This is a genomic window from Cloacibacillus evryensis DSM 19522, from assembly GCF_000585335.1.
Lineage (GTDB): Bacteria > Synergistota > Synergistia > Synergistales > Synergistaceae > Cloacibacillus > Cloacibacillus evryensis.
Map to the genome: position 1 here is coordinate 3,191,893 of NZ_KK073872.1, position 115,343 is coordinate 3,307,235.

General features: G+C 54.9%; 96 protein-coding genes, 1 tRNA gene, 1 pseudogene and 1 other annotated feature (2 of these 99 only partly in view). Of the genes and pseudogenes, 39 read left to right on the top strand and 59 right to left on the bottom strand.

All coding sequences use genetic code 11. The features are described 5' to 3' along the window. Positions 1–178, bottom strand: the 5' end (the start) of a protein-coding gene (gene yedE, locus CLOEV_RS14290) for a YedE family putative selenium transporter (RefSeq protein ID WP_034446109.1). The gene continues 890 nt to the left of window position 1, outside the view; only the first 178 of its 1,068 coding nucleotides appear in the window; the start codon lies at positions 176–178; its stop codon lies off the left edge, out of view. Positions 179–699: 521 nt separating this feature from the next. Between yedE and CLOEV_RS14295 the strand changes: the two genes are divergently transcribed. Further along, positions 700–978: a hypothetical protein gene (locus tag CLOEV_RS14295; protein ID WP_008708868.1), complete on the top strand. Its 279-nt coding sequence runs from the start codon at positions 700–702 to the stop codon at positions 976–978. A 105-nt stretch (positions 979–1,083) separates the two neighbouring features. Here CLOEV_RS14295 and ilvA read toward each other — a convergent pair whose 3' ends face one another. The 8 genes from ilvA to CLOEV_RS14335 form a co-directional block, all read right to left on the bottom strand. After that, on the bottom strand, positions 1,084–2,337 hold the full coding sequence (gene ilvA / locus CLOEV_RS14300) for a threonine ammonia-lyase IlvA (protein ID WP_008708867.1): 1,254 nt from the start codon (positions 2,335–2,337) through the stop codon (positions 1,084–1,086). A 9-nt stretch (positions 2,338–2,346) separates the two neighbouring features. Beyond that, entirely contained in the window at positions 2,347–2,799 is a 453-nt protein-coding gene (locus CLOEV_RS14305) for a hypothetical protein (RefSeq protein ID WP_008708865.1), read from the bottom strand. Between the two features lie 31 nt (positions 2,800–2,830). Then, positions 2,831–4,078: an L-cysteine desulfidase family protein gene (locus tag CLOEV_RS14310; protein WP_342667584.1), complete on the bottom strand. Its 1,248-nt coding sequence runs from the start codon at positions 4,076–4,078 to the stop codon at positions 2,831–2,833. 107 nt (positions 4,079–4,185) lie between these two features. Further along, positions 4,186–4,611 carry a DUF6917 domain-containing protein gene (locus CLOEV_RS14315; RefSeq protein ID WP_034444576.1) on the bottom strand — a complete coding sequence of 142 codons (426 nt, stop codon included), beginning with the start codon at positions 4,609–4,611 and terminating at the stop codon, positions 4,186–4,188. A 109-nt stretch (positions 4,612–4,720) separates the two neighbouring features. Further along, on the bottom strand, positions 4,721–6,577 hold the full coding sequence (locus tag CLOEV_RS14320; protein ID WP_051485135.1) for a TRAP transporter permease: 1,857 nt from the start codon (positions 6,575–6,577) through the stop codon (positions 4,721–4,723). A gap of 143 nt (positions 6,578–6,720) precedes the next feature. Further along, positions 6,721–7,716 (bottom strand): TAXI family TRAP transporter solute-binding subunit, encoded by a 996-nt coding sequence (locus CLOEV_RS14325; RefSeq protein ID WP_034444579.1) that lies wholly within the window; start codon positions 7,714–7,716, stop codon positions 6,721–6,723. Positions 7,717–7,818: 102 nt separating this feature from the next. Then, positions 7,819–9,534 (bottom strand): thiamine pyrophosphate-binding protein, encoded by a 1,716-nt coding sequence (locus CLOEV_RS14330; protein WP_051485136.1) that lies wholly within the window; start codon positions 9,532–9,534, stop codon positions 7,819–7,821. A gap of 253 nt (positions 9,535–9,787) precedes the next feature. After that, positions 9,788–10,510 (bottom strand): FadR/GntR family transcriptional regulator, encoded by a 723-nt coding sequence (locus tag CLOEV_RS14335; RefSeq protein WP_034444582.1) that lies wholly within the window; start codon positions 10,508–10,510, stop codon positions 9,788–9,790. A 263-nt stretch (positions 10,511–10,773) separates the two neighbouring features. On the opposite strand from CLOEV_RS14335, the gene CLOEV_RS14340 reads away from it, so the two are divergent. The 4 genes from CLOEV_RS14340 (at position 10,774) to CLOEV_RS14355 (ending at position 15,598) form a co-directional block, all read left to right on the top strand. Further along, a complete protein-coding gene (locus CLOEV_RS14340) occupies positions 10,774–11,886 on the top strand; it encodes a guanine permease (protein ID WP_008708861.1) in 1,113 nt (370 codons plus the stop codon). Between the two features lie 14 nt (positions 11,887–11,900). Then, positions 11,901–12,449: a phosphoribosyltransferase family protein gene (locus CLOEV_RS14345; protein ID WP_008708860.1), complete on the top strand. Its 549-nt coding sequence runs from the start codon at positions 11,901–11,903 to the stop codon at positions 12,447–12,449. Between the two features lie 100 nt (positions 12,450–12,549). Then, on the top strand, positions 12,550–13,482 hold the full coding sequence (locus CLOEV_RS14350) for a LysR family transcriptional regulator (RefSeq protein ID WP_008708858.1): 933 nt from the start codon (positions 12,550–12,552) through the stop codon (positions 13,480–13,482). 142 nt (positions 13,483–13,624) lie between these two features. Further along, complete coding sequence (locus CLOEV_RS14355) at positions 13,625–15,598, top strand: oxidoreductase (RefSeq protein WP_034444587.1); 1,974 nt, start codon at positions 13,625–13,627, stop codon at positions 15,596–15,598. 453 nt (positions 15,599–16,051) lie between these two features. Here CLOEV_RS14355 and CLOEV_RS14360 read toward each other — a convergent pair whose 3' ends face one another. Genes CLOEV_RS14360 through CLOEV_RS14370 form a run of 3 tightly spaced genes read right to left on the bottom strand, consistent with a single transcriptional unit; the run spans position 16,052 to position 19,649 of the window. Continuing rightward, positions 16,052–17,548, bottom strand: a complete 1,497-nt coding sequence (locus CLOEV_RS14360; RefSeq protein WP_218915528.1) for an ATP-binding protein — start codon at positions 17,546–17,548, stop codon at positions 16,052–16,054. Beyond that, entirely contained in the window at positions 17,545–18,654 is a 1,110-nt protein-coding gene (locus CLOEV_RS14365; protein ID WP_034444590.1) for a glycosyltransferase, read from the bottom strand. Before CLOEV_RS14365 ends, CLOEV_RS14360 begins: the two co-directional genes overlap by 4 nt. Next, a complete protein-coding gene (locus tag CLOEV_RS14370) occupies positions 18,651–19,649 on the bottom strand; it encodes a DHH family phosphoesterase (protein WP_008708842.1) in 999 nt (332 codons plus the stop codon). Before CLOEV_RS14370 ends, CLOEV_RS14365 begins: the two co-directional genes overlap by 4 nt. 145 nt (positions 19,650–19,794) lie before the next feature. Here CLOEV_RS14370 and CLOEV_RS14375 point away from each other — a divergent pair, with 145 nt between their 5' ends. The 3 genes from CLOEV_RS14375 (at position 19,795) to CLOEV_RS14385 (ending at position 22,155) form a co-directional block, all read left to right on the top strand. Next, the gene (locus CLOEV_RS14375) at positions 19,795–20,730 is read left to right on the top strand and encodes a Ppx/GppA phosphatase family protein (RefSeq protein WP_034444594.1); all 936 of its coding nucleotides are present in this window, start codon (positions 19,795–19,797) and stop codon (positions 20,728–20,730) included. Between the two features lie 312 nt (positions 20,731–21,042). Beyond that, positions 21,043–21,747 (top strand): C39 family peptidase, encoded by a 705-nt coding sequence (locus tag CLOEV_RS14380; protein ID WP_008708838.1) that lies wholly within the window; start codon positions 21,043–21,045, stop codon positions 21,745–21,747. Positions 21,748–21,942: 195 nt separating this feature from the next. Next, complete coding sequence (locus tag CLOEV_RS14385) at positions 21,943–22,155, top strand: cold-shock protein (protein ID WP_008708837.1); 213 nt, start codon at positions 21,943–21,945, stop codon at positions 22,153–22,155. Between the two features lie 309 nt (positions 22,156–22,464). Here the strand turns inward: CLOEV_RS14385 and CLOEV_RS14390 are convergent, their stop codons facing one another. From CLOEV_RS14390 to nuoE, 5 genes are all read right to left on the bottom strand, one after another. Then, positions 22,465–23,742, bottom strand: coding sequence for an APC family permease (locus tag CLOEV_RS14390; RefSeq protein WP_034444597.1), 1,278 nt, complete (start codon positions 23,740–23,742; stop codon positions 22,465–22,467). 132 nt (positions 23,743–23,874) lie between these two features. Continuing rightward, positions 23,875–25,620, bottom strand: a complete 1,746-nt coding sequence (locus CLOEV_RS14395) for an NADH-dependent [FeFe] hydrogenase, group A6 (protein WP_034444598.1) — start codon at positions 25,618–25,620, stop codon at positions 23,875–23,877. A gap of 31 nt (positions 25,621–25,651) precedes the next feature. Further along, positions 25,652–27,442, bottom strand: a complete 1,791-nt coding sequence (nuoF, locus tag CLOEV_RS14400) for an NADH-quinone oxidoreductase subunit NuoF (protein ID WP_008708833.1) — start codon at positions 27,440–27,442, stop codon at positions 25,652–25,654. A 20-nt stretch (positions 27,443–27,462) separates the two neighbouring features. Then, the gene (locus tag CLOEV_RS14405) at positions 27,463–27,843 is read right to left on the bottom strand and encodes a (2Fe-2S) ferredoxin domain-containing protein (protein ID WP_008708832.1); all 381 of its coding nucleotides are present in this window, start codon (positions 27,841–27,843) and stop codon (positions 27,463–27,465) included. Between the two features lie 19 nt (positions 27,844–27,862). Beyond that, positions 27,863–28,339, bottom strand: a complete 477-nt coding sequence (gene nuoE / locus CLOEV_RS14410; protein WP_008708831.1) for an NADH-quinone oxidoreductase subunit NuoE — start codon at positions 28,337–28,339, stop codon at positions 27,863–27,865. Positions 28,340–28,911: 572 nt separating this feature from the next. Here nuoE and fdhF point away from each other — a divergent pair. Together fdhF and mobA are read left to right on the top strand one after the other, a co-directional pair. Continuing rightward, the gene (gene fdhF, locus CLOEV_RS17340; protein ID WP_084482464.1) at positions 28,912–31,599 is read left to right on the top strand and encodes a formate dehydrogenase subunit alpha; all 2,688 of its coding nucleotides are present in this window, start codon (positions 28,912–28,914) and stop codon (positions 31,597–31,599) included. A gap of 4 nt (positions 31,600–31,603) precedes the next feature. Beyond that, complete coding sequence (mobA, locus tag CLOEV_RS14425) at positions 31,604–32,230, top strand: molybdenum cofactor guanylyltransferase (RefSeq protein ID WP_034444607.1); 627 nt, start codon at positions 31,604–31,606, stop codon at positions 32,228–32,230. Between the two features lie 19 nt (positions 32,231–32,249). Here the strand turns inward: mobA and CLOEV_RS14430 are convergent, their stop codons facing one another. From CLOEV_RS14430 to CLOEV_RS16250, 5 genes are all read right to left on the bottom strand, one after another. Beyond that, positions 32,250–32,960, bottom strand: coding sequence for an acetyltransferase (locus CLOEV_RS14430; RefSeq protein WP_008708824.1), 711 nt, complete (start codon positions 32,958–32,960; stop codon positions 32,250–32,252). Between the two features lie 70 nt (positions 32,961–33,030). Further along, positions 33,031–34,536 (bottom strand): efflux transporter outer membrane subunit, encoded by a 1,506-nt coding sequence (locus tag CLOEV_RS14435; RefSeq protein WP_034444610.1) that lies wholly within the window; start codon positions 34,534–34,536, stop codon positions 33,031–33,033. Then, the gene (locus CLOEV_RS14440) at positions 34,533–37,673 is read right to left on the bottom strand and encodes an efflux RND transporter permease subunit (protein ID WP_034444612.1); all 3,141 of its coding nucleotides are present in this window, start codon (positions 37,671–37,673) and stop codon (positions 34,533–34,535) included. Before CLOEV_RS14440 ends, CLOEV_RS14435 begins: the two co-directional genes overlap by 4 nt. Positions 37,674–37,677: 4 nt before the next feature. After that, positions 37,678–38,907 carry an efflux RND transporter periplasmic adaptor subunit gene (locus tag CLOEV_RS14445; protein WP_034444614.1) on the bottom strand — a complete coding sequence of 410 codons (1,230 nt, stop codon included), beginning with the start codon at positions 38,905–38,907 and terminating at the stop codon, positions 37,678–37,680. A gap of 74 nt (positions 38,908–38,981) precedes the next feature. Further along, positions 38,982–39,620, bottom strand: coding sequence for a TetR/AcrR family transcriptional regulator (locus CLOEV_RS16250; protein ID WP_051485137.1), 639 nt, complete (start codon positions 39,618–39,620; stop codon positions 38,982–38,984). Positions 39,621–40,073: 453 nt separating this feature from the next. Between CLOEV_RS16250 and CLOEV_RS14455 the strand changes: the two genes are divergently transcribed. The 3 genes from CLOEV_RS14455 to CLOEV_RS14465 all read left to right on the top strand — a co-directional run bounded on the left by CLOEV_RS14455 (position 40,074) and on the right by CLOEV_RS14465 (position 42,955). Next, positions 40,074–40,691: a TetR/AcrR family transcriptional regulator gene (locus CLOEV_RS14455; protein WP_034444617.1), complete on the top strand. Its 618-nt coding sequence runs from the start codon at positions 40,074–40,076 to the stop codon at positions 40,689–40,691. 167 nt (positions 40,692–40,858) lie between these two features. Next, a complete protein-coding gene (locus CLOEV_RS14460) occupies positions 40,859–41,782 on the top strand; it encodes a DMT family transporter (protein WP_034444619.1) in 924 nt (307 codons plus the stop codon). 447 nt (positions 41,783–42,229) lie between these two features. Then, positions 42,230–42,955, top strand: a complete 726-nt coding sequence (locus CLOEV_RS14465) for an SAM-dependent methyltransferase (RefSeq protein WP_008708814.1) — start codon at positions 42,230–42,232, stop codon at positions 42,953–42,955. Between the two features lie 314 nt (positions 42,956–43,269). Here CLOEV_RS14465 and CLOEV_RS17220 read toward each other — a convergent pair whose 3' ends face one another. Next, a complete protein-coding gene (locus CLOEV_RS17220; protein ID WP_218915529.1) occupies positions 43,270–43,536 on the bottom strand; it encodes a hypothetical protein in 267 nt (88 codons plus the stop codon). A 216-nt stretch (positions 43,537–43,752) separates the two neighbouring features. On the opposite strand from CLOEV_RS17220, the gene CLOEV_RS14470 reads away from it, so the two are divergent. After that, positions 43,753–43,965 carry a (2Fe-2S)-binding protein gene (locus CLOEV_RS14470; RefSeq protein WP_034444622.1) on the top strand — a complete coding sequence of 71 codons (213 nt, stop codon included), beginning with the start codon at positions 43,753–43,755 and terminating at the stop codon, positions 43,963–43,965. Positions 43,966–43,982: 17 nt separating this feature from the next. Here the strand turns inward: CLOEV_RS14470 and CLOEV_RS14475 are convergent, their stop codons facing one another. From CLOEV_RS14475 to CLOEV_RS14495, 5 genes are all read right to left on the bottom strand, one after another. Then, positions 43,983–44,387, bottom strand: a complete 405-nt coding sequence (locus CLOEV_RS14475) for an iron-sulfur cluster assembly scaffold protein (RefSeq protein ID WP_156938438.1) — start codon at positions 44,385–44,387, stop codon at positions 43,983–43,985. A gap of 86 nt (positions 44,388–44,473) precedes the next feature. After that, a complete protein-coding gene (locus CLOEV_RS14480) occupies positions 44,474–46,849 on the bottom strand; it encodes an FAD-dependent oxidoreductase (protein WP_034444627.1) in 2,376 nt (791 codons plus the stop codon). Then, positions 46,850–49,228 (bottom strand): xanthine dehydrogenase family protein molybdopterin-binding subunit, encoded by a 2,379-nt coding sequence (locus CLOEV_RS14485; protein ID WP_084482466.1) that lies wholly within the window; start codon positions 49,226–49,228, stop codon positions 46,850–46,852. Continuing rightward, a complete protein-coding gene (locus CLOEV_RS14490) occupies positions 49,225–49,740 on the bottom strand; it encodes a (2Fe-2S)-binding protein (RefSeq protein WP_034444629.1) in 516 nt (171 codons plus the stop codon). The genes CLOEV_RS14485 and CLOEV_RS14490 overlap by 4 nt, the downstream gene beginning before the upstream one ends. A gap of 129 nt (positions 49,741–49,869) precedes the next feature. Beyond that, on the bottom strand, positions 49,870–51,156 hold the full coding sequence (locus CLOEV_RS14495) for an MFS transporter (protein WP_034444632.1): 1,287 nt from the start codon (positions 51,154–51,156) through the stop codon (positions 49,870–49,872). Positions 51,157–51,493: 337 nt separating this feature from the next. Here CLOEV_RS14495 and CLOEV_RS16255 point away from each other — a divergent pair, with 337 nt between their 5' ends. Further along, complete coding sequence (locus tag CLOEV_RS16255; RefSeq protein WP_051485138.1) at positions 51,494–52,150, top strand: TetR/AcrR family transcriptional regulator; 657 nt, start codon at positions 51,494–51,496, stop codon at positions 52,148–52,150. A 117-nt stretch (positions 52,151–52,267) separates the two neighbouring features. Here the strand turns inward: CLOEV_RS16255 and CLOEV_RS14505 are convergent, their stop codons facing one another. The 3 genes from CLOEV_RS14505 to CLOEV_RS16960 all read right to left on the bottom strand — a co-directional run bounded on the left by CLOEV_RS14505 (position 52,268) and on the right by CLOEV_RS16960 (position 54,833). Next, on the bottom strand, positions 52,268–52,750 hold the full coding sequence (locus tag CLOEV_RS14505; protein ID WP_156938439.1) for a DUF2798 domain-containing protein: 483 nt from the start codon (positions 52,748–52,750) through the stop codon (positions 52,268–52,270). A 181-nt stretch (positions 52,751–52,931) separates the two neighbouring features. After that, positions 52,932–53,453 carry a MarR family winged helix-turn-helix transcriptional regulator gene (locus CLOEV_RS14510; protein ID WP_156938440.1) on the bottom strand — a complete coding sequence of 174 codons (522 nt, stop codon included), beginning with the start codon at positions 53,451–53,453 and terminating at the stop codon, positions 52,932–52,934. Between the two features lie 753 nt (positions 53,454–54,206). Then, the gene (locus CLOEV_RS16960) at positions 54,207–54,833 is read right to left on the bottom strand and encodes a hypothetical protein (protein ID WP_051485140.1); all 627 of its coding nucleotides are present in this window, start codon (positions 54,831–54,833) and stop codon (positions 54,207–54,209) included. A gap of 406 nt (positions 54,834–55,239) precedes the next feature. Here CLOEV_RS16960 and CLOEV_RS14520 point away from each other — a divergent pair, with 406 nt between their 5' ends. Then, the gene (locus tag CLOEV_RS14520) at positions 55,240–56,547 is read left to right on the top strand and encodes a phenylacetate--CoA ligase family protein (protein ID WP_008708813.1); all 1,308 of its coding nucleotides are present in this window, start codon (positions 55,240–55,242) and stop codon (positions 56,545–56,547) included. An 83-nt stretch (positions 56,548–56,630) separates the two neighbouring features. Further along, positions 56,631–57,086 (top strand): acetolactate synthase, encoded by a 456-nt coding sequence (locus CLOEV_RS14525; protein ID WP_008708812.1) that lies wholly within the window; start codon positions 56,631–56,633, stop codon positions 57,084–57,086. 76 nt (positions 57,087–57,162) lie between these two features. Here the strand turns inward: CLOEV_RS14525 and CLOEV_RS14530 are convergent, their stop codons facing one another. Then, positions 57,163–58,716 carry a right-handed parallel beta-helix repeat-containing protein gene (locus CLOEV_RS14530; protein ID WP_034444638.1) on the bottom strand — a complete coding sequence of 518 codons (1,554 nt, stop codon included), beginning with the start codon at positions 58,714–58,716 and terminating at the stop codon, positions 57,163–57,165. Positions 58,717–58,906: 190 nt separating this feature from the next. Next, positions 58,907–59,182: a binding site (T-box leader), on the top strand. 76 nt (positions 59,183–59,258) lie between these two features. On the opposite strand from CLOEV_RS14530, the gene CLOEV_RS14535 reads away from it, so the two are divergent. Beyond that, positions 59,259–60,893: a class I adenylate-forming enzyme family protein gene (locus tag CLOEV_RS14535; RefSeq protein ID WP_034444642.1), complete on the top strand. Its 1,635-nt coding sequence runs from the start codon at positions 59,259–59,261 to the stop codon at positions 60,891–60,893. A gap of 97 nt (positions 60,894–60,990) precedes the next feature. Beyond that, positions 60,991–61,066, top strand: a tRNA-Thr gene (locus CLOEV_RS14540). 87 nt (positions 61,067–61,153) lie between these two features. Here CLOEV_RS14540 and CLOEV_RS14545 read toward each other — a convergent pair. Genes CLOEV_RS14545 through CLOEV_RS14555 form a run of 3 tightly spaced genes read right to left on the bottom strand, consistent with a single transcriptional unit; the run spans position 61,154 to position 64,192 of the window. Further along, complete coding sequence (locus tag CLOEV_RS14545) at positions 61,154–62,308, bottom strand: YadA C-terminal domain-containing protein (protein ID WP_425393618.1); 1,155 nt, start codon at positions 62,306–62,308, stop codon at positions 61,154–61,156. Beyond that, the gene (locus CLOEV_RS14550) at positions 62,250–63,425 is read right to left on the bottom strand and encodes a hypothetical protein (protein ID WP_034444645.1); all 1,176 of its coding nucleotides are present in this window, start codon (positions 63,423–63,425) and stop codon (positions 62,250–62,252) included. The genes CLOEV_RS14545 and CLOEV_RS14550 overlap by 59 nt, the downstream gene beginning before the upstream one ends. Beyond that, the gene (locus CLOEV_RS14555; RefSeq protein WP_156938442.1) at positions 63,422–64,192 is read right to left on the bottom strand and encodes an OmpH family outer membrane protein; all 771 of its coding nucleotides are present in this window, start codon (positions 64,190–64,192) and stop codon (positions 63,422–63,424) included. Before CLOEV_RS14555 ends, CLOEV_RS14550 begins: the two co-directional genes overlap by 4 nt. Positions 64,193–65,621: 1,429 nt before the next feature. Here CLOEV_RS14555 and CLOEV_RS14565 point away from each other — a divergent pair. Beyond that, a complete protein-coding gene (locus CLOEV_RS14565; protein WP_034444651.1) occupies positions 65,622–68,606 on the top strand; it encodes an autotransporter outer membrane beta-barrel domain-containing protein in 2,985 nt (994 codons plus the stop codon). A gap of 162 nt (positions 68,607–68,768) precedes the next feature. Here CLOEV_RS14565 and CLOEV_RS14570 read toward each other — a convergent pair whose 3' ends face one another. Then, positions 68,769–69,620: a MurR/RpiR family transcriptional regulator gene (locus tag CLOEV_RS14570; protein WP_008708807.1), complete on the bottom strand. Its 852-nt coding sequence runs from the start codon at positions 69,618–69,620 to the stop codon at positions 68,769–68,771. Between the two features lie 162 nt (positions 69,621–69,782). Here CLOEV_RS14570 and CLOEV_RS14575 point away from each other — a divergent pair, with 162 nt between their 5' ends. Both CLOEV_RS14575 and CLOEV_RS14580 read left to right on the top strand, forming a co-directional pair. Beyond that, positions 69,783–71,147: an MATE family efflux transporter gene (locus tag CLOEV_RS14575; RefSeq protein ID WP_008708805.1), complete on the top strand. Its 1,365-nt coding sequence runs from the start codon at positions 69,783–69,785 to the stop codon at positions 71,145–71,147. Next, positions 71,131–72,216, top strand: a complete 1,086-nt coding sequence (locus tag CLOEV_RS14580; RefSeq protein WP_034444654.1) for a Coenzyme F420 hydrogenase/dehydrogenase, beta subunit C-terminal domain — start codon at positions 71,131–71,133, stop codon at positions 72,214–72,216. Before CLOEV_RS14575 ends, CLOEV_RS14580 begins: the two co-directional genes overlap by 17 nt. A gap of 198 nt (positions 72,217–72,414) precedes the next feature. Here the strand turns inward: CLOEV_RS14580 and CLOEV_RS14585 are convergent, their stop codons facing one another. From CLOEV_RS14585 to CLOEV_RS14640, 12 genes are all read right to left on the bottom strand, one after another. Then, positions 72,415–72,891 carry a NanQ anomerase/TabA/YiaL family protein gene (locus CLOEV_RS14585; RefSeq protein ID WP_034444656.1) on the bottom strand — a complete coding sequence of 159 codons (477 nt, stop codon included), beginning with the start codon at positions 72,889–72,891 and terminating at the stop codon, positions 72,415–72,417. 34 nt (positions 72,892–72,925) lie between these two features. Continuing rightward, entirely contained in the window at positions 72,926–74,281 is a 1,356-nt protein-coding gene (gene allB / locus CLOEV_RS14590; protein WP_034444659.1) for an allantoinase AllB, read from the bottom strand. Between the two features lie 100 nt (positions 74,282–74,381). Then, on the bottom strand, positions 74,382–75,566 hold the full coding sequence (locus CLOEV_RS14595) for a pyridoxal-phosphate-dependent aminotransferase family protein (RefSeq protein ID WP_245591140.1): 1,185 nt from the start codon (positions 75,564–75,566) through the stop codon (positions 74,382–74,384). Between the two features lie 28 nt (positions 75,567–75,594). After that, positions 75,595–76,953, bottom strand: coding sequence for an allantoinase AllB (gene allB, locus CLOEV_RS14600; RefSeq protein ID WP_034444661.1), 1,359 nt, complete (start codon positions 76,951–76,953; stop codon positions 75,595–75,597). A 17-nt stretch (positions 76,954–76,970) separates the two neighbouring features. Further along, positions 76,971–77,987, bottom strand: coding sequence for an aspartate carbamoyltransferase (locus tag CLOEV_RS14605; RefSeq protein ID WP_034444663.1), 1,017 nt, complete (start codon positions 77,985–77,987; stop codon positions 76,971–76,973). 27 nt (positions 77,988–78,014) lie between these two features. Beyond that, on the bottom strand, positions 78,015–78,797 hold the full coding sequence (gene allE / locus CLOEV_RS14610) for a (S)-ureidoglycine aminohydrolase (protein WP_245591142.1): 783 nt from the start codon (positions 78,795–78,797) through the stop codon (positions 78,015–78,017). Positions 78,798–78,840: 43 nt separating this feature from the next. Beyond that, entirely contained in the window at positions 78,841–79,569 is a 729-nt protein-coding gene (locus tag CLOEV_RS14615) for an ABC transporter ATP-binding protein (RefSeq protein WP_034444665.1), read from the bottom strand. Between the two features lie 2 nt (positions 79,570–79,571). Further along, positions 79,572–80,342 (bottom strand): ABC transporter ATP-binding protein, encoded by a 771-nt coding sequence (locus tag CLOEV_RS14620; RefSeq protein ID WP_034444667.1) that lies wholly within the window; start codon positions 80,340–80,342, stop codon positions 79,572–79,574. Between the two features lie 5 nt (positions 80,343–80,347). Then, entirely contained in the window at positions 80,348–81,223 is an 876-nt protein-coding gene (locus CLOEV_RS14625) for a branched-chain amino acid ABC transporter permease (RefSeq protein WP_034444670.1), read from the bottom strand. A 9-nt stretch (positions 81,224–81,232) separates the two neighbouring features. Further along, positions 81,233–82,114 carry a branched-chain amino acid ABC transporter permease gene (locus CLOEV_RS14630; protein WP_034444673.1) on the bottom strand — a complete coding sequence of 294 codons (882 nt, stop codon included), beginning with the start codon at positions 82,112–82,114 and terminating at the stop codon, positions 81,233–81,235. Positions 82,115–82,151: 37 nt separating this feature from the next. Continuing rightward, a complete protein-coding gene (locus CLOEV_RS14635) occupies positions 82,152–83,795 on the bottom strand; it encodes an amidohydrolase (RefSeq protein ID WP_034444676.1) in 1,644 nt (547 codons plus the stop codon). Between the two features lie 70 nt (positions 83,796–83,865). Next, on the bottom strand, positions 83,866–85,011 hold the full coding sequence (locus CLOEV_RS14640; RefSeq protein WP_245591143.1) for an ABC transporter substrate-binding protein: 1,146 nt from the start codon (positions 85,009–85,011) through the stop codon (positions 83,866–83,868). 460 nt (positions 85,012–85,471) lie between these two features. Between CLOEV_RS14640 and CLOEV_RS14645 the strand changes: the two genes are divergently transcribed. The 7 genes from CLOEV_RS14645 to CLOEV_RS14675 all read left to right on the top strand — a co-directional run bounded on the left by CLOEV_RS14645 (position 85,472) and on the right by CLOEV_RS14675 (position 97,076). Next, on the top strand, positions 85,472–86,644 hold the full coding sequence (locus CLOEV_RS14645) for a PucR family transcriptional regulator (RefSeq protein WP_034444678.1): 1,173 nt from the start codon (positions 85,472–85,474) through the stop codon (positions 86,642–86,644). Beyond that, positions 86,631–87,803, top strand: a complete 1,173-nt coding sequence (locus tag CLOEV_RS14650) for a M20 family metallopeptidase (protein WP_034444681.1) — start codon at positions 86,631–86,633, stop codon at positions 87,801–87,803. Before CLOEV_RS14645 ends, CLOEV_RS14650 begins: the two co-directional genes overlap by 14 nt. Before the next feature lie 350 nt (positions 87,804–88,153). Then, complete coding sequence (locus CLOEV_RS14655; protein WP_169732233.1) at positions 88,154–93,511, top strand: Ig-like domain-containing alpha-2-macroglobulin family protein; 5,358 nt, start codon at positions 88,154–88,156, stop codon at positions 93,509–93,511. Continuing rightward, a complete protein-coding gene (gene pbpC / locus CLOEV_RS14660) occupies positions 93,498–95,810 on the top strand; it encodes a penicillin-binding protein 1C (RefSeq protein ID WP_051485141.1) in 2,313 nt (770 codons plus the stop codon). The genes CLOEV_RS14655 and pbpC overlap by 14 nt, the downstream gene beginning before the upstream one ends. A 64-nt stretch (positions 95,811–95,874) precedes the next feature. Continuing rightward, positions 95,875–96,321 (top strand): CGGC domain-containing protein, encoded by a 447-nt coding sequence (locus tag CLOEV_RS14665; RefSeq protein WP_034444685.1) that lies wholly within the window; start codon positions 95,875–95,877, stop codon positions 96,319–96,321. 154 nt (positions 96,322–96,475) lie between these two features. After that, positions 96,476–96,754 (top strand): type II toxin-antitoxin system Phd/YefM family antitoxin, encoded by a 279-nt coding sequence (locus CLOEV_RS14670; protein ID WP_008708795.1) that lies wholly within the window; start codon positions 96,476–96,478, stop codon positions 96,752–96,754. Further along, entirely contained in the window at positions 96,747–97,076 is a 330-nt protein-coding gene (locus tag CLOEV_RS14675; RefSeq protein WP_034444686.1) for a type II toxin-antitoxin system RelE/ParE family toxin, read from the top strand. Before CLOEV_RS14670 ends, CLOEV_RS14675 begins: the two co-directional genes overlap by 8 nt. Before the next feature lie 234 nt (positions 97,077–97,310). On the opposite strand, the gene CLOEV_RS14680 is transcribed toward CLOEV_RS14675, so the two are convergent. From CLOEV_RS14680 to CLOEV_RS14695, 6 genes are all read right to left on the bottom strand, one after another. Next, positions 97,311–99,431: a Synerg-CTERM sorting domain-containing protein gene (locus CLOEV_RS14680; RefSeq protein ID WP_156938443.1), complete on the bottom strand. Its 2,121-nt coding sequence runs from the start codon at positions 99,429–99,431 to the stop codon at positions 97,311–97,313. Positions 99,432–99,459: 28 nt separating this feature from the next. Next, complete coding sequence (locus CLOEV_RS16965; protein ID WP_156938444.1) at positions 99,460–99,621, bottom strand: hypothetical protein; 162 nt, start codon at positions 99,619–99,621, stop codon at positions 99,460–99,462. A 106-nt stretch (positions 99,622–99,727) separates the two neighbouring features. Further along, on the bottom strand, positions 99,728–100,936 hold the full coding sequence (locus CLOEV_RS14685; RefSeq protein ID WP_084482477.1) for a Synerg-CTERM sorting domain-containing protein: 1,209 nt from the start codon (positions 100,934–100,936) through the stop codon (positions 99,728–99,730). Then, positions 100,836–101,111: a hypothetical protein gene (locus CLOEV_RS17080; RefSeq protein ID WP_169732234.1), complete on the bottom strand. Its 276-nt coding sequence runs from the start codon at positions 101,109–101,111 to the stop codon at positions 100,836–100,838. Before CLOEV_RS17080 ends, CLOEV_RS14685 begins: the two co-directional genes overlap by 101 nt. Positions 101,112–101,200: 89 nt before the next feature. Further along, positions 101,201–102,613 carry a helix-turn-helix domain-containing protein gene (locus tag CLOEV_RS14690; RefSeq protein ID WP_156938445.1) on the bottom strand — a complete coding sequence of 471 codons (1,413 nt, stop codon included), beginning with the start codon at positions 102,611–102,613 and terminating at the stop codon, positions 101,201–101,203. 91 nt (positions 102,614–102,704) lie between these two features. After that, the gene (locus tag CLOEV_RS14695) at positions 102,705–104,081 is read right to left on the bottom strand and encodes a helix-turn-helix domain-containing protein (protein WP_034444697.1); all 1,377 of its coding nucleotides are present in this window, start codon (positions 104,079–104,081) and stop codon (positions 102,705–102,707) included. Between the two features lie 257 nt (positions 104,082–104,338). Between CLOEV_RS14695 and CLOEV_RS17415 the strand changes: the two genes are divergently transcribed. The 7 genes and pseudogenes from CLOEV_RS17415 to CLOEV_RS16270 all read left to right on the top strand — a co-directional run bounded on the left by CLOEV_RS17415 (position 104,339) and on the right by CLOEV_RS16270 (position 108,121). After that, positions 104,339–104,461: a hypothetical protein gene (locus CLOEV_RS17415; protein WP_256193827.1), complete on the top strand. Its 123-nt coding sequence runs from the start codon at positions 104,339–104,341 to the stop codon at positions 104,459–104,461. A gap of 331 nt (positions 104,462–104,792) precedes the next feature. Further along, entirely contained in the window at positions 104,793–105,473 is a 681-nt protein-coding gene (locus CLOEV_RS17225) for a zinc ribbon domain-containing protein (protein WP_218915530.1), read from the top strand. Between the two features lie 511 nt (positions 105,474–105,984). Next, a complete protein-coding gene (locus tag CLOEV_RS16625; RefSeq protein WP_083829526.1) occupies positions 105,985–106,176 on the top strand; it encodes a helix-turn-helix domain-containing protein in 192 nt (63 codons plus the stop codon). 32 nt (positions 106,177–106,208) lie between these two features. Next, positions 106,209–106,409, top strand: a pseudogene (locus CLOEV_RS16630) (transposase); the annotation flags it as partial. Positions 106,410–106,548: 139 nt separating this feature from the next. Continuing rightward, entirely contained in the window at positions 106,549–106,746 is a 198-nt protein-coding gene (locus CLOEV_RS17085; protein ID WP_051484912.1) for an IS3 family transposase, read from the top strand. 88 nt (positions 106,747–106,834) lie between these two features. Next, the gene (locus CLOEV_RS17615) at positions 106,835–107,290 is read left to right on the top strand and encodes a DDE-type integrase/transposase/recombinase (protein WP_425393619.1); all 456 of its coding nucleotides are present in this window, start codon (positions 106,835–106,837) and stop codon (positions 107,288–107,290) included. 420 nt (positions 107,291–107,710) lie between these two features. Then, complete coding sequence (locus CLOEV_RS16270) at positions 107,711–108,121, top strand: helix-turn-helix domain-containing protein (RefSeq protein ID WP_051485143.1); 411 nt, start codon at positions 107,711–107,713, stop codon at positions 108,119–108,121. A 99-nt stretch (positions 108,122–108,220) separates the two neighbouring features. On the opposite strand, the gene CLOEV_RS14715 is transcribed toward CLOEV_RS16270, so the two are convergent. Beyond that, complete coding sequence (locus CLOEV_RS14715) at positions 108,221–109,309, bottom strand: YkvI family membrane protein (RefSeq protein ID WP_034444699.1); 1,089 nt, start codon at positions 109,307–109,309, stop codon at positions 108,221–108,223. A 77-nt stretch (positions 109,310–109,386) separates the two neighbouring features. Further along, a complete protein-coding gene (locus CLOEV_RS14720; protein ID WP_034444701.1) occupies positions 109,387–110,133 on the bottom strand; it encodes an acetoacetate decarboxylase family protein in 747 nt (248 codons plus the stop codon). A 299-nt stretch (positions 110,134–110,432) separates the two neighbouring features. On the opposite strand from CLOEV_RS14720, the gene CLOEV_RS14725 reads away from it, so the two are divergent. The 3 genes from CLOEV_RS14725 (at position 110,433) to CLOEV_RS16640 (ending at position 112,632) form a co-directional block, all read left to right on the top strand. After that, a complete protein-coding gene (locus tag CLOEV_RS14725) occupies positions 110,433–110,840 on the top strand; it encodes a helix-turn-helix domain-containing protein (RefSeq protein ID WP_034444703.1) in 408 nt (135 codons plus the stop codon). Between the two features lie 177 nt (positions 110,841–111,017). Then, complete coding sequence (locus tag CLOEV_RS14730) at positions 111,018–111,848, top strand: hypothetical protein (protein ID WP_034444705.1); 831 nt, start codon at positions 111,018–111,020, stop codon at positions 111,846–111,848. Beyond that, positions 111,817–112,632 (top strand): DUF2442 domain-containing protein, encoded by an 816-nt coding sequence (locus CLOEV_RS16640; protein ID WP_169732235.1) that lies wholly within the window; start codon positions 111,817–111,819, stop codon positions 112,630–112,632. The genes CLOEV_RS14730 and CLOEV_RS16640 overlap by 32 nt, the downstream gene beginning before the upstream one ends. Positions 112,633–112,733: 101 nt before the next feature. Here CLOEV_RS16640 and CLOEV_RS14745 read toward each other — a convergent pair whose 3' ends face one another. The 3 genes in view from CLOEV_RS14745 to CLOEV_RS14755 are tightly spaced (at most 13 nt apart) and all read right to left on the bottom strand, a layout consistent with a single transcriptional unit that may run on beyond the window. Then, on the bottom strand, positions 112,734–113,534 hold the full coding sequence (locus CLOEV_RS14745; protein WP_051485144.1) for a uroporphyrinogen decarboxylase family protein: 801 nt from the start codon (positions 113,532–113,534) through the stop codon (positions 112,734–112,736). Between the two features lie 13 nt (positions 113,535–113,547). Further along, positions 113,548–115,032: an ASKHA domain-containing protein gene (locus tag CLOEV_RS14750; RefSeq protein WP_051485145.1), complete on the bottom strand. Its 1,485-nt coding sequence runs from the start codon at positions 115,030–115,032 to the stop codon at positions 113,548–113,550. Next, positions 115,025–115,343, bottom strand: the final stretch of a protein-coding gene (locus CLOEV_RS14755; protein WP_034444708.1) for a uroporphyrinogen decarboxylase family protein. 704 nt of this gene lie beyond the right edge of the window; 319 of the gene's 1,023 nt are visible here — the last part of the coding sequence; its start codon lies beyond the right edge, outside the window — the gene reads right to left on this strand; its stop codon occupies positions 115,025–115,027. Before CLOEV_RS14755 ends, CLOEV_RS14750 begins: the two co-directional genes overlap by 8 nt.

Below are 115,343 nucleotides of genomic sequence, written 5' to 3' on the forward strand. Positions count from 1 at the left end.
CGATCTCAGGGCGCAGATACTGCACGACGGCGGCGCGGTGCAGACCGAAGGCGCCGGCGATATCCCGCGTGAAGCAGGCGACGCAGAATCCCATATTTCCGGGGTTCCCAAACTTCACAAGCAGCGCCGCAATGACGCCGAGGATGAGTCCGGCTATCGCCGGGCCATTCTTTGACATAAGAAAACGATCCAAAATATTTACCTCCTGTTGGCTTTGATTGTGAAAAAACATAAAACGACCACGCGCCGGCAGGCGTACCGGCCGTCTCCTCACATATCAATACAGCAGAAAAGAAAAGTGTTTATCCTTTTAAAAGCGGGCATGCGGGAGGACGGCAACAGACGGCAGACTCGGTACACGAGCCGAATTAACCGATCACGTCATGACAGCCTTCCCCCTTAAAAAATTCTTTTACATAACATCTTCTCTATTATAAGCACTAACCTTATACTTTTGCAATTTGTGTCAGGAGATTGTTGTGCAAGAGCCTAAACAGCGGACGGCTGCGTTCCGCGGGCAATTATCCCGGCAAAAAATGTTCTTAAAAAGAAACATTTAATCATTATGCCTACGCAGAGAGATATAAGCATAAAGCGCAATGTGCAGACGATAAAATAAGATTATACTTACCAATATGATGCTATGAGAATAAATAACAGGGGAAAATATAAGTCCGATGCGGGAAGGGATGAAACAAAATGACTGCGAGCAGAGAATCCAAGGGGCCGACAGCAAAAAGGATAAGAAGGAGTCCCGAACTGCTTATAAAAGAGCTTGATACAAAAATGAAAAAACTGGAAGAGCGGATCTATAAAAAAAATAAGGATGCGGTCCATTATATTGGCGCAGCCATTTTAAAGCGCGCCAATTTTGATTTCTCCTCTTTTACGCACGAGGATCTGGAAGCGGTCCAAAATATGACGCCGCGCGGCGAAGCCATGATAACGGAAATCATCAAAAAAGCCAACCAGAGCTAATGTCCCCCCATAAACCCCAGAGCAGAGAGAGGCGGTCCTTGACCGTCTCTCTTTGTGCTTTGAGGAACCCCGGCAAACAGGTACGTCCGCAGGCCGGACGCGCCGCTATATGAGGAATTGGAAAAGATCGGGCTTGTCGTTTAGATATTCGTAGACGATGTTGTGCTGCTTCATTCGCTTGACAAGCGGCGCGAAATCCTCCGCGTGGCGCAGCTCGATCCCCACCACCGCGGGACCGCGTTCGCGCGAGTTTTTCTTGGAATACTGGAAGTGCGTGATGTCGTCGTCTGGGCCGAGCACCCGCTCAAGAAATTCGCGCAGCGCGCCCGCCCTCTGCGGGAAGCGCAGGATGAAATAATGCTTCAGCCCCTGGTGGAGCTGCGAGCGTTCCTTGATCTCCTCCATACGCGTTATGTCGTTGTTGCTGCCGCTGATGACGCAGACGACGTTCTTGCCGCGGATATCATCTTTTATATATTCAAGCGCGGAGACTGATACGGCTCCCGCGGGTTCAACGACGATGGCGCTCTCATTATAGAGGCTCAATATCGTCGTGCAGATCTGCCCCTCAGGCACCTGAACGAGGCGGTCCACCACCTCGCGGCAGATGTCAAAGGTGATGTCCCCCGCCTTGCGCACCGCGATGCCGTCCGCGAAGGTGTCTATTTCGGACAGCTCGACCGGCTCTCCCGCGTCAAAGGCCGCCTTCATCGAGGCCGTGCCGGTGGATTCCACGCCGACGACGCAGGTCTCCGGGCTGAGGCTCTTGAAGACGCTGCCGACTCCCGCCATCAGCCCGCCGCCGCCGATCGGCAGCAGGATATAGTGAAAGTCTCCGAATGCCTCGTTGAGAATATCGAGGGCCAGCGTAGCCTGCCCTTCGATTATCTGCGGATCGTTGAAGGGGTGGATGAAGGTGCCGTTCTGCGACTCGCACCAGGCGACCGCCTCGCTGCAGGCGTCGTCGTAGGTGTCGCCCGTCAGCACGATGTTTATATTATCCTTGCCGAACATCTTTACCTGGTTTATCTTCTGTTTCGGCGTCGGTTTCGGCATAAAAATGGTCCCCTGGATGTCAAGCTTGTTGCAGGCGAGGGCGACCCCCTGCGCGTGGTTGCCCGCCGAGGCGCAGACGACGCCGCGCGCGAGCTCCTCCTGCGAAAGCCCGGATATCTTGTTATAGGCGCCGCGTATCTTATAAGAACGGACGATCTGCATATCCTCGCGCTTGAGCCAGATATTGGCTCCATACCGTTCGGACAACTGGATGTTCAGCATAAGCGGCGTATTTACCACTACGCCGCTTATGCGCTGCTTTGCTTTCTGAATATCGTGAAGCTGAGGCCGGTAGTCTGACATCTTAAGACCCTAAAGCCTTACGTTGATGATCGCCGTGACGCCCACGCCCTTGACGCGGCGGAAACGCTGGATCGGGTTGAGCGAATCTATCGGGATCAGCGCCGTCGCGCGGACGCTGCTGAATTCTCCCTCAAGCTGTGCCACCGCCTTGGTACGGTCGATGGCGTCCTTGGTCGTAGCGCCGACCTGGGCGGCGCCAATACGCGTGCCGTCGCCGATCGAGACGATAGGCACCACCTTTGTGTATCCCTCATACTTGACGCCTTTGTTGAAGGTGATCGTGTTGATGAAATCGTTCATCTGCGGCGAGATGGCCGTTACGAGCCAGCCGCCGGCGACGCCGATGGCTCCTTTCTTGAGGATGTCACCGAGGTCCAGCGCCTTTGCCGCGGGTACGGATACCACCATCACCGCGCAGATAAGCGCCGCCGCCACGGCGTTATGGATTTTTTTCTTCATCATTCTCATTTCAGACCTTTCTTTTAATATACCGCTAATATGCTACCGAACTTGGCCTGTGTCTTTTATCGAGTATCTCGATCATGACACGGTCCACCGTTCTCATTCCCTCGCGCGATATGCGCCCGACATTTTCCACCGTCTCTTCGATCGTCTCGCCGAAAACTCCCTGCGGGACGGCAAGCTTCTGCCCCATGAGCGCCCACTCCGCCGCGTAATAGGCTTCGGCGGCCGCGGCTCCGACCTTCAGCGCGCAGCTCTCCTTTGCCCCGTCGCAGAGCATCCCCGCGATATTCGCAAGCAACAGGCTCATCGCGGTGCATATCTGTTCGTAGCTTCCGCCCATCAGATAGGTCATGCCCGCGGCGGCTCCCGCTCCCGCGGCGACGGAACAGCCGCAGACGGGGGAGAGGCGTCCCAGGTTATGCTTGACGAAGCTCGTCGCGATATGGCTCACGGCGACGGCCTTCGCGATCTCATCCTCGCTCTTGCCGGCCCGTTTCCCCAGCACCGCGACGGGGAGGATCGCCGTTATCCCGTGATTGCCGCTGCCGGCGCTGCTCATGACGGGAAGCAGGATGCCGGACATCCTCGCCTCCGCCGCGGCGGCGCAGGTGCTGCGTATCTCCATCGCCACGGGGATCGGGCCGCAGGCAGGGTCGATCTTAAGCAAAGAACGCCCGAACTTGCTGCTCTGAAGGCAGGCGCCGCAGCTGCTGCACTCTTCCTGAGTCTTGAAGCCGCCGTCCGCGACCCTGTAGTTCATGTTGATGCCGTCCCATATAAAACTGACATCTTCGGCGTCGATCTCATCGGCCAGGGCGAGCGCCTCCTGCAGAGTCTGCGGGAAGCCGTCGTCAAAGCCGCTTGCAGACACACCATTGCGCTCAGCTTCAAATTTAGTTTCGTTGTCCAACACCGTTTTGACAACGTTAGAATGGCTGTTTTCGATGAGGCAGACCGCCTTGTGTCCGGGGGTGAACACTGATGCAAGCACATATACGCCGCTCCGGTCAGGATCACAATAGATGGAAACGCGCTCGTCGCGCACCCAGGCCTCGGCCTTCGCCACATCCTCAAGCGTGCTGCTGCGAAGCACCTCCAAACCTAAAGAGGCGTCGCCGCAGATCGCGCCCATCGCCGCCGCGATGGCGTTGCCGCGCGCCCCCTTCGTTCCGGGGATGCCTACCGCCATGCCGTTTTTATAGATGCTTGAGCTGACCGTCACGCGTACCGCGGCAATATCGTCCCTGTCCGGCAGCTCCGCACAGGCGTGGGCCACCGCGAGGGGCCACCGCCCCCGGCTCGGTACATCCCAACGCGGGTTTCACCTCATTGCGAAGAAACTCTTTTAATGTCAGCAATGTTTTCCCTCCTTAATTTCGATAATCATTTTTTCCGGACAGTGCCGATAGATACCATGTCCCCCAGCACTACGCCTCGTTCTTTTGCCGAACGTCTGTCGTGGCTTTGAATGATGATATTCATATGGTTAGGCATATGAATATCGTCAAAGCCGACAACTTTCCCTATCAGCCTGCCTGCTATATATAAGCCATCGCCTAAGATTATATGCCCTCCCTGCAAAACTTCAAAGAAGCAGATATAACCTATTTTATTCACTTCTCCGCCAAGCTCGATGCCGTCTTCATCCGTAACTATCACCTCATGGATATCATATTTTTTCAGCGACCTTGCGTAGTGGTTTTCGACCTTCAGCTTTCTGTCATCCCTCGTCCCATCCAAAACGACGATCACCTCTCCCTCGGCATCCCTTTTAGCGTGAAAGATATCGGGGTTAAATTTTAAAATCATCCATCATCCCACCCTTTCCATGATCTTTAAACGGCATAACATAATATAAATCAAGCCCTCCTCTATGATCAAAGGAGGGCCTGCAAAAACAATTCACCGGAGAATAATATTAATTGGCCGCCCGCAGTGCCTTTCCACTCTTTTTAAACTGCGCGAACATCAGCGCGAATAACATTGCGAGTCCGGCGATATCCGAGATAGTCTCCGGCACGATGAGAAGGAGTGCCGCGACAATGAACAAAGCCCGCATCGGCCATCCCATGCTGCCCTTCCAGTAGCCGATGACGCCTATCCCCAGCCCCATTATACCCATCACGCAGGTAAAAAAGACCCAGGCGATGGACGGAACAGACCCCAAGCCAAGCAGCGCGGGATTATAGACGAAGACAAACGGTATAAGGAAAAGGATTATGGCGAGACGTACCGCTTCGATGCCGGTCTCCCACAGGCCGGTCTCCGCAATACCGGCCGCCGTATAAGAGGCGATTGCGACTGGCGGCGTAATCATCGACATATTGGCAAAATAGAAAATGAACATATGAGCGACTATCGCCTCCACGCCAAGGTTCTGCATCGCCGGCGCCAGCAGCACGGCGCTCATAATATAGGCGGCGCTGGTAGGCATACCCATTCCCATGATAATTATCATAACCGTTGAGAGGAGGAGAGCCAACAACAGGCTGTTTGCGGAGAAGGAGGCGATAACGGAACTGAAACGCAGCCCCAGGCCGGTAAATACGACCTCCCCAATGACGATCCCAGCCAAAGCACAGGGAAGGGCTACTATTACGGATGCTTTTGTCCCATCGACTCCCATATCGATAATCTCTCTGATCGACAGCCGCGTATCTTTCTTGACCTGGCAAAGAAGGATGAGTACCACGGTGGAGGCAAGAGCGGAATACATTAGCGAACGCCCCATGGCGATCAGAGAGACAAGTACGACTATCGGAAGCATAAGGTGCAGATAGCCCTTTATTATGGCAAGGTGTTCTTTAGCGTCTATAACCTCGGGCTTTATTTCCTGCTTGCTGGCTTCAAGATGTACTTCCCAGAGCAGCGAACCGACATAAAGCAGCGCCGGCAGCGTCGCGCAGAGAATGATTTTAAAATAGGATATCCCGATCATATCCGCCATAATGAACGCCGAGGCCCCCATTACTGGAGGGATAAGCTGTCCTCCTGTACCGGCAGTGGCAAGGAGCGCCGCGCTGAATACCGGCTTGAAGCCGCCCTTTTCCATCATTGGGTATGTAATGACCCCGACGGAGGCGACATTTGCGGCGGCGCTGCCGCTGATCATCCCGAACAACCCCGACGCGAGAATAGAGGCCTTGCCCGGGCCCCCGACGGAATTACGGGTGGCGTATTTAGCAATCGAAACAAATAATTTCCCCGCCGGCGTCGCGGCCAGAAAAGCTCCGAAAATCATAAAGTAAAAGATCGTGTCCGCGGAGGCGGCTATCGGGCTCGAGAAAATACCGCCGGTGGTCATTACTTGATTTTCCACGAAGCTGATCAGATCCACTCCAGGATGAGACAGAATGCCGGGAAGGCTTTTGCCGAAAAAGCTGTAGGCCATGAATATCACGGCGATAATCGTCATCGACCAGCCAAGGTATCGCCTGCCGGCCTCCATCAAAAGAAGAACGAGGGAAAAGGCGAAAATCTTGTCCAGCAAGAACAGGTCGTCAACGAAGGGAATCCTCTCCACGATTCTCACTGAATTTACTGCGATGTGAATCATAAACGCGAAGGTGACCAGGAAACAGGCGGCGTCAACAAACGCTGAAAGCACGGGCTTGTCCTTGATAAAAGGTTTAAGGAGGAAAACCAGCAGCAATGCAAAGCCAACATGCAGCGGTTTTATGACCATTCCCTGAACAGGTACAAAAGCTATATATATCTGCCCCGCCAGCCAGCAGAGAGAGACGATAAAGGCCAGCCGTTTACGTATATTTTCCAATTAAGACCATTCCTTCCAAACGATCTTGCCCTCAAATGTCACACTAGAACGGGTTCCGGGTTAAGAGACAGGGGGAAAGGCTGATTGCTGAACTCAATTCCCCCTGAGAGCTGCGCTATAAAAATTTCTTGACGAATATCGGGTTATTTAATATATCCTTTTTCTTTGTAATACTTCGCAGCGCCGGGGTGAAGCGGGACACCGCCAAGGTTTTCCGGATTGCCGGCTTTTGCCGGTTCAAAATCCGCGAAAGCCTTATGCCCTTTCACAAGCGCCTCCTTACCCTCGACTACGGCTTTAGTGATCTTATACGCGGTCTCGTCATCCATCTTGTCAGTGACCGTAAGCGTGGAGCGATATCCGGGCAGGACCAGGTCTGCGGTCTGTCCCTTGAAACTGTCCTTCGGGAGCGGTGACTGGGTATACCCATACTTTTCAAGTTTTTTCAGTGCACCCTTGGAAATTGTGATAAGGTCTATCTTGCCTAGCACCGCAAGCTCCGTGAAAGTCGGATGCCCCTTGGAGAGAGCCTGGATAAAGACGTCACAGCGGCCGTCCTTTATCGCGTTCGTAATGGCCTCAAAGTCCGTATGGTCTACGGCTCCCCCCCACTTCTTGATATCGTCGTAATTCATGCCGACCGCCTCCAGCACATGAGCGGCCGAAGCCTCGCCGGTGGTGCCGCGCTGAACCGTCATCAGGCGGATCTTCTGCTTGTTCTTTACAACATCTTCCAGCGATTTGATGCCGCTGCCCCGACGCACGGCGATACCTACATAGAACTGATCCAGCCCTCCGGCCAATGTCCGAATGTTCTTTATCGGCTGTTCAAAAAGGACCTGCCCGTTCCAGGCCCAGAGGTTATTGTTATCCATCGTGAGGGCGATGTTCATCTGATTCTTGCCCATCAGTTTAAGATTGCCGATGCCTCCGGCGATCGGCGCGGCGTCTATCTTCATATCAGGATAGGCCTTCTTAACCGCGTCAGCAATGCAGGCCGCCTGAACGTACCACGTACTGCCGACCTTATTGGAGCCGATCTTGAGGTCCTGTTGGGCGGCAAAACCGCTTGCGCACACAAAAAAGATTGTCATTACAGATGCCAAAATACCCAGAATAGCCCTATTGCCCTTTTTCATAAAAATAGCCTCCTTACCCTTTTCATAATGGTGTCATTACGATTCCTTACACTTTCAAGTTCTTTTGACGCCAGCCCGTGGAAGGATTCCCGCGTTATTTCTTTAATAACAATATGGGATATTGTTTTCCACGGCGTTGGGAATCCAGCGCGGCACCGGCGGTACCAATTCGCTCTCATCCGGGACCCGCAGTTCGATCAGCACGGGACCGCTATATTCGATGGCCTCTTTCAGCGTTTCGCCTATCTTCGCGGGATCGTCAAGCTTGTATGCTTTCACGCCAAAAGCCCTCGCTACCCCAGCATAATCCACCGCGCCAAAATCCGTGGCGAAGAAGTCGGAACGGTAAACATGAGCCGTTTCTCCTTTGATCCAACCAAAAACATTGTTATTACAGACGATCATTTTGACATTTACGCCAAGACGGGCGTATGTCTCAAGTTCACCGCAGTTAAAATGAAAACTGCCGTCTCCTCCCATCGCGATCACGGTATGGTCGGGGTGGGCCACGGCGACGCCGACTGCGGCGGGCAGGGCGTAACCGAGCGCTCCGTTTGAATAATTTGAAAGGAAGAGACGCCCCTGTTTTGTCTGTTTTATGTAGGCGGCGGAGAAAATGCTGCCAACGCTGGGCTCTACCACAATATAGCTTTTCTCGGGCAGCAGCGCCTCTAGCTCCTTCATAAAACGCACCGGATGTATGGGAGACTGTTCGGAGCTTTCAATTCCTTTGAGTGATTCGTCAAGCGCCCTCATAGCCGGCGCCGCTTCGCAGCCGTTCTCCGCGTTGGACCTGACGCCTTCGGCCTTTATCTTCTCGACCATCATCGCCACCGTCGCCTTGGCGTCGCCTAGAAGGACAGCATCCGTGCGGTAATTGTTCCCAGCGTCCACTCCATCAATGTTAAGATATATAACCTTCAGGCCATCACTCTGTTTGGGAAGTTTCCAGGCATCCGTGCCAGCGGAGTCCGTGTTGGAACCGATGAAGAATACGAGGTCGGCCGTCTCGAGAAATTTATTCGAATAGCTCGTGCCGCCTCTGGCGCCGATCAGACGAATCGAAAGAGGGTGAGTTTCAGAGATCGTTCCCTTGCCCGTCATCGTGCAGCCGACCGGAATATTGAGCCGTTCGGCAAGCGCCCTGACTTCATCGCCGGCATCGGAGATCAAAGCGCCCTGACCGCAGACGATTACCGGGCGTTTGGCCGTGGACAGCAGTTTTATCGCTTTGTCGATCTGGGAGAAGTCCGCGACCGGACGATATGCCGGCCATTCAGCCATGCAGGGATCAGCGTAGAGATCGTCTATCTCCGCCTCCTCCGTATATATATCCATCGGCACCCTGATATGCACCGCGCCGGGGCGGCCTGAGAGCGCGACTCTGAAGGCCCTGCGGATAAGAAACGGAATATCCTTAGCCTTCGTCACAAGGATGCTCTCTTTCGTGACGGCACTATAAAGACGGTTCTGGTCGAAACCGGAGAGCATATTTCTCTTATCGTTATTGTATGGCACATCCGAGGTGAAACATATCGTCGGAACGGCTCCTGTAAATGATTCGAGAACGCCCGGGACTGGATGCGAACCTCCTGGACTCGGCGCTTCGCTGATGCCGACCCGTCCGCTGACCTTCGCGTAAGCCTCTGCCATGTAGGCGGCAGCCCGTTCGTCATGAGTCAGAATGTGTTCTATCTCGGCACATTTCAGCCACTCACGGTAAAATCCCAGCGTCGTCTCTCCGGGCAGGCCAAAAACATGCTTGACCCCGTGAAGCTTCAGCATTTCTAATATAATCTGCGCACCAGACATATTCATACGCATACCCCCAATATTTTTTGAAAACTGATCATCGCCGCCCGTCATAGATGAGCAGCAATAATATAAGCAAAATTTACTTTATTGTCAACCACAAAAGTCTTTTCAATAATTTATTGTTTTGGACATGAATCATGTTACAAAAGTTTTGTGCCCAACAACGCAGAAAAGACCGCCGCTGTCGGAGCGGAGGCCTTAGACCTTGCAAAAACAGATATTCCGTAAACGGCTGTGGGGACGGTAAAAAATGTTTCTATTCGAGGCGGAGCTTCTTCGCGTTGCTTATGACATCCGTAAGGTGTTTTCCCATCAGTAAAGCCGCTTTGTCCGGGTCGTGATCTTTTATCGCCTGCAATACTTTTTCATGTGAAACATTGACAGGCTGATTATACATTTTGAATGTCCCGATAAAGAAATCCTGCCACTGGACCGACAGACCGATCAGGTCATAAAGGTTGCTGAGGATCGAGCTGCGGGCCATCTTAATGACGGTCTTGTGAAAGGCTGCGGAATGGTCGGCATAGTTTTCATTCTTTTCCATCCCGCTGTACTGCGCCCGCACGATGTCTTCCAATTCAGCGATATCCTCCGGAGTTGCCTTGAGCGCCGCCTGATATGCAGCTTCGCGCTCGAGCGCGCGTCTCGCCGTTAAAATATCCACCACATTATAGTTATGTATGGGGCTTTTCTCCATAAGTTTTTTCAGCGTCTCACCATATTTCTTCGTCGCCTCAAGGTTAGCAAGCCTCTCGATACCTTTATCTGTTATGACATGCCCTTGAAACCCCTTCCGCTCGAGCATGCCTCTCTGGCGAAAAGAACGGAGCGCCCTGCCGATGCCGGCCTCGCTTATCACTATGCCCTGCCGTTCCAGTATCTCGGCAATCGCACCCGCTCCCATAGGCGTTTCAGCCTCACGCATCATATGCAATATGGGAAACTCCAAGGGGTTGACATTTTCTTCCACAGTCTTCATAGCCTTCCTCCAAGCCTTAAAAAAACCATCCATCGTATCAACGTTACGAGGTAATTATAAAACATATAATATCTTTATGTGCAAGCATCTATTTGTGGGGTGATTCCGCCTCAGGTCATAAGGATCCGGACAATTACCTGACAAAAGTCAATTTATTTATTGAATTATTATCCCGTAGTTGACAAATAATCCCGGCTAATGTAATTTTATTGGCGTTTTTGCCATTTACGGCTATTTTATACGAACCTCAGGAGGCACTTTTTATGGAATCATACGCAACAGACCTACTCACCGCGCTGGCCGTCGTAATGAACGGGATACCGCAGGGGTTGCTTTCACTTTCGCTCGGCTTCGCGGCGTTCCCCACCGCGATAGCCTTTCTCATCGGAGCCGCCGGCTCGTTCGCCTTCAACTCCGTGGCTACCATATCTTTCCAGGCCGAGACTATCGCCGTCGCCGGCAAGATGGGCAGCACGCCGCGCGAGAGAATGAGCCTCGTCTTTTGGGGCGCGCTCTTCCTTCTCATCCCCTCGCTGCTCGGACTTAACGAAAAGATCGTCGAAATGATCGGCCCCGTCATCGTCAACGCGATGATGGCCGGCGTCGGCGTCATGCTCGCGCTCGTTTCGGTCGATATGCTTGAATCCGAGAAGTATTCCGGCATTTCCTCTATGGCGGTCGCGCTCGCCACCTGGTTCGTCACCTTCGACCTCGCGAAGACGGTGATCATCTCCGTGATTGCCGCGACGATCGTTTTCAATGTGCTGAAGAAATACGGCAGGGTCGAGGTGCAGAACCTCTCCGTCGACGAGAGCCGCGAGCGGCTCACGCTGGGAAACATTGAATGGAAGATCTGGGAGCATCCCCGGATCGTCGTCAGCGCCCTCGCCCTCGCCTGCCTCAATATCGGGGCCAACATCAGCTTCGGCAAAATAACCGGCGGCATCGCGAATACCAACGCCAATATCGACCACCTCGCCATCTATTCCTCGCTCGCCGACATGGGCTCCTCATTCTTCGGCGGCGGCCCGGTCGAGGCCATCATCTCGGGAACGGCGACGGCGCCGCATCCTGTGACCGCCTCGATCATGATGATGCTGATAATGGCGGCGATCCTCCTGCTCAAGCTGCTGCCGGTGCTTGGGAGGTATGTCCACAGCGCCGCGATATCCGGGTTCCTCTTCGTCCTCGGCGTCTTCGTCACCTTCATTTCAAACATTCAGGCGGCGATATCGCTCGCCCCGGCGGCGCAGGGCCCCTTCGGCTTCTCTCCGTGGGGCATGGCCATCGGCGTCACCGTGATCGCCTCGGCCCGCTGGAACCCCTTTTACGGACTGCTCGCCGGCGTCGCGATAAAAATAATCTTCGGACTCTAAAGGAGGACAAAACTATGAACGAAAGCTATACGCTGCATGTCGCGGGGCTCGTGCGCGAACTGAAGAAGGTGAGGATCGCCCCGGACCTCCGCATCGCCTCCTTCGTCATGCTCGGCGACACCCGGCTCATCGAAAAATGCGCCGACGCGCTCTATGAAAAGATAAAGGGGCTGGGGGATATAAACATGCTCGTCTGTCCCGAGGCGAAGGGCATACCGCTCACGCACGCCCTCGCTGTGCGTATGGGCGTCGATTACGTCGTCGCGCGCAAGTCGGTCAAGGGATACATGGAACATCCCATCATCGCCGAGGTCAAATCGATCACGACCACCGAAAAGCAGGTAATCGTTATCGACGAGTTCGACGCCGCCAAACTCGACGGCAAAAAAGTATGCGTCGTTGACGACGTCGTCTCTACCGGCGGCTCGCTGCGTTCGCTGGAAGAGGTGCTCGCAAAGACAGGCTGTACCGTGATCAGCAAAGTCGCCGTACTGCTTGAGGAGGGCGGCTATTCTAACGACGACCTCATATATCTGGAAAGGCTTCCCATCTTCAAAGATTAGTAAAACTAACGTTAAAATGGCGCGGCCGCCCTATTTTTGAGGCGGCTTTCGCTTTTTTCTGCTATTATAGTGAAAGGAAAAATCATCCGGGGGTACTTTCATGAATAACATACAACACCTGAGATATGCGGTCGAAGTTGAAAAGACGGGCTCCATTTCACGGGCGGCGGAAAACTTATTTATGGGACAGCCGCATTTGAGCAAGGCTATCCGCGAACTTGAGGAGGATATGAATATCACCATATTCAACCGCACCTCCAAGGGCGTCGTGCCGACGCCGCAGGGGGCGCGCTTCCTTGAATACGCGCGCAACATCCTGGTACAGATAGACGAGCTCGAATCGCTTTACAAGCCCTCGGGAGCGCAGACCTTCAGCCTCTCGCTGCCGCGCGCGAGCTATGCCGCCTACGCCTTCACAAAATTCACACAGACCCTTGACGGGCAGGAGGCCGTAGACCTCAAATACCATGAGACGAACTCGATGCAGACCATAAAAGACGTCAGCGACGGCCGTTTCTGCCTCGGCATCGTGCGCTATCAGGACGTCCATGAAAAATACTTCCTCTCGGCGCTCGAAGAACGCGGCCTCAAATACGAAGACATTTGGGAATTTGAATACCTCGCGCTGATGTCGCGGAAGCATCAGCTCGCGGCCGCCCCGGAGATAAGATACAGCGACCTGCGCCAGTTCACGGAGATCGTCCATGACGACAACTCCGTTCCCGCGATGCCGGTCTCGGAGGCACGGCTGCTTGCGCAGAAACATGAAAAAAAGAAAAAGATCGCCGTTTACGAACGCGGGATACAGTTCGAGCTGCTGCAGCGGCTGCCCTGTACCTATATCTGGGTCTCCCCGATGCCGCAGGCGGTGCTTGACTGCTTCGACCTTGTGCAGCGCCCCTGCTGCGACGCCGACAACTCCTTCCGTGACATCCTCGTATTCCGAAAAAATTACCGTTTCAGCCGCGAGGATATGACCTTCATTGAAAAACTCAAAGAAACCGTTGCGGAAGTTTCCAATAATCTCAGATAAGTAAACTATACCGATATTATGATATCGATATACTTCAATTAGTACCTGCCATTTGTGAAAGATATGAATTAATATTCACTCCGTAGGGTAGGAAATTACGGGGCATAATGGCCCCTATCCGCACTAAAGGGAGTGAATGAAGATGAAATATCCGAAATTGTTTGAACCGGGAAAAATCGGAAATCTCACCGTTAAGAACCGCATCGTCATGGCGCCGCTGGCAATGGGCGCCGCCGAAAAGGACCAGACCATAGGGCCGGCCTTTCTCGCCTATTTGCTGGAGCGCGCCAGGGGCGGCGTGGGAATGATCGTACTCGAAAACACCCGCGTCGACGATCAGCACGGCGTCGCCGCCGAATGTCAGGCAAGCGTAGCTCGCGACGAACATATCGCCCCGCTCGCGGCGGCCGCCGAGGCGCTGCACAAGGAGGGCGTGGTCTTCTTTACCCAGCTCCACCACCCCGGACGCGAGACCTTTTCAAACCTCAACGTCAGCGAGCCGGTGTGGTCGTCATCCCCGCGTCCCTGCGGAGTATGTCAGCAGGAGACCCACGAGATGACGACGGAAGAGGTGGAAGAGGTGATCGCGAAGTTCACCGCGGGAGCCGTCCGCTCACAGAAGGCGGGCTGCGACGGTGTGGAACTCCACGGCGCGCACGGATATCTCATCAGCCAATTCCTCAGCCCTTATACAAACCGCCGCGGCGACCGCTTTGGCGGCAGCTTTGAAAAGCGTTTCAACTTTGTAAAAGAGATCACCGAAGGCATTCAAAAGGCCTGTGGCAAAGACTTTCCTATCGGCATCCGCCTCACGGTCGATGAATTGCTCGCGCCAAACGGCGTGCAGGAATACCTTACGCTCGAAGAGGGCATAAAGGTCTGCCAGGCCTGCGAGAAACTCGGCATGGCCTACATCAACGTCTCCAACGGGATCTATGAATCATTCAACTCGCTCTCCGAACCGATGACCTATCCGCAGGGCTGCCGCAGCGAGAGGATACGCGCCGTAAAAGAAAAAGTCGGCATCCCCGTCATTGCCGTCAACATGGTCAAAGAACCCTGGTTTGCGGAAAAGATGCTCGAAGAGGGGCTTGTAGACTTCGTCGGCCTCGGACGCGCCGTCGTCGCCGACCCAGAGTGGGCGACGAAGGCCTTTGAGGGGCGCGAGGGCGAGATCAACCGCTGCATCTCCTGTACCTTCTGCTTCGAGACCCTCGTCTCCGACACCATCGCGGGCAAAGGCCCCGTCAAATGCGCGGTCAATCCGCGCGCGGCGCGCGAGACGCTCTATCCCGAATTTAAAAAGGACGGCGAGGGGCGCACTGTCGCCGTCGTCGGCGCCGGCCCCGCGGGGCTCGAAGCGGCGCGTGTGCTCGCCGAACGCGGCTTTGCCCCCGTGATCTTTGAAAAAGAGGAAAAACCCGGCGGTCAGATCAACATCGCCGACAAGCCGCCGCATAAAGAAAAAATCGACTGGATCGTCGAATATGAGCTCAAGCAGCTCGCGATGAAGGGAATATCCGTCAAAACCGGAACAGAGGCGACCCCGGAAAGCGTCAAAGCCATCGCCCCTTACGCGGTGATGATCGCGACGGGCGCGGAATCCATCCGCCCACAGTCGATAAAGGGCGTCAACAACGCCAACGTGCTGACGGTCGACGAGGCGCTTCTCGGCAAACCGGAGATCAGCGGCAAAAAGGTACTGCTGATCGGTTCCGGCGCCACGGGACTCGAGACGGCGGAATTCCTCTGCTCGCAGGGCAACGACGTGACGGTGGCGGAGATGCTCGACGCGATCGGCAAGGGCGTCTACGTGCAGCATTACCTTGACGCGATGGACAAACTCTCGCGCTACGACGTCAAATACCTGCCAGGCCACAAGCTGACGGAGATCACGGAAGAGGGTGCGGTGCTCGAAGACCTCAAGGAAAATAAGAACGTCGCCATAGCGGCGGACTACATAGTCCTCTCGCTCGGCGTCAGGTCAGTCAACACCCTTGAGGCCGAATGCAAAAAATTCTGCGGCAAGACCTTCGCCGTCGGAGACGCCAGCAAACCCGGGCGCGTCGAATCGGCGGTACGCGAAGGCTTTGAAGCCGCCTGGAACCTCAAATAGACCGCCAAGCCACATACCCATAAAAACCTCAAGCCCCCTGACGAAGCGTCAACACCGTCAGGGGGGCTTCATATATCGGCCTTGCGGGCGGACCGGCACGAAAGCCCCCGCCAGAGTCCCGGAGCTCCAGATCGCGGTATCCATGGAGCGCCCTCACGCGGCGACATCGATCGGCGGGACGCCTCTCCCTCGTCGCCGTGTTATCGCCCCGATATACCGATATCGTTATATCGATATTCAAAATACGTATCTACCAGATTTAGAGGAACCATACTAGAATATCATTGTACACAGAGTTCCGGTCCACACACCGGATTGTTAAGATAGATGCCCCTTCATTTCAACCTCTACAAAACCCCTCAAAGCCCTCCTGACGCGGGAGGGCTTTACCCTTTCACCTTATGTGCCACTATAGCCCGTGATTTATTTTATTAGACGGCAATCTTTTACAATTCAGTCCGTCCCCGCTAAAATATATACCCTTGATTTTCTTTCTCCGCGCTCCGCAAGCAGACCTTCCATGACCATTTCATTCAGAAGGCGTTTCGTCGTAGATTCAGCAAGGGCCAGCGCTTCGCGCGCCTCTTTATTGGATATGCTCCCGTTGTCTTTAACATAGGCGAGAACAAGCTCCTGCCTGCCGGTTTTTTTCTTTGCAATTTTATCGGCTTTTTTTATCGGCTTTTTATCGGCTTTTTTTATCGGCTTTTTATCGGCTTTTTTTATCGGCTTTTTATCGCCTCGGCGATATAGATTCACTCGAAAGGTTTCGCCTATCTCTGAAAATTCCGGCTCCGGCAGCCCGTGTTCCGCGGCGCGCTTCAAAATGCGGGGGAGCCCCGTGCCCCATTCCTCGATCAGCTCCATCCGGCTGAATATCTCCGCGATCGCGCGATTTCTGATCTTAGACCGACCGTTGATAGCTTCTTCCAGCGTCAGCCCGCCGTAAAGCATTCCCGGAGAGGTGACTTCCAGCCGGTCGTCGTAAATTGCCACCTGAACGTAAGAATCGTCCATATAATTCCTATGACAGACGGCGTTGGTAATCATCTCACGTATCGCGCCGACAGGAAGCTCATAACGCTCTTTTCTTATCAGTCCGTCGATCTCCACGCTCTGATTAATGTGTCGAAGCACGAATTGATACGCAGCCTCTATCTGTTCATATAACGGCCCTGAATATTCCTTTTTATCAATAAAAATATCTCTGTCCATTCCTTTGAATAACGCGCACTGTATCTTAGAGAACCGAAAATAATCGCTCGTCAGCAATACAAACGCGTTACTGGCCAGTACCTTTTTATCCACTTTTTTGATTACCTTCCAGCTTAGCAGTTGCTCAATAGTGACTAGAGGAATATCCATTTTTTCTTCTTTAGAGGAGACAGCGGCCCGCATGTAGGTATACATATCATTACACAACTTATCCACCGCGCCTCCAGTAACCTGGTACCCGATGCACGCTAATTCATCCCAAGATACATTGGCACCCTCCATTTCTAATTCCCTGACTTTAGATGCATCGGCAAGCCTGGACGTCCCCGCTACTCTGACATAAGTTCCGTTTTCTTTTCCTGCCGCTTTCAGGTAATAAGGACGGTTTGCTCCCGGATAAATTTCTATTACGACGATGCTCTTGCCATCGACCGTCTGAAAAGTGATATCGGGTATGATTTGAGGCATACAACAGTCAGAAATCGCATTGGCTACGCTGTCCATAATTTGGAAGACTGATTCTTTGTCTACACCTACCACTGTACCGCTTTCGTCATCGATTCCAATGATAAGTTTTCCGCCGCCTGTATTGGCAAAAGCGATGACCGTCTTCACGTACCGCTCGCTTTTCTTAGGGAGTTCGGACTTAAACTCGATATTTTTTGACTCTCCGTGAAAAAATTCTTTGAAACTCAGCTTCCCCACCTCACTCGTATCCATATCTCCGCTTTTCATTCTTCGCCGGCAATTCTTGCGATTATCTCGTCCGCGGCTTCCGGCCTGGCCAGTTGCTTCGCGGCCTCGCGCATCTTCTGCGCGGACTCTCCGGAAAAGAGCGCGTCGACGCTTTCGGCGGCGCGGGAGGGGCGCGGGAGGGACCAGGCGGCGCCGTTTGCCGTCAGATAGGCCATGTTCAGCTCCTCCTGTCCCGGCACGGGGTCGATGAGCAGCATCGGCAGCCCCGCGCAGAGCGCCTCGGAGGCGGAGAGGCCTCCCGGCTTCATCACCGCGGCGTCGGCGGCGGCGTAGTAGTCCTCCATATTGGAGACGAAGCCCTCTATTCTTACGTTGTCTTTGTAGCGGAAGTATCCCTTCATCCGGCCAAGCAATCTGTGGTTGCCGCCGCAAATGACGACGACGCGCAGTTCGCGGCGGGCGGAGAGGGATCTCGCGGCCTCGAAGACGGAGCCCGCGCCGATGCCGCCGCCGCTCACGAGGATCACCCGCTCGTCCCGCGGCAGGCCGAGCCTTGCCCGCGCCGCCTCCTTTGAGGGAATGGCTTTGAATTTCCGCGCGATGGGCACTCCGGGATCGCTCACGTTGTATATGTTTTCCGCGAAACGCTGCCGCATCGCGCGCGGGCTGCCCGCGAAGGACCAGGCGAATTCCGCGCTGCGCTGGAAGCGGTGGCTTTCAAAGTCGGTGTCGGCGCAGTACACGGGGATATGTCCGCGTTCCATTTTCGCCAGCTCGGCGGCGCCAAAGTAGTGTGTGAAGACCGCCGCCTCGGTCCCGTTCGCGGCGAAGAGGTTCTTCAGCCGCGGCAGGTAAAGGCGGCAGAGCTTTTCGTGTACCCATTCAAAGGCGGACGACTGCGCTCCGGGGCGGTCCGAGCCCCAGTAGAAGGCCCCCCACAGCCACGGCGCGCGGCGCGCCATCGCGACGTATCCCTCCGAGACGGTGTATTTGAGCCACGCGGGGATGATATCCAGAACGTCGCAGCAGACGACGCGCCCCTGTGGGTTGTAGGCGAGAAAGGCCTCGCAGAGGGCGAAGGCCGCCGTCCGGTGGCCCGTTCCCTCCGAGGCGTATATCACCGCGAGAGAGTTTAATTTTTTCATGCAAGCCCTTTAAACAGATCGCCGAGAGTCACCTTCGGCGCGGCGTTGCGCTCCTTCTCGACACGTATCGCCGCGAGAATGGAGTCCCGCATCTGCTCCTGCGTATAGTTGCGCGGGAAGTAGAGCGCCGAGGCGTCTCCGTGGCCGCCGCCGCGGATCTTCTTACCGTCCTTCAGCAGCGCGAGCACCCTGCCCGCGAGACCGTCGCGGCTGCGCATCGAGACCGCCCAGTCGCCGCCGAGCCGTCTCGCGGCCACTGCGGCCACCTCCGGCGGGTTGTCGTCGCGGTCGAGGATGAGGCCGCAGAAATCGGAGACGTCGCCGTATTCCAGCACGCCGTCGCAGACGAAGGCCAGCTCGCCGCCGGAACGCCAGATATGCTCCTTCGCCTGCGCAAAGCGAGCCTCCTGCCGCTCCGTGAACTCCTCCGCGCCAGCCAGCTCCGCCGGTGAAAGCTCCGCGCGCGGATTATCCATCAGCCGCGCCAGCATCCCCCACTGGCCGCACATCGTGACGAGCGCCTGCCAGAGGCGGCTCTCCGGCATCTGCCCGAGCCAGAGGTCGCGGTCGTTGGCGATCTTCACCGTCGGCTCAAGCTCCGCCAATATCCGCTGAGTGCGCTCGTCCTTCGCGTTTTCGCGCAGCCACCGCCAGTAGACGAGGGCCCCGCAGTAATTCGTATCGATGACGGCCCATTTGCGGTTGCCGTATCTCTCGAAGGTGCTCTTATGGTGGTCGAAGAGGAACGGGCGGCGGGAATCGTTCCACAGCTTGTCTATCTCGTCCACCGTCTGCTCCCGCTGGCAGAAGAGGTCCAGCACGAGCGGCTCCTGACCGGCGGCGAGCGTCTCAAGGATCAGCATGTCCACGTCGCCGTAGCCGGTAAGCGATATGCGCACGAGGCGGTCGTGATGGTTGACATGCCAGGCGAGCGCCGCCGCCGCGACGCCGTCGAGATCCGTATGGCTGATTATATGAAGAAGAGGTTTATCCATTGTAATTCCTCCGATTTTTGTCAATAATATATCTCACAAAGAGGCTGATGTAAATTAAAAATACCGTAATAAATATCAGCGCGACAACACGGGAACGGCGGCGAAAAAACACCGGCGTTTGATCAAGGCAGAGAGGGGCAGACAAATGAAAAAGGCCGTCATAGATATCGGGACGAATTCGGTGAAGCTGACCGTCGGGGAACGTTCCCGCGAGCAGGGGATAAAAATATTGTTCGACGTCAACGTGATAACCAAACTCGGCGAGGGGATGCAAGAGAGCGGGACGCTCTCGCGGGAGGCGATGGCGCGCACGACGCAGGCCGTCGTCAAGTTCGCGGATTTCGCGCGCTCGCAGGGGGCGGAAGAGACGGTCTGCGTCGGCACGATGGCGCTGCGCACGGCGAAAAACGCCGCGGACTTCTTAAAAATGGTGCGCGAAGCGGGCGGACCGGAGGTGCGGGTCATCTCCGGCGAGGAAGAGGCGGCTCTCTCCGGCCGCGCGATGCTGAACAGCATCGAAGGCGCGGCGCGCGGCGAGGTGCTGATCTTCGACACCGGCGGCGGCAGCACGGAATTTACCCGCGTTAATAACGGCGCGCTGGAAAGCCCGGTCAGCGTGCCGGTGGGCGCGGTGACGCTGACGGACGAAAACTTCAAAAGCTCTCCCGCCGATCCGCGGAAGGTCTGCGCCGTCGTCGCGGAGCTTGCCAAAAGATTCTCCGAAGAGGGGCTCCGACCCGGCGCGGCAATGATGATCGGCGCGGGCGGCAACGTCACCGCGATGGCATCTGTCGCCGCGGGCCTCGACGAATACGACCCCAACAAAATACACGGCAGCCGCCTCTCCCTGGAAGAGGTGATGCGCCAGACGGCGCTCTACGCGAAATGCACGGGAGACGAGCGCCGCGCGATAAGGGGGCTCTCGCCGAAGCGCGCCGACATCATCCTCGGCGGCGCCTGCATAATCCTCGCCGCGATGGAGGCGGCGGGAGCCAAAGAGATCACCGTCAGCGACAGGAGCCTGCGCCACGAACTGCTGCGGCGGATATGCGAGGGACAGCCGGCGGAAGAGCGGCCTTAATACAGAAATATTGCGGTTGGTATTGCTATATCCCGGTGATAAATCGATGGTGCAAGGTCTGCTGCTTCATCAGGATTTGTCACGTTCTTATGCGGAACGGCTATCTTTCAGTCTCATATTTTGCTATTGTAAAGGAACGTTTCGAGAACTTGGAGATTAAGGTTTTTCCCGGCCTCTTGTAAAATCAACAAAAATGCTGTTTAATTGAATAAATGTTAATTTCAATACAAGCGTAAATTATACCTGATCAAGAAAGCCAAAGCACAGGAACATAAGAAAAAAGGCTGCCTTTATAAGTAAGGGGGAATCTCAATGAAAAAAAGCATACTTGTATATCTGATGATCGCGGTGGCTGCGCTCTTCCTGACAGGCGGCTGCTCCAATAGCGAAAGCGGCGCAGAGATAATGCTGTCGGATTATCCGCACTTTGTCGAGATCCCGCTTATCCGGCAGGGAACGACTTATTCCTGCGGGATAGCATCCATGCACAGCCTTCTGCGATGGGCCTCCTACAACCTGGATATCAATGACGAACACCTGATGGAAGCCTGCGGCACGACTAAGGAAAGCGGCACTGCGTACCAGCGGCTGCTCTCCTATATGCAGGAGACCGGCCGGCTGGACGCGGAATGGAAAGAAAAAATGACCCTTGAAGAGGTGAAAAATACCATCGACGCAGGCGGCGTCGTAATGATGCCGATACAGGCATGGGAATCCAAGAATAATTCCGCAGGCGAATCGACGGCATTCGAAACCGACGACTACAAAGATTATTGGGCGGCCGGCCACTGGGTGATCGCCTGTGGCTACAACGACAGGAGCGTCCTGTTTATGGACCCGTCTACAGCCGGCTGCTATACGCAGATGCCCTGGGGAGCGCTGGATATACGCTGGCACGACAGTCCCGACTATGAGGATGGTTCGACGACTTTTACGAAATACGAACACTGCGGCCTCGTCATATATAAACTGGGAAGTGAGAAATACGACCCTAAGGTCGTCAAGCCTCTCGGCTGATACTTAATCCCCAAACGTCGATTAAGGATTTTGTAAAGCGCTTGACAAACATCCTCTTTTCGCATATAGTTAGCTTCAGTCAGGATGAACATTTGATTTCACATGTTTTTTGTAAGTCATTTGCCCGCTAAATGAGTTACAAAAGGCATGTGAAATTTTTTTATCCCGAAAATATATTTGATGGAGGTACTGATTATGAACAGCGGTACTGTAAAATGGTTTAACCCGGAAAAAGGCTTTGGATTTATCTCGAACGACAACGGCGGCGAGGATGTTTTCGTCCACTTCTCAGCCATCGCGGCAGAGGGCTTCAAGTCTCTGAACGAGGGACAGAAGGTCACCTTCGAAGTAGAACCGGATCCCAAGAACAGCAAGAGAATGCGCGCGGTCAACGTTAAAGTAGCATAAGAGGCAAACGCTTACGCCCCCTCCTTTCGGAGGGGGCGTTTTTGTTATACGCCGGATGAAATTGTAAGCGCGGCCGGCCGCATCTTCGCCAGCCCGCTCAAGACCGGATAACGCGCGGCGGCATGATCCTCCCCCCTCTCACGCGCCGCCTTACGGCGAACCCATCTCCTATTCGCAAACGCCGCGATAAAAAAACCGGCTGAAAGCCGGCGGTACGCTTGCGGCCCGTAGTTTGCAAAAGAAGCGATCGTAAGAAAACCGTAAGCTGGGAACGCGGCGGTGGATGTTTTGCTAAGCGGGCGGCGGCGGTTATAAAGCCGGGCCTTCCGGTTTTCGAAAAAATTCTCCGCGGTAACGAAGGAGGAAATAGGCCGCCACCGCGAGCGGGAAGAGCATATACCAGCCTGAGAAGGCAAGGACGGCGCAGGAGAGCGTCCCCGACAGAAGGCCGCACAGGCGGCCGCTCTTTGTCGGCAGCACCTTCGCCGCGGAGAACATGCCGATGGTGTAGACGAGCAGAAAGGTGGCGCTCGGGATGCCGAGCAGGGGCTTGAGATCCCAGGACAGCGCCCAGCTCAGAAAGAGCAGGGAAAGGTTGAGCGGGACAAAGAGCCACAGCGCGCGGAACGGCGTCTTGTAGAGGGGGTGGAGCTCTCCGAAACATTTGGGAAAGTATCCCTCGCGCGCCTGCGCGTAAAAGAGGCGCGAAAAACCCGCGATGTAGGTATGGACGGGGCAGTAGCAGATGACGAAGCCGAGCAGGCCGACGAGCACCGCGGCGGGCTCCCCCCAGCGCAGTTTTATCAGCGAGATCATCGCGATGTTGGGATTGCCGCCCCTGTAGACGCCGCTGCCCACCACGACCAGCGCGATCGCGAGGTAGACGGCGTTGACGACCACGTAGGCCGCGCCAAGGCTTATCGGAATGTCACGCCGCGGGTCTCTGAATTCCTCCGCGAGGTGGCCGATCATCTCCCAGCCGAGGAAGGCAAAAAAGAGCAGCGACATCGTGTGCCCTACGGCGCCCAACCCGTGGGGCAGGAAGGGCGCGAAGTTCGCCGTCCTGATCTCGGAGAGCGATGAGAATACGACAAATATGAGTATCGAAAGGATCGCGCTGACGATAAAAAGCTGGCTCTTGCCGGAGAGCTCTATCCCACGCAGGTTCAGCGTGACCGCCGTCAGGATCAGCGCGCCGGCGGCGATGTGAGCCGCGCCCGCGCCCCAGCCGAAGAGGCTGCATAGGTAGTTGGCCCCGATGAGCGCCGTGGGCGGCAGGCCGATGGGCATCGCCGAAAATATGAGGAAACCCGTGAGCCTCCCCATGCCGGAGCCGAAGGCCTGCCGCGCGTAGGCGGCGATCCCTCCCGAGTCCGGGTAGCGCGAGGACATCTGAGCGATCGCGGCGAGCATCGGCAGAGAGATGAGCCCCATCAGCAGCCAGCTCACGAGCGAAGCGGGCCCGGCTATTTCCGCGGCGATCGCCGGAAGCACCAGTATTCCCGCGCCGATGACGGCGCCGATGGTCATCGCCGTCCCTTGAAGCCAGGTTATGCTTTTCCTAAGTTCTCCTCTGCCGCCAGCCATTTATACCATCACTCCCTTGCCTCTAATGACGATCATACTGTGTTTTTGGTCCGCGGCATCATTAGTAGTATAAGGGAGAGGCCGAAGCCTCTCCCTTTATATGACGCGCGTATTGCTGATTGTTGCGAATGGCTAGATCTCTCTCGGCTGTGCGCTGTAATGCGTATGGAGAAGATGGTGCGACTTCTCGCCGAGCGGTTTGCCAAGCCATTTCTCATAGAGGGCGACGATGTCGGGGTTCTTGTGCGACTGGCGCAGCGTTTTGCACTCGTCTTCACGGTAGACGGCAGCCGTGCGGGCCGCGCGGATCTCCGCGTTGACGGGCTGGGGCTGTCCGCCCCCGCCGATGCAGCCGCCGGGGCAGGCCATGACTTCAATGAAGTGATAGTCGGCTTCGCCGGCGCGAATTTTGTCCATGAGGATCTTCGCGTTTTTCAGCGTATGGGCGACCGCGAGTTTGACGGTGACGGTCTGTCCGCCCACCGGAACGTCGACGGAGGCCTCTTTGATGCCCTCCATGCCGCGCACGGGCTGGAAGATGATCCCCGGGATGTCCTTGCCTTCGTTGAGGACGGCGTAGACGGTGCGGAGGGCCGCCTCCATAACGCCGCCGGTGACGCCGAAGATGACCGCGGCGCCGGTCGACGAACCAAGCGGGCTGTCATAGTCCTCTTCGGGGAGGTTTTTGAAGTCGATGCCGGCGTTCTTGATCATGCGCGCAAGCTCGCGTGTCGTGAGAACGGTGTCCACATCGGGTATTCCGGGATTGCTCTGGAGCTGCGGGCGCACGCACTCGGCCTTTTTCGCGGTGCAGGGCATGATGGAGACGCTGTAGATGTCCTCAACAGGGATCCCCTGCGTTTCGGGCCAGTAGGTCTTCGCGAGGGCGCCGAACATTCCCTGCGGCGATTTCGCCGTCGAGAGATGCGGCAGGAGGTCGGGATATTTGATTTCGATGAAGTTGATCCAACCCGGCGAGCAGGATGTGATCATCGGCAGCACGCCGCCGTTGACGACGCGGTCAAGGAATTCGTGTCCCTCTTCCATGATCGTGAGGTCGGCGGAGAAGTCGGTGTCGAATACTTTGTCGAATCCGAGGCGGCGCAGAGCGGCGACCATTTTGCCGGTCACGATCTCACCGGCGGGCAGGCCGAGCGCTTCGCCGAGGGCGACGCGCGTCGCGGGAGCGGTCTGGACGATGGTGTATTTTTTCGGGTCGGCGAGGGCGGCGAAGACCTTCTCGGTGTCGTCGCGCTCACAGATGGCTGCCGTCGGGCAGACGGCGGCGCACTGTCCGCAGTATGTGCAGGCGACCTTGTCAAGTCCGTAGCCGAAGGCGGGCTCGACGATCGTTTTGAAGCCGCGGTTCACAAAGCCGTAGACGTCAAGGCCCTGACGCTCGTGGCAGGCTCTTATGCAGCGTCCGCAGAGAATGCACTTGTTGGGATCGCGGACAAGGCTCGGGTTGCTCTCGTCTTTCACGGCGGAGCGGGTCGCGCCCTTGTACGGGACCTCGCGGATGCCGAGGTCGGCGGCCGTCTGCTGAAGTTCGCAGTCCTGGTTCTTCTGACAGAAGAGGCAGTCCTGCGGGTGGTTCGCGAGAAGGAGCTCGACGACCGCTTTGCGGGTCTCGCGCACCTTCGGTGTGTTTGTATGAACGACCATGCCGTCCGCTACGGGGTAGACGCAGGCTGCGCCGAGTCCGCGGCCGCCGACGATCTCAACTACGCAGACGCGGCAGGCGCCCTCTTTGGAAAGCTCCGGGTGATAGCAGAGCTGAGGAATGCGGATTCCGGCTTTGGCAGCGGCTTCGATCACGGTAAAATCGGATGGCACCTCTACTGTTATGCCGTCTATTGTAACCTTAACAAGTTCCATATTCTTTTTACTCCCCTTCCATTAACCGAAATTAGCCGCGCACGATCGCTTTGAACGGGCACTTTGTCATACATACGCCGCACTTGATGCACTTGGCCGCGTCAATGACGTACTTCTGCTTCGGTTCGCCGCTGATCGCATCGACCGGGCAGTTCTTCGCGCAGAGGCCGCAGCCTTTGCAGGCGTCGGTGATCTTGTAGCTCAGCAGGTGGTGGCACTGGCCGGCAGGACATCTCTTCTCCTTGATATGCGCCTCGTATTCGTCCCTGAAGTAGCGCAGTGTGGAGAGGATGGGGTTCGGAGCCGTCTGGCCAAGGGCGCAGAGCGCTCCGGCTTTGACGGAGGCCGCCAGCTTCTCGAGCTTCTCGATGTCTCCCTCTTCGCCCTTGCCGTCCGTGATCTTTTCGAGCATTTCAAGCATGCGCTTCGTGCCCTCGCGGCAGGGCGTGCACTTGCCGCAGGATTCGGACTGGGTGAAGTTGAGGAAGAACTTCGCGACGTCGACCATGCAGGTCTCCTCGTCCATGACGACGAGTCCGCCCGAGCCCATCATCGCGCCGGCGGCGATGAGCGAATCATAGTCGATCGGAGTGTCAAGAAGTTGCTCGGGGATGCATCCGCCGGAGGGGCCGCCGATCTGGACGGCTTTGAATTTCTTGCCGCCAAGGATGCCGCCGCCGATCTCAAAGATGATCTCGCGCATCGTGATGCCCATCGGGACTTCGGCAAGACCGGTGTTGTTGATCTTGCCGGTGAGGGCGAAGACCTTCGTGCCCTTTGATTTTTCTGTCCCGAGCTTCGCGTATTCCTCCGCGCCCACGCGGAAGATGTAGGGGATGTTGGCGAATGTTTCAACGTTGTTTATGTTCGAAGGTTTCTCCCAGAGTCCCTTGATGGCGGGGAACGGCGGGCGGGGACGCGGCATGCCGCGCTTGCCTTCGATGGAGGCCATAAGGGCCGTCTCTTCGCCGCAGACGAACGCTCCGGCTCCCTCTTTGATGTGGATGGTGCAGCTGAAATCCGTGCCGAGGATCTTGTTTCCAAGAAGTCCGGCCTCTTCAGCCTGCGCTATGGCCTGCTTCAGGCGCTTGATCGCGAGCGGGTATTCGGCGCGGCAGTAGATATAGCCCTCGTCGGCTCCGATCGCGTAGGCGCCGATGATCATGCCCTCGAGTATCGCGTGGGGGTCGCCCTCAAGCAGCGAGCGGTCCATGAACGCGCCGGGGTCGCCCTCGTCGGCGTTGCAGATGATATATTTCTTCGGGCCCGGCGACTTCTGGCAGAAGCCCCACTTCATGCCTGTCGGGAACCCGCCGCCGCCGCGGCCGCGGAGTCCGGTCTTCTTCATCTCTTCGACGACCTGCTCCGGCGTCATCGTGAGAAGGACCTTCGCAAGTCCTTCGTAGCCGTCGGCTCCGATGTATTCCTCAAGCGAGTCGGGGTTGATGTGTCCGCAGTTCTTGAGGACTAGGCGGTGCTGCTTCTTGTAGAAGTCGATATCAGCATAGTCGGGAACGCTCTGCGACGTGAGGGGTTCTTTGAAGAGCAGGCGGTTCACGATACGTCCCTTGATGAGGTGTTCGCTGACTATTTCCGGAACGTCGGCCTCCTGCACGTGGGTGTAGAAGGTCCCCTCCGGGTAGATGATGACGAGGGGACCCTGCTCGCAGAATCCCTGACAGCCGGTCTCTACTATCTTTACTTCCTTATCAAGGCCGTTCGCCTTGAGTTCTTCTTCGAGTTTCGCAATTACCTTTCTTGAACCGGAGGAGACGCAGCCCGTTCCGGTGCAGACCAGTACGTGAGCTCTTACGAGAGCCATCGAAAATTCCTCCCTTCGACCTATGCTTCTTTGTTGGGGATCTTAGCTACCACAAGATCCTCAACCACAACGCCGTTGATGAGATGGTCCGCGATGATACGCGGGACATCAGTCGGGCTGACGGGGCCGTAGGTGACTCTGTCTTCGCCGGGGCGTACTATGTCGAGAAGGGGCTCCTTCTGGCACATGCCGATGCAGCCGGTCTGAAGGACCGCCACATCGTGAATGTTGCGCTTCGCGAGCTCTTCGAGGACCGCCGTCATTACCGCGCGCGCTCCGGCGGCGATGCCGCAGGTGCCCATGCCGATGATGACCTGTTTCTCATTGAGCTTTCTCGTCTCTGTCTGCTTCTTTGCCTCTGCCTTTATTTTACGAAGATCTTCAAGACTTTTGATAGCCATTTTATGTTCCTCCCTTTCCCTATGCGTACTTATCCAGGATCGGTCCGACCGATTCGGGCGTAAGTCTGCCGTGCGTGTCGTCATTTACCATGAAGACAGGCGCAAGGCCGCATGCGCCGATACAGGCCACCGTCTCAAGCGTGAACTTGAGGTCCGGCGTCGTCGCCTGGCCCTCTTTGAGGCCAAGCTTTTCACGAATGGCGTTCAGGACGCCCTTCGCTCCGCGGACGTGGCACGCCGTTCCCTGACAGGACCTGACGATGTTCTTTCCGCGCGGCTCGAGATGGAACTGAGCGTAGAAGGTCACCACGCCGAATATCTGGCTGATGGGGACCCCTAGCTTATCGCTGATTTCGATCAGGACCTCTTTCGGCAGATAGCCGAAGATGTCCTGTGCCTGCTGAAGCACGGGAATGACGCTTCCCTTAGTGCCGCGGTATTTGCCGAGGAGCTCAGCCAACTGCTCCCACTGCTTTTCCGACGCTTTCTCCACCATAAAACGCACCCTCCTTAATTGTCTCCTTTTCAGGCCCTCCCGCCTGAAAAGATGAAAATGTAACCCAATAGAAAAAGTTACAGGTCATTCCGCACGCCTCAAAAACGCTCCAAATGAGACACTCTATATTGGCAATCGTGCTGTGCGAGACAGCACTTGCGAAAAAGTACACAAAGCATGATTATTATAGCCCCTTGACGATAGTAACCGCAACCGAGAATTCCTTTTTTCAGACAATTTAATTTATATTTGCGCTTTTTTGTCTGCTTTTGTTTTCGGGGTATTCAGTTAAAACTCCTTGAATTCTTAAAAATTTCTTAATCGCCGCCAATGTTTGGCGAAGCCGCCGGTCCATTCAACAGATCAACGCTCTTTTTTTAAAAAATTGCAAGTTTGTTGCGAATAAATCCATTCTCTTTATTAAAGATTAATAAAAACGTATAATAAGCTTTAATCATCTTCGTTCGGAGGAAAAAAGGAATGTCTTTTTCAGACATAGAGATAAAATATTTGGCGCGCGGGCTCGCCGTCCCCCGGGAGGGAGAAAAAGTGACGCCGGAGGAGCAAAGATAATGCCGGCGGCGGTGATAAACGGCAAAGAGGTATCTTTCGAGCCCGAAATGACGATATTACAGGCGGCGGAGCGCGCCGGGGCCATCATCCCAACGCTTTGCCACCACCCGGCGCTTGAAACATTCGGAGGCTGCCGCGTATGCCTTGTGGAGGTGAAGGGATATTCCAAGCTCGTCCCCGCCTGCGCGACTCCCATATCGGAGGGCATGGAGGTCGTGACCGAGAGCCCGCTCCTGCGCGAAACGCGGCGCGCCATTGTGGAGCTGATGCTGCTGCGCCATCCGTTTGAATGCCTTTACTGCCACGCGAACGGCCGCTGCGAATTACAGCGGCTCGTCTATAATCTTGGAATAAAGCGGGAGTCGTTCCCCTGGCGCGGAGACCCATCCCCGACGCCGCATCCCGTCGACGAATCCAACCAGTTCTTTATCCGCGAACCGGATAAATGCGTGCTGTGCGGCCGCTGCGTGCGCGTCTGCGAAAGCCACGCGCAATACCGCGCCATCGACTTCCTGAATCGCGGCATCGATACCGTGATACAGCGCCCCGCCGATTTCGGCGTCGAGGCCTCCGACTGCAAGTTCTGCGGGCAGTGCGTCGCCGTATGCCCCGTCGGGGCACTCTCCGACCGCGCCGCGCTCGGCGGCGGCCTCGCGGCGGAGATGAAGCGCGTAAAGACGGTCTGCCCATACTGCGGCGTCGGCTGCGCCGTCGTCGTTGAGGTAAACCGGCAGGGAAGGGTGGCGAACGTGACCACCGACCACACCGACATGAGCTCTCTCAATCAGGGAAGAAGCTGCGTCAAGGGACGCTTCGGCTGGGAATTTGTCAACAGCCCCGACCGCCTGACGACGCCGCTTATAAAGGAAGGGGGGGAGTTCCGCGCCGCCTCGTGGGATGAGGCGCTTGACCGCGTCGCGGAGGGGCTGCGCCGCAACATGGGACGCGCGGGATTTTTCACCTCGGCCCGCTGTACGAACGAGGAAAATTATCTGATGCAGCGTTTCGCGCGCGAGGTGATGTCCACAAACAACGTGGACCACTGCGCCCACCTCTGACACTCCGCCACGGTAGCGGGTCTCGGCGAGACCTTCGGAAGCGGAGCGATGACTAACGACTATGAATCGATAAAACAGGCCGATACTATCATGGTGATCGGCTCCAACACGACGGAGGCGCATCCCGTCATCGGCGCGATGATCAAGGAGCGGGTGCGCGGCGGAGCGAAACTCATCGTCTGCGACCCCAGGCTTATCGAGCTGCACCGGTACGCCGACGCCTCGGTGCGCCAGCGGAGCGGCTCGGACGTCGCGCTGGTCAACGCGATGATGCATGTGATATTAAAGGAAGGGCTTCACGACGAGGCCTTCATCGCGGCGCGCGTCGAGAATTTTGAGGCGCTCAGGGCCGCGGTCGAAAGATACTCCCCCGAATACGCGCGGGAGATCACGGGCGTGCCCGCGGAGACGATCGTCAAGGCGGCGCGCCTGTACGGCGGAGCGAAGAACGCCGCCATCTTCTATACGATGGGCATCACGCAGCACGTAACGGGGACAAACAACGTACGCAGCCTTTGCAACCTCGCGCTGCTCTGCGGCAACCTCGGCCGCCCAGGCACGGGGGTCAATCCGCTGCGCGGCCAGAATAACGTGCAGGGGGCCTGCGACATGGGATGTCTGCCCGCCACGCTGCCGGGATATCTCAAGGCGGATACGGAGGCCGCCGCCGAAAAGGCGCGCGCCTATTGGGGATGCGAACTTCCCTCCGAGGCCGGGCTCACCGTCGCCGCGATGATGGAGGCGGCCTCGGGGGGAAAGATCGGCGCGCTCTTCATCATGGGGGAAAACCCCGCCGTCACCGACGCCGACACCGGCCACGCCGTCCATACGCTGAAGGATCTCGACTTCCTCGCTGTGCAGGATATCTTCCTCACCGAGACGGCCCGGCTCGCGGATGTCGTGCTGCCCGCCGCCTGCTGGCCCGAAAAAGAGGGCACCTGTACCAACACCACGCGCGCCGTACAGCTGCTGCGCAAAGCCAGCGACGCCCCCGGCGAGGCGCGCGACGACTGGCGCACCTTCGTCGGGCTCGCCCGGCGTTTCGGCCATGAGTGGCGCTTCGACAGCCCGAAAGATATATTCGAGGAGATAAGAAAACTCAATCCCGCCTACGCCGGCATGAGCTACGAGCGGCTCGAAAAGGGCTATTTGCAGTGGCCCTGCCCCGATGAGGACCACCCGGGGACGCCGATCCTGCATAAGGATAAGTTCGCGCGCGCGGGCGGCAAGGCGGCCTTTTCGCCCTGCGAATGGCGCGCGCCGCACGAATGGCCGGACGGGGAATATCCGCTTATAGCGACGACGGGACGCAGCCTCTTCCACTATCATTCAGGGAGCATGACGCGGCGCGGCGCGCCCGGACGCCACCTCAAAGAGCTCTACATCGAGATCAACCCGGCGGACGCGGAAAAACTCCCGCTCGCCGAGGGGGAGACGCTCACGGTGACCTCGCGCCGCGGCTCCGTCTCGGGACGCGCGAGGGTCACGGAAAAGGTGCCATCGGGAATGGTCTTTCTGCCATTCCACTTCGCCGAGGCCCCGGCCAACCTGCTGACGGCGGCGGTCTGGGACCCCACCTCCGAAACGCCGGGCTTCAAGGTGAGCGCCGTGAGGCTCTCGAAGGGATAGCGCCGTGCCGGATCGTATCGGATCATCGCTGCTGCTGCTCGCCGGAGGGCTCGGCAGCCGGATGTGGGGAAAGAACAAGCTATATCTCGAGTTAAGCGGCGCGCCGCTGCTCGGGCACATCCTGGCGCGCCTCGCGCCGCTCTTCGACGAAACGCTGCTGCTCGCGGCCCAGGGCGGCGCGCGGGAGGCGCGCGAGCGGCTTGGACCGCTGCTCGACAGATGGGACGTCCGCGTAACGGAGGACCGCGCCGCGGGGCGCGGCCCCCTTGAGGGGCTCTGCCGGGGCCTGGCTGAAATGAACGGAGAATGGGGCTTCCTCCTCGGCTGCGACATGCCGGGCGTCGACGAAGCGGTGCTGCGCGGCATGGCCTCGCTGCGCGCGGAGGAGACCGACATCGTGGCGGCGGAGATCGGCGGTTATCTGGAGCCGCTCCACGCCTTCTACAGCCGCCGCTGCCTGCCGCGCGCCGAGGCCGCGCTCGCGGGATGCGGACGGATAAGAAGTTTCTACCGCGAATCACGCCTCACGATCGTAAACGAGGAATCGCTCTCACGTTTCTCAAAAGACTACAGAGGGTCGTTTACAAACCTCAACACTCCCGGCGATCTGTCCATGTTGATGCGCTCATAAGCGGCAAAATATTGACGGCCTAGTCCGCGGGCGACTGGCCGCCGGCGGCGTCGCCGGCCGGCTTTGTTCCGGCAATATCCGCGCGTCCGTCATTATACATCCGCACCGGCGACGGTATCCTCCGGGCAGGGCTGCCCACCCAGGTACCGCCGGGACCGATGTCTTTTATAACGGCGCTGCCTATGCCGACGGCGGAGTTTTCGGCGATCGCCGTGTAAGGCCGGACGAGAGAGCCGATGCCGAGAAAGACGCCGTCCGCAATCGTAACGTTATCACCGGCTGCGCTTCTCGGAGCCGCGTGGCAGTAATCGCCGACCTTCGTATCGTGGCCGATGTAGCAGCCCGAGTTGACGATGCTATGGCGGCCTATCACCGCGTCTGGCTCGATGATGCAGCCGGCCATGACGATCGTGCCCTCGCCGATGCGCACGGAGCTGTCAACCTCGCTCTTCGGATGAATGACGACGGGCCAGCAGACATTTTTAAACTTCTCACAGATGGCGCGGCGCACGCCGTTGTCCCCGATCGCGAGAACGGCCATCGTCTCCGCGGTGTCGGGCATTTTTGAGACAGGGCCGTAAATTGGCAGACACCAAAGGGTTTGCCCCCATAGCTCCTGGTCGTCGTCGTAAATTCCCATACATTCAAAACCGCACGCCACAAGCGCCGAAAGAACAACCTTGGCGTGGTTGCCGGCGCCGATAAGAAAAACGCGGGACTTCTTTTCCATGTCATTCCAACCTTTCCATTTTTATTTGTCCGCCCCGCCTAGACGGGGCGGAGACTGTCGTATACGGCTCTTAGTCCTTTTTTCGGGCGGCCGCGGCCATCGTTTTTTCCGCCTCGTCCAGCGGCTGCCAGCCGCCTCCGAGCGCTTTGAAGAGCCGGACGGCGTTTGTCGATATCTGGCCTCTGCTTATCGTGTATTCTTCGGAGAGCGCCGTCAGCGAGCGCTGCGCGTTGATGACGTTCGTGAAATCGACGAGGCCGTTCGCGTATTTGTCGTTCGCCATGTCAAGCGCCGCCTGCGCCGCTTCCATGCCGCGTTTGAGCGAAGCGTTCCTGTCATATTCCTGCACGTTCGCGGAGAGCGCGTCCCTCACTTCGCCGACGGCCTGCAGCACCGTCTGTTCATAACTGTTGAGCAGCTGTTCGGCGACGGCGCCCTGCACTTTAATGTTTTTCCTGATCGCGCCGGCGTGGAAGATGGGCCAGCTTATCTGCGGCATAAAGCCGTAAAGTTTGGCGGGGCCTTCAAATAGGCTTCCCCAGCCGCCGGCTTCGGTGCCGATCGAGCCCGTCAAATAAAATTTGGGCCACAGGTCGGCCTGCGCAGACTTTTTGCGCGCGAGCTGCGCTACGAGCAGGCGCTCCGCACGGAGGATGTCGGGACGCTGGCGGATGGCGTTTGCCGGGATGCCGATATATTCTCTGCTTTCAAGAACGGGGATCGGCCCCTTTGCGGAAAGTTCCGCTTCCAGCGTCCCCGGCAGTTCGCCCGTGAGGATGGCGAGCGCGTTTTTTGTCTGTTCGAGCGCGGCTTCGATGTTCGGGATCATGGCTTTTGTCTGTTCCATCGTGTACTGCGCCTGTTTCAGAGTGAGGGAATCGGCAAGGCCGGAGTTTGTTTTCGACAGCTGTATCTCAACGGTGTCGTTCTGCAGCCCGAGGTTGTAATTCGCGATATCCAGGCGCTCCTGCAGCGTGCGCAGCGAGATGTAGTTTATCGCGACCTCCGAGGCGAGCGAGGTCCACGTCGAGTATAGCGCCGCGTACTGCACCTCAAGCGTCGCCCTCTGTGCTTTGACCTTCTCGCGCCGGCCGCCGAAGACGTCTATCTCCCACGAGGCGTCGACACCGAGGCGATAGAGACTGCCGCTGCTGCCCGTGCCTCCGGCTGCGGCCGGCGTGCGGCTGTTGTTCCAGAAGTTTGCGGTGTCGAGCCACGGAAGGAGCGCGGCCCGGCTGATGCCGAGCGCGGCGCGCGCCTCCGTCACCTTTGCCCGCGCCGCGGCGAGGTCTCTGTTTTTCTCAAGAGATCTCTTGATCAGCGAGGTCATCGTCGGGTCGCCGAAAGAATCCCACCAGCTTGCGAGCCTTTCCGGCGTGAGCGCCTCAGACGTGTCGGATGATATGGCCGCCACGGGGTATGCCCGCGCGAGCTCCGTCCACGCGCTTTCCGCGAGCTTCCTGTCGGCGGAGGCCAAAGCGGCGTCCGTCTTCTGCGCGGCGCAGGCCGCCGAGGAGGCAAAAGCCGCCAGCGCCGCGGCCGCCGCGCATCCGCGAAGAATATTTATCGTTTTCATTGTGCCGCCCTCGCTTTCCTGCCCATAGCTTTGATGCGCCGCTTCACCTTTTCACGTATCCTCTGGAAGAATACGTAGAGCGCCGGAATGAGGAAGATGCCGAAGATCGTGGCCGCGTTCATTCCAAAGAACATCGTCGTGCCGACCGCCTTGCGGCTCGCGGCTCCCGCGCCGGAGGCGAAGAGCATGGGGAGCACGCCGAGGACGCAGGTGAAGGCCGTCATGAGCACCGCGCGGAAACGTTCGCTCGCGGCGCGCGCGGCCGCCTGGATCAGCGGCAGTCCGTGTTCCTCGCGCTGCTCTTTGGCAAACTCGACGATAAGTATCGCGTTCTTCGCGGCGAGACCCACCAGCAGCAGTATCCCCAGCTGGGCGTAAATGGAAAGCGAAAGCCCCATCACCCAGAGCCCGGCGAGCGCGCCAAGCATGGCGACCGGCAGCGAGAGTATGACCGGCACCGGTACCGACCAGCTTTCATACTGCGCGACGAGGAAGAGGTAGGCGAAGATGAGCGCGATCACGAGAACGACCACCACGCTGCTGCCGGATTCCTGTTCCTGATAGGTCATGCCGGACCATTCGTAGCCGTAGCCGCGGGGCAGCGCCGCTTTCGCTATTTCCGCCACGCGCGCTATTCCCTGTCCCGTCGAATAGCCGGGGTTCATAACGACCGTTATGCCGGCGCTGGGGAAGAGGTTGTAGCGGTCGAGCGTGCGCGGGGCCAGCGTTTTGCGCGCCGCGGCCAGGCTCTGCATCGGCGTCTGCCCGCCGTCGCTGTTGCGCACGAAGATGCCGCCGATGCTGTCCGCGCTGTTTCTATAGCTCCACTCGGACTGGAGCATGACCTTATTGACCTGCGTGCCGATATTTATGTCGTTGATGTACGCCACGCCGAAATATGTCTGCAGCGTTGAGAAGATGGAGCTTACCGGAACGCCCATCATCTCGGCCTTCTGGCGGTCGATGTTGAGGAATAGGTGCGGCGTGTCGGCGGAGTAGGTGCTGAAGGCGTAGAGGAACTCCGGCGCCTGGTTCAGCGCGGCGAGAAGTCCCTGCATCACCGACGCGAGCCTTTCAGGGTCGTTTTCCTCGCGCGACTGCAGCCTCAAGTCAAGGCCGGAGGCCATGCCGAGCCCCATTATCGCCGGCGGCGTGAAGATGTTCGCCGCGGCTTCGGGATACTCCGCGGCTATCTTTTTGATCTCGTCGGCTATCGTCAAAAGCTGCGTCTCTTTTGTCTTCCGTTCGTCCCAATGTTTCAGCGGAACGAGCAGCGAGGCGACGTTTTCGCCGTAACCTCCCATGATGTTGACTCCGTTGATGCTGGAAACGCTCTCTACCCCCGCGAGCTTTGAGACCTCGGCCCCCATGGAGCGGGTCACCCTTTCCGTACTCGTAAGGGGAGAGCCCTCCGGCAGCTGTATGGTGGAAAAGACGACGCCCTGGTCCTCGTCTGGGATAAACGACGAGGGCATAGTTTTACCCAGGGCCCAGCAGCCGGCGATCATCAGCGCGAAGATGCCGAAGGTGACGAGCGTGCGCCGCGCAAGCCAGACGGAGCCCGTGACATAGCCGCGCGTGGATTTCGCGAGCGTGATGTTGAACCATTTGAGCGGCCCTCTCTCCGCCGGTCTCACGCTGCGCAGTATATGCGCGCACATCGCCGGCGACAGCGTGAGCGCCACCACGAGCGAGAAGCATACGGCAAAGGATATCGTCACGGCGAACTGCTTGTATATCTGCCCGGTGATCCCGCTCATGAATCCCACCGGCACGAATATCGCGAGAAACACGAGCGTCGTCGCGCACATCGGGCCGGTAACGTCGCCCATCGCCTGAAGCGTCGCCTCCTCCGGCGAACAGCCGTCCCTGTCCATAACGAAGAGCACGCGCTCGACGACGACGATCGCGTTGTCGACGACGGTCCCGATCACAAGCACCAGGCCGAACAGCGACAGGATGTTGATACTGTACCCCATAGCCGCGAGCCCCGCGAAGGTAGCCAGCAGGGAGATGGGTATGGCCGCCACGGGGACGAGCGTTACGCGCCAGTCCTGAAGGAAGAGGTAGCAGACGATGACGACGAGCATGAAGGTGAGAATGAGCGTCGTCAATATTTCGTTGATCGTTGCCTTTACATAGTCGGTAGAGTCGCGCAGCACGACGAATTCCATGTCGTCCGGCAGCGTGCTTTTTATCTCCGCCATCGTTTTTTTCGCGCCGTTCATAACGTTGAGGGCGTTTGAACCGGCGGCCTGAGAAAGCGATATCATCGTGGAGGGCGCGCCGTTCACGATAGCCTTGATAGAGTAAGTCTCCTTGCCTATTTCGATTTTCGATATATCGCGCAGCTTGACGACGCCGCCGTTTTTGTTTACGGAGACGACGATCTCTTCAAAATCTCTGATGTCCGCAAGCCGCCCCTTGGTCATCAGCGTGTAAACCATAGGGCTGTCCGTCGCGCTGGGCATCGCGCCGACGGAGCCGATGGAGGCCTGTTTGTTCTGGCTCTCGATGGCCGCCGCCACGTCGCCGATAGAGAGCCCTAGCGATGTGATCCGCACTGGGTCGAGCCAGATGCGGATGCTGTATTTTGAACCGTAGACCTGGACGTCGCCCATCCCGGGAACGCGTTTCAGGACGTTTTTGATATTCGCGTGGGCGTAGTTTGACAGATCAAGCTCGCTGTGAGTCCCGTTGGGTGAAATGATCGCGAGAAAGGCCAGTATGTCCGAAAAGGCCGTCTCCACCGTGACGCCCTCCGCGACGACTTCGGCGGGCAGCTGCGGCGTTACCTGCGATACGCGGTTCTGCACGCGCACGAGCGCCATATCGGGATCGGTGCCCGTCGCAAAGGTAACGGTCAGCTTATACTCGCCGTTGTTGCTCGAACTCGAGTTCATATAGATCATATCCTCGACGCCGTTGACCATCTCTTCCAGCGGTGCGCCGACCGTGTTGGCCAGCGTCACCGCGTCAGCGCCGCGATAGGTGGTGGTCACCTGGATCTGCGGCGGCGTGACGTTGGGATACTGTTCGATCGGCAGAGAGAAAGCGGCGATCATACCCGAGAACGCCATCAGCACGCAGACGACGATCGCAAAGCGCGGGCGGTCGATGAAAAATTTAGAGAACATCCTCTTAGTCCTCTTTCTTCCGGTCATCACCGGCTGAATCTGACGCCTTGCCGGACGGAGCCGGAGCGTTTATCTTGACCTTCACGCCGGGCCGGATATTCTGCAGCCCCGCGACGACGACACGCTGCCCTTCCGACAGTCCGGCGTCGACTTCACGCTGCATACCGAATTCCCGGCCAAGTTTCACGCGTATGTCGCGAACCGTATCGTCAGCCTCAACCACGTATACAAAGTCGCCTTTAGCGTCGGCCATGACCGCCGCCTGCGGAATGACCGGGACCATGCGGCTCTTTACAGACTGCGTGAATACGCGCACCATTTCGCCGGGGATGAGCCGGCCGTCCCCGTTCTTATAGCGTAAATGCATGAGCACCGTTCCCGTCTGCCGGTCCACAATATTGTCTTCAAAATCGCGGGAGCCCGCCGCGCCGAATGTCGTGCCGTTGCTGAGGACGAGCTTCGTTTTATAAACCGCGCCCTGACTTTTAAAATATTCAAGCTGGTCCAGGTAATCACGGTCCGGCAGCGTATAGGAGACGCGGATAGGGTCCATCTGGACGATGGAGGCAAGCGGTCCCGAGGCGGGGGTCACATAGTTGCCCTTCGTGAAAATTGCCGCGCCGATCTTGCCCGTGATCGGAGAGGTGATACGGCAGTAGCCGAGGTCGATCTCGGCGAGACGCAGGCCGGCCTTCGCCTGCGAGAGAGCGGCGCGGCACTGAAGAAGGTTCGCCTCGGCGCTGTCCCGCTCCGCGGCAGAGACGGCGCGGCTGTCCGCGGCGGTCACCCGTCGATAATATTTGTCGGCCTCGGCGAGCGAGGCCCCGGCCTTTTCAAGCTCCGCGCGGCGGAGCTCCACCGTCGCCTGATAGCGTGCGGGGTCTATCTGGAAAAGCGGCTGTCCTTCCCTGACCATGGAACCCTCTTGAAAATAGACGCGGGCGATCTCGCCGGATATCTGCGGTTTGACCTGCACGCTCTGAATAGCCTCGGCGCGCCCCACATACTCCGACGGCCGCGCCGAGATATCCGCGCTCTTCACGACGGCCACGGTCACGCTCGGCGCTTCGGCGGCGGCGTTCCCGCCTTTAGCGCCGGCGCCCATCCTTGGCGCCGCGTACCAGCAGCAGACGGCCGCGGCGATCAGCGCCGCGGCAGCCGCAGCTTTTATCCATTTTTTTGATTTCGGTTTGCTTTTGACTTCTATGTCGTTGTACGGTTCATGATTTCTCATATTTAATATACCTTCTCTTTTGAATTTCGTACCTTTTGCAGATACCTTTTTAAATACCGTAATGGTTCGCCCTATCAGTTTCGCAGCAGCACCGCGTTCTCATCCGCGGTCAATATCTTGTTGAAAGTGTCAAAGAGGATATCCGTATGCTCGGAAAAACTTTTCGGAAGGTTTCCCGCGAGCTGCATCATATACAGGCCGTGGAATATGGAGCTGATCAGTACGGCGATATCTCCTGTCGGAATGTCCTTTTTGAAACGGCCCTCTTTTTGTCCCAGGACAACGAACCGCTCTACGGCCAGCCTGTCGCGTTCAAAGTAGTCGACGATTATCTGCCGCGCCTTTTCCTGGACCTCGGCGGGCCACTCGTACTGCCGGCGGGCCATCATCATGTGGATCTTCGCGTACCTGGCGTTCTCCTCTAATTTTGCCAACTCTTTTTTGTAATAGCCCCACAGCTCTCCGCTTAAACGCGGCGTGCCCAGGATATTTCTGAAACTCTCCTCGTTATCCTGGCAAATGGATTCGACAAGCTGCAGCAAAAGATCGCTCTTATTCCGGAAATGCCAGTAAAACGCCCCCTTGGTGAGGCCCGCGCGATTTGATATCTCCGTAACCGAGGTATTCGCGAAATTTTTTACGCTGAGTATGTCAAGCGCCGATTCGAGTATGTTGGCGCGGGTCTCAAGAGCCTCTTTCTTTGTTCTTTTCATTCATTCACCCCCAGTGAATACAAATAAAGTGCGAGGATTATATTTACCGCGGAGTATGTAAGTCAATATGAACAGCCCTCGTTTTAAATGTGCAAAAAGATTAGAACGACTTTAATTTCATAGGCGAATGGCGGATCAATGGCGTGTCAAAACGATAAACATACGGAATTCCGCGCTCCCTAAAGGGCGGCAAAAAACACTGACGGGCATTCGCCTCACAGCATAAGAAAAACAACGCCGCGCTTACGACAGCCGTCCCGGGTAAAAACCAAAGCAGATATTTTTATTGAAAATAACCATAATTACATTCTTAATTACGTCCATTCAACAGTATAACGCGGCCAAATGCATAGTAACCGGAGCCGCCTGTAAAAATATGTGCTATCATTGACCCCAGAAAAACCGGCATAGAAGCGGGTACCGATTTCAAAGCGGTGTAAGGAGGAAAACCTTTTGCGCAGGACGAAAGAAGCGGCGGAAAATACGCGAAAGCGGATAATGGAGGGCGCGCTGGATCTTTTTATAGAAAAGGGGTTCTCCAATACGTCGCTTACGGAGATCGCTCACAGCCTCGGCATCACAAAGGGCGTCGTATACTGGCACTTTAAAAATAAAGAGGACATCCTTCTCCAAATCGTCAAACGCCATTGCGAAGCCAAGATACAAGAGGCGGTGAACGCGCTGAGCGACCCTATGCCGGAGCAAACTTTATACTCCTTTTACAAAAAGAGCTTGAACTGTTTCACCTCGGACGAACGGTTTATTCGCGTTTACAATCTGCTGAGCCAGAATCACAGCTGGCCGGAAGACATCAGGAACCGTGTTTTCGACATGCTCCACGACGCGGGCCTTAAGGAACGCGGGATCGTTACGGCTCACATAAAGAAAGCCCAGGAGGCGGGAGCGATCCGCGGAGACATTGAGGCCGAAAAGATCGCGGTCGTAATAACGTCGGTTTTCAACGGCCTCTATATGCTTCAAACGAAGGATCTGCTGCCGCGGGAATTCTTCATGTACGACAAACTGATCTTCGAGCCGTTCTCGCAGACGTTGGCCTCTTTGAACCTCTGATCCTGCGAAGGGAATTTTCGTGCGCCGCACGTCGGCAGAGAAAAGGCTTCTCACGCAAACCTCAACACTCCCGGCGATCTGTCCTTGTTGATGCGTTCATAATGACAAAATAAGGGTATAATCTCTCCGGTTCGGTAAATTTTTACAGAGAAGGAGTGCCTGCGCTTATGCCCCCAGGAGAACTCGACAACGCGCGCCCCGACGGGCCGCGTCTTTACGATTACATCATCATTCTCACCACGGTCATCATTTGGGGCGGCAGTTTCGCCTCGACAAAATACGCGCTCGCACAGGCGGAGCCGTCGCTCATCCTGCTGCTGCGCTTCCTCTTCGGCATACCCGTGCTCGCCGCCGGCTGCCTCTTTGAAAAAAGCCTGCGGCTGCCCACGAAGGAAGAGGCGGTAATCCTGCTCCTCATCGGCTTCCAGGGCATCTTCTTCCACCAGGGAATACAGGCGGTGGCGATGAAGACCGCCGGCGCGGGGAACGCAAACTGGATGATGGTCGCCTCTCCCGCGATCGTCGCGGTGCTCGGGCGCATCTTCCTTGGGGAAAAAATCTCACGGGCGGGCGTCTTCGGACTCATCCTCTCAGCCGTCGGCGTCACGATGGTACTCGCCTGGGGAACGGTGAAAGAGACCGCCGAGACCGGTTCATTCGGCACCGTCGGCGACTACATCATCCTGCTCTCCGTGCTCAACTGGGCCGTCTTCCTGATCGCTTCGCGCAAATTCCTCAAGACAAAAATGTCTCCCGCCTTCTCTATCTTCTGGGAGATGATCTTCGCCTTTTTCTACGCGCTCGTCACTTCCTTCGCCGTCGGCACGGATTTTTCCCAGATGGCCGCCTTCACGACGCAGACCTGGCTTTCGATCCTCTTCCTCGGCGCGCTCTCCTCGGCCTTCGCCTACCTGCTCTGGTATCAGGCCTTGGCCGTGATGCCCGTCGCGAAGCTCATCGTCTTCCAGTTCCTCCAACCCGTCGCCGGCATGGTCATTTCCTACTTCCTCATCGGCGAGCGCTACACCCTCTGGCTCGCGTTCGGCGCGGCGATGATCATGAGCGGTATCTGGCTCGTGAATAAACGGTAGCGGCGCGGCCTCACGCGGGGCAGGCGCATCAACAAAGGACAGGCAAATTACAAACAGCGGTTTATCTTCCGCCGGGATATCATGCGCGCGGCATTGACAACGCCGCGCGCAGATGATATGTTTTTGTATACACCGTTTTTACTGCGGCTGATTAACTAAACAAGGGGTGCCTGTTTGGCCATAGCGTAAGGGAGACAAACCGCATAGGGGACAACGAAACGGTATATTTTATATCGTGGTGTTGGTGTGCGGTTTTGTCCTTAGGGTATGCGAAACGGGCTTTTTTATTGAATTACGCCGCGGCTTGCGGCACGCCTCTTCGTTTCTCATAAAGGAAACCTCCCTCTCCCATCCCCATCTTTGCGGACCATCACCGTAAAAATAATACCGCTGCCGGCTGCCCGTATGAACCGCCGGCGGCAAGACAATGACAGGAGGCAGCAAACTATGAAATACACAAAATCAAACAAATATGATCAGAAATTTCTCAAGAACTACATAATGGGCCCCAATCCGATGAAGCTGCTTGAAGAGCTGCTCGCGAAATCCCCGCTGATGCCGGGACAAACTGTGCTTGACCTGGGCTGCGGCCGCGGCGTCACCTCGCTCTTTCTCGTCAAAGAATATGGCGTGAGAGTATTTGCCGCCGACCTTTGGATATCGCCGAGCGAAAACAAGAAATTCTTCGACGAAATGGGCTTAACCTCAGAGCAGGTCATACCGATAAAGGCCGAGGCGCATGAGCTGCCATTCGCCGACGGTTTCTTCGACGCCGTCGTCTCCGTCGATTCCTACCACTACTTCGGCCTCGACCCCGAATACCTGGGCAAGCATCTGCTGCCGCTGATAAAAGACGGCGGGCGGCTGATCTTTGCGGTGCCGGGAATGAAGAGGGACATCCACGACGCCATACCGGCGGAGATGCTGCTTTCCTGGCGCCCGGAGGATCTGGACACCATGCATGACGCGGCCTGCTGGCGGCGTATACTATCGGCGACGGATGGCATCGAGATCGTATCCCTCCGGGAGATGGACAGCTTTGACGAATGCTGGAACGACTGGCTCGCCTGCGACAACGAATACGCCGTCGGCGACCGTAAGGCGATGAACGCCGGCGCGGGAAAGTATATGAACTTCATCGCCGCCGAGATACGCAAAAAGAACCTCTCTTAAACAACGATCAGGGGGCCGCGGAAACAGACTTTTTTGCCGCCCCTTACAAAGAGTGCCGCCGCCCCCAAAAGAGCGCGCGGCGCTCTTTTACTTTTGCAATTAACAAATTTCAACGGCGGTTTTTCTGCTGCGGCAAAAGCGAACAGATACACCACGTCCTAAAAGAAGAGCTTGCGGGAGGACACGTAGTCACAAACACGTTAGGCGCCAACGCCGCATGGTGGCAGATAACGGTCCTGGCGGCAAACCTCTTAAGCTTTATAAAACGACTGTTCCTGCCGGAAGCATACCAGAACGCACGTCCGAAACCTCTCTTATACGAGGTTTTCTGCCAAGCGGCAAGACATACGTCCCATGCCGGCAAAACGGTAATAAAAGTGTTTGCTGCAGGCAAGGAAAGTCTTTTCGCCAAGGCGGCGGAGAAGATAAAAAGTTTCGACCTGCTGCTCGAATAACGGCGAGGTGATGTGAACGTTAATTGCAGCGCAGGCCGCAGGATAAAAACTATCTGCGTCTGGTATTGCTGTATCCCGGTGATAAATTGATGGTGCAATGTCTGCTGCTTCATCAGAATTTATCACGTTCTTATGCAGAACGGCTATCTTTCAGTCTCATATCTTGCTATTGAAAGGAACGTTTCGAGAACTTGGAGATTAAGGGGAGACGAGGATCATGGACTTTGGCTTGATGGCCTGCATAATAACTTAAGAACGGCATGTAGTCAATTATAAATTTTTAAAAAGTTGACAACGGCGCGGCGGGCGCGGCCGATTTTTTATGCGAAAGGAAAAACAAAGATGGATAAAGACAACGAAGAGATAGTATGCTGGTGCTCCAGCGTCACAAGGGGCGAAATCATAAAGGCGATCGAAGCGGGAGCTTCGTCGCTGGACGACATACGCAGCGCGACCGGCGCATGCACCGTAGGCCGCTGCCGCGAGCTGAGCCCGAAGAAGCGCTGCTGCGCGCCGGATATCGCCAAGATCTTAAAGGAATTCGGGAAGGCCTGACGCGGGAGTCCGCGCTTTTATAAAACGCCGGTCCCGCGGCGGCTGGAATAATTTACCACGGCCCGTTTCAGCGCAAGCTCCGCCATGAGCGCGCAGTGTATGTGCGCTTTATCCAGCTCTCCGTCGTCGCTGAGAAGCGCGCCGATATCTTCGAGGCTTACGGCGTATGCCGCGAGCGCCGGTTTGCCCAGAGCAAGCGAGACCGCTGCGGCGGCGCTGGCGTAAAGCGCTGAGCATGCGCTCTTTGTCACGCTGTATCCGGCGGCAGTTACGATCTGCCGTTGGTTGACCGTCAGGCTGATTCGCAGCAGGTCGCGGCAGTTTATCTCTTTAGCCTCTCCGCAGCCGTTCGCGTCCGCAGGGACTATCCTGTATGAGCCGGCTTCGGCCAGCTGCGCCACTTTTTCTATATTTGTCGCCATATCGAATATCTCCTCGTTATTTGCGTTTTGGCGGTCCGCCGGCAATAAAAACAGATGGGGAGGGATTACGCCTCCCCGTCTGCGAACTACTGCCTAAGCGCCTCTATCGAGCGCCGAACCATCGTCTTTGCGATGTCGATCTTATAGGAATTGTATTTGAGCGGTATCGCGCCCTTCAGCGCCAGTTCTGCGGCTTCGGCGGTCACGCTGTCGTCCGGGGTTTTGCCGACGAGGAATTTTTCCGCCTCGACGGCGCGGCGCGGTACGGGCGACGCCGCTCCGAGCACGATCTTTGCGTCGCTTATCCTGCCGTCGGACAGCGTGTATACGGAGGCTACCGCCAGTATGGCGAAGTCGATGGAATCGCGCAGCCTGTATTTGTTGTAGGCGGCCTTTGCGCCCGCGGCGGGGCGCGGCACGACGATCTCCGTTACGATTTCTCCAGGCAGCAGCACGTCTTTGACGCGCGTCTTCACGCTTAAAAGTTCTTCGGCGCTGAGCGTGCGCATGCTCGTTTTTACAGAAGCGCCGTATGCCGTAAGCATGTTGGCCATGTCGCTGCAGTTTACGGCAAGGCAGCCGCAGTTGAAGCAGCGCAGCGACTCTTCGTGCGCCTCGTCCGGCATGAAGCCGCACTGGTCCTCGCTGTCGATGCCGCGCTGCTCGACGGGCAGAGTCTTCGGATGTCCCGCGTGCGCGCGGCCTTCCACTCCCGCTTCAAACGAGACGAGCTGACGCTTCACTCTGCCGCTCGCCGCCGCTTCCACAGGCAGCGCGCCGCCTCCGCAGTATTCGTTGATTGAGAGCGCCGTCTCTTTTCCCGCCGCGATGGCCGCGATGACCGTGGCCGGCCCCGAGGTGACGTCTCCCGCCGCGAAGATGCCGGGAACGGAGGTCGTATAATCCGAATCCGCCGTTACGCGGCCGCGCTGCGTCTCTACTCCGAAAGCGCCGTCCAGGAAGTCGAGGTCGGAACGCTGCCCGATCGCCATCATTATCATGTCCGCTTCGCACGACAGCGTGCGGCTTTCGTCGTAGCAAGGATTGAAGCGGCCCGTCTTGTCGAGCACGCTGACGCAGGATTTGAATATTATTCCCGAAACGTCATCGCCAGCCCTGTTTATGGACAACGGGCCCCAGCCGTTGCATATATCCACGCCCTCTTCGACGGCGTGCGCTGTCTCTTCGGCGTTCGCCGGCATGTGCTCGCTGTCCTCGAGGCACACCATCCGCACGTTTTCCGCGCCGAGGCGCTTTGCGGTGACGGCCACGTCTATCGCGACATTTCCGCCGCCCACGACGACCACGTTCCGCGGCATTTTTTCGCGCATGTAGCGGTTCACTTCAACGAGGAAATCCAGGCCGAAGCGCGTAAGCTCCTCGCCGGCGAGCCCGATCAACGGGCGCTTCCAGCAGCCGGTGTCAAGCATCACGCTGTCGCTGTCCGCGACTAATCCGTCAAGCGACACATCCTCGCCGACATGAACGCCGCAGTGTATCCGAACGCCCATCTCTTTCAGCGCGGATACGAATTTCCGCACGATATCCTTAGGCAGGCGGTACGGCGGTATCGCGTAGGTCAAGCAGCCTCCTGCCTCCGGCTGGCGTTCGTATACATCCACGCAGTAGCCGGCCTGCCGCAGATAATATGCGGCGGTGAGGCCGGCGGGGCCGGAGCCGGCGATGGATACGTGCTTTCCGTTTTCCCGCGCGGGACCCTGCATGAAGTCCTTGCTGTGCTCGAGGATATGATCTCCGAGGAAACGCTCCACAGAACCGACGTTCAGCGTCTCGTCGTATTTGTTCCGGTTGCAGTTCTCCATGCAGAAGTGGGCGCATACTCTGCTCGTCACGGCAGGCATCGGATTTACTTCCATAATGACGCGGGCGGCCTCGTCAGTTTTGCCGGCGCGCATGAGCGCCATGTAGGCGGAGATGTCCGTATGTGCCGGGCAATTGTCTGTGCAGGGCGTCACGCAGACCTTTGCCGCGCCGAATATTGAATGGTAGCGGTTCTCGCCCATCATGGCGGAGCAGAGATGCCCCTCTTTGCGGGCGCAGTTGACGCTGCCGCCAAGAGAGTTCGGATAGCGGTAATACCAGCAGCGTATGTCCTGGCAGATATTGCCTCCTACGGTGGCGGAAGAGCGGATATTCGGACTGGCGACGGAGTATGCGGCGTCCGCCAGCGCGCCCCAGCTTTCGCGGACGATCCCGCTGGCGCTTATGTCTGCAAGCGTGGCGGCCGCGCCCAGGTGAAGGCCGTCTGTCTCTTCTCTGATGGAGTCGAGTCCCTTCACGTTTTTAAGACTTATCACCCGATCTGGATATGCGGGCAGCAGCTTTTCTTTCAGAACGCCGACAAGGTCCGTGCCCCCGGCTGAAAGTACGGAGCCTTCTTCTTTCAGCAGCGCGGAGGCCTCCTCCAGCGTTTCCGGCGCAATATAAGCGAAAGGCTTCATTTATTTGCCCTCCTTTGCTTTTAATGCGGCCAATACTTTGGCCGGTGTGATGGGATAATCGTTTAGTTTTACGCCGAGCGCGCCGTAAAGCGCCATGCGTATCGCGGGCGCGCCCGGCGAGAGCAGCGGTTCTCCGGTTCCGAACGCACCGAAGGGGCATGACGTTTCGCGCCCTTTGTTGCTTTCAAGAATTATATGGTCGTGCGGCACAACGTCGTTGAACGTGCGTGTCTTGTAATCTATGTTGCTGGGGTTCAGCACGCGGAAATCGTTGGGATCCCAGATCGTCTCTTCCATGCAGGCGATATCGACGCCGGCGTAGAAGGATTGCACCTGATTGCGCAGCGGCAGCGGGTTGATGATGACGCCCGCGTCGGAGCCGCCGAAATGATCGATGATGCGGAACGTTCCCATCTCCCTGTCGGCCTCGACCTCGACGCACTGCAGGTGGAAAATGGTGCCGTTGTCCGTGCCGTCGAAATGGCCGCAGCCGGTAACTCCGTCCACCTTGCCCATGAGCTGCGGAAAGAGCGAATATTTCGTCTCCGGATCTGAAAGGCGGTAGACATAGCAGTCTTTGAAACCGAGATCGTCAATGGGAACGCCGAATCTTTCGTTCGTAAGCGCAAAGAGCTTTTTCTTCAGGTCGCGGCAGGCGCGCAGCATGGCGGTGCCTCCGCAGTATGTGGAACGGGAGGCGGTGGAGCCGAATTCCGGCGGTGCCGAGTTCGTGTCGGAGGGGCTCACGCGGATGCGCTCGATGGGGATGTCAAGCTCCTCGGCGCAGATCTTCTGCTGCACCTCGCGGATGCCGGAACCGAATTCCGTCATCATCGTGGAGATATAGACTCCGCCCAAGGCGGTGATGGTGACGTTTGCGTTGGAGGGGCGTTCCGCGGTGTCAGAGTGTCCGCACGAGCATACGCCGATGCCGCGGGAGAAACGCCCGTCCTTGGAGACCCATGTGGGCTTGCCCCAGCCCGGCCAACGTTCCTTCCAACGGAATGCGGCGGCCGTTTCGCGCACGAGGTTCTTCCAGTCGCATGTGACGTTGTACTGCCAAAAATGCGGGCCGGCCATAGGGTTGTAATAGCGTTCTCCGAGCCCCATCGCATTCTTTTCGATAAAGACCATTGGGTCGAGGTCGGCTTTCTCGCAGGCCTCGAATATTGCCTGCGTAACCAGCAGCGTGCTTTCCAAATATCCGTAGCCGCGGAACGATCCGGAGGGAACGTGATTTGTGACCACCACCGAGCCGTCATATTTTTTGCTGGGAGGGTTCATGACGATGGACATGGTGTTCGTTCCGACCTGCATCATAAATTCCTGCGTGCTCGCGCAGGCGCCGGCGTCGGAGTATTGGCGCATGCTAATGGCAAGCGGGGAACCGTCTTTCTTCATTCCGAATTTTATGTGGCTCTGTGTGCGCATACGCGTCTGATGCGCTCCGAAGTGCTCCTCTTTGCTGTAAGCGTAAAAGACGGGGCAGTTTGCGGCCTTCGACATTAGCGCGGCGTATATCAGCACATGGACGTTGCCGCTGTACAGCTTCGAACCGAAGGAGCCGCCGACGGCGGGCGTAAAGATGCGCACGTTCTCATACGGTATGTCCAGAGACGTGGCGACGTTCTGCTGGCAGTACGACGGCGTGGCGGCCGAAGCGATAAAGGACACGTCCTCGCCGCTCCAGTCGGCGATGATCACGGGCGACTCCAACGGCAAAGGATTCTGTCCGCTGTTGAGGGCTGTGTCGAGCTCTACGACGACGTCCGATTCGGCAAAGCCGGACTCGACGTCTCCGACCTCAAAGTTGAGATTCACCTTATGCGGGGCGATGTTGCCCGGGAATTCCGGGAAGAGCTGCGGCGCGCCGTCTGCAATGGCCTCGTCTATAGTGAACACCGGCTTGTATTCCTCGTACTCCACCTCGATCAGCGCCATGGCCTCGTCTGCGATATCGGCTGTCGTAGCTACGATCAGCGCAACGGCGTCGCCGACGTAGCGGACGCACTCGTTGAGGATGCGGTAATGCTTGGGCGGCGTGAAGCCGTTTGTGATGAAAACGTTGTCCGGAATGTCCTTGTATGTCACGACCGCCGTGACGCCCGGCAGCGCCTTCGCCTTTTCGGCGTTGATGGAGACGATGCGGCCGAAGGGGATCGGGCTCCTCAAAACTTTGCCGTACTGCATCATCGGCAGCGTGAAATCGCCCGTATACCTCAGCTTGCCCGTGACGATCTCGTCTCCTTTGATGCGTTTGGTCTCCTTGCCGATATAGCGCATATTCTGCTTCGGTATCTCAAATGTTTGGTCTATCTTGTAGCTTTCAGACTCTATCAGCGCTCTGGCCGGATTATAAGAACTTTTGACCTCGCTCATTTTGCGGCCCTCCTTTGTTCTACGTATGCCATAATGGATTCCACGGCGGAGTAATGCGTTCCGCAGCGGCAGTAGTTTCCTGCCAGCGCCTCGCGCACCTCTTCCTCGGTGGGCAGCTCCTCCCTCTCCAGCAGAGCCTGAGCGCTCATGATCACGCCCGGAGTGCAGAAGCCGCACTGATAGCCGCAGTGATCCACGAACGACTGCTGTAAGGCGCTCAGCCGGCCTGTCGCGGCGTCCGCGAGACCCTCGATGGTCACGATCTCCGCCTCGTCGCAGTCCAGCGTAAGCGTCATGCAGCTCATTACCGGCTTTTTGTTGAGGATCACCGTACACGCGCCGCACGCGCCCTGCCCGCACCCCAGCTTTACGCCGGTGCAGCCGACGCGGTTCCGCAGAGTATCTGCCAGCAGTTCGTTTTCGGGCATATCGTTCTGCCCGTCTCCGATGGTAAAGCTGTATGATCGCCTGTTTACTGTCAGGGTGATTGTCTTTACGGTCCTTTCTTTCATTTTTCCTTTTTCTCTCCTTAAAAGGTATTTATATATTTGCGGTTCGATTTACAAGAAACCGCATTAAGCTTGCCTGTGAAGCGAAGGCGCAGTATGTTCTTTCGCGCGCCTTCGCGGCTTACCTTTGCGCTAAGCGTTTGCCACGGCCTGCCGCGCCGTCTTTGCCCTGACGGGCAGCCGCATGGCGGCGACGGCGGATTCTCTGCTCGCAAGAAGTATCGATATAAGAGCCGCCGCCAACAGCACGCAGAAAAGCATCCACACCGGCATATAGCTGCCGACCACGCCGTTTACCGTCTGTGAGTCGAGCATAGCGCCCGTCACGATCGGGACGGCGACGTTCGAGCTCTGGAATATGAGGCACTGTATCGACGTAGTGGTCGCGGCGTATCGGTCGCCGCCAATATTGACGGCCCAATAGGCGAGGTGGGTGCCGGCCATGTTTGAAAAGAGGCCGAAAAAGACGGAGGTCATAAGCAGCGTTGAGAACGAGCGCTGCAGCGAGAAGGCCAGCAGCGTGACGATCATCATCGCAAAAACCGCGGCGCTGCAGGTCTTGGGATCGATCTTAAAGCGCTTGCCGAGAAAACCCGAACCGATAGAGCCGGCAATGGAAAAAATGCTGAACGCAGTGACTATCAGCCCCGCCTGCATCACGGTGAGCCCCGCGCCTCCCGGAGCTGCGCCGGTAATGAAGCGGTTTGCCCACGTTATGTAGCCGGCCGGGATCCCCATGAAGAAAAAACCTGCAACGGAGATGATAAGTATCTGCCTGTTGGTAAAATAATTTTTTATGCCGGCGGTAAAACTCGTCCTGTCGCCGCTTACGGCCTCCGCCTGCTTCGGCTCGCGCACTACGGCCAGCACCAGCAGCGCGATGACGGCGATGGTAAAGGCCGAAGCCTGAAAAGCGCCGCGCCAGCCTCCGCCCGCAAGAGCGAGCGGCGCCAGCTGATTGGCGATAAGAGAGCCGAGAGACGGAGAGGCAAGCAGTATGCCGAAAGCCACGCCGCGCTCCTGCGGCTCAAAATAATTTGACAGAAGCCTCGAACAGAAAGCCATGATCCCGCCGCTGAAAAGGCCTCCGCAGACGCGATATACGCAGCCTGAAGAAAAATCCTGAGCATAAGCCATAGCCAGAGTGAGCGCAGCCACCCCCATCACCGAAGCGAACAGCAAATATTTGACGCGAAACTTATCGGCAAGAAAGCCGCCTGGGATCTGCGTCACGAGATAGCCGATATAAAACGCGGCCATGAGGCTGCCAGCCTCCGCCATGCTGATGCCAAGATCGGGGGCTGCGGCGGACAGCACCGGAGCCCAAATAAACCGACTGACAAACGTGCTTGTGAACGCCAATACCAGGACCGCCAGGATCAGCCAGCGATAAATATTATTTTTCTCTTTTGTTTCCATAAGCGTGGTTCCTTCTCTCTAAATAAGTTTTTCCATCAGCCGGCCGCCTGAAGACGGCGGTTTTTCTGCTCTGCCGGAGCTTGCGCTAAATAATTTATCCATGTAAAATGAAAAACATCTCCATGAGCGGGGCCAATACTGCAATAATGTCCCGCCGCGATACAAATTTACCTAGTGCGCCAAACTGAGCCGAAAGAGTTTGCAATGCACTTGCATCTGTGGTATGATATTTTTTTAACTATACAAAAAGCCTTTTGTATAGTTAAAAAAATATCATAGTTTGTGAGCCTTGTCAATAGTATGTTGAAATATGGCCGAAAGAGGTGAAAAAAAACTTATGGGATCAATACGGGCAGAGCGGGCGGACGAATTGAGAAAAGACATTCTGGACGTCGCGGAAAAAATGTTTCACGATTACGGATACGCGGGGGCGACGTTTCAGAAGATAGCGGAAACGCTGGGCATCACAAAAGGCGCGATAACATATCATTTTAAAAACAAGCATCTGATAATGGCGGAACTGGTAGAGATTTTTTTCATCGGCATCCGCAACTTTATCGACGCACATCCCGAATATTACCGCAACGCTTACTGGCGGTACAGCGTGATGTACATCTACGCTTACCGCATCATAATGTCAAAACGCAGCTTTCAGGAACTTTTTTATCAGGAAGACCAGATCGTGCTGTGGGATAACGTGCTGTCAAAAAAATTAAAATTCGTTTACGAAAATATCGCGAGAGATTTCGGCAAGTCCTTTACGGAGGACGAATTGCTGGTAACCGCCGTAATGGACCTGGGAGCCAGAAGGAACATGTACCATCTTTACATGAAGATACCGGGGCTCGACAGCATAGATAAATTTTGCCGCAGCCACGTCTATATGATAGGATGCCTAAGCAGGCTGGATGAGGCGACGATCCGCGAGAACATAAAATACGCCTTCGAGTTCACCGACGCCTTTGAGCTGCCTCCTTTACCTCTCTTTTGGTGACGGCACGCATATGCAGGGTCCGGTCCGCTATGCGGCCGAGCCCGTTTTCGCGCCTTTATTTCAATAATAGTCTTTTGTGGCGACGCTCCTTAGACAGCGTCGTTTTCCCCGGCTTGCTTACACAAGCGTGCCGACCGGGAATGCTTTGCGGAACAGGAAGCGGACAAGCGGCCCCGCGACGGCTAGCTGCAAAGGAAAGGCGACCATAAAGTTGAGCGGGATGCCGATCAGATAATTTTTCGGAATTTCCGCAAGGCCGCCGTGATTGCCGCTTGCAACGATTGCGCCGTACAGCGACATGCCAAGCACCATCAAAATGGTCCTACAAAACGGCATCGCTAAAAAATTTGCAGCTTTTCCAGAGCCCTCATGCGAAAGGACGGCTCCCGCCAACTTTCTTGCCAGCGGCGAGGCCGCGTACCAATTTAATACGAAGGCGATCGAATAAGTCAGCGGGAACGTGAGCCATGAATTCATCAAAGGTTTTAGCCCGATTTCGCCCATTTCCCTAACCTGAGCGTAATATCCCATGCAAAAGGCCATAAAAGCGCACATCATCAGCGTGAAAATTAAACTTTCTTTTTTGTTTTGCGGCATCATTAGAATCTCTCCCAACTGTTTATTGCATTTGTGAAATTGCAAAGTTAATTTTTGCGCGGCACAGCGCGTCAGAGCATAGACGCGGCGGCCGTCCGCGCATCCGAAAACTTTGGACTGCATGAGAAGAGCGCGGAGCATTCGACGGCGGAGCGATAAAAGCGCGCAAAGCGTCCCCTCTGCGTTAATCCTCCTCTCTTGCCCCGGACTTCCACGCAAACAACAATTTCAGCAGTATTTTTTCCAACGATTCCTGTTCCTCTTTGCTTAAAGGCGAGAAAATCTCTCTGGCAAACTGTTGATTTTCTTTGTGGATCCTCTGCGCTTCGCTGCTTCCCTGCGCTGTTAAACAGACGTTGACATTGCGGGCGTTTTGTTTGCTGCATTCCCGCGTGATATCGCCGTGCGCTTCGATTTTAGCTAAAAGTTCGCTCAGCGAAGCCGAACGGATATACGTATAGTCCCGAAGCTGGCGCTGCGTCATGTCCCCGTAATGCAGCAGGATCGCAAGTATCCTGTTTTTACCTTGATTTTGGCCGTTGCGATAAGTAAACAGATGGCAGAGCTTATAGAACAGGGCGGTCAGTTTGCCTTCAAGACTCCCGTGCTGCAGCCGGTCCAGCTCGGCGTATTTTTCACCGCTCTCGCATTCCGGCCGCGAACCCGGACAACGTCGTTCACAAATAGGACAAAATCGCTCCATCATTTTCCTCCCTTATAATGCTAGGTACCTAACTAATAATATTAAAGCCTTTTTGCTCGATGTCAAGGTACCTATCATTTTTTTGCCTTATCGAGTATCCCAAAGCGCCGCGGATGCAGTAAGGGTAAATATCGGCCGGGCGCTTCGAATATCTTCCCATGAGCCGCACGCCGGCCGACGGGGTTAGTTTTACAATTAACAGCAAAGGGCGAGTTCAACTGTAAAAGTAACTCCGAGTTTGTAGAAGTAAACTCGAGCGCAGCGTCAGCTTTCGCACGATACAACGGTAAAAGGATAACTATAAGAATACCACCGGCAATCAATGAAGTGTGTCTTGTAATTTTTTTGATTGCCGGCGGTTTTTATAGGATTTTCTAAAGGATTTTTAAGGTACACCAACACTGACCTGCCGTAAGCACGATTTTTGTCTAAAAGTTATCGCGACAGGTTATGTTCGCTCTCTTAATGTCACGGTTTCACATCGGCAATTTCAGGCTATACTATTACCGCTGTCTGTTACGTAGTAACGCCGGCGTTAGAAGAACGTCCTCCGGCGAAACAGGCGAAGCGCCCAGCAAGCGGAGAGTCTCCTCTCCATGAAGAAAGCTGAACACCTCATAAGAGAAGATCGGCCGTTCAGCTTTCTCCTTAATAATGGGTTGATGTTGTTCGACAGCAGCTGCATATCGGCCTGGTCAAGATCATCGACGCTTGTTCCCTTCGGAAGCACCTTGCGTATCTGCTCATGGTTGTTCTCTATGGATCACTTTTGGACGGTTCGCAGTAAAAGACACGGCACGGCCTGTCCGCGCCACTGCCAAGCTCCAACGCCGCAGGGTCGGTAAATTCGCTGCCGTTGTCCGTAAGGATGACGGGGAAAAGCTCAACATAGAGTTCGCGCCCAAGGCGTCGGTATAAATCATTGAATATGCTGGAGGCAGACTTTGCAGTATTGGCATCGCGCAGATAGACCAGCATCAGCAGAGAATCCAGGAAATGGATCGTGAGCATTACCTTTCCTCCGACCCTGCCGTCCACGGAGTCGATCTCAACTATAGGAGTATCCGGGTGCGCCGCCATAAACGCATTGAAATCGCTGTACTCGCGTCCTTCTCTGCACTTGGGATCAACCTTGAAGTTCTGCTTTGACTGACGCGGCAGACGCCTGCGGACTTTGCGCGGAAGGTCCAGGTTTATCGCGTCAAACTTATTTCCGTCAATATAATTGTATATAGTCTTCTCCGAACACATCAGCGAATCCTTTTCAGACTGCCAGATATGATAGACCGACTGTCCCCGTTTTATGCGCGGGGAGATGATGTCGTTCAGTCGTTTCAGCTCCTCGTTGGAAGCCGTTATGCACTGTCTTGACTTCGACAGCACTGCTGCAGCCTCTTTCTCAGCGGGCAATGGCTCGTAATCCGCTTCAACACAACTCACAACATCTTCATCGAGGGGGTTGACAATCACTCCGTTTGTATCTAAAATCTCACGCATTGAAAGACAACCAGCTTGAAACATCAGGAAGGAGGCAATGGGACATGACGAATAAGACAACAAGAACATCGGCTGACAGTCGTGTCACACGGTTCTCCTTTACCGGCGCGGGTCCTCTTCACGGGATCTGCGCGAAGACTGCATGATTCATAGATAGCACCGTTTGAATCCACGCACCGCGTATATGTCGTTGAAGCAGGGTCCGCACTTTGCGAGCCCTGCTTTTTTGCTGCCGTTTGGCGGCATGAATTATAAAAATATCTTGAAAGCACAGAGAAAGGAAATGAGAACAATGGAGAAACAGAACTACTACCAGCCAGAAATCGAATGCGCCTCACGCGAACAGATCAAAGAATGGCAAAGCGAAGGACTTGTAAAGACAGTCAAGCACGCCTATGAGAACTCGCCCTACTACCGCAGAAAAATGGACGAACACGGAGTGAAGCCCGAGGACATCAAAAGTCTGGACGACCTCCACAAACTGCCATTCATCTGCAAAGACGACCTGCGCGAGGCCTACCCATACGGCCTGCTCTGCAAACCGCTCTCCGAGTGCGTGCGCATCCAGTCCACGAGCGGAACGACCGGCAAGCGCGTCATCGCCTTCTATACACAGCATGACATCGACGCCTGGGACGACTGCTGCGCGCGCGCGATCGCCGCGGTAGGCGGCACCAAGGACGACGTCGTGCACGTCTCTTACGGTTACGGCCTCTTCACCGGCGGCGCGGGGCTCAACGGCGGCTCGCACAAGCTCGGCTCCCTCACGCTACCGATGTCATCCGGCTCGACCGACCGCCAGATACAGTTCATGCAGGACCTCGGCTCGACGATCCTCTGCTGTACTCCCTCCTACGCCGCCTACCTCGGCGAGACGGTCGTAGAAAAGGGGCTCCAGGACACAATTAAACTCAAGGCAGGGATCTTCGGAGCCGAGGCCTGGAGCGAGGAGATGCGCCGCGACATCGAGGCGAAGCTCGGCATCAAGGCCTACGACATCTACGGCCTCACAGAGCTTGAGGGACCGGGCGTCAGCTACGAATGCTGCGAACAGCACGGCATGCATATCTGCGAAGACCAGTTCATCGCCGAGATAATCAACCCCAACACCGGCGAAGTGCTGCCGGACGGAGAAAAGGGAGAGCTCGTCTTCACCTCCATAAACAAAGAGGCCTTCCCCATGATCCGCTACCGCACGCGCGACATCTGCGTGCTTTCGCACGAAAAATGCTCCTGCGGCCGCACCCACGTCCGCATGGCAAAGCCGATGGGGCGCAGCGACGACATGCTCATCATCAAGGGCGTCAACGTATTCCCGTCACAGATAGAGACGGTGCTCATCGACAACGGCTACTCGCCGAACTATCAGTTGATCGTAGACCGCGTCAACAACAGCGATACTCTTGACATCAACGTCGAGATGACGCAGGCGATGTTCAGCGACACATTGGGCGAGATATCGGCGCAGGAAAAGACGCTCGTTGGCGCTTTGAAGGGCTTCCTAGGCATTTACGCTAAGGTACACCTCGTCGAACCGAAGAGCATCCCGCGTAGCGAGGGCAAGGCGGTGCGCATCATCGACAAGCGCAAGCTCTACTAATCGGAACGCGTTAAATAAAAAATATTAAATTATCCATAGGGATATAAAGAAAAATTGATTATAATAGAAGGAGGAATAAGATTATGAAGGGGGAAAAGACCATGACAGTCAAACAGATTTCCGTCTTTGTAGAAAATAAACCCGGGAAGCTTGCGGAGTTCGTGGAGCTCCTGCGCGCCAACGGCATCGACATGCGCGCGCTGTCGCTCGCGGAGGCCGCCGACTTCGGCGTGCTCCGCACGATCGTCAGCGATCCGGACAAAGCGCAGAGGGTGCTCTCCGAGGCGGGCAGCATTTCGGCGGTGACGCCGGTGCTCGCCGTCGAGGTTTCCGACGAGCCGGGCGCGCTCTACCACATCCTTGAGATACTCAGAGAGGGAAACATCAACCTCGAATACACCTACGCCTTCACTACGCGCAGGAACCAGGGAGCCTACATGGTCTTCCGCGTCGCGGACAAGAACATCGAGAGAGCCGTGGCGCTCTTAGCCGAAAACGGCATCGGCATCGTCGCCCAGGAAGATATTTACGACCTGTAACGGCGCGTATTTCCATAAAGATCATCGGCCCTCCGGTTCGGAGGGCCGATGATTTGTATAGCAACCGGTAAAAGATTTACCTCTTTCTAAATAATACCGCCGCTCCGCCGAATGCCAGCAGCAGAAGCGGGAACGAGGCGGCGCTGCAGCCGGAAGAACCGCCGTCAACCTGTTTTTCGTAGGCGCCAGCATCGGCTTTCGGCCCCTGCGGACGGGATATGCCGCGCGCGTCGGACGCCGGAATCCAGGAGGTCCCGGCCGGTATGACCTCCAGAGCCGCGCTCTTATCGGCAAGAGCCACAGTTAAAACATTGCCGCCATTATCCTTCAGCGCCGGGGCACCGTCTTCATAGACAAGAACCTCGTTCGCAGCGGCATCTTTAACGTCCGAATCCGTGAGCGTAATCGTAACGTCTTCCGATACGCCCGCTGGCTTCGCCAAATCAACTGTGCCAAGCACATTATACCCACCGCTGACAAAGTTGCCGTCGTAGCGTGCGACCCACGGTCCCAACGCGGGATCAGGATCTTTATCGGCGTTGTCGGAATAGTGAACGCTTACGTCCTGAGCCGTTCCGTCTGCCAGTTTATTGCCAACGATGACACATCCCATAAAGTTTGCCGTCCCGACAGCCTTCATCGTATCATCGCTATGTGAGCCGTCATGCGCGTAGAGGCCGGCGCCCCCCATCGTTGCCACGTTGCCGGCCATTGTGCAGTTCACGATCGTCAGCTTGGAAAGTACATCAAGGATGAATCCTCCGCCGTATTTTGCCTTGTTGCCGATGATTGTACAGTTCGTCAGCTCCGCGTGGGCATTGTAAAAGAGAATCCCGCCGCCGTTGCCGACGCTGTTCGCGGAAACGTCGTTACTGGCGATGGTGCAGTTCTCAAAAACATTGAGCTTGTCATTCTCCGTGTTGACGTAGATCCCACCGCCGCGGCCGCCCTTATTGTTCATGACAAGGCAGTTGTACATTTTTACATTGCCGCCCCAGTCGCCGCCGCGGTTAGGCGCGGTATAGCCTGGGTCGACATAGATGCCGCCGCCGCGCGAGCCGCTTGAGTTGCCGGTTATCTTCGTGTTCGTCAGGACCGCGTTGCCCTTAAGGTATAGGCCGCCGGCTCGATCTTTACCGGTATTGTCGCTAATTTCGCAGTCCGTGAATGTCACTTTGGCTTTTGAGTCGATGAAGAGCGCCGCGCCGCCGTCGCGCGTGTGAGTGCCCTTTTCTGAGCCGCACTTTGTAACCTTGACATTCTCAAAACTTACGGTCAGAGACTGATCTATGTAGACGCCTCCCCCGCTTGCGGTAGAACCGCCCTTGGTGATCGTGACATTCTTGAAGGCAACATTTGTTCCCGTAACCTTAAAAACGCGAACGATGCCCATCGCGTCTATCGTGTATCCGTTGCCGTCAATAGTTATCGGCTTATCGACAGCGATTCCCTCTTCCGTGACATTGACGGCGTCTGCCGACACATCATAGGCATAATTCTCCGACAGCACAAGCGCGCCGCCGCTGGCCGTTTCCGCTATCGCTTCTTTCAGTTCGCTGAAATTCCCCGCCTCCGCGCCGCCGGCAAACAAAAGGACGCAAGACAACAGTACAAAAAACCTTTTGGTCATTCGTTTCAAAAATATCTCCTCCTATTTGATTTTATGCAACAGTGTTTCAATACTAATATAATTTATAGACCATTCGCTGTCTATTTTTAATCAGTAAAAATCTCTTATGCTCAATTTTAATTTCAAAATAAAGACATAAGGCTTGACATAAATCGAACTCTGCGCAAAAATAGCCAGTAATGCAATAATGGCAAATGCAATGACTGGAAAGAAGTAGGTCTGCCGGATGTCCTACAGAGAGCCGCCGGACGGTGCGAGGCGGTGGACGGGCGAACTGAAATACATTCCAAGAGCAGCACACCAAAAGGGATGGCACGTTTCCATCCGCGAGTAGGCTGTGACGGGTCCGCCCGTGACCGCGGACAGGGTATACTACATTTTTTCGTACAGTACCCGACGAGGACGTATTTCGTGAGAATACGTCAAACTGAGGTGGTACCACGGGTGATCATTCCCCGTCCTCTGGATAACAGGAGGACGGGGATTTTATCTTTCCCTCCTCCGAGAAAAGCTGTGCAAAGTTTAAGGAGGAAGAAACAAAAATGCCAATTACAGACCTGCTTGAGAGGAACGCCAGAGAATTCTGCCACGAGACGGCGCTCGTGGAGATAAACCCCGAGGTCAAGGAGCTGCGCCGCGTCACGTGGAAAGAATACGAACTTATCGAATCAAGCCCCGCGGAAAGCTACCGCCGTGAAATAACCTGGAGCGTCTTTGACGAGAAGGCGAACCGCTGCGCAAACCTGCTGCTCTCGCGCGGCATCAAAAAAGGCGACAAGGTCGCAATCCTGATGATGAACAGCCTTGAATGGCTGCCGCTTTATTTCGGCATCTTGAAGACCGGTGCCCTCGCCGTCCCCCTCAACTTCCGCTACACGGCGGAAGAGATAAAATACTGCCTTGACCTCGCGGACGTCGACGCGCTCTTCTTCGGACCGGAATTCATCGGCCGCGTCGAAGACATCTGCGGACAGATACCGCGTGTGAAGCTGATATTCTACATCGGCGACAGCTGCCCGCGCTTCGCGGAAAATTACCTGCACCTGACGGCGAACCTCTCAAGCTACGCGCCGCGCATCCTGCTCTCCGACGACGACGACGCGGCGATATACTTCTCCTCGGGGACGACCGGTTTTCCAAAGGCGATACTGCACGACCACGAAAGCCTCATGCACGCGGCGAAGGTCGAACAGAGCCACCACGGACAGAAACATGACGACGTCTTTCTCTGCATCCCGCCGCTCTATCACACGGGGGCGAAGATGCACTGGTTCGGCAGTCTCATCTCCGGCGGCAAGGGAATACTGCTCAAGGGCACCGACCCGGTATCGATAATAAAAACCGTCTCGGACGAGAAATGCACCATCGTATGGCTGCTCGTGCCGTGGGTGCAGGACATCCTCGACGCGATCGACGCGGGAAAGATACGGCTGGAAGACTACGAACTCTCGCAGTGGCGTCTCATGCACATCGGCGCGCAGCCGGTGCCGCCGAGCCTCATCAACCGGTGGCGCAAAGTTTTCCCGAAGCATAAGTACGACACGAACTACGGCCTCTCCGAGTCGATCGGCCCCGGCTGCGTGCACCTCGGCGTGGGCAACATCGACAAAGTCGGCGCGATCGGTATTCCAGGCTACGGCTGGAAGGTGAAGATCCTCGACGACGAAGGACGCCCCATCACAGACGGCAGCGTCGGCGAACTGGCCGTCAAGGGACCGGGCGTCATGACCTGCTATTACAAAGACCCCAAAGCCACCGCCGAGGTGCTGCACGACGGCTGGCTCTCGACGGGAGACATGGCGCGTCAGGACGAGCAGGGCTTCATCTATCTTGTGGACCGCAAGAAAGACGTAATCATCAGCGGCGGCGAGAATATCTACCCCGTCCAGGTCGAGGACTTCCTCCGCGCCCACCCATCGATAAAGGACGCGGCGGTGATCGGCCTGCCGGACCAGCGTCTCGGCGAGATCGCGGCGGCGATCATCGAACTCAAAGAGGGTTTCTCCTGCACGGAGGAAGAGATAGAAAAGTTCTGCCTCGACCTGCCGCGCTACAAACGCCCGCGCCGGGTGATTTTCGCCGAAATACCGCGCAATCCGACGGGCAAGATCGAAAAGCCGAAGCTACGGCAGATATACCGCGCGGAAAACCTCGTCGCGATGCAGACGAACAGCTGAGCCCTAAGGCTTTCCGCATAGGCGGCGCTTGTGCGCGTGTTTGACAAAAAAAACAGATAATGTATAATGTTCTCCGGCATCCGTACGGGTGCCTTTTGCCGGTGTAGCTCAGCTGGTAGAGCAGCTGACTTGTAATCAGCAGGTCGGGGGTCCGAATCCTCTCGCCGGCTCCAGTGACAGCAAGGACTCAGACGATTTCGTCTGAGTCCTTTTTTATTCGAACCAACATTATGCCGTCAAAGATATGTTATGTTAGGACGTTATTTCTTCTCGGAGAGAGCGGTGAAAGCATCTATGAGCTCATTGATGACTTCTTCGCTTCTCTTTAGCATCGTGTCTTTTTCTTCATCTCTCTTTTTCAATTCGAGAAGCATCTGCTGCATACCTGCCATTTGACGCTGTACGCTCTCGATGTCCCTTAGAATGGACACCTGTTTCCTACCGCCTTGCCCAATGGCAAAGCTTATGCCGGCACGTCCCATCGTGTCACCGTTGGAATTGATTGAGAGCCCAGCGTTTACCAGCATATTTTCTCTAACATAATGGAATGCTCCAACCGCCACTGACTGTTCATTGCGGTACATGCCCAAACCTGCGCTGAGTGTAGTCGGCTGGTATGGGTTGTAAGGGACGGGATGGAGCGCGCTTAACGCCGCAGCATGTGCGCCTACGATCTGAACACGTTCATCGATGGTATCGATTTGGCGGTACGCGTTCCATAGCTGGTCTCCATTGACTGCATCAGTACTTCCCTGACTAACGCTGCCATTGGCAAGCCCGGTTATTGTGCTGCCGCCCATGTTGATGCCGCCCTGGCTTATGTCAATAGTTCCGATTTTGACCTCTTTGAATTTAGGCGTCTCTGCAACGCCAAACGTATAGGTCCCATGCGCATCTTGCGTTATGCTGAGGTTGCTGCCTTCGGCAATGGCAAACTTGCCGCCATTTGTGATATTAGTTTCTTTGCCGTTGACTGAGAGCGTCCAGCTTCCCGAGCCTTGGCCGGCACCGGATGCGGCAGCTTCTTTGATGGCCTCCTGAATGCTTGTGAAGCTCTTGCCGTTAACGTTGAAAGTACCGTTAATGCGGCCGTTAGTTGTAAGCTTGAACGAGCCGCCCATCGCCTGAACCATGGAATCGGCAAGAGTCCACATCTGTTTTCCGGATATTGCGTCTACGCTGTTTTTTGAGATATCTCCGTTGGCTACGTTCGTGAGTTTTACCTCGCTGCCGGGCGCGCCGCCAACTAAAGTGATGGTGCTCTTGGTGTTGTCGTCATACTTCACTGAGAGCATGTCCGCACCACCGGCTTTTATTATGTTGTTGATCTTCATGCCAAGGTCGTTGCTGACCGTTTTAAGCTGGCTGAAGTTGACGGCGTCGCTGGCAGCGTCTCCGTTCGCAACGTTGGATATCTTGACCGCCGTTCCGGAATCCGTGACTGAAAGTTTGTTCTTCGCGCTCTTGAGATATTTGACGGAGAGATCGTCTCCCTCCCGCAGACCCTCTATCCTCGCATCCTGGGGACGCCACCTGCCCTCCCAAAGCCGCCACGTCGCCGCTTACTGTCATGAGCTGGCTGAAGTTGACGGCGTCGCTGGCAGCGTCTCCGTTCGCAACGTTGGATATCTTGACCGCCGTTCCGGAATCCGTGACTGAAAGTTTGTTCTTCGCGCCCTTGAGATATTTGACGGAGAGATCGTCTCCCTCCCGCAGGCCCTCTATCTTCGCATCCTGGGACGCCACCTGCCCTCCCAGAGCCGCCACGTCGCCGCTTACTGTCATGAGCTGGCTGAAGTTGACGGCGTCGCTGGCGGCGTCTCCGTTCGCAACGTTGGATATCTTGACCGCCGTTCCGGAATCCGTGACTGAAAGTTTGTTCTTCGCGCCCTTGAGATATTTGACGGAGAGGTTGACGTCCTTGGACACTTCTGTCACGACATTGTCCAACGCCTTCAATTGAGCGATGTTGACCGCATCGGTATCCTCTATCCCGGCCGCTACATTGGCTATGTTGCGGGTGTTGCCATCACTCCCGACAGATACCTCCCCCCAGCCATCTTTGGCGGCAGTTTGATTTATCGCATTGATATAAGCGGTATTTGCCGCGGTAGGAATGTATAATTTTATATTAGTGCGCATTTTTGATGAAGAGAATGCCCCTAAGGCAACTCCGCCCGCAGCCTCTCCAACGGCATTGCGCCCTATGGCGAGGCTGTTAATATTATTCGCTGTAGAATATGCCCCGAGAGAAATGGCGCCAGAAAGTTGCGCATGTGCCGACATTCCAAGCGCTATATCCCCCCAATTGTCAGCTTTCGCAGTTGCTCCCAAGGCAACCGTGCTCTTCCCACCGGCTATAGCGTCACACCCTGCCGCAACGCTAAATTGATTTGGAGCGGACGAGCCTTCGCCCCATTCAACACTTTTCTTCCCCGGCGCCGCTTTGGCTGAACAGGGGAAAAAAAATAACAGGATCACCAACCACGTCAATATATCTTTTTTTGCCAACAAGGTCATATATTTATTCATTTATTTTCACCTCTTGTAAAGTCGATCGCGACTTTGTTGAAAAGGCGCAAAATTTCAGCGCTGACATCGGTATCCGGCAAAGCTGCTATCGCAAGGCCGTCCTGGATGAGCACTTTGACTCCACGCTTGTTGCATTTCAGCCATTCCAGCGACGTTCTCCTTAGTTCGATTATAAGAATGTCAGAGACGCGCGCTACTTCTTCCTGATAGAGCGCTCCCATTTCCGCGCGCTTTTGTGCGGCGTGACTCTCGGCATCTTTCACTCCGCCGAGGCTTGCCCTATATTTCTTAAACTCGGCGTCAAGCTTATCTCTAAGCCTGTCGAGATGAGCCTGCCCCGCCTTTCCTGGAACGCTTGAATCTATCACCGCCGCCACGTTGATGACGGCGACCTCTGAGGAAGGCGCCGGATTTGCGCTCGTGCCTGGGGCCGCAGGAACCGCCTCCGGACGCTTGCTGTAATGTATCCCGCTCATAACAGTACTTACAGCAGCCTCTCCATTTTTGTCGGCGTTGCGAATCCATCCGGCATTCTTTTTGCTGGAGACAAACGCCTCGGTATGATCCGCTGCTTCCGCCGGCTCATGCCAATTACATGCCACCATCGGCATAATAACCGCGATAAAAATAGTTATTATGACTATAAAAATATTCTTGGATTTTTTCATAAAATATCCATGCATCGTTATTTCTCCTTTGCCAACGAAAGTCTTTGTTTGACCATTGGCGCATTCTTCTCTTTTATTTTCTCTCCCGCTGGAAATCAAGTGCAGGTAAATAATAAGCCTATAACTGGCTTTAAACGTGTATTTTTGCTAATTTTTCATGAAACACCCCATATTTATAATATTCTATGCCTTAATACTGGATATTTTATTCCAATATTACAGATTTTCAATATACAATTTGACCAATTTTATCCAAAATAAAAATTCAACTATAATGATTATTTCACCATTAAAATACCAATAAATACCATGTTTTATAGCATATAAATAATTGAATTATTGGTTTTTAGAATAAAAAATCAACTTTTAATAAAGAAGAATACAAAAAACATTGTACAAGGTTCCTAAATTGTTTATATTTACAGAAAAGTCGGCAGCAATCCTGTTGCAATGTAACTCCCATTGATTTTTTCTGTTGGGCAATTTGCACAAAATAAAATTTTCTGCCGAATTACAAAATAATAAAATTTCAGTGAACGTACGAACGGCAACTCTGCAATAATTTAAAGCGTTATGTTTGTTTTAAAGGCGGCGTTATCTTTGTGAGGATTGCATACACGCTTGATGTGCGAAAATATTTTATGCCTTGTCGTCATTTATTTATGGGTGGCAACAATAAACGGCATAATTAAATAACATTGTTCGTGATACGGGCGATCGGCGATGTATGTTTGAGATATGCCGCTTTTGATTTTGCGGCGCCGATATCGTATCTCGAGCACGGTGTTATCCATAAGGAGAACTGTCCGCGGCAATGTAATGAAGGCTTGTTTTCGTGAAGGGACTAGGGCGGGGCCGGTGACCTGTAGAAACGAGGAGGTATTCTTTAGAGACATTATCTGAAACCACAGCCGTGAGGCCGGTTTTCTTACAATAGAGTTGCTTATAAATCAACTTTTTATGGCTAAAAAGTATAACAAGATCACACTTCGCCAAAATACCGCTTATTTTATCGTTTTATCGATATGTAAGAAACAAATGCGCATTAAGTCATATTCAAGAGAGACCTTTTTAATTTGCGTTTATAAGGCCTCCGGATATATATATATATCGAATTAAGTTTGTCACTTAATATTTTATGGCTATATGTGAAATAGATGATAGCATTTAGAATGTAATTTACACGATATAGCTTTGAATTTTAAGTAATTTTTCAAAAAACAAAAAAGTGAGGTAATACATGAAACTCTCGAAAATAATGTACTCTTTGCTGTGTCTGCTTTTGGTTTTGTTTACACTTTTCTTCTCTCCCCCATCTGGCTGCTCCGCAGCGGACGACACGAGTTGGTTGGTGTTCCACGGAGACCATACCGTAAGTTCGGCGGATATCACGACAGGCAGCAAGGGCTCCCCTGGCATAAGCGTCGGTGGTTCAGGTTCCTCTATTACCATTACCGGCTTGGCAAAAGTTCAGACAAATGGTGAATATTCCGATGGATTGTGTGCCGAAAATGGCGGTCGGTTAACCGTGAGATCTGTCGACGTAACGACAAACGGCAGTCAGTCAAACGGTATCCACACCGATACAGGCACAATATCCGTTGGCGGGAACATAAACGCCGTCACGAACGGTGACTCGGCGCGCGCCCTCTGGGTCCAAGGTAGCGGCAAGATAAATGTGAGCGGCGACGTGACGGCATCCACAAGCGGAGGCCAATACGACGGCTTTATGTCGAACGGCATAGCCGCAGGCGGCAGCGGCATTATGAATGTTGACGGGACCGTAACTGTGAAAACAAGCGGCGCAGACAGGATTTATGCCGTCATGGTCGATGGTAACTCCATGGTAAATGTTGGCAAAAACCTGGACGTTGTGACCACGGGACGCCATGGACATGGTGTTTACGTCCTTTCCAAAGGGCGGTTAAGCGTCAAAAAAGATATCGATGTTATGACGCAGGGCGAGACCGCATTTGGTATTTCCGTTAATGAAGGAAAGATAGATGCCGCGGGAAACATAACCGTAACGACAGAGGGGGCTACCTCATACGGAGTAGACTGCATCAACGGCGGCGTGATCAATGCCGGAGGAAAGATAACCGCAAAGACAAGCGGAGATGACGCTTACGGCGTGGCGGCGAATATGGCGGGCAGTGCGATAAATGCCTCCGGAGATATAAACATCGTCACCGGCGGAGCGCGAGGGTACGGCTTCTATATTAAAGAAAACGGCAGAGTAACCGGCGGCGGAAACGTGAAAGCCAAGACCGGCGGCGAATCGGCCCATGCCGTATGGGCCAATAACGGTACTTTGGACGTGAGCGGCAACGTAGACGTTTCCGCCTCCGGCAAGTATGCCGGCGGAATTTATGTTACAGGCACAGACGGCATGGTAAATGTCGGCGGAAACCTGCTCTCCACAACCAGCGGAAACGGGGCAAGCTCTCTCTGGTGCAGTATGGGAAAGCTTAACCTGCACGGAGATACCGCTGTCAACAGCGCGAACGGGGACAGGGCCGCCGCCGTCTTCGCTGAAAATAAGGGGGCCGTGACGGCGAACGGCAATGTAAGTGTCAAAATGAGCGGAGATGACACATACGGCCTCCTTGCCATGACAGAAGGCACCATCAACGCGGAAGGCAATGTAAACGCGGCCATCAGCGGAAAGAATTCCTTAGCCGTCGTTGCCGGCGGCGGCGCGGTCAATATAAGCAAAGACGTTGCGGCATCGGCCGACGGGGACGGCGCGGTCTGTGTATATGCCAGTAGAAACGGCTCCGTAAATATAGACGGCGGCCTGCGGGCGAAGATAAACGGAAGCGGCGCGGAGGGCGTTTCCGCCGCCTCAGGCGGAACGGTGAATCTTAACCGCGGCGCGGCGATCCGCGTCGGGGATAACCCCGTTTCTTGCGCCGTCGCCGCCCGCGGCGCAGGTTCGTCAATAAACATCAACAGGGCAGGCGGCGGCCTTGTCAAGATAGACGGAGACATATTTGCCATGGAAGACGCAAAGGTAAATATAAATATGGACGCCGCGGGATCTTATATCACGGGAAGTTCCGGCCTCAACGGCGCCGGCGGCAGCATCGCTGGGAAACTGGACATAAACGTCGGAGCCTCCGCCGCCGCGTGGAACGTTACCGGAAACTCTTTCGTAACCGGGCTCCGCAATGCCGGCACAGTCAACTTTGCGCATGATCCCGGCAAGCCGTCCGCATCCTACATCAAGGTCAGCGCAAAAGATTATGTCGGCGCCGGCGGAAACCTTGTGATGAGGGCTGACATCGACGGCCAAACGGGAGACCGGCTTGAGGCGGAGAAAATAAGCGGCGAAACGACGATCACGGCCATACCGGTAAGAGCCGGCACCGCCGAGCGTTCCGGCGCGCTCGTGACCGCCGTCAGCAACAACGGCGCACGGTTCACGCTTACCGGGGAAAGAGTCGCGGCCGGCGCCTGGTATTACGAACTGGGCGACGCGCCTACGGCATCCGGCCGGGAATGGTATTTAAGGAGGTCCACCTCAACGGAGAGGCTCACCTCCACGGGATACGGGATCGCATCCGCCTCCTACCATCCCAACCTCTGGGACACCGAGGTGAACACACTGTTTCGACGCATGGGGATATACAGAGACGACATGTACAACGGAGGCCTTTGGTTTACCGGCGTTGTAAACAAGAACAGCTATGACTTTGCGGACAGCGGGAGCTATACGGACAACCGCACCTATAAAACGGGAACTATCGGCTATGACAGGAAGGTAGAAACCGGCGACGAACATACAAAGCTATGGATCGGCGCCATGTTCGGTTACGGCAAAGACAACCGTGACATGGACTTCGGCATCGGCGAGTCAAGGATGGATTCGTATCACGCCTCTCTGTACGGCATATACAGGGCGGACAACGGATTCTACGCCGTAGGCATCGCAAAGTATAATAGATACAAGAACGATTATGAGATAACGAGACCTGACCCGTTCACAAAGCAGATCCTTGAATTTGACACGGTCACGGGAGATTTTAAACAAAAAGGCTGGGGGTTGTCTCTCCAGGTCGGAAGGAAGTTTGAAATCAAGCCCGCAAAGGAAGGCGCGGCGGCCGCAGGCTGGTACTGGGAACCTCAGATACAGGCGTCATGGAACAGAGTGGACGGCGCAGACTACAAGACCAACAGCGGGATCGACGTACAGGTAAGCGGCAGCGATTACTTCCGCCTGCGCGGCGGTGTTGAATTGGGGCGCACATGGGAACTGGCGAACGGAACGATGCTCAACCTATACGGAGACGCCTCGTACTCTCATGAGTACGGCGGCGATACGGATTTCATAATGGACGGCGGCCGATTCTCAACTAAACACAGCTTCGGCGGAGGATATGGTATCTTTGGAATCGGCGCGAACTGGAGATACGCTCCGGGAAAATACATAAACGCGAGGTTCCAGCATTCCGCGGGTTCAAAATATACGGAACCCTTTGCCGTCTATCTCGGGCTTTCGTTTGAAATTTGACAGACCGGCAAAAAACAAAAATAAGGCAGGATAGTGCGAAAAATCATATAGTACGGCGCTGACAAAAAGTTCTACTGAACAATTAACTCCGAAGAGGGCCTGCTTCTCGAAGATGGCCCTCTTCGGTTTTTTGCCGCAAAACCATCATGATACATAACTTCATTAATACTGCCCCGTCATCCGCAGATAGCTCTCCATCTTCATGAGCCTTTCCTCGTTGCCCTTTCTGTTTCGTTTGCTCACGAGGACGAGTATCTTTTCCATGTTGGAGAAGAAGCTGACGTAGGAATCGAAAAAGCCCATATTGCGGCTGTTACTGATGATCACCTTCGCCGCGCCTTTGGCGACGGGGGCGGCATAGCTGTCGGTCATCGCGATCACGGGACAGCCGGCGTCGCGGGCCATCCGCGCGGCAAAGGCCGTTTCGCTCGAATAGCGGGCGAAGGAGATCGCGATCATCGCGTCCTCTTTCGTAATATCGATGAGGGAATCGATCAGCGGCGCTCCGCCGCCTACGACGAAAACGTCGGGACGCACGCAGGTGAGCATCACTCCCGCCGTCGAGGCAAAACCGGCGCAGGTACGGAAACCAACGATGAATACGCGGCGCGCGCGCAATATAATGTCGGCGGCGTCGATTATCTTCCTGTTGTTCTCCGCGTTCGTGTCGCCGCGGAGGTTTTTCTGCACGTTGTCCATATAGGCCGCCAATATCTCTTCGTCGGGCAGGTTCTCATACTCCTTTATCCTTTCGTGCGGCACCGGCAGCGCCTCAAAGCGCGGAGCGCCGGCCACCTCCTCCTGCAAAGCGCGTTTGAAGGCCGAGAAGTTTTCATACTCCAGCTTTTTCGAGAGGCGCACGACGGACGAGGGGCTCGCGCCGAGCTGAGCCGCGATCTCGTTCGAGGTGAGAAAACAGGCCGTTCTCCGGTTCGCCATAATGAAATCCAAAACTCTCTTGTCATTCTCCGTCAGCTTTGCGGCAGCCACGCGTTCTTCGATCGCTCCGTTCATCCTTACGATTCCCCCTTCATCACTATTGTCATTATATATGATTTTATAAAATCATACAAAATATTTTCTGCTTGACAAAAACCAAAACACTGTTATTATGATTTTTATAAATCGTATTTAAGATTTTTTGATTATATAAAACCATAAGCGGAGAGATAAAAAATGCGCGACATGAGCAAGGGAGATATAACGAAACAGATGGTGATCTTTGCCGTCCCGCTGATGCTTGGGAATATATTCCAGCAGCTGTATGGCGTCATCAACTCCGTCGTCGTCGGCAGATACCTCGGCAAAGCGGCGTTCGCGGCCACAGGTACCGCGATCCCGGTCATTAATATCATGATGTTCCTCCTGTTGGGGATGACGATGGGAGCCTCCGTGCTGATGGCGGAGTTTTTCGGCGCGGGCGACGAGAAGAGATTAAAAGAAGAGATCTCCACCTCCGTCATCTCCGGCCTGATCTTCACCGTTCTGCTCACAGCCGCGGGGATGTTCTGCGTCGAGCCGGCGCTGCGCCTGACCAGGGCTCCAGCCGAGATCATGCCGCAGGCCGCCTCCTATTTGAGGATAATCTTCGCCGGATTGCTCTTCGCGTTCCTCTACAACCTGATGTCGTCGGCGATGCGCGCGGTGGGCGAATCGACCGCGCCGCTCCTCTTCCTGATTTTTTCCTCGCTGATGAATATCGCGCTCGCCGTCGCCTTCGTCGGCAGGCTGGGCATGGGCGTGGAAGGCGCGGCCCTGGCAACGGTGATATCGCAGGCCGTTTCCGTACTGCTCTGCCTGATCTATATAAAGCGGAAGCTGCCGCTGCTGCTGCCCGACCCCGCCTCCTTCAGGATAAGTCTCCCGCTTTTGAGAACAACCGCCTCCTACAGCTCAGTTTCGGGCGTGCAGCAGGCCGTGATCTACGTGGGCATCTTCCTGCTGCAGGGCGCCGTCAACCCGTTGGGGATAGACGCCATCGCGGCCTTCTACGCCGTCTGCCGCATAGACGAGTTTGTTTTGGCTCCCAACGAAAGCCTCACCAGCTCTCTGATGATGTTCGTATCGCAGAACAGGGGCGCCGGGAACGATGCCCGGATAAGGAAGGGGGTCCTGCGCTCGGCGTACGTCAATCACGGCTGTACCGCGGCCTGTTCGCTGATATTGTTCCTCATGGCCCGCACGCTGGTATCGATGTTCCTGGGCGACGTCGAAACGACGGCGATAGCGATGGGGACTAAGTACCTGAAGTTCATGAGCGTCATTTATCTGCTTTCGGCCAGCTGCAACACCTTCCAGGGCTTCTTCCGCGGCATCGGGAGGATGGACGTCACTCTCTACGCGACTTTGATACAGATACCGACGCGCATCGTCCTGACTTATATTTTAGCCGGCTCCATGGGTATAAACGCCGTCGCCGCCGCGACCGGCGCGGGATGGGCGCTGATGACCGCGTATCTGTTTGTCGAATATCTCAAATACCTGAAGGCGGAAGCCCTTCCCGCCGGCGAAAGGATGAATAAGTATGGAATCGATTTTTGAAAGCAAAGAAAGGTGCTGCGGCTGCCGTGCCTGCGAGGCCAAGTGCCCGCGGCGCGCCATAACGATGGCGTCCGATGAGGAAGGGTTCTTATACCCGCGAGCGGATGATAAACTGTGCGTCGGCTGCGGGCTCTGCGTCAGGGTATGTCCGCTGCGCATCGACGGCAACCGCAAAGAAAGCGGCGAGCCGCGCTTCTTCGCGGCGACGCACGACTCCGAAGAGGTGCTCATGAACTCCACCTCCGGCGGCGCTTTCACGGCGATTTCGGACGTCATCCTAAATCAGGGGGGAGCCGTGTGCGGCGCGGACTTCGACGACGGCCTGCGCGTACTGCACCGCGTGACGGGCAGCGCCGAAGGACGCGACCGCATGCGGTTTTCAAAATATGTACAGAGCGACGTCGGCGAGGTATATTCGATAATAAAAGAAACTCTTGCAAAGAGGCCCGTGCTCTTCACCGGCACGCCCTGCCAGTGCGCGGGGCTGCGCTCCTTTCTGGACGGAGAGCCGGAAAACCTTTTCGTCTGCGACGTCATCTGCCACAGCGTGCCCAGCCCGCTGGTCTGGGAGGAATACAAGCGGCTGCTGGAGGAGGAACACGGCGGCAGGGTCACGGCGGCGCGGTTCCGCTCAAAAAAATACCCCTGGAGCAGGGAAAACAGCAATAAGGGCTTTATGTTCAAAATTGAAGGTTCAGATGAATGGCTGGAAGACGGCCGCTTCTACGACCTCTTCATTCGCAAAAGGGCCATTTCGCGCCCTTCGTGCGCGGAATGCCGCTTCACCGACACCCGCCGCGCCTCGGACATGACGATCGCCGACTGCTTCGGCATCGAAAAACAGGCGCCGGAGCTCTACGACAGCCGCGGCGTCTCGCTCGTCATCGTGAACACGCCCAAGGGCGCGGCGATGCTGGAGGCGATCTCAAAAGATATGAATATTTCGGAGAGGCCGGAAGCGGAGATAACTGCCGAACAACAGCGGCTCAGCGCCCCCGGCAAATTCCCGCCGGAGCGCGCCGCGTTCTGGGAGACGCTGCGGCGCGAAGGGCTGAAGGCGGCGCTGTAAGAAAACGGCACGGCCTCAAAGAACGCTTGACTGACCACCTATTCTCTTACAAAGGGACGGTTTTCTTTGCCAACCTTTCCCACGTTAAAAGGCATTCGGCAATGGTTTCCCCTTCATGCGGATAACTTTTGCGGATAAGGTGGGGGCGGTTTCAGGTCATATCATTATAAAAGCGGTAATTGAGGCATGTCATTATTTTTATTTTCCGCTATTGAGATACTCCATATCGATTCTTATGACAACTTTTTTTATTGACTGAAGGGTACCTTTCGCCACATAGGGTTGGTGTCCGTCCTCCGGGAAGAAAATGGCGATACTTTTATTGGCTTCATTTCTCATGACGCAATCCGCCTGCCCGGTATAATTCTGAACATCCGCAGCGGCATCATAGCACCCGAATTTTTCTAATCTCGATACTGGGCAGTAGCCTACGCACTCATCGCCGGAAAGTGTCATCTGCAAGTCCGCACTGCGTAGGTGGTTTTCAAAAGGCGCATCTTCGGGCCGCATCGTACAGACCTCTTGTATCAAAGCGAAGACCTTCGTACCATCTATGGAATAACGGCCCGGCTCAAGAGCGGCCAAGTCATTATTATTGATAAAATCAACGGCCTGTTCGATCCCCCTCCCCTGACAAAAATATCTTTTAATATCTGTTATGGTGGTTCTGATCATCAGATTTTGCCTCCTCCCAATATACGACGATGCGTCAGCTTTCGGGTGTAACCAGACGCCCGTCGTAAAAAACGGTGCCGCCTCCGCCGTATAGGTAAATTGTCTTCCCTCGCAAAATAGTTCTGACTGGCAAACCGCGGCCGGATAATCCGGTGAAGGCGGATATTTTATTTTTATAGAACAGGGAATCCTTTGTGATGCGCCACAGCAGGTTGGGATCAAATATAACGAGGTCCGCGTCATAACCGACCTTGACCGCGCCTTTTTGGCCGTATAGGCCAAAGATCTTCGCCGGATTCGCGGACAGAGCTCTGGCAAGCAGCGTTGGAGAACATCCTCTTTGATTTATGGCATATTCAAAGAATAACTGCATTGTGCTTTGGAGTCCGCTTATTCCTCCCCACGCGCCAAATATCCCGTGCCGAGAAACATCTTTTTCGTCCTCCATGCAGGGGGAATGGTCTGAACAGATGACGGACAGAACACCGTTGACAACGTAATCCCATAACTTTTTTTGCTCGTCGGCGGCTCTTAGGGGTGGAGCACATTTAAAAAGCGGCCCTTTTGTCAGTAAATCCGTCTCGTTAAAGATGAGATAGTGCATACAGGTTTCTGCCGTTATCGGCAGGCCGCATCTTTGCGCCGATCCGATCAGTTCCGCTGCATCCGGATGGCTTACGTGGCAGATGTGGGCGCGGACTCCAGTTTTCCTTACCAGCGCGATAACATTTTTTACGGCGGTAAGTTCCGCGGATACCGGTCTTGTGGCTAAATAATCCCGCCAGCCGCAATTATTTTTATTAAAAAATTTACTCTCTTCGCCCTTGATAATGGAGTAATCCTCCGCATGGAAGCCGATCAGACCGTCAAATTTTAAAACCTCTTCAACGACCTTTGCTATGGTCTCTTCCCCAAGAGTCTGGTAATCTTCCGACACCGGACCAAGAAATATTTTATATGCCACACATCCGGCTTTGTGCAATTCTTTTATATCGTCGATATTGTAGTCAAGCGCGGCGCCCCAAAACGCATAATCCACAGCAGCACGGCCGGACAGAACTCCGATTTTCTTTGAAAAGGCGTTTAGGTTAAACAGCGGGGGCTCGTTCTGGAGGGGCATGTCGATAACCGTTGTAACCCCTCCGGCCGCCGCCGCGGAGGTGCCTGCGTTGAAATCTTCACGCCACGTAAACCCAGGATCGTTGAGATGCACATGGCAGTCCACCAGTCCAGGGAAAATATATTTTCCCTGAGCGTCAATAACCTCAGCGGCACAATCAGAAGGCAATTCCCTCATGGCGGTGATTTTACCATCTTTCACACCTATATCTGCGCAAACGACCTCTTCCTCAAGTACAATTTTTCCACCCGAGACGATCAAATCATACACTTGCACACCTCCAATTTACGGCAGTCATCCTTTGCATCAAAAATTTAGATGGCGTATAAACTAACTGCGCCATCTAAATTCAATTTCATTAATTTTGAAGCTATTTCGCAGACAGAACCTCCAGTGCCGCGCCTGTGTCGCATTTGTATCCATATGTGTTGAATGCGTCGCAGAGCGCCACTGTCAGCAACGCCATTTTTGCGGGGTTCGAGTTGACTCCCATAAGTCCGACTCGGTGGATTTTCCCTTTGAGTTCGCCAAGGCCGCCGCCGATCTCTATGTTGTATTTATCCATGAGATATTTGCGTATCACCGCTTCATTCACGCCCTCAGGGGTGTAGTAAGTGGTCAGGCTCGGCAGGCGGTATTGTTCTTCCACCACCAATTTCAGCCCCATGGCCTCCAGTACTTTCCAGAAGAGCCGCGCGTTGGACCAGTGACGCTGCCAGCGCTTTTCGTTTCCCTCTTCGAGGATGATACGCAGCGCCTCGTTGAGCGCATAGGTCATGTTGATCGGCGCGGTATGGTGGTAGAAACGATCTTCTCCCCAATAGCGCATTATCATGTTAAGGTCAAGGTACCAATTTTTGACGGGCACAGAGCGATTTCTTATCCATTCACCCATGCGTGGGGAAACGGTCAGCGGCGCCAGGCCAGGAGGGCAGTTGAGGCATTTCTGGGTCCCGCTGTATGTCATATCAAATTTAAGCCTCTCAACGGGGACTTCGACGCCTCCGAGGGAAGTCACGCAATCAACAAGCAGGAACATTCCTGCTTCGTGTACGAGCCTGGATATTTCGTCGAGCGGCTGCAGGACGCCAGTGGAGGTCTCAGCGTGGACGATACCGACGACCTTCGCATCGGGGTTGTCGTTGATGGCTTTTTGCAGGTCGGCTGGGTCAATGGGTTTACCCATCGGCGAGCTGACGACGACAACATTGGCTCCGTAGCGGGAGGCGACGTCGGTCATTCTTTGCCCAAAAACACCGTGGACGCAGATGATGACTTTCATCTCCGGAAGTACCGTGTTGGCCCAGGCGGCCTCCATGCCGGCGCTTCCAGTTCCAGGCATCGCCATGGTGAGCTCGTTTTTCGTCTGAAAAACGTATTTGAGGAGTTCCCTGGTCTCATTCATGATCCCAAGGAAATCGGGATCAAGGTGTCCAAGCATTGGTTCGCTCATCGCCCGCAGCACGCGCTGGTCGGCGTTGGAGGGTCCGGGGCCCATAAGTAATTTTTCTGCTGTCTTACGCAGCGGTAATGTCATCCCTGTTTTCAGTTCCATCTTGTGTTCGGCTCCCTTCATTCAGACATTAATTTTTCTTGTTGCAATCCAACAACTTACCATGTATTAAATTGATGACGCCGTTATCAAAAACACATTTCCCTCTTACGAATGTCATCACCACCTTCCCCGTGATCTCCATTCCGTGGTATGGAGTGTGTTTGTTCTTATAAAAAAGTTTTTCTTGGGAGACCGTCCATTTTGCCACCGGATCAAAGACCGAGAAATCTGCGTCACACCCGACGGCAATAGCCCCCTTTTGAGGCCAAAGTCCAAATATTTTGGCCGCTTTTGTGGATGTTAATTGTGCAAGTTCCTCTATACCAAGCCCTCTTTTTATTACTCCATAATTGAAAAGAATCGGCAAGAGCGTTTGAACTCCGGTTACTCCTCCCCAAACATCCCAAAAATTGCCGCGCGGCGATACTTTCTGAGATAATGTCGAAGGAGAATGATCGGAACTTACGATATCAATTTTCCCCGACAACAGCATCTCCCACATACCCTCCACGTCATCCTGCTTTCTCACGGGAGGCGTACATTTTAGAAATCCCTGCTGTTTTTCAAGATCGTCTTCGGTAAAAATCAGGTAGTGAGGACATGTCTCCACCGTGGCCTTGATTCCCCGGCTTTTGGCGGCGGTCACTTTCCTCACCACACTGGGAAGGGTTGCGTGACAAATATGAACGCGGGCACCACTGATTTCGGCGGCCTCTAAAACCATGTCCACCGCCTTTTCTTCGGAAATTGGAGGATGCGCACAGAGAAAGTCCCTTACGCTGTTGTTACCCGATGATCTGGCATCGATCTCCATCGCGCTGATAATTTCCTCATCTTCACAATGGACGCCTATCAAAAAATTGTGCTTCGCCGCTTCCAGCATTCCTTTAAGAAGGATATCTCTGGTAACATAAGGAAAATCGTCCCCCGCACAGCAGGTGAATGCTTTGAAGGCACAAACGCCCGCGGCTGCCATTTCCGCCAGGTCTTCCGTATTGTCATTTACCAGCCCGCCCCATAGGGCACAGTCGACGACTGCTCTTTCAAGAACCGCATCCTTTTTCCGGGTAAGCGCCGCAGATGAGATTATCGTCGGGTTTCCGGAGAGAGGCATGTCCGCCACCGTCGTCACACCGCCGGCGGCGGCGGACATTGTGCCGGTACGAAGATCCTCCCGATCAGGAAGCCCCGGATCATTAAAATGAACATGCAGGTCAATGACTCCCGGGAACAGATACTTGCGGCCGACATCAATAGTGGACACCGCCGGCAGACATCTTCCGCATGAAACTATATCGGCGATCTTTTCATCCTTTACGCAAACATCAGAGAGGATGACGCCCTGAGGGGTAACGACCATACCGTTCTTCAGCACAAGGTCAAACATATCTCTTTCCTGAAAGGCTATTTCAAGCCCACCATTGCGGCGATCAAAGCCATCCTTATAGGCACGCTGAAGGCCATTTGCTGGAAATAGAGCTGATATTCGCTGTTATCGATCGCCGGATCAAACTCAACGTCGTTCCGCGGCAGAGAGTGCATGATGCCGACCCTTTTGCCATTTTTCTTTTTTATCGTTTCCAGTCCTTCAAGCGTAACGTAAAATGGTTTTATCAGATCCAGGAATGCCGCACGGTCTTCGGGATTATCCTTGGGCACACTGCAGCCGGGCAGGTAGCAGGCGTCGCAGCCTGCCATCAGATCCATGATTTCGGCATTGCTCAAATCGTTGTATATCTCGTATTTCGCTCCGGCCTCGTTCAGCTTGTCCTGCACCAAAGGAAGCATCTTATTTTTACTTGAACCGACATAGATGATTTCAGCTCCCATCTGGGCAAGCCCCATAGCGAAAGAATGTCCGCTCCTCGCCCTTGAAAGATCCGGCGTGGCGATCATGATCTTCATCCCTTCAAAATTTCCAAAGGCCCGATAGCATGTGTAGAGGTCAAGTATCCCCTGCGTCGGGTGCGTAACATTTCCCCAGCCGCAGCTTATCACTGGTACCGTGGCTCCCTCCAGAGAACGAAATACGTTTCCGTCATCATAATGACGCAATCCGATTATGTCAGCATAGGTCGATACGGTCCGCAGATAATCAAAAAGGGACTCGCCTTTGGCGGTTGACGAGCTGTGAAGCGGATTAGATTCTGAAAGCACGCTGCCTCCAAGCCTTACCATTGCGTCTTCGGTACTAAAACGCGTCCTCGTGCTCGGCTGGAAAAATATTGTCCCTAAAACTTTATTATTCATCAAGTTCAGTCGGTGCTTCCAGAAGGGCTCTATCATTTGAGCCGCCTCAAAAAGGCTTATGAGCTGCTCGCGTTTCCAGTCTGTGAGGAAGATAAAATTTTTTCCCCGCATTCCGGTCTCTTCTAATTTATCTGCGATATTAACCGGCGCAAAACTTCTTGGAAGTGTCATCTCTGCTCTCCTTAACACATTTATTCTTTAAAGTTCCACATCTCTGTTGAAGTCTTTTGAATATACGTAGCTGAACCGCTCGCGGCCCGTCGCGTACGTCGCCTGTTCCGTATACGCGCCCATGAAAATAAAATCATCTTTTTTGACATGCACACGGTCAGGCCCCAGCGTGTAGATACCCTCCCCCGAGGTAACGTACGCCCCGTGCTCCTGTACGTGGGTCTCAATAAACGGATGGCAGGCACCAGGATCAAATGATAGGATGTGGAAGTTGAAATCAAAGGCAATGTCATTGACGGGCAGGAAATCTTTCAAAAAGACGTTATCCATCTCCGCATAATTCATCTCCTTGGCATTATTGATATTGCCGATCACCGGGGAGGGCAGGGGCACGCCTTTAACGGGAATGTAGCGCTGCTTATACAAAATCACCCGGAATATCCCGCCGGACGTGTTAAAGAGCTCCAGCCCTTTGTCGGCCGGGCAAAATGCAAATCCGCCCTGCTGTAATTTTTCAGTTCCGTCCTCGATCTTTACAGTAAGTTCTCCTTCTCCATCCATAAAATAAACAAACGTCTCGATCCCGTCTCCGCCCCACGGCATAGTTGTCTTTGCTCCCGGTGCAACCTCGGAGACAATCATTACAAAACTTGCTCCAAGTTTGGGGGAGGCTAGGATCGTTGACGCAAACCCCTCAAAACCAGGGAGGGTATTTATCACTCTGCCTTCCGGCGGAATAACAGAATATACTCCATGCTTGATGACTGCTCTTGTCGACAAAGGTTCAGTTGGGTAACCAATTCTTCCCATTTACAATCTCTCCTCTATATTTTTATTTGTATTGACAAATAGACTAGCGACTCCCGCCAAGGTAAGCCTCTTCGATCTCTTTATTGTGCAAAAGGTCAGAGGAATTTCCCTCCATGATGATTTGCCCCGTCTGGAGAACATAGGCCCGGTGCGACAACAGCAACGCTTTTCTGGCATTCTGCTCAACGATCAGTATGGTCGTGCCGAACTGCCTGTTAATCTCGGTCAGCTCCTTGAATATTTCGCTGATAATGATAGGAGCCAGGCCCAAAGAGGGCTCATCCAGCAGAAGGACGCGCGGTTTTGCCATCAAAGCCCTGCCTATCGCCAACATCTGTTGCTCCCCTCCTGACAGGGTGCCGGCATACTGCGCCCTTCGCTCGTTCAGTCTTGGAAAAAGCTTAAAAATACTTTCCATTTCAGATGCGATCTCTTCTCTGTTTTTTATAGGAAAGGCTCCCATATTAAGATTTTCAATAACCGTCAGCGGCGCAAAAACCTTTCGTCCCTCGGGAGACAGAGATATACCGGCAGAGACAATGTTGAAGCTTTCTTTAGGGAGCAGTTTCCCATCTAAAAACACTTCCCCGCCGGCCCGCGGGACAGCTCCCATTATGGCGTTCATCAGCGTTGATTTTCCCGCTCCGTTGGCACCGATCACGGCGACTATCTCACCGCGGTAGACATCCAGGTTCACACCCTTCAAAGCCTGGATAGCACCGTAATTGACCATCAGGTTATTCACGGAAAGCAGCGCAGCTTTGTCCTTCATCGCTAATCGTCCTCTCCCAGATAAGCAACGAGGACGTCCCTGTTGTTTTGTATCTCATTAGGAGTGCCCTCCGCTATCTTCGCACCAAAATTAACGCAGATGATATGCGGGCAAATTTTCATAACAAGCTCCATATGATGCTCTATCAACAGGATCGTCAGGTTGAAATCAGAATGCACTTTAAGTATCAGCTCGTTGAGCTGTTCGATCTCTTCCGCGTTCATACCTGCGGCAGGCTCGTCCAATAGGAGCAGTTCCGGCTCAAGAGCGATCGCGCGTGCCATTTCGAGACGCCTTTGAAGGCCATATGGCAAAGTCCCCGCCTCCTGCAGGTAACGATCCACCAGACCTACCCTTTCCAGCAATGCCATGCTCCGTTCTTTGGTAGCCTTTTCCTTGCCGTTCCAGCGTCCCAGGTGGCTCACCGCCTCCAGGAAAGAATATTCTTGCTGCTGCTGCATCGCCGTCATCACGTTTTCCAAAACAGACGCGTCATTGAAAAGCCTGAGGTTTTGGAATGTGCGCGATATCCCCATTCTAACAATCTGATCCGGCCTAAACCTGAGCAAAGATTTGCCATTGAAAAAGATTTTGCCTGAAGATACTTTATATACACCGGAGATAAGATTGAATATCGTCGTCTTGCCGGCTCCGTTGGGGCCAATGATGGCGGTAAGTTCTCCTTGTGCGATTGTCATACTTATGTCTTTTACGGCGTGTACCCCACCAAATGATTTGTTGACGTTTTCCAATCTCAGTATTTCATTATTCATACAAATCACCTTCCCGCCGCCGCAAGTTTTCTTTTACCGGCAATAAACTCCTTTATATGTTTGGGGGTGAGTTCATGTTTACCCATGATTCCCGAAGGTCTCAGAACCATTATCAATACCAACACCATCCCATATACCAACATACGGTATTTTGACATCGGCCGGAAAAGTTCCGTGACTAACGTAAGGATGGTCGCGCCTACAAGACTTCCGCTCATTGATCCTAGTCCGCCGAAAACAACCAGAGCTACCAGTTCCGTAGATTTCGCGGAGTCAAACATTACTGGCTGAACGAAAGACATATAGCCTGCCATCAAAGCTCCGGCTATTCCACAATAGAACGCCGATATTGCCAAGCTAAAAACTCTGTAATGCGCAGTGTGAAATCCAAGCAGCGATGAGGCTTGACTGTCGTCTCTGCAGGCCTTGAAAGCCCTGCCATAGTTGCCGTCGATTAGAAAAAACATCGCGGCCGCCATGAAAACCAAAAATGATAGTGCTACCGGCACCGTTGTAAAAGCGTCTATTCCTGGGTAGCCCCGCGCTCCGTTCGTGACGGAACCGCCATTTTCGATCAGAAGCCGGATTGTCTCTCCCAAACCTAACGAAGCGATGGAATAGTAGTCTCCTTCTAGTTTCAATGTCGGGATACCTATAAGCCACCCAACGATCATTGATAAAATACCGCCGCAAACAACGCTTGGAAACCAGTGAACAGAGTATTCAACAGTCATGACCGCCGCAGTATAGGCCCCTATAGCCATATATCCCGCGTGCCCTAAAGAGAAAATACCGGTAAAACCAGTAAGCAGAGAAACCCCCATGCCGGCAATGCAATTGATGCAAAGAAGAGCGATGATTCCCTCCATGTATCCCGACATACAGCCCACCTACACTTTCTCGCCAATTTGTTTATTGAAGAAACCTGTAGGCTTAAAGAGAAGCGTCAAAATAAGCAGTGAGAAAACTAGAATGTCACGGAATTGACTGGAAATATATGCGGTGGTCAGCATTTCGGCAAGCCCCAGCACCAGACTTCCTATTACAGCGCCCGGCAAAGAACCGAGGCCTCCGATGACAGCCGCGATAAAGGCCTTGATCGTAATTCCTCCCATCTGCGGATAGAGCGTGTATCTTGCAGATAAGAAGATGCCTCCGACGGCAGCCAATACGCCGGCAACAAAAAACACTATTGCTATTAACCGATTTACATTTACTCCCATTAGACCGGCAGTTCTAAGATTATAAGCGGCAGCCCTTATTGCAAGCCCCCATTTGGTTTTTATGAGGAAAAGCTGCAGTATCACCAAAAAAATGGCAGAGATTACCAACGAGAACAAATCAAAGTAACTTGCCGTTACAACCCCGCCTAAATTAATACTCCCGCTGGGGAAAATAGCCGGCAGCGCTCTGAACCTTCCGCCAACAGATACGACGAAAATATTCTCAATAACAATACTTATACCCATGGAAGCGATCATCAGATATATGGTCCTGGATGACCGTTCCCTTATGGGCCTGTATGCGAGCCTGTCTGTGAACACCGCGACGACGCCGGCTCCAACCATTGCAGATATGGCGGCTGTGGCAATATCCATGCCGGCGGAGAGCATCGCATAATAGCAAATATAACCGCCGATCACCAAGAAACCACCATGTGCAAAATTCGAAAAGAGAAGGATCGAATATACCAAAGAATATCCGACTGCGATAAGCGCGTATACTGAACCTAAAGATAGACCGTTTAGTATCTGGCGAAGCAGTATTTCCATAATTTTAACCCTCCATAAAACAGTGCGGCAATGTTTGCTAGATGCTTATTGAAGAATCTCCCGCAAAGGTGATGCGACCGCCCATAACCGTCATGTCAACGGGAATGGAGGCTATTTCGTTTGGCTTCACCAAGAAAGGATCTTCCTTTAAAATCACCATGTCCCCATATTTTCCATTTTCCAACGTTCCCTTTAGCTTTGATTCGCCACAGACCTCCGCTGAGCCCAGCGTGTACATACGAAGCGCACGGTCAACCGTCAGGCTTTCATTGGGCAGCCATCCATTTACAGGCAGGCCCTCCGCGTTCGTCCTTGTGACTGCAACCTGTATCCCCCAAAGCGGGGCAAACGGTTCCACAGGAGAATCGCTGCTTCCTCCCAATTCTACGCCTACATCGAGAAGAGATTTCCATGCATAGCTTTCTTTTTCCCTTTTTTCTCCAACCCGGTCCTTGACCCAACGCCATTCGCTCGCGACGAAGGGTGCCTGTACGTCGGCATTGACTCCCAGCCTCGCCATACGTTTATAAATTTCCTGATTTCCGACTTGACAATGAACTATGCGATGTTTCCATGGATTTGCATGTTTTTTCTGAAGAGATTCAATAATATCGAGAACTTTGGTACTTGCCGCGTCCCCGATAGAGTGAATGGCCATTTGCATGTCGCTAATATGAGCAAGAGTCATCATCTCTAAAAGTTCTTCATCACTATGGACGAAAAGCCCTTTCGTCTCCGGTGCGTCATAGTAGCTCTCCGCAAGAGCTGCCGTCCTTGATCCTAGAGAGCCGTCAACTATAATTTTTAACGGGCCGGTGTAGAACAATTCTCCGCCATCGCCGGTTCTGCGCCCTTGGGCAATAAATGGATTCAGCATATCCATATTTCTCAGCAAATACTGCTGCCCTACTCTTAATGAAAGTTCTCCCGCCGCCGCCAATTTTGAATATGCGTCATCAAGAAAATCCACATCATTAAGAACCATGATCAAATCATCCGACTGTGCAGATGTCATTCCCGCCGCCGCGCCCAGCTGCGTCATCCTTTTTAAAAGGAATCGCGATCTTTCCGGTGTGATTTTGGGAAGCAGTTTTTTTACCCAGCCATCAAGAGCCTCTCTGCGAACGACCCCCGTTACGTTGCCATCGGAATCTTTGTCAACAACGCCGCCTTTTATACTAAATTTTTCATCAATTTTCGCTATCTCGAGCGCTTTTGTATTAAGGACGCCGACGATGCCGCAGCAACGCTGGTAAAGGATGGGACGGTCAGAACTTATTTTATCTAAATCATGCCTAGTGGGGTAGGCTTTGCCTGGGAATTTTTCCTGATCCCAGCCTCTGCCTAAAATCCATTCAGATTTACTTTGAATTGTTTCGGCATCTTTACGGCCTATTTCAATCATTTCACCTATCGAATTGACATTGCCTAGCCACGTTTCATCCATAACCTTAGAAGTTTCCATGAGGTGGATGTGACTGTCATAAAACCCGGGGAGGACGGTACGCCCTTTAAGGTCTACTTTTTGTACGCAACTATCACAGTTTGCCAGAACATGACTTGCCTGACCAATAGCGGCAATCCTTCCTTCGTCGATAAGTATTGCCTCCGCCTGCCTATGATCTGCAAATGGTCTGATCTTTCCATTAAAGAACGCTATTCTATTTTTACTAACAGTCATGATATCCACCTCACAAAAAAATCTATCTCTCTATCAGGTCAATTGAAATTATCTGCGCGATAAACTCCTTTTACTTAACCGTCCACGTCTCTACGTAGTACATTTTTCCAGAGCGGAACTGCTGAATGACGAGCGGCTTTGCGAGAGGGTCGTGTGTAGCCGGATCCATTGTAAGTTTAAAATGAGCGAGCTGGAGGTTTTTAGTTTTTTCGAGGGCGTTCTTTATGCTTTCTCCGTCATATTTTCCGGCCCTCTTAAGAGCGTCCGTAATTGCGTACATTATGTCATATGCCATGACTACGCTGGTATATTCGGCCTCTTTTGCACCGTATTTTTTTTCATATTTTGCCAAAACTGACTGAACGTTCTTGTCCTCTAAGTCCATATTGCTGGACCAGTAACTGTTATTCATCGTATCGCCGGCTATCTCGTACATCGTCATGCTAAAACCGTCGCCTCCCAACAGGGCCGGTTTCCAGCCCAGTTCCGCCGCCTGTTTTACCATCAGTCCCATTTCTTTATACATGGAAGGCATTACAAGGGCGCCGGCGCCAGTAGCTTTAGCCTTTGTCAATTGTGCTCTGAAGTCAACGTCTCCAGACCTGTAGCCATATGAAAATACTTTTCCGCCCAACTGCGTGTAACGCTCGACAAAAAACTGTTTTACACCTTCCGAAGACTCACTGCCTACGTCATGCAGCAGCGCGGCTGTTTTGATTCCTAATTTCTTAAAAAGATAGTCGGCCATAACTGTTCCATGCCAAGGATCCGTTGCGCAGAGCCTAAACACATACGGGCGAACCTTCTTTTTCTTGGCATCGAACGTTGCCGCCGGATTGGAAGCAAATGGAGAAACGAGCGGGACACGGGCCCTTTCAAGTATAGGTGCCAGCGCCATTACCATTCCGCTGCTATTCGCGCCTCCCAAAACCTGTACGCCATCATCGATCATACGGCGGGCGGAGACGATTACGTCTTCCTGCCTTCCTCTGTCATCGTAAACTATGAACTCCAGCTTTTTTCCGTTGACTCCACCCGCAGCGTTGATTTCGTCTATCGCGATATTGGCACCCCGAACCTGCTCCTGTCCAAAGGTGGATCCTTCTCCGGTTAATGATGCCAAGAATCCGATCTTGATGGTATCTGCCGCCATTGCTGAAGAGACGAAAATCAAAACGAGGCTTAATGCTGTCAACGCTCTTTTTATTGTTTTCACACAAATCTCCTCCATTTTAAATCAAGGTCGTTGAATAACTTTCATGCTATCTGTCCTACAAAAACAAAACACTCATACCAAACCGGTCTACGGACACTGTGTCTCTTTGTAAAACATTAATGAGATATAGTTCTGCCCCTATATTCTCCCTCCTTTCTGTCAGGCTGGAACAATTGGAAATTTCTGGCAGCAGATCATTTAATTGCCTTGGCTACACACTTCCCATGAATAACCAAGGAGGGGGTAAAACAGTGGTAATTCAATTAAATGCCGCTAAATACCTTTGTACAATAATCACTTCATGCAACTAAATATATAATGGCGTACCTATTTTGTCATCGGAAATACAGGACAAATGTCAACGAGAAATATGTCTATATCAGATAAAAAATAGTCCTCTAAAATCCTGATTTTGATATAATACTATTATCTTTTTGCAGCGCGAAGGGGGAAAATCATAATGATATGGACGACTGACAAGATGGTAAGTCTTCTGGAAAAGACAGAAATAAGCGACGTCTTGCAAGAGGCTTTTTTAATCTCCGGCAACAGTTTTTCATACAGGGATAACATTACATTAAAGACTATCGCCTACTCCGAATCGCAGGAATTTCTAAGCACGGTTAGGTCGTGTCCGCTGCGCGAAACGGCAAAAAGGTATAAGGTCCGTCAAATCACAGAAAACAGCGTCGTGCGTGGTTATTTAATTGTCGATAAGATTACGGAACTGTCAGAGGACAGCAGAAACCTTACCGAGACAGTATTGCTGGCAATTAAGTTGTTGCTGAGGCAAACGATAACAAAAAAAACTCACGAAGCACGGATAACAAGCAATCTATTTTCAGAACTTATATCAGGCAAAATCACGACGCAGGAATCCTTGTCAAGCCGCCTTCGGCTGCTTTCAATAAAATTCCCCTGGAGCATGGTGGTATTATCCGCCGACTTCCCACATGTCACAAAGGAGGAAGAAGTGTATATAGAAGAACTTCTCACCAACAAAGTCAGTAATTTTTACCCTGATTCGTACATATATCACGATGGCGCACTTTTTTCGTGTATTCTCGCGTTGAAAAGGGTCACCTCGGCTGAAATATTGGAAAAGGATATACGTATGATAGCCGATCAGGTAAATTTGGAAATTTCAAGAAAAAAGGTGCTCTGTGACAAGATCCCATATTGGGGGTGCGGGAAAATATATCCTTCGCTGCTTTCATTGAAAAAAAGCTATTATGAGGCATCTCAGTCTGTTCTTTACGCGAAAATTTATTCTAATAAAAAAAACGATATCATCTTTTGGACGGATACCGGCGCTTTCAGATTAATAGGGCGATGCGCCGCCACTCAGGATGCGATCGATTTTCATAATGAAATCCTCTCACCATTTCTGGAATATGAATATTTAATAGAGACACTGGGCGGGCTGGACGCAAATAACTGGAATTTAGCAGGTACGGCAGAATCTCTGTCATGCCATTACAATACCATAAAGTACCGCTATAAAAAGATCCGTGATATCCTGACGGAGGGCGGGTACGATATTGAAAGCCATGATACGCGTTTTGACATTTCCATCGCTTTAAGGCTCTACAAAATTTATATGGAAAGAGGATTTTCCAATGAGGAAAAATAAAGAAACCTCTCAGCCCGCGGATAACGCGCTGGCTATCTTGCAGCAGCTTATCAGGATACGCACGAACCATACAGAGGGATACGAGATGGATGCCGTAAAATATATCGCCTCTCTCTTTCCGCCGAAAACAGAAATGTCCGTAATCGATCATGGCGGCAACAGAGGATCTCTGATCGTCGAAATCAAAGGTCGGGTACCAGATAAAAAGATTGCTGTCTTTAGTTACTTGGATACGGTAAAAAATATTGGCATGGACCGTTGGGAACACCCTCCTTTTTCCGCCGATTATATAAACGGCGCGGTCCACGGGAAAGGCGCGGCGAATATGAAGGGAGGAGTAACTTCGGCAATATTGGCCATGATGGAACTTAGCAGGACGCCGCCCCCGCCATTGTCGGTGTTGATGTGCCTCACGGCAGACGGCACAGGAGATGGGCTGGGTGCCGTCGAAATAGCAGAAAAAGGCTACCTTAATGGTGTTGTTGAAGCAATTTTTACCAGCGCAACAAAAGAAAAAATCGGCATATCGCAAAAGGGCGCCCTGTGGACAAAAGTAGAGGTGACTGGAACCACAAGTTATTCGGCATCTCCTTCAAGCGGCACAAACGCCGTTGAAGCCCTTATTGCATTTTGTCAGCGCCTTCGTAAGGAGGTAATAGGGAAAAAAAACAAAAAACACCTTTTGTTTGGGCTGCCCAGCTGTACAATCACGCAATTCAACAGTGGGACGGGAGAGGTCAATCAGATACCGCCTTACGCGGCGGCCACGATTGACATAAGGTTCATGCCCTATCAGGATCCAGAATCCATTATCAATTTATACAACAAAATTGCTAAAGAGTTATCAAAAACCTATGACGGCATCAGTGTAAAAATAGAGATCCTTAAAATACAAAACAGCGTCTACATCCCGGAGGATTCTGCGATGGTAAAAAGGTTTTCGGAAACGCTGTCATCAATGAATAAGAAAAGCGTCCTTACCGGTCTGAATATTTTCGGCGATGCCGCACATGTCATCCCCCGAACCGGCGTACCCTTTATTATTTATGGCCCTGGTGAGTATTCTTCCGCGGTTAATGAGAAGGTATCGCTGAAATCTGTGATCTCGGTCGCCAACGTGCTTGTAAAGTATATCCGGACCCATGATGCTAATTTTTAGTGCCGTGGCAGTTTCATATTTTTAATATACTCTGGAGATGTGGAGAAATTGCCTGAAGGACAGATGCCCCATGCGGTAAAGCAGCCTTTTTTGTTTAAACCCCCCATGTTTTTAGTGTATCCTTAAATTGCGGCGCTGTAGCCTGCCATACACACAAACGCGGACGGGCGGGCCGCCTTTTTCGTATGAAAGGCGGCCTTAACCGTCGATTCTTATTTTTATAACCGTTTCGTGCCGACGCTCCGTAAAAACCCCTATTTTTCCCTTATCATACTTGCAGTTTAAGTGTATGCTTTAGAATATGGTCGCTGACTATATTAGAAAAATTATCCATGCACGGAGGTCTCGTTATGGAGGATAGAAGATATCGTTCAGGAACTTTATTGGCGGCGCTTGCACTCGCGGCGGCGGCGTTGTTTTTTGTTGTCGCGCCTGTCCTCGGCGTGGGGGAGAGGGATTTTCTCATCCGCTCGTTTTCGCCGCAGGGGACCGTCACGGGCGGCGCGGAGGTGAAAGCGGTCTTCAGCCACGAGGCCGTCTCGGACGACGCCGTCGGGCGGACGCTCAAACCGGCCGAATATCCGCTTGACTTCTCGCCGCCGCTGGCCGGCTCCGGCAAGTGGAGCGACGCTTCGACCTTCGTCTTCATTCCCAACGGAGGCAGGCTGTCGGCCGCGACAAGGTACACGGCGACTGCGCGCTCCGGACTGCGCGACCGCGAGGGGCGGCCGCTGTCAGGAACACAGGCTTTTTCGTTCAATACGCCGGCGCTGGCCTTCAAGGGCGTCAAACAGACCGACTTCGACCCCGAGAGCGGCAGCGCCTCCTTTGAGCTTGAATTTTCCCTGCCGGTGTCGCCCGCCCGCCTGCGCGGCTACGCGGAGGTGCGGGACGCGGCGAAACGGCCGCTGAATTTCTCCGTAGCGCAGGGGCCGGCCTCAAAAAGGATCAGGCTTACGACGGAGGGGCTCTCCGAAAGGGAGGCGGTGCTCCATCTTGCCGCCGGGCTTCCCTCGGAGGCCGGGCCGCTCGGCCTTGAGAAGGCGGTCGCCGCCAAGCTGAAGCGCACGATGATCATGGAGCTGCGCGATTCAGGCGCGGCCTCCGAGATGGGCGGCAGCCGCATCTGGATCGACACCACATCTCCCGTCGATCTCGCGAAGGCCGCGGCTTTCATCGAGCTCTCGCCCGCCGTGAAGTTCACGGTGGAACCGAAGGACGGAGGCTTCGCGATCGCGGGCGATTTCAAACCGCAGGAGAGGATAAAGGTCACCGTCAGGAAGGGACTGCCCTCCGCGGGAGGCAAGGGGGCCGCCGGGCGGACGCTCGCGGCGGACTGGAGCCGCGCCTTCATCTTCCCCGATATCGAGGCACAGGTGCGTTTCGCCAGCCCGGGGCGGGTGCTTTCGCCGGCCGATTCTCTAAGGATACCGCTGGAGAGCGTCAACTTCGACAAGGTAAACATCCTCCTCTGGCAGCTTTACGACAACAACATCCCCATCGCGATGCGCAATGAGTGGGAGGGCTACCCGACGGAGCTCTCGCGCCTCATCGCGGAGAAGGAATATCTGGTAAAGGCGAAACCGAATGAAACGGCGCGCCGCGCGCTGGACCTCAAGCCTCTGCTCGAGGGGCGCAAGGGCGTCTTCCTCGTCGTGGCGCAGGGGCGCGGCGGCCGGGTATGGAGCGAAAGCCGCCAGACGATAAACGTGACGGACCTCGGCCTCACCGTGAAACTCGGCGGCGCTTCGGCGCTCGCGCGCGTGCTCTCCGTCTCGGAGGCCAAGCCGCTGTCCGGCGTGCGCGTGACACTCTGGTCGCACGCGAACCAGCTCGTCGGCGAGGGAAAGACGGACAGGAGCGGCGTCGCGAAAATATCGCTCAAGAACGCCGACGAAAAGGGCGCGCCAATCATCGCGCTTGCCGAGAAGGACGGGGACACCTCCTATATCCGCTTTGAACAGGGGCTCTACAACGGCAACGACGATTTTGACACCGCCGGCAGCCCCTGGCTGGACCGCGGTTATTCGGCCTTCTGCTACACGCCGCGGGACATCTTCCGCCCCGGCGAGACTCTGCCGGTACAGGCGATAGTGCGCGGGGCCGACGGCAGGGCCCCCAAGCCATTCCCTCTGGCGATGGAGGTCTTCGCGCCCAACGGCAAACTCTGGAAGACTGTGAGCGCGAAGCTCACGGAAGAGGGCGTATTCTCCGCGCGGCTCGACATTCCGGCCGACGCGCCGACGGGGCCGTGGAACATCTCCCTGACCACCCCCGGCGGAAGCGATCAGATCGGCAATAAAGAGATATACATAGAGGAGTTCGCCGCGCCCCGGCTCTTCGTGGAGGCGGCGGCAAAGCCGGCGGCGATCACGGGAGAGGGCGCGAGCGAGCTGTCGATAGCGGGCCGCTACACCTTCGGCAACCCAGGCGCGGGCCTGCAGTGGGAGGCTGAGTTCCACACCGTAGACCGCACATTCACGCATAAGGACTGGAAATCCTTCTCGTTCAGAGAGGCTGACAAAAAATTCACCTCCGAATCGGACTTCATCGCCTCCGGCGCGCTCGACGCGGAGGGGCGGGCAACGGCTTCCGTGAAGGGCACCGGCTGGAACGCGCCCTCGATGCTGGACCTCTCGGTGCGCGCGGGCGTCATGGACGACGGCGGGCGCTGGACATATAAGACGGTCACCATCCCGTGGTACCCGGCGGAGGTGATGGCCGGGATCGAAGCGCCGCGCGAGGCTGTACCCGGAAAAAGCTTCTCCTTCCGCGCCGCCGCCGTCACCATAGGCGGCAAAGCCGCCGCCGTCAAAGAGATGAAATATTCCCTCTTCCGCCGCGTGCGGCAGGCCGTGGTATTTGAGAGCGACGGGCGCATGACGAAGGAGATGCGGGAACAGCTGATACCGCGCGGCGAGGGGAGGATGCCGCTGTCAGGCGGCGCCGGCTCCGCGCGCGCGGAGATCAAAGAGGCCGGCGAGTACCTTCTCCGCGTCGAGACGGCGGACGGAAAGTCGCGCGCCTCGGCGGTGATCTACGCCTACGGAACGTCGGGCGGCGGGGATACATCCCTTCCCGATATGGCGGAGATAACGACCGATAAGAGGATATACAAAGCCGGAGAGACGGCGAAGATAAGGGTAAAATCGCCCTTCGCCGGTTCGCTGCTGATAGACGCGGAGACGACGGAGGCCGTCTGGAACGAGACGCGCGAGATGCGCGGCGCCGAAGCGGAGCTATCGCTCAAGGTGACCAAGGAAATGCGGCCAAACGCCTGGATCACGGCGCAGATAGTGCGCCCGGCGCAAAAGGACGGAGCGCCCGCGCGCGCCTTCGGCCTCGCCCCGCTGATGACCGACAACAGCGGCAGCCGCCTCAGCGTGGAGATAGCAAAAGCTCCTAAGCTGGAGCCCGGCAAAAACAAAATAGTTCTTACGGTAAAAGACAGCGCCGGCAAAGGGACGGCCTCGGACGTCACGGTGATGCTCGTCGACGAGACAGTCCTCGGCCTCACCGGGTATAAGACGCCAGATCCCTGGGATTTCTTCACCGCCCGCCGGATGCTCGGGATGGATACCTACGATATCTACGGGGCGCTCATCACGCCGGAGAAATCTTCCACCCCGCTCCTGACGGCCGGCGGAGGCGGCATGGCGGAAAACATGATGATGAAGTCCAGCCTCAGCCCGGTGCAGGCGCGCCGTTTCAAGATGCTTTCGCTGGTAAAGAGGGCCCGTTCGGATTCCGGCGGCAAATGCGAAGTTGAGTTCGACATCCCCGAATTCTCGGGCAAGGCCCGCATCATGGCCGTGGCCGCCACCGCGCAGGCGGAGGGGGGCGCGGAGACCGCGACGCAGATAGGGCGCGACGTGACGGCGGAGATCGCGATGCCGCGCTTCGCCGCTCCCGGCGATAAATTCACGGCGAACGTGCAGCTCTTCAACATGACGGATCGCGAGCTCACCGTAAAGCTGTCGGCGAAGAGCAAAAAGGCCCCCGCCGAGCTGGCGATATCGGGAGGCGGCAAAGAAAGCCGCACGGTGACGATAAAGGGAGGCGGCTCCGCGACGCTGCCCTTCGCCTTTGAAGCCAAGGGCGTGGGCACGGCGGAGATAACCTACCGTACCGAATGGTCGGGCGGCAAAAAGGGCGCGATCGAAAATACCATAGAGCTCCCCATCCGCCCCGCCGCACCGCGTGTCACGGAGAACCATGCTTCAGTGATCGAGCCGGGAAAGAGAGAATCCTTCAGCCTGCCGGGAAGCTCCCAAAAGGCGGGATTCGCGCGGGGCTTCGTGATGCTCTCGGCGATGCCGCAGATATCGCTCTCGGCCCTCGCGGACTTCCTCGTCACCTATCCCTACGGCTGTTTTGAACAGACCGTATCCGCCGCCTGGCCGCTGCTCGTACAGCCGGAGCTCGTCAAATACACGGACCCGGCCCTTGCGGACAAGGGGGCGCTGACACGCCGTATCGACAAGATAGAAAGCATACAGAATTACGACGGCGGCTTCCCGCGCTGGAGCGGCGAGTCGTGGTCGCAGCCGTGGGAGAGCCTTTACGGAGCCCACTTCCTGCTTGAGGCGAAGCGTATGGGCAGCAAGGTATCGCCAGACGCCCTCAAAGCCGCCGCCGACTACGCGCGGGCGCTGCTGCCCGTAATGCCCGACGGAGACGGAGACGCGGCCTGGCGTGAAACGCTGACCCGCAGGGCCTATGCCTCCTTCGTCCTCACCCTCGCCGGCGAGCCGCCCCTCGGCTGGATGGAGAGCCTGCGCGACAAGATAGGGGAGATGGAACCCTCGGGGCGGCTGCTGCTCGCCTGCGCCTACGCCGCGGCGGGAGATAAAAAAGAGGCGCAAAAGATAGTCGGGCAGAAGAGCGCGGCGCTGAAAGAGACGCCGGGCAAAAACATAAACTACGACTCAAACCTCCGCAACAGCGCGCTTTCGCTGCTGGCGAGGACATATATCGACCCGACTGGCGCGGAGGCCGCCGCCTCCGCCGCCGCTCTGCTGAAGGAGCTCAAAGAGAGGGGCCGATACAGCACGCAGGAGGGCGGCTTCTCGATGATCGCGCTCGGACGCTGGTTCTCGGCCCAGCCGCGCGGCGGAACGATATCCGGCAGGCTCGTCAGGGAACCCGGCGCGAAGACGATCGGAACGGTCGGCGAAAAGGAGAGGAGCGTCGCCGCCGAGGGCCTCGGCAGTTACATCGCGGAGAACGACGGCAAAGCGCGCCTCTATTCGGCCTGGAGCCTCTCCTATATCCCGGCGGGCGCGATAGCGGCAAGGAACGACGGCATTGAGATACGCCAGCGTATCGCCGACAGAAAGGGAAAGGTCGTCTCCAAAGAGGTCACGCGCGGGGAGGCGCTGACCGCCGCCGTCACGATCACGCCCAAAGCCGGCAGCCTGCGCGGCGTCGTCGCCGTCATGCCGCTGCCAGCCGGATTCGAGATCGAAAACCCGCGCCTTACGGGGGCCGGAGAAGAAAACGTGAGCGGCGTGCGCTCCGAAATACGCGACGACCGCCTCATCCTCTTCATCGAAGAGCTGCGCAAGCCGCTCAAATGGCACTACTCGCTGCGCGCGGTGACCGAAGGGACCTTCGCCTCGCCGCAGGTATACGCCGAATGCATGTACGACCCCGGCATATCGAGCGTCAGCGGCGGCGGAACGATCACGGTAAATGCCCCCAAATAAAAAGATCACAGCCGCCGCCGGCGCTCTGCCGGCGGCGGCATGGAAACGTTTCAAAGAAAAGGGGCTGCCTCAAAGGGCGGCCCTCGTCATCCTTTTGGTCCTGCTCGCCGCCAAGGCGGCGCTCGTCGTCACCTTTCCCATAGACGCCGTCCTTGACCGCCCCGCCTCGCTCGTCGTCACCGATAAAAACGGCGTCCCGCTGCGCGGCTCGCTCTCCACCGCCGGAGAATGGCGGCTGCCCCTCCCCCTCCCGGAGATGGGGCGCTGGATGCCGGCGGCAGTCGTAGCCCTCGAAGACCAACGCTTCTATCTCCACGGCGGCATCGACACGATAGCGATCGCGCGCGCCGCGTGGCAGAATATCGCCGGCGGCCGCATAGTCTCCGGCGCCTCGACGATAACCAGCCAGGTCGTGCGCCTCGCCGTCGACCGCCCGCGCACGCCGGCGGGCAAAGCCGTAGAATTCGCCCAAGGGGCGGCGCTGGAATTCTTCATGGACAAAGATAAAATCCTCGAGACATACCTGAACAGCGTGCCCTTCGGCGGCAACACGCGCGGCGTGGAAGCCGCCGCGCGCTCCTGGTTCGGGAAACCGGCGAAAGAGCTGTCGCTCGCCGAAGCGGCGCTGCTCGCGGGTCTTTTGAGAGGGCCCGCCTACTACCGTCCCGACCGCCATCCCGAACGGGCGCGGGAGCTGCGCGACCGGCTGATAGACACGCTGGAACGCCGCGGCGCCGCCTCCGCGCAGGAGGCCCGCCGCGCAAAAGCCGAACCCCTGCCCACGGCGCGCCGCGCGGTCTCATCCCTCCGCATACAGGCGGCGGAGGCCGCCGCGCGTTACGGCGGCGCGCGGGAGGGGCGCGACAGCTACGGGCGCTTCCGCTCCACGCTCGACAGCTCCCTCCAGCGGCTGCTCGCCGCGGAGCTGACGGCGGCGCTCGGCGGCATGGAGCCGGGAATCACCGCGGCGGCCGTCCTTGTAGAAAACGAAAGCGGCAAAGTGCGCGGCTACGTCGGCAACGCGCGCGAAGGAAGCGGCGGCGCCTCTTCCTGGGTGGACTGCGCCCTTTCGCCGCGTTCCCCCGGCTCCGTGCTGAAACCCTTCATCTACGCGCTCGCCTTCGAATCGGGCAAAGCGACGCCGGCGACGATGCTCGCCGACACGCCGCAGCAGCCGGCGGGCGGCGGCGCGCGCAACTTCGACCGCCTCTTCCGCGGCCCAGTATCGGCGCGGGCGGCGCTCGCAGACTCCCTCAACGTCCCCGCCGTGCGCATCCTTCGGACGGTCGGGACGGCGAACGCCCTCGGCCTCTTCCGCCGCCTCGGCTTCTCACACCTGACGCGGGAGGCGGAATGGTACGGAGACAGCCTCGCGCTCGGCGGCTGCGAAGTCTCGCCGCTCGAGCTGGCGCGCGCCTACCATACGCTCGCGGACGGCGGCGTCGACCGGCCGCTCGTATGGAGCGAAAAAGCCCGCCCCGCCGCCGGGACCAAGGTCATCTCCGCGGAGGGAGCGGCGCTCGTCCTCGACATCCTCAAAGATACGCGCCGCAACCTGCCCCTCTACGGAGAGGCCGACGCGGACGGCAAGATCGTCGCCTTCAAGACCGGCACCTCATACGGCCTGCGCGACGCCTGGACCGCCGCCGTCACAAAAAAATGGACCCTCATCGTCTGGTTTGGCGACCCAAGCGGCAGGCCGCACCGCGGCCTCGTCGGGCTCAGGGCGGCCGCTCCCTCCGCCGTAAGGATCATGCTCAAACTCACCCGCAAAGGCGCCCCCTGGTTCACGCTGCCGCCGGCGGTCGTCAAAAAAGAGCTCTGCGCGCTCTCCGGCGCGCCGAGAAACCAGTGGTGCCCCCAGGCGCGCCGCGACCTCTTCATCGAGGGAGTCTCCGACGGCGAACCCTGCCTCCTCCATACGGCGGCGGGCGGGAAGATCGCGATAAAATGGCCCGCGGAGCTCGAGACCTTCTTCGCCGGACGCGGCGGAGCCGGGGCGGAAAAACGCCTCGTCATCACCTCGCCGAAAAACGGCGCGATCTACACAAAGGGCGCGATAACGGAAAAGATCGCCCTCTCCTCGGAGGGCGGCAGGGGCGTGATCTACTGGTTCGCCGACGGCGAACTGATAGGAGACAGCGGCGCCGGCGCTCCTCTCGCGTGGACGATGGCGGCGGGGAGCCACAAAATAGCCGCCGCCGACGAATACGGCGCGGCGGACGAAATAGAGATAACCGTGAAAAGAGCGGCCGCCGGAGAGGCGGAGGACTTGCCGCTGCTTGAAGAAAACCGCTGACGGAGAGTATAATCACAGGCGTAGGGACGGTAAAATTATAAATTTTATAACGGAGGGACCCATTATGAGCATCAAATTCGTCGTCATCATCCAGTGCGACATCGCAAAACTCAGGTGCAGCGGCTTCGCCTGCACGAAGAGCTTCTACGACCGCGAGGGCTTCTTCAAAGACCTCGGCTACCCACACGGCACGCGCTACCTCGCGCTCACCTGCGGCGGCTGCTGCGGCGGTAGCATCGCCTCAAAGCTCGAACACTTTTCAAACAAACTGCTCAAACAGACTGACATAAAAAAAGACGAGGTCGCAGTGCACCTCTCCTCCTGCATGGTCACCGACAACTACCACCACGACCGCTGTCCGAACCTCGAATACATCAAGGGGATAATCCGTAAAAAAGGCTACAAAAACATCGCCGACGGCACCTTCCAAAGCACAAACGCGACAAAAAAACGCGAAGCGGGAATATACAAAAACCACGAGCTGGAAACATTCTGCGGCGCGGAGGACTAAAAGACAAAATAAAGCGGCCGCCCCTTTTACCCCCGGGGCGGCCATCTTTGTCGGTCACTGTGCCGGAAACAGACGTCGTTTTTTATTTGCAGTTATGAATACATATTGATATTTAGCATAATTATGCTAATATTCGATGCAAGGGGGCGATTACATGAATATGATCAGACCGGTCTCGGATTTACGAAATTGTTTTGCCGATATTTCTAAAACAGTGCATGAAACGGCTCAACCGGTATTTCTGACGAAAAATGGCTATGGCGATATGGTAGTCCTAAGCATGGAGGCGTTTGAGCGCTTACAGTTTGAAAGCGAAGTCTATTTTAAGCTGCAGGAAGCGGAACGGGAAGCGGAAATCACCAATAAGCGTTTTTCCTCCAAGGAGGTACTGAAAGCAATGAAAGAGGCCATCGGAGGAGAACAGGTTGTATAAACTGGAGTTTTTGCCTGTTGCACAGCGTGACATGGTCGAAATTGTGCAATATATAAGCAGGGAACTCAGTGACCCGACTGCTGCGGAGCGGTTGGCAGAGGAGCTGATCTCGGCGGCGGACGGCATACGGACGTTCCCGTATGCCAATCCCCACTATATCCCGCTGCGACCGCTCGCGCATGAATATCGGAAGCTGTCGGCACAAAATTATCTGATCTTTTACTGGGCAGATGAAGAAAAGAAGCTGATCACAGTCGCCCGCGTGCTCTATGCGAAAAGGGATTATAACCGGTTATTGGAGTCGTTTTCACGCGATAACTAGTCAAGCGTATCAATCGCCGTGAAGATTAAATATACCAATCTCTAGGGTGTGAATCTCCGGCCTGGATAGTATCTGGCGGCCGTCAGATCAAAGGTTAGCCTCCGCGCCCACCGCCGAGTGGGATATCAAGGGTGCGTGACGGCGGAGGCGGCAAAGAAAATGAGATAGAGGACCGCGCGGCGCGCGATCAGGATTTTTGCACTCCGGCTCATTTCTTTGCGCCTCCCTTATGCTTTAGCTCCGCCTTTTGCGAAGAAGGAGCGGGCAGAGCGTCAGCAGCGCCGGCGCGCCGAATCCGGCGCTGCATCCGCCCGACGAGCCGCCGGGCTTCGGCGTCCCGGCTTCGTTCACCGCCGTGATTATCACCGGCGCGGAGGTGAAGAAATTTTCATAGCCCTTGATAGTGAAAGAGAGCTCCGTGATCACGCCGCCTGTTCCCGCTTCGTATGCTGTTGGAAAGGCCGCGAAGCCGCCGCCAGTTTTGTATGGGATCATCACGTAGAGCTTGTTGTAACCAGCGGGGAGCTTCACGCCGGTTTCAAGCGTTATGGTGACAGACAGATCCCCTGATGTCTCGTCGCCGTGTGTCGCCTCCAGGATGAAGGAGGTCAGCGTGTCGGCGCTCACTGGGTCCGCGCCAAGCCCATCTGTTATGCCCTCGAAGCCACCCGCGACGAGCGCCTTGACAGCGGCGAGACATCTTTCTTCGTCAAGCGAGGCGGCTACGGTCGTTACGCCCTCCGGCAGATCGGCAGAGAGAAGAGGAACGACGGCTTGCGGCGCGTAGTCAGCGCTTGTCACGGGACCGGCGTCCGGTGTTGGCGGGACGGGCGGAGCATCCTTGCGGTTTACGCGTATCACACATTCCTTATAAACGCTCTTATCGGCGGAGGCAACCGCCCTTACGCGAACCTCGCCATAGCCCGCTATGAGCACCGCGCAGCTCTCGCCGTAATCTCCCGACGCCGTGAGAGCGACGGAGGCCACCGTACCGGAAGAGGGAAATTCGCTCCAACTCACGCCGCGCAGAGATGGTGAAGTATCCTCCGGCATGACCATGGCGTTCAGCGTCACCGTAAAGGTTTCTCCTTCGGAGACGTCGCCGCTCACCGCTTCTCTGTCCAGAGACAGGCTCTCGGGCCAGGTGTCGACCCCGACGTTATTATCTCCCACGTAATCCGCTGGCGAGGAATAATCTCCGATCATCTTTTCGGCGCTGCTTGTAAGCCACATGCAATCCCTAATCACGGAGATATCCTCTGCGGGGGCGTGGTTTTCCCCGGCGATGCCGCTCTTTCCCATTCCGCCGGAGGCATGTAGCGCGCCGATGGCGGTGCATGACCTTATGGAGGCCTTAAAATTGTTATCGGCGCCGTTCCTGCCGGCGATGCCGCCGATATCGTAACCGCCCTCGCCGGTGATCGTTCCGCGATTGACGCACCCGCTTATCGCCCCGTCGTTAGTCCCGGCGATACCGCCGGCATATGATTGGTATGCGGGATCAGATGGGCCGCTGACGCTCTCCACGCTGCCGCTGAAGCTGCATCCGACAATCCGCGCGTCGGGAAGGTTCTCGTAATCAAACAGGGCCTTGCGGACATTGCTGCCCACGATCCCCCCGACGCCGGCCTGCGCACCCCACGCGCCGGCCGCCCGGATCTTCGCGTCGGATGAGCAGCCTTCTACGAGGCCGTCATTCCATCCGGCGATCGCCCCGACGTCGAACCTCGCCGTCTCCACCGTGCCGGAGACGGAGCAGCCCGTGATTGTGCCGCCGTTATAGGCCGTCAGCGCCCCCGCGCAGGTATGTGACGAACCGTCTCCGGCCTGCGGAAGGTCGATATAAATATCAGCGGAGAGCCACAGCTCCTTCACACTGCCGGAGGCTCCGATATAGGCGAAGAGGCCGCCCGACGATTTCAGCGAAGTTTCCCTGCTGTCGACCGCAAGCCCGACAATTTTATAGCCGCCGCCGTCGAATGTCCCGTCAAACGAAATGCTTGGCGCGCCTACGTTATAGTTGCCTATCGGCGTCCAATAACAGCCGCCGAGGTCCAGGTCTGCAGTGAGACTGACCGTTTTGCCTTTGAAATCGTCGCTGCCGGCGTTGACGAGCTGCGCGAGGCCCGCGAGCTGTTTCTCATTTGAAATGCTGAAAACCGTACCGGACTTGTTATACCAGCCGGTATCAACCGTGCCGTCCCACGCCGCGAACGCCGCGCGCGGTGCGAGCGTGAAGAGCGACATGGCCAGAATCAGCAGGATTATTTGAACTCTACTGAACCGCCCCCCCTCGTAAGATACTACAGTTTTGACAAACGATAAATCTACGTTCCATCTGACACCGTTTTTCACAGTAAAACCCCTTTCTTTGCACCTTTTCTCAGAGATTCAAAAAGAACGGCCTTTTTATCTCCGTCGCCGGCATTCCATGCGGGTATGCCTTCGGCAGATACACGTTTTTGTAATAGTAGAGCGAATAAGCGAAGGCCGTAATGTAAAGCGCCGCGCCTATGATGACCAGCAGGAGGTTTCTTCTTCTCACATCATGCCCTCCCTCTTCATTGGCTCCGCTGCTGTTGCCTCCGGTAAAATAACGGCCGCTTTTGATATCGCCGCCGCGCTGTTGCGGCGCGGCGGCGTCTGTTTCGTTACTTTTTCCTGCGGATCATGAGGGGCGCGAGGGCCAGAAGCGCGAGCGCGCCGAAGCCGGCGCTGCATCCGCTTGACGAGCTCCCGGAGGGCGTCGGCTCTGGATCTGGTGTCGGGGTCTCTTCCGCCGTCACCGCCGCGAGTACGACCGCGGCTTCGTCGTAGATGCCGTTTGCCGTGAAGGTCACCGTTTTTGTATCCTTGTCATACTCCGCGGGGAAGGCGCTGAACTTTACGCCGTCGCCCGCGGCCAGCGCGGAGCTCTTCTGCGCGCTTTTCAGGGGGCTGGACCTGAATACGCTCTCGTAGACCGGTATCAACGCGTAGAGGCTGGCCCCCTCGGGTACGGTCACGCCGGGGTCGAGCTGGAACTTCAGGGCGACGTCTCCGCTGACTTTCCCGTCGAGATACTCGTCGTTCTCTTCATCATAAAGCGCCATCGAGAACGAGGTCAGGAGCGAGATCGCCTTCGTGTTGTCCGGCAAACCTGTCGTGATATTGCTCGCCGTGACCTCTTCTTCTGTTCCATAACCATCGGGGCCGGGGATAACGTCGAAGGACGCTCCCTCATAGCCGAACTTGACGTCGCTTGAGACGGCGCTCTGCGCTTTAAAATCGGCGCTTGTAACTACGGGGCCGGTCGGGTCTGGAGTGGGAGTTGGGGTATCGCCGGTGCCTTTGACGAGGATTAGCCGTGTTCCCATTCCATCTGGCTGCCAGAATGATTTTCCAATTTCGGACGGAAGAGGCTTGACTGCCAGCATCTTTTTATCTGCGTCATATTTGGCGCTGACTGACATCACCGCTTTCGTCGTAAGGTCGGACGATGTAAAATCTTCATTCACAAAATAGAGATAGAGCGACCCCGCGGCGTCGCCTATCGCGGCGGGAACGTTAGAATAGTAAACCGCGTCCACCAAATCAGGGCTAATTACGCCATAGACTGTAAAAACCGACAATATCTCACCGCCGGAATATGAACCGGGATTAGGAAGGCCGGCATAGAACTTATCGCCTTCGTCATTTATATCCTCCTTTGAATACTGGTATGTATCGCATTCAATATCACTGACACCATCCTGCGTTAGTTTCAGATCGAAACTGGCGTCATAAACATAATTCGGGCTGACGATCACCGCCGCCATCGCCCCCGCCGCCATTACCGCCAACAATACCGCCGCCAACATCAAAACCAATAACTTCTTCATTATTGCACGCTCCTTTTGAGATATTTGGGATGTGTGATGAAAGTTGCCGGTTCTTTTTTATCATGGCGCTGCTGTTTTGGGTACGTCGGGATTCCGCCAACTTGATGGCAGTCGACTGCCATTTTGCATTTTTGCCATGGCTATGATGCTTTTTTAAGTGGCGGTACTCTGCCATTTGAGTTTTTCGCGCATTTTAAGTGGCGGTCGACCGCCATTTATATAGATTCAGTATGTATCTTGTTATGCAAGAATATATCAGGTTTACTATTTCTGAATGGTTAATTTCTGGATATCTTTAGTTGTCTCATTGTTGTCTTTAAAGAAGATCATCAAAAGCGCGGCGCGGTTTTTCACTCCGGCTTTTTCGTAGATGGCGGTGATGTGACGCTGGCAGGACCGTTCGGAGATATATAGGGAACGGCCGATCTCTTTCGCCGTTTCGTCTTCAACGATCATTTTTTCAAGGACCATGGTTTCACGCTTGGTCAGGCTGTATCTTTCCGCGAAGGAGCCAAGATGCTCTTCCACGACGCCGGGGCCCGTGGTTTCGGGCGCGCCGGCATCACTCGCCGCATTTTTGCGCAGGAGGGTGAGGCATGAGAAGGCCGTCATGGCGACGACGACGGCGGCGTTGCAGTATAGCGCCCAGCGAGGGCCGGAGGAGTCGAGAAGGATGGCGGTGGGAATGACGGAGATACAGTTGACGAACTGCTTGACGGAGCGCCCCATGCCCGCCCATAGTTCGGGGAAACCGCTGTTTACGGAGAGTTTGAGGAAGGGCACGCTGAGGTAGACCACGTAGAAACCGTTGAAGAGCCAGAAGGTAACGTGGAATATTTCATACGAGAGCCCCTTTTCAAGAAAGAGCGGATAAACGGAAAGCACCGAGGCCACGGCGAGAGTTACCGCGGTCAGATAGCGGCCATTTTTCCGGTCGGCTAGAAAACCGGCGATGAGCAGGCCGGGCACATAGAGGAGGCGCGGCCAGGTAACGACGGAGACTTTGCCTTCGGCGTTGAGCTTCATGAGAAAACCGTCGCCGATGCCGTAGAAGTGGCTCAGGAGCAGCACGATGACGGCGGCGGCGACCAGCTCTCCGGTGTATTTGCGTTTTGTATTTTCCGCCGCCTCTGCGGGAAACGATCTCGCCTCCGGCAGAGGCAGGATCATCTTCAGGAATATCAGCGAGCCGGCGGCAATGGCGGCCAATCTTATGTAAGGTCCGCCGCCGTAGTTCTGGATGGGAAATTGAATCAGCACGGAGAGGGCGATGGCGGCTGAGAAGGCGCGCCCCTCGACGCCGCTGCCGCGAAGCCTCACGGCCCCCGCGTAGAGCGCCGCGCCGCCGAGGTAGCCGCCGGCGATCATGGAGGCAAAGGCGCCGAGGATGACGACGGCATGCTGCGAACTGACGTCGGTAAGGATGGCGGAGGCCGCCAAAACCGCCGCCGCGGCCGCGAGGAACCATCGCTTTTTCCGCTCTTCCGCGAAAAAGCGCGAGACGCAGGGAAAGAGGAGGTAGCCGCACCCATTGAGGAACATCAGGGTCGCGTAGAGGGCGGGAACGGAGCCGCTGCCGAATATTTCCGAAAAGCGTCCGTAGAGGGCGAATTCGGTGAGAAGGTATATTACCGTATACACCGTAAAGACGGCGGTCGCTCTCATTATGCCTGACACCGGTCGTTCCCCTCCTTTCGCGGCGCTGCGCGCTGCATGGATCTACAGGTCGATTATACTATTAACGGCAAACGTGAATGTAGTGATAAAATCACCCATCCAAAGTGTCAATGCCGCCGTCAGGCGGGGCGCCGAAAGCGGCGAGGAATCCGGCGCGGCTTTTCACGCCGGTTTTTTCGTATATGGAGGCGATGTCGCGCCGGCAGGTCCGTTCGGAGACCCCGAGCGAGGCGGCGATGTTTCTCACGTTTTCAGTGGGATCCGCCATCTTTCTGAAGATAACGGCTTCGCGCTCCGTGAACCCATACTCCGCGGAGGATACTGTCACGCGCGCGCCGGCGGCGGCTTTCTCACGCAGCAGCATCAGCGGGACGGAGAGGGCGAAGAGCGCGAGGATCACCGCCTCGAAGGCGGTGCTGCCCCAGCCGTCAAAGGCAAAGGCTCCCGAGACGATCGCAGGGGCGACGGCGAAGGAGCGCGCGCAGCGGCCCATGCCGGCCCAGAGCGGCGGGTTCGCGGTGGACGGCGCGATGTCCGTAAATATGAGCGTTATATAGATAATGTAGAAGCCGCAGTAGAGGTAGTAGGCCGAGAGGCTCGCGGCGTAGTATTCGGGGCTGCGCAGAAAGAGGGTCGCCGCCACCAGAAGGGTGAGCAGAGAGAGGGTGGCGGGCGTCAGGAACGCCCGGCCCCGCAGGTCGGCGAGGCAGCCGGCGGCAAGGATGCCGAGCACGTACAGGAGACGCGGGTATGCCGTGACGTCAAGCTGGTTTTTCGCGTAAAGGCCGGTTATAACGCCGTCGCACATGCCTACGGTTATCGACATCACAACGACGATGGCTATGAGCAGAATGTATCTGCGTTTCCCGGGGCCGCCCGGCAATCCGGACGAAATGGTCTCCGCCGCGCCGCTTCGCCAGTTTCGCGGAGGCTCTATCAACACGGCGAGCAGCAGCGAGACGGCTATCGCCGCGCACTGTGCCGCCGGCTGGCTGCCTCCGGCATAGTGCTGTATCGCGTATTCGACGACCAGCGCCGCTGCGTAAGCCTCGCCGAGAGCGCGGCCCGACCAACGAAGCCCGCGGGAGAGCATGGCAAAACTCCAGTGCGCGGCCGCGCCGGTGACGCCCAGCGAAGAGGTATAGATAAAGACCACGAGCATGTGGAGCCAAAAGTTTTTGACAAAAAAGATCGCCGCCGTGGAGAGGATGAAAACGGCTATCGACGAAAGGATCACCTTTCTTTGCTCGATCCCCCGCCGCAGCGCGAGCGTAAATCCAAGGTATCCGCAGGCGGTACCGAGCATCAGCAGGGCGTAGGCCGGGTTGACGAGGCTTTCGCCGAAAAAGGAGCCGGTCGTCTCTATCACGGCAAAGGCGGAGAGGAAAAAGGGCAGCAGATGCAGCGAGAGGAAGGCGGCGCTGCGCAGTGGTTCGGCGTTGTCCCTGATCCAGCGATATGCCGTCATGCCCGTATTCCCTCCCCTTTACCGCATCTGTAAAAATTGTATTACGTGAGAGTCATTTGTCAAATAAAATTATTTTCCGGACAGATTTTACCGCCGGCGGCGGAACTTCCCGTAAACGTAAATTAACGGGAGCGTTACTTATTTGTAATTTATAACTTTCGCTGCGTACCATACGTTTGACAATTTCAAAAAAATATGTAGAATAGCTTGGTGTGGAGGGTAGCTTCCGCAAATAAATTTATAAAGGAGGTGGACGGATGAGCAATAAACTCGTGTATATCGGCGGCGTAGCCTATTGGATGACGCCCGAGGGAAGCTTTACGGCGGCCGAGATGAAGGACGGCGTTCCCGTAGAGCATATCGTTATTAAGAGAAGATAGGCAGTTCAATCAAGCACCACGGTAACAAAAATGTTTCACTTTTACGCCCGAGGGCGTTTTGGCAAGCACAGGTTCAGGGTTTTCACATCGAGACAAAACCGCTGAACCGGTGCCGTGGGCCGAAAACCATCCAACCATTCAAAAAAGGTAAAATAAAGAGGATCTGCGGCGCAAGGGCTGCGGTATCGTCGTTCGTCCAGCCTTCCCCACGGCGATCCAAGCGCCGGCTGTTGGCAAAAGACCGGTAAAAGTCCGATGGAAGCCCGGGGCGGGATGGTAAAATGGAGCCGCGGGACATTGCGTATAAATACATAAAGAGAGGGGCGAGACCATGACTGCAATTGAAGAAAAGGCGGCGGCTTTGCTTGAGAAATGTGAGATTTTATCGCTGGCTTCGATAAGCGAAGACGGCTTCCCGCGGACCTGCGTTATGAGCAAGGCCGGCTGCGATGGAATGAGCCGGATATTTTTCGCAACGGGGGCAAGTTCGCGTAAGACGGCCCATTTTATGAAAAACCCAAGGGCCGGGGTCTCATTCGGCGACGAAAAGGACAGCGTTACAATGATCGGAACAATAAAGATCGTGGAAGACGAATCCCTCAAAAACAGCCTCTGGAAAGATTGGTACACCGCTCACTTTCCCGGCGGTCCCAAGGACCCGGAATATTGCGTGCTGCAGTTTGACGCCCTGGAGGCGACCCTCTACATAGACGGCGAGTTCGTCACCTGGCGCGCATCAGACGGGAAGGTATTTTACAGATTCTGCCAAAGCTGCGGCATGCCGCTCGCCGCGGAAGAGATGTACGGAACGGAGGACGGCGGCGGCAAGAGCGGCGAATATTGCCTTTACTGCATGAAGGATGGAAGATTCACCGCCGACATGACGATGGACGAGATGATCGAGTTCTGCATCCCCCATATGGAAGCGGCGCATCCAGAAATGTCCGCCGCCGGCGCGCGCGAAATGATGCAAAAAGTCCTGCCGAGGCTTAAGCGGTGGCAAACGAACTGAAACGGTAAATCGGCGTTTATACGCGCCGTCTGCGTCATAACTTGCCCTCTGAGTGTCCTCGCCGTATGACCAATACGGCTCCGGTACTCAGAGGGCAAGTTATTTAGCATCCGGCACGTCTAAACTCAAACTTTTCCAGTTATAGGGACTATGAGAACCTAACATTATTCCTATGGCTGAAAAATGCTAGCTTTTTGAGCTTATATTAATAGTACCTTACATATACTATATTAATTTGCTAAAAAGTGTTGCTATTACCAGATTCTAGAGATACGAGTACCTATCATTAGAAAAGTTTGAGTCTAAACGCCGATTTCCTTCGGGCGGGGAAAAGATAAACTGGGATTTAGCGCCCTTCCGCCGCTCCGGCCTCCGAGCCGGAGCCTATGATTGTTGGCTTGGTTTATCTTTTTAAAAGGCTCCCTCGCCTGAACAGAGTCCCGAAAATCGGACAGCCAAATAAAGCCCCTGGATTATAATAAAACTAAATACATATAAAGGGGGCTCTTCTATGCGTAAACGTAAAACAGAAGAAAGAATAAAAGCAATTGAGATGCACAAACAGGGAATTCCACGAAGGCGGATTGCTGAAGAACTTGGTGTTAGTCATGATTCTGTTAAAACATGGATATCTTTATATAAGAGCGGACAGAAGGACTTACTGGATGATACAAGGAAAAAAGAACCTACAGCAAGGCTGTAAAACTTGAAGCTGTTTCGGCTCATTTAGAAGAGGGACGTACTATGGTAGATGTTACCTCATCTTTTAACATTTCAAGTCCCTCTCTTTTAAGACGATGGTGTAAGGAATTTATCGAACAAGGGGATATTTCTAGTTCAAAACAAGACTGTCCAGATAAGAAATTGGAAGTTACAAATAGCATAGAAAAGATTAAAGAGCTGGAAATGCAGGTCGATGTATTAAAAAAGCCTTAGAGCTGCAAAGGTGGTGATAGAAAGAAATATTAAATACAGAATCATTTTTGAATTTTCAACAAAACATTCTGTCTGTGTAATGTGTAGATTTTTGTCCGTATCTCGTTCGACATACTACAGTTGGCTAAAGCGGCGTGGAATGGAAGATAAAGACGGTCCTCTCATAGAAGCAATAAGAACGGGACAGAATATCAACAAAAACACTTATGGGTACAGGCGAATGACTCTGTGGCTCAACAACTTCATTGGCATTCATGTAAACAATAAGAGGGTAAGGCGTGTTATGAAAAAAGCGGGACTTCAAGCGGAAATAAGAAAAAGAAAAAGTTTAAAGTGATGTCAGGAAATATCCACAGCTATGAGAATATCCTGAACAGAGAATTTCGTTCCGACAGACCAAACCAGAAACTGGTTACTGATATCACATATATACGAACAAAAAGGGTAATATATTCCTCTCCATGATAAAAGATCTCTTTGATAATTCCATACAGGGATATCAAATCAGTCGTAATAATAATATTAAGTTAGTAACCGATACATTGAAGAAAGCATTTGAAAATAATAATAAGGTGGTCGCTGATGGACCAATCCTCCACAGCGACCAGGGGTTTCAATATACAAGCCATGCATATTTCAACCTGACACAAAGATACGGACTCAAGGTCTCGATGTCAAGGAAAGGAAATTGTTTGGATAATGCCTGTGCAGAAAACTTCTTTAGTCACATTAAATCAGAACTCGTCAACCGAGTAAAATGGGAGAACTACGAGGAGGCCAAAGATGCTATAGACAAATATATAAGGTATTATAATAACGACAGGATACAGATAAAATTGAAAAAGGCTCCGATGCAATATCGAAGTCTCTTTATTGAATAAATTTTTGATACCCTTGGGAGCTTTTATAGCGTTGTCCGGTTTGCGGGACTCTGTTCAAGGAGGGAGCCTTTAAAAAAGTAAAACCAACGCCACTCTGGCTCGGAGGCCGGAGCGACGGAAGGGCGCTAAATCCCAGTTTATCTTTCCTCGCAATCACGTTCGGCGCTTATACGCAGTGAACCAAAACGCCGGTTTACGCCAAGTTACCATTCCCCTGACCTTTGCTGATGAATTTGTCTTGCCGTGTATAGTCCTGATAGCTGCTTTATTTAAGGTTTTTGTATTTCATGAATATCTATTAAAAATTTATGATATCTAAATATTATTATTTATGAAATACAAATTAGATGTTTGATTATTTATCTTTCATGATATTTATAGAGTCATTACAGTATCTATATGAAGAGGGCGTATTATGCAATGCTCGGCGAAGAGATTCGTGCAAGACGAAAAAGATTGGGACTTACTCAAAAGGCTCTGGCCAGCCTCATAAATGTTAAACCAACCACCATGTGCCAGTACGAGAACGGCACAAATGAGATGTCTTTTGCGGTTTTAAAGAACATTGCGAAAGTTTTGAATTGTTCGGCGGCTGACCTCGCATATGAAGAGTTGGGAATGGCAGACCAACCGTTAGGACCTTCCGGCGATGATGCGGCATCTCCCTCCGGGTCGAAAAAAGAGGAACTTTTCTTCACAGACCCGCTTGATGTTGAGATCGTCAAGCTTTTAAAAAATTTGGATAAAGTAGCAAAAGAAAAAGTAATTGCCTATATGCGGGATCAAAAAGCCGTTACCAACTATTTTGAGATCGTGCGAAAACACAAATAAGCAAGCGGTTGCTTAATAGCATGAACAAACCGGCCTGATAAATATTGTGAAAGAGGGCGGCTTGTCCATGCCGTTATTATCCAAAACTAGGCAAACACATCAAGCATTTTCCGCAGGTTTTGGCTTTTTCACAAACTTGATATAAAAAACTGGAACGATATACAATATCCCGACATATGCAGCCACTGTCGTAACAAGATTAACCAGGACGGAGAAGGAACTGAACCCGCTTCCAAAGTAGGCAAGAACAGATACCGCCACGACTACCCACGGATAGGCTTTTGTCTTTTCCGCAGCGAATACGTTTGTAACCGACCATACCAGCGGAGCCGTCGTCGTATAAAGCGCCGCCAACAGGATTATCCCGTAAATTGCGCCAAGAAATGGATTTATCATGCCCCCCAAATATAAGTTGGGCACCTCTATTCCTTCCAGGATCGATATATTTGCTATGAACGCCAGCATCATTAGAATAGACGCCAATACATATATTACGGCTCCTATGACTACGCTTTGAACAAGTTGCCGTGTCGTCGCTGGATTTGTGGAGGCGACGCCTGAAAGGTAGGCGGCTTGGAAGAGAATGCAGTATGAAAAATACATTATCGCAGCCCACAACCAATTCTCGCTGGGTTTCAGCAGGTTATGGCTTTTTACGTACTCATTTCCCGCCTCCAGCCCGGTAGCTCCGTTTGTAAGAGCTATTGCGGCTATTAGAACGACGAAAACGATAATGCACGGCCCTAGGCTTCCTATAACATCGACGGTTTTTCTCATGCCCAAAAGCCCTGTCACAAGAACCATGACAGTCATTATTATTCGCCCGATCTCGTTGCCAATATTAAAATATTGTGCGAAAGCGGCGCCTGCTCCGGCTATCATCAGGCTTGCCATACAAAAAAGGTAGGCGAGGGAAAAGCCGAACAGGGCGTTGCCAAGGTATTTACCGCAATAAAACAGATATACCTGACGAAGGGATGTCAGCCCGAAGTCTCTGGAGTCTTTCACAATAAAAGTTGCGTAAGAGCCCCACAATACGGCGCTTACAAGGATTCCCATAATACCTGCATACCCGAATGACGTGAAATACTGCATCATCTCCTGCCCGCTGCCGAACCCGGAGCCTGCCAGGTAGGCCAGATACGCGCCGGACAGGATAAACACAGTTAAAAAATTCTTTCTTTCCACCTTTTTATCCCCCTAACATATAAGATTAGCGGCGCGGAGAAAACGGAACGTTCCCCGCGCCGCGTTAAAATTCATGCTTAAATAAGCGTGTCTATGACCTTCGCCCAGCCGTTTTCCATCGTTGCGAGAAAATCGGTGATTGAATAACCGCCACCCATGACTTTAACGGGCATAAAGTCTCCGATGGGGTCGTTTGGTGAACAGTTTAGCGTCACCTTCGCCTCTCCATGCAGGTTTGAAAGGGTTTTGCAGGTGGAGGAATTGTCTCTGGCAGTAACGCGTTGTGAGAAAATTCCCGGTCCGTCAGGGTTTGGAATAGTCAAAAGGTTGAGATGCGGGAATGTCGTGTGTAAAACAGGAACATCTTTAACAGACTTTGAGAGGTCAAGCTCGATATCTATCAGCTTAACACCTTTTCTTGTTGTCGTTCCCCTGATAATATCTCCATCTTTTTCCAGCGTCATACACGCATATTTCTTGGGATACCCCCAGTAACGGCCGGTGGCGATAGCCGCGTCGTTGTCTTCCCATTCGTACATATAATATCCGCCGTACATACTTTTGTATTTCACGGTGAAGACAATCCCGGAATCCATGTAGGGAAGTTCCGGGCTCTCAAGGAAATTGTTCACGTATATCATGCAGATGTTACTTACATACTCGAAGGGAGTCGGCGCTAAATGCTTACGCACAGTTTCTTCATTAACCTCACACATGGCATATACGGTCCTGCTGTTCTTACAGCTATACGGGACCATGGGCTCTGGAACGAGAGGTTCTTGTACCGGCATATTATTGGCTTTCTTAATTTCTATTTTGCTCATTGTAAGTTACTCCTCCTTCGTGGTGCTGGATAAATTAAAAATCGGACAGAAACGCGGCGCGATTTTACAGCTGATGCGGCGATAGTTTGATAATCACCCCTCTCTCCAAAATGAAACGCTGATTTATGCGCTATTCAGATTTGCTATTTGTCGGCCCGGTTACAGGCGCGAACTAATATATTTATGATTCATAAATAATTATATTTATAAAACATAAATTGTCAATCAAATAATTCTTGCTTCATGATATTTAAATAGGCAGGTATTTTTGATAATGTATTTAATGAGAGGTTAGAACTGTGATCGGAAAAGAAATACGTGCCAGACGTAAGAGGTTCGGACTTACGCAGAGGGTGCTGGCTAGGATGATAAATGTGAGACCGACGACATTGTGCCAATATGAAAATGGTACAAATGAAGTGTCTTTTGCAATCCTCAGGACCATAGCGGAGGTATTAAAATGTTCCGTAATAGATCTTGCCTACGAAGAATTTGGATTGGTCAAGCCTGCTGACGCGGCGGCAAAAAACCCAAATTCAAATGACCGTGCCGAAACGAAAACGTTAAGCTTTGTTGACCCGCTTGACGACGAGATATTCGTTCTTTTAAAGGACTTGGATCAAATCGCAAAGGAAAAAGTTATCAGTTTCATGCGTGACCAGAAAATGATTACGGTATATTTCAAGGCAGTTAGCGGAAGAAAGTGAGTCGTATTATGTATGGTGGATTATGTTGCACATACGGCGCTCCGCGCCGTGTCCTCGAAGCCGCTTGTTGAAACCTGCTCATAGGCAGATGTCCGACGACCCACTATCTTATATACTTGACATATGACAAGTAATGAGGATAATCTTATCGTATGACGTATGAAAGAGGGTGGTCAGATGCGTGAACAGGTTATTCGCGATAAACGGGATCTTACCTGGCTTTCGTGGTCTAAGATACGCAATTCTTCGGGAACGGCGGGATCATTTTTAAAGGCGTTCTCGGACCTGGGCGGCGAGAAAATATACTATAAACTCTCCGATTACGACGCAGCCGTGGGGATCGTGGGGCATGAGTGCGTCAACGAGCTGATCGTCGGCCGCCTTCTGACTCTCCTGGGCATTGAACATCTGACCTATCGGCTGATCCACGCAGACGTGCTGATCGATGGCAAGCCTCATACGACATGGCTGTGCGCCTCTGAGGATTTCAAGCGGCGCGGCGAGAGTAAGCTGGCGCTGGACGCCTTTTATCAGGCGGAGCGCCTTGACGGCGAGTCTCCGCTTGAGTTCTGCGTACGCAATGGCTGGGGAGAATATCTTTGGCGGATGCTCGCGGTCGACTTTCTTATTTTGAACCGCGACCGGCATGGGGCGAATATTGAAGTGCTGCGGGACTCCCGCAAGAGGACTCTGCGCTTGGCGCCGCTTTTTGATCAGGGGCTTTCGCTTATTTTTAGCTGCCATGACGAGGTCTCTGTCGGCGCTGTGCGGGCCATGGAAGATAAACCTGTTCAGTGTTTTGTCGGTTCGCGTTCGGCGTGGGATAACCTGAATCTGATCCCCGACGGCCAATTGCCCGTGCTGCCGCGGCTGGCGGAGGATATCCGGCAGATTTTGTTTGAGGGGCTTGAGGATGCCATTGGACCGGCGTGGCTGGCTAAGATATGGGAGTTGCTTTGTGAGAGGTGGCGTGCGTATGAAGGTTTTTGCCGTCAAAGACGAGGCTGACGTTTCGGCAACGACTCTGGCGTGGCTTATCTATTATGAGACGGAAAAGCGGTTTTATGTCGAGCTTCCCGACGATGCCGATCCATGGGAGACGCCGTTGCTGCTTTCTTCTTTCCTCAAGCGCGGCGAGCGTACCGTCAACGCCTATTGGAGCCAGCTCTGGGTGAGGCAGCGTATTGTTCCGCAGGACCGGCAAAATCTGGGGCAGATTCTTCGAGACAACGGGCTTGAGGCATATGACGAGTTCGAGCTGCTGATGTTGGCGGAAGGCCGCTGCGCTCAGGATGATTATTATCTTGTGCCGATCAGGGATAATGAACTGCCGGATTATTTTGCGGCCCGTTTTGCGAAGAAGGTTGAGGACGTGGTTCCGCTCGCGGAAAAGCGCCTGCTGCTCTTTTTTCGTGACGGGCTTGTAAAAAGGTGCGATTTGCGCCCGCTGTTGGAAAAGGACGGGTCGTTCGCGCCGTTGCTTTATAACGACGTATTGTTCCGCGCGGTAAGCGTACAGACCGGCGGTTATGGCGTCTGCTGGGGGGAAAATCTGGAAGTGGCGGACAGCCTGTTGTACGAACAGGGCGAAGCCGTACCGTTGTCCCTGGGAGATTTTCGCAGTTTTGTGGAAAACAGAGTCATCAACACCGCCGAGGCAGCCGAGCTGCTGGAATGTTCAAGGCAGAATATTGACGACCTAGTCAGGCGCGGCAAGCTGCGCCCTGTCAAGGCCACGCCGAAGAATAAGTTGTTTTTAAAGGGTGAGATCACTCAGCGTAAGTGGCATTGAGAGTGCCTCCATTGCTGCTATGGTTTTGTTTTATACTCTCAACATCTCTCCGAGAACCTCTCCGCCGCGCCGTCGTTCGCGTTCGGTGGGCGTTTGCCGGTTCAGCGAAGTTTGAAGTTTTTCGATTTCATACAGCCTTCGCGTTTGACGCAGCAGACGGCGATGTCTCCGCCGTCCGACGCGGCGGCGAGGAGATGCCCTCCCGAAGAAAGGGAGGCGGCCGTCATGGGGCAAATCAGGAGGGAGCACCGGTCTCCGCATATTTCTCTGATTCGTTTCAAAAAAGGCAGGGTAAACCGCTCCGTCAGCAGCGATCCATATTTGGGGCCGAGAATATTTGCGTTGCCGGCGGGGTCTGAGTAGGAGATGTATTCCACTCCAGCTTCGCAGAGGACCTCTGTAAAGCGCGAGAGCATATCCTGAAGGCGGTCCAGGGAGGCCCCGACCGTTTCCGGGGTTTTTCTCCAGCATTTGAAGAGGCCGGAAAGAGGCGTCATGCAGCTGAAAATGGAGATCGGACCGCTGAGCTGATAGACTACGCGCCAACCTCCGTCTCTCAAGGCGGAAGACGCCCTTAGCAGGCGTGCCGCGTCCGCGGACGCTGAAATGTCCACCGGCGGAAGTTCGCCGGGATCGTTCAGGGTATAGGCTCCGGCCCTGGGTCCGGCGGTGTCGTCGGCGGGGCGGATGTCGGCCCCCATCGCCTTTGCCTCCACCGTGTGGCAAAAGGGGAGCAGCGCGAAATCGCGGCCCGCGGATTTGCCGGCCGCCGCCGCTATCGCGGTGATGTTTTCCACGCTCGCGTAGATATCTTCCGGGGCGATCCCCAAGGAGCTTATGAGGCCCGGCGAAACCATCTCCTGATTTTCCGGCCGGCATGTGAATTGAGAAAACTGATCCATTGATATATTCTCCTTAAAAACGCAGGCACTTGATAAAAAGAGCCTCGTAGCCTTCTTTTACGGATAGTTCGATATAGCGGGCCTCCCCCGCTAGAGACTCACAGCGGTCCGCCTCTTCCGGCGAAAGCAGGCATATCGCGGCGCCTGACTTTGAGGTGTTGCCGGCATATGTGATCTTTTGTTCCCATGATTTCGGCAGGATGCCGCAGCCTGTGATGGATTCCGCGGAGAGGTGCGCGCCGAACTGTCCGGCCACGATCACCCTGCTTACGTCGCCCTCGCCGTGTCCAGACGCCTCAAGCAGCGTGAGCGCCCCCGACAGCAACGCTCCCTTTGCCAACTGTACCTGCCGGATGTCTTTTTGCGTGAGGTATATGTTATGCGCGGCGTCCAGGACGACGCGTTTTTCCCCGCAGGAGCGGCTGACGAGCGGATGGTCCGCGAAGCGCCCGTTGGGGGCGATGACGCCCTCGCGCAGCATCGCGGAAATGGCGGATATCAGCCCGCTGCCGCAGATGCCGCCTGCCGGACGGTCTCGGATCGTCCGGCAGACGACGGCCCCGTCCGTAATGGAGACGCTCTCTATCGCGCCGTCCGACGCCCTCGTGCCGCAGCTAATGTTCATCCCTTCCAGCGCCGGGCCCGCCGCGCAGGAGCAGCAGTATATTTTATCGTTCCCGGCCAGGACGATCTCGCCGTTGGTGCCGATGTCCAGCAGGAGGGTAAGCGGGCCGCCGCTGTCGATGCCGCAGGCGATCATGCCGGCGGTAATGTCTCCGCCGACGTAGGAGGCTATCGCCGGCAGGCAGAGGACGGAGGCCTCCGTCAGGCCCAGCCCGATGTCGGCCGCGTCAAAACGGAGCGGCCCGGTGAAGGCGGGAAGGTAGGGGGCGGAGGCCAGGCTGGAAGGGTCGCGCCCCGCCAGCAGATGGATCATCGTGGTGTTGCCCGCGATCACGACGCTGCTCACCTGTTCGGCGCGGATGCCGTTCCTGGCCAACAGCCCGGTGGTCAGCTCATTCAGGTCGCCGGTGATTTTCTGCTGAAGCTGCGCCAGCCCGTCCGCTTCGTCCGCCGCGTGACGGATGCGTGAGATGACGTCCTGCCCGTATATTTTCTGGCTGTTCAGGCGGGAGAGCGTGTCAAGCTCCCGTCCCGAAGAAAGGTCATAAAGGGCGGCGACGACGGTCGTGGTGCCGATGTCTATCGCCGCGCCGAAGCCCTCTTTCGGGACGAAACGGAATTCCTTCATGTATCCGTCGGAGACGATCTCGCTCACGCCGGCGGCCTGCGGCAGCAATATCTCCGCGCTGCGCTCCACCGTATGGCAGCACGACAGCACGCCGGCCCCGTCAAGAAGTACGCGGCATTTTCCGCAGACGCCCTTTCCCCCGCAGGGGGCCTCGATCAATCCCTCTTCGGCGAGGAGCTCATAGAGATTGCGTCCCCTTTCGCATTTAATAGTCCGCCCCAGCTGCGGAAGGTATAGCTCAGGCATGGGGCCTCTCCGTGAGTTCCCGCGCCGTTTCCGCCATCGCCTTTATGTTCGCGAGCGGCGTGGTGAGCGGCAGGCCGCAGGCCGGTGCCAGAATGTCCATTCCCTGTTTGTATGCCGCCGCTGTCAGCTGTTTTACCTTTTCCCGCGGCATGACGCCCAGCGCGTGGGTGCTGACATTGCCCATGACCGCCTTTCCGGTCAGATAAGGCTTGACCTCATGCGCGCCGACCATCGCGTCGAAGCTGAACGCGTCGCAGTGAAGCGAGTCAAGCAAATGATAGACGCTGCGCAGCCGGCCGCAGATATGGACG

What these genes read in the sequence shown, in the direction of transcription:
- CLOEV_RS17085 (WP_051484912.1), top strand. Translation starts at nt 106,549, where the DNA reads ATGGAAGATAAAGACGGTCCTCTCATAGAAGCAATAAGAACGGGACAG.
- CLOEV_RS14350 (WP_008708858.1), top strand. Translation starts at nt 12,550, where the DNA reads ATGAATAACATACAACACCTGAGATATGCGGTCGAAGTTGAAAAGACG.
- pbpC (WP_051485141.1), top strand. Translation starts at nt 93,498, where the DNA reads ATGCCCCCAAATAAAAAGATCACAGCCGCCGCCGGCGCTCTGCCGGCG.
- CLOEV_RS14605 (WP_034444663.1), bottom strand. Translation starts at nt 77,987, where the DNA reads ATGACACTTCCAAGAAGTTTTGCGCCGGTTAATATCGCAGATAAATTA.
- CLOEV_RS14655 (WP_169732233.1), top strand. Translation starts at nt 88,154, where the DNA reads ATGGAGGATAGAAGATATCGTTCAGGAACTTTATTGGCGGCGCTTGCA.
- CLOEV_RS14405 (WP_008708832.1), bottom strand. Translation starts at nt 27,843, where the DNA reads ATGGCTATCAAAAGTCTTGAAGATCTTCGTAAAATAAAGGCAGAGGCA.
- CLOEV_RS14745 (WP_051485144.1), bottom strand. Translation starts at nt 113,534, where the DNA reads ATGGATCAGTTTTCTCAATTCACATGCCGGCCGGAAAATCAGGAGATG.
- nuoF (WP_008708833.1), bottom strand. Translation starts at nt 27,442, where the DNA reads ATGGCTCTCGTAAGAGCTCACGTACTGGTCTGCACCGGAACGGGCTGC.
- CLOEV_RS14695 (WP_034444697.1), bottom strand. Translation starts at nt 104,081, where the DNA reads ATGACGGCATATCGCTGGATCAGGGACAACGCCGAACCACTGCGCAGC.
- CLOEV_RS14370 (WP_008708842.1), bottom strand. Translation starts at nt 19,649, where the DNA reads ATGGATAAACCTCTTCTTCATATAATCAGCCATACGGATCTCGACGGC.
- CLOEV_RS14435 (WP_034444610.1), bottom strand. Translation starts at nt 34,536, where the DNA reads ATGAAAACGATAAATATTCTTCGCGGATGCGCGGCGGCCGCGGCGCTG.
- CLOEV_RS14390 (WP_034444597.1), bottom strand. Translation starts at nt 23,742, where the DNA reads ATGGCTGGCGGCAGAGGAGAACTTAGGAAAAGCATAACCTGGCTTCAA.
- allB (WP_034444661.1), bottom strand. Translation starts at nt 76,953, where the DNA reads ATGTTTGACCTTGTGCTGAAGAACGGTATGGTCGTTACCCCTCAGGGC.
- CLOEV_RS14345 (WP_008708860.1), top strand. Translation starts at nt 11,901, where the DNA reads ATGAACGAAAGCTATACGCTGCATGTCGCGGGGCTCGTGCGCGAACTG.
- CLOEV_RS14365 (WP_034444590.1), bottom strand. Translation starts at nt 18,654, where the DNA reads ATGAAAAAATTAAACTCTCTCGCGGTGATATACGCCTCGGAGGGAACG.
- CLOEV_RS14355 (WP_034444587.1), top strand. Translation starts at nt 13,625, where the DNA reads ATGAAATATCCGAAATTGTTTGAACCGGGAAAAATCGGAAATCTCACC.
- CLOEV_RS14495 (WP_034444632.1), bottom strand. Translation starts at nt 51,156, where the DNA reads ATGGAAACAAAAGAGAAAAATAATATTTATCGCTGGCTGATCCTGGCG.
- CLOEV_RS14620 (WP_034444667.1), bottom strand. Translation starts at nt 80,342, where the DNA reads ATGAATAATGAAATACTGAGATTGGAAAACGTCAACAAATCATTTGGT.
- CLOEV_RS14585 (WP_034444656.1), bottom strand. Translation starts at nt 72,891, where the DNA reads ATGATCAGAACCACCATAACAGATATTAAAAGATATTTTTGTCAGGGG.
- CLOEV_RS16270 (WP_051485143.1), top strand. Translation starts at nt 107,711, where the DNA reads ATGCTCGGCGAAGAGATTCGTGCAAGACGAAAAAGATTGGGACTTACT.
- CLOEV_RS14575 (WP_008708805.1), top strand. Translation starts at nt 69,783, where the DNA reads ATGCGCGACATGAGCAAGGGAGATATAACGAAACAGATGGTGATCTTT.
- nuoE (WP_008708831.1), bottom strand. Translation starts at nt 28,339, where the DNA reads ATGGTGGAGAAAGCGTCGGAAAAGCAGTGGGAGCAGTTGGCTGAGCTC.
- CLOEV_RS14615 (WP_034444665.1), bottom strand. Translation starts at nt 79,569, where the DNA reads ATGAAGGACAAAGCTGCGCTGCTTTCCGTGAATAACCTGATGGTCAAT.
- CLOEV_RS14295 (WP_008708868.1), top strand. Translation starts at nt 700, where the DNA reads ATGACTGCGAGCAGAGAATCCAAGGGGCCGACAGCAAAAAGGATAAGA.
- CLOEV_RS14340 (WP_008708861.1), top strand. Translation starts at nt 10,774, where the DNA reads ATGGAATCATACGCAACAGACCTACTCACCGCGCTGGCCGTCGTAATG.
- CLOEV_RS14475 (WP_156938438.1), bottom strand. Translation starts at nt 44,387, where the DNA reads ATGGCGACAAATATAGAAAAAGTGGCGCAGCTGGCCGAAGCCGGCTCA.
- CLOEV_RS16250 (WP_051485137.1), bottom strand. Translation starts at nt 39,620, where the DNA reads ATGAAAAGAACAAAGAAAGAGGCTCTTGAGACCCGCGCCAACATACTC.
- CLOEV_RS14650 (WP_034444681.1), top strand. Translation starts at nt 86,631, where the DNA reads ATGAGGAAAAATAAAGAAACCTCTCAGCCCGCGGATAACGCGCTGGCT.
- CLOEV_RS14730 (WP_034444705.1), top strand. Translation starts at nt 111,018, where the DNA reads ATGCGTGAACAGGTTATTCGCGATAAACGGGATCTTACCTGGCTTTCG.
- CLOEV_RS14485 (WP_084482466.1), bottom strand. Translation starts at nt 49,228, where the DNA reads ATGAGCGAGGTCAAAAGTTCTTATAATCCGGCCAGAGCGCTGATAGAG.
- CLOEV_RS16640 (WP_169732235.1), top strand. Translation starts at nt 111,817, where the DNA reads ATGAAGGTTTTTGCCGTCAAAGACGAGGCTGACGTTTCGGCAACGACT.
- CLOEV_RS14445 (WP_034444614.1), bottom strand. Translation starts at nt 38,907, where the DNA reads ATGAGAAATCATGAACCGTACAACGACATAGAAGTCAAAAGCAAACCG.
- CLOEV_RS14530 (WP_034444638.1), bottom strand. Translation starts at nt 58,716, where the DNA reads ATGACCAAAAGGTTTTTTGTACTGTTGTCTTGCGTCCTTTTGTTTGCC.
- CLOEV_RS14630 (WP_034444673.1), bottom strand. Translation starts at nt 82,114, where the DNA reads ATGGAAATACTGCTTCGCCAGATACTAAACGGTCTATCTTTAGGTTCA.
- CLOEV_RS14520 (WP_008708813.1), top strand. Translation starts at nt 55,240, where the DNA reads ATGGAGAAACAGAACTACTACCAGCCAGAAATCGAATGCGCCTCACGC.
- CLOEV_RS14380 (WP_008708838.1), top strand. Translation starts at nt 21,043, where the DNA reads ATGAAAAAAAGCATACTTGTATATCTGATGATCGCGGTGGCTGCGCTC.
- CLOEV_RS14395 (WP_034444598.1), bottom strand. Translation starts at nt 25,620, where the DNA reads ATGGAACTTGTTAAGGTTACAATAGACGGCATAACAGTAGAGGTGCCA.
- CLOEV_RS14535 (WP_034444642.1), top strand. Translation starts at nt 59,259, where the DNA reads ATGCCAATTACAGACCTGCTTGAGAGGAACGCCAGAGAATTCTGCCAC.
- CLOEV_RS14505 (WP_156938439.1), bottom strand. Translation starts at nt 52,750, where the DNA reads ATGATGCCGCAAAACAAAAAAGAAAGTTTAATTTTCACGCTGATGATG.
- CLOEV_RS14670 (WP_008708795.1), top strand. Translation starts at nt 96,476, where the DNA reads ATGAATATGATCAGACCGGTCTCGGATTTACGAAATTGTTTTGCCGAT.
- CLOEV_RS14580 (WP_034444654.1), top strand. Translation starts at nt 71,131, where the DNA reads ATGGAATCGATTTTTGAAAGCAAAGAAAGGTGCTGCGGCTGCCGTGCC.
- CLOEV_RS14480 (WP_034444627.1), bottom strand. Translation starts at nt 46,849, where the DNA reads ATGAAGCCTTTCGCTTATATTGCGCCGGAAACGCTGGAGGAGGCCTCC.
- CLOEV_RS14430 (WP_008708824.1), bottom strand. Translation starts at nt 32,960, where the DNA reads ATGGAAAAGAAGTCCCGCGTTTTTCTTATCGGCGCCGGCAACCACGCC.
- ilvA (WP_008708867.1), bottom strand. Translation starts at nt 2,337, where the DNA reads ATGTCAGACTACCGGCCTCAGCTTCACGATATTCAGAAAGCAAAGCAG.
- CLOEV_RS16255 (WP_051485138.1), top strand. Translation starts at nt 51,494, where the DNA reads ATGGGATCAATACGGGCAGAGCGGGCGGACGAATTGAGAAAAGACATT.
- CLOEV_RS14330 (WP_051485136.1), bottom strand. Translation starts at nt 9,534, where the DNA reads ATGAATATGTCTGGTGCGCAGATTATATTAGAAATGCTGAAGCTTCAC.
- CLOEV_RS14325 (WP_034444579.1), bottom strand. Translation starts at nt 7,716, where the DNA reads ATGAAAAAGGGCAATAGGGCTATTCTGGGTATTTTGGCATCTGTAATG.
- CLOEV_RS14750 (WP_051485145.1), bottom strand. Translation starts at nt 115,032, where the DNA reads ATGCCTGAGCTATACCTTCCGCAGCTGGGGCGGACTATTAAATGCGAA.
- CLOEV_RS14645 (WP_034444678.1), top strand. Translation starts at nt 85,472, where the DNA reads ATGATATGGACGACTGACAAGATGGTAAGTCTTCTGGAAAAGACAGAA.
- CLOEV_RS14305 (WP_008708865.1), bottom strand. Translation starts at nt 2,799, where the DNA reads ATGATGAAGAAAAAAATCCATAACGCCGTGGCGGCGGCGCTTATCTGC.
- CLOEV_RS14570 (WP_008708807.1), bottom strand. Translation starts at nt 69,620, where the DNA reads ATGAACGGAGCGATCGAAGAACGCGTGGCTGCCGCAAAGCTGACGGAG.
- CLOEV_RS14625 (WP_034444670.1), bottom strand. Translation starts at nt 81,223, where the DNA reads ATGTCGGGATACATGGAGGGAATCATCGCTCTTCTTTGCATCAATTGC.
- CLOEV_RS17415 (WP_256193827.1), top strand. Translation starts at nt 104,339, where the DNA reads ATGAGCAATAAACTCGTGTATATCGGCGGCGTAGCCTATTGGATGACG.
- CLOEV_RS14315 (WP_034444576.1), bottom strand. Translation starts at nt 4,611, where the DNA reads ATGATTTTAAAATTTAACCCCGATATCTTTCACGCTAAAAGGGATGCC.
- CLOEV_RS14685 (WP_084482477.1), bottom strand. Translation starts at nt 100,936, where the DNA reads ATGAAGAAGTTATTGGTTTTGATGTTGGCGGCGGTATTGTTGGCGGTA.
- CLOEV_RS14510 (WP_156938440.1), bottom strand. Translation starts at nt 53,453, where the DNA reads ATGATGGAGCGATTTTGTCCTATTTGTGAACGACGTTGTCCGGGTTCG.
- CLOEV_RS17080 (WP_169732234.1), bottom strand. Translation starts at nt 101,111, where the DNA reads ATGGCAGAGTACCGCCACTTAAAAAAGCATCATAGCCATGGCAAAAAT.
- CLOEV_RS14665 (WP_034444685.1), top strand. Translation starts at nt 95,875, where the DNA reads ATGAGCATCAAATTCGTCGTCATCATCCAGTGCGACATCGCAAAACTC.
- CLOEV_RS14375 (WP_034444594.1), top strand. Translation starts at nt 19,795, where the DNA reads ATGAAAAAGGCCGTCATAGATATCGGGACGAATTCGGTGAAGCTGACC.
- CLOEV_RS14525 (WP_008708812.1), top strand. Translation starts at nt 56,631, where the DNA reads ATGAAGGGGGAAAAGACCATGACAGTCAAACAGATTTCCGTCTTTGTA.
- allE (WP_245591142.1), bottom strand. Translation starts at nt 78,797, where the DNA reads ATGGGAAGAATTGGTTACCCAACTGAACCTTTGTCGACAAGAGCAGTC.
- CLOEV_RS14440 (WP_034444612.1), bottom strand. Translation starts at nt 37,673, where the DNA reads ATGTTCTCTAAATTTTTCATCGACCGCCCGCGCTTTGCGATCGTCGTC.
- CLOEV_RS14385 (WP_008708837.1), top strand. Translation starts at nt 21,943, where the DNA reads ATGAACAGCGGTACTGTAAAATGGTTTAACCCGGAAAAAGGCTTTGGA.
- CLOEV_RS17225 (WP_218915530.1), top strand. Translation starts at nt 104,793, where the DNA reads ATGACTGCAATTGAAGAAAAGGCGGCGGCTTTGCTTGAGAAATGTGAG.
- CLOEV_RS14465 (WP_008708814.1), top strand. Translation starts at nt 42,230, where the DNA reads ATGAAATACACAAAATCAAACAAATATGATCAGAAATTTCTCAAGAAC.
- CLOEV_RS14490 (WP_034444629.1), bottom strand. Translation starts at nt 49,740, where the DNA reads ATGAAAGAAAGGACCGTAAAGACAATCACCCTGACAGTAAACAGGCGA.
- CLOEV_RS14720 (WP_034444701.1), bottom strand. Translation starts at nt 110,133, where the DNA reads ATGAGCAAAATAGAAATTAAGAAAGCCAATAATATGCCGGTACAAGAA.
- CLOEV_RS16625 (WP_083829526.1), top strand. Translation starts at nt 105,985, where the DNA reads ATGCGTAAACGTAAAACAGAAGAAAGAATAAAAGCAATTGAGATGCAC.
- CLOEV_RS14335 (WP_034444582.1), bottom strand. Translation starts at nt 10,510, where the DNA reads ATGAAGACTGTGGAAGAAAATGTCAACCCCTTGGAGTTTCCCATATTG.
- CLOEV_RS14550 (WP_034444645.1), bottom strand. Translation starts at nt 63,425, where the DNA reads ATGAATAAATATATGACCTTGTTGGCAAAAAAAGATATATTGACGTGG.
- CLOEV_RS14460 (WP_034444619.1), top strand. Translation starts at nt 40,859, where the DNA reads ATGCCCCCAGGAGAACTCGACAACGCGCGCCCCGACGGGCCGCGTCTT.
- CLOEV_RS14470 (WP_034444622.1), top strand. Translation starts at nt 43,753, where the DNA reads ATGGATAAAGACAACGAAGAGATAGTATGCTGGTGCTCCAGCGTCACA.
- CLOEV_RS14360 (WP_218915528.1), bottom strand. Translation starts at nt 17,548, where the DNA reads ATGAAAAGCGGAGATATGGATACGAGTGAGGTGGGGAAGCTGAGTTTC.
- CLOEV_RS14595 (WP_245591140.1), bottom strand. Translation starts at nt 75,566, where the DNA reads ATGGAACTGAAAACAGGGATGACATTACCGCTGCGTAAGACAGCAGAA.
- CLOEV_RS14635 (WP_034444676.1), bottom strand. Translation starts at nt 83,795, where the DNA reads ATGACTGTTAGTAAAAATAGAATAGCGTTCTTTAATGGAAAGATCAGA.